This is a genomic window from Micromonospora sp. MGP-C2, assembly GCF_057766525.1.
Map to the genome: position 1 here is coordinate 1,475,122 of NZ_JBYMEN010000002.1, position 113,150 is coordinate 1,588,271.

The following is a 113,150-nucleotide window of genomic DNA, read 5'->3' on the forward strand; positions in this document are numbered from 1 at the left end:
AGGGTCACCAGGTGCCGGGGGTTCGCCGGGTCCGGCTCGATCTTCTGCCGCAGTCGGCCGACGTGCACATCGACCAGCCGTTCGTCCCCGCTGTCGTACCCCCAGACCCGTTGCAGCAGCTGCTGACGGGACAGCACCCGGCCGGCGTGCTCGGCCAGCTCGCAGAGCAGGCGGAACTCGGTGCGGGTGACGGTGACCTGTCGGCCGGCGCGGCGCACCTCCCCCGCCTCCGGACTGATCTCCAACTCCCCGAAGGCCACGGCCGGCACCGGATCCGGCGTCGACGCCGCCGCCAGCGGTCGGGCGCGCCGACGCAGGGCTCGCAGTCGGGCGGTCAACTCCCTGATCGCCACGGGTTTGACGACGTAGTCGTCGGCGCCGGCTTCGAGAGCGGCCACGATGTCGTCGGTCCCGTCCCGGGCGCTGACGACCACGATCGGAACGTCGTCGTCACGGCGCAGTTGTCGGATGCACTCGAAGCCGTCGAGGCCGGGGAGCATCAGGTCGACGAGCACGTAGTCGGCCGGGTGGTGACGCTGGGCGCGCAGGCCCTCCTCCGCGGTAGCCGCCCCGAGGGCGTCGTAGCCCTCGTCCTCCAGTGCGAGCAGCAGCGCGAGCCGGATGCGGTCGTCGTCCTCGATCACCAGTACGGCCGTCATGCCGGAATCATCCTCGGCGGCCCGACGAGCGGCCAACCGTGCTGCCCAGCTCGCGGTTTTGTCACACAACTGTCACAGAGCCTTGCAGCTATCGCCAACCCCGCCCGTAACGGTGGTGGTGGACCGAGGGGCTGACGGAGAGGGGCACGGCCATGACAACGCCGGTGATGCCGACGCGGTACACACTGCCGCTGGTCGAGGTGCGCGTCACCGAACTCGACCTGGCCTGCGTACCGGAGGTCGGTGCGATGTTCGATCGGCTGCTCAGCCTGCGGCCCGCGCAGGTCGTGCTCGACCTCTCCGACTGCCGACACCTCGACGCCGCCGCCATCGGCCTGCTCCTCGACCTGCACCGGAGGCTGGCTCGCGCCGACGCGGTCCTCACCGTGCGCAACCCGAACCCTCGGGTCCGCCGCATCCTGCACATCGCCCGCCTCGACCAGGTGCTGTCGATCGTCACCGACCCGGGCCGGGCGACGCGGATCGCGTCAGCCCAGGGCGTAGGAAGGACCCCAGCATGACCGTCGTCCCGGACGAGTACCTGATGACCCTGATCTGTGACACCTGTGGCGAGACCATTCGCGGCACCGCGTGCGTGCTACCCGACGCCGAGGTCGTCTGGACCCTGGTGGCAGAGCACGGCTGGAGCGGCTCTCCGTTCGCCACCGGGCCGCACCGCTGCCCGCACTGCAGCCTGCTGCCACCCCCGCGCCGCGGGCCGGGCTCGTGCGACGACCACGGTCCCGGAGGCATCCTCGGCATCGACCACCTCGACGACGTCACCGTCATCGCCGCGACGGGCGACATCGACCTCGACACCGGCGACACGCTGCGCACGGCGCTGCGGCACGTGGCCGAGGTGGGCGGGCACGTGGTCGTCGACCTGAGCCGTGTGCACATCATCGACTCGACCGGGCTCGGTCTTCTCGTCCGCGCACACCGCGACGCGCGGGAACGCGGGGTCACGCTCTGCCTCGCCGCGCCGTCGCGATTCATCCGCACCGTCCTGCACACCATGCGCCTGGACGGAGCGTTCCCGATCTTCGAGAGCCTCGACGACGCCGTCGGCCAGTTGTCCGACGACGCCACGCGACGCCAGCACGTGGCCGGCTGACCGCGCGCATGCTCCGGCGAGGAGGGGCGGGAGGGCAGCGCGGGCCGATTGCGAGCATCGCTCATGCTGGAGTGGTGATTCGTTTCGTACTGAACGTGCTGTGGCTCATCTTCGGCGGTGGCATCGTGCTGGCGGTCGGGTACGGCGTCGCCGCACTGATCTGCTTCGTCCTGGTCGTGACGATCCCGTTCGGGGTCGCGTCGCTCCGCCTCGCCGTCTATTCGCTGTGGCCCTTCGGCCGCACCCTGGTGCCGAAGCCCGGCGCGGGCGTCGCCTCCGGTCTGGCGAACATCCTCTGGCTGGTGCTGGCGGGCTGGTGGCTCGCGCTGTCCCACATCGTCGCCGGGGTCGCCCTCTGCGTGACGATCATCGGGATTCCGTTCGGCATCGCCAACTTCAAGCTCGTGCCGGCGGCGTTCTGGCCCCTCGGCCGCGAGGTCGTGGAAACGCCCTGAGCTTGGAAAATGGGGACACCTGGCCCCCCTGCCACTTCTAACATATAGCGCACTGGGGGGCTTGCGGCAAGACCCGGTCCATGCCGCAAAATCGTCGGCCGAGGCCAGAATCTGCCGAATTGGAAGTTCCCATTTGAATTCCTTGCCCACCTCCGTGTTCGATCTCCCCGATCACCTCTCCCCCAAGGCCGACCCGGGGCTGATCGGCCGCGACGAGCAGCATTTCGCGACGATGGCGGAGAGCCTTGATCAGCTGAACGCCGAGCTGTCCGAGCGCCTTGCCGCCGAGCGCAGGGCGCCCGGCGGCAAGGGCCGGCAGGCGATGGACCGGGACGAGGAGATCCGTCGGCTGACCGGCCGCCTGCGTGCGCTGAGTCGCTACGGTCTGGACCTGTGCCTCGGCCACGTGGTCGGTGCGGACAACCCCGAGCCCGTGTACGTCGGACGTCGCGGCCTCACCGACAGCGAGGGTCGGCGGCTGCTGCTCGACTGGCGCTCGCCCGCCGCCGAGCCGTTCTTCGGCGCGACCCACGCCAACCCGATGGGTCTGTCGAGCCGTCGCCGGTACCGGTGGACGCGCGGCCGGATCAGCGACTACTGGGATGAGGTCTTCACCCCGGACGGGTTCGTGGGGCACGCCGTCGCGCTCGACGACCAGTCCGCGTTCATCGCCAGCCTCGGCAGCGCCCGGTCGACCCGGATGCGGGACGTGCTCAGCACCATCCAGGCCGACCAGGACGCCATCATCCGAGCGGGATCGGCCGGGGCGCTCGTCGTGGACGGCGGTCCGGGCACCGGGAAGACCGTCGTCGCGCTGCACCGCACCGCCTACCTGCTCTATTCCGACCCTCGCCTGGGTCAGCGCCGGGGTGGCGTGCTCTTCGTCGGGCCGCACCAGCCCTATCTGGCCTATGTCGCCGACGTCCTGCCCAGCCTCGGCGAGGAGGACGTGCAGACCTGCACACTGCGGAACCTCGTCGGCGAAGGTGCCAGGGCGGCTGTCGAACCCGATCCGGACGTGGCCCGGTTGAAGTCCTCCGCGAAGCTGGTCGGTGCGATCGACGCCGCGGTCAGGTTCTACGAGGACCCACCGGTCAAACCGATGACGGTCACGACCGACGAGGCCGACATCTGGCTGGGGGCCGACGACTGGGCCGACGCGTTCCAGGCGCCCGGGCCGGGCACCCCGCACAACGAGGCGCGAGACGAGATCTGGGAGGAGTTGCTCACGATCCTCGTGGACAGGTACGACGGCGACGAGCCGGACGACGTGGTCCGCAGGTCGCTGCTGCGCAACAGGGAGCTGCGCGCGACCGTCAACCGCGCCTGGCCCCTGCTCGACGCCGCCGACCTCGTGGGAGACCTGTGGTCGGTGCCCGCGTACCTGCGCAGGTGTGCGCCCTGGCTCAGCCCGGCGGACGTCCGGAAGCTGCAGCGCGACGACGCCCGGGCCTGGACCGTGTCCGACCTGCCGCTCCTGGACGCGGCACGGCGGCGCCTCGGTGACGCGTCGGAGCGTCCGCGTCGGCACGACCCCGCCGCCGCCGTCGAACGCGAGCACCGGGCCCGGGTCGTCGACGAACTGCTCGCGGCCGACGCCTACGACGACGGCGAGGGCCTGCTGACGATGCTGCGCCAGCCGGACCTTCGCGACGCCCTGGTCCACGAGTCCGCGCTCCCCGCCGCCGATCCGGATCTGCTGGCCGGCCCGTTCGCCCACATCGTCGTGGACGAGGCCCAGGAGCTGACCGACGCCGAGTGGCAGATGCTGCTGGCCCGCTGCCCGTCGCACAGCTTCACCATCGTCGGGGACCGCGCCCAGGCCCGGCACGGGTTCACCGAGTCGTGGCAGGAACGCCTGGAGCGCATCGGGCTCGACCGGATCACGCTGGCCACCCTGAGCATCAACTACCGGACCCCGGAGGAGGTCATGGCGGAGGCCGAGCCGGTCATCCGGGCTGTGCTCCCCGACGCCAACGTGCCGACCTCCATCCGCAGCAACGGGCTGCCCGTCGTCCACGGATCGGCCGCCGAGTTGGGCGCGATCCTCGACGCCTGGCTCGGCGAGCACGCCGACGGGACCGCCTGCGTGATCGGCGATCCGACGTTCCCACCGACGTCCCGCGTCCGGTCGCTGAGCCCGGAGCAGGCCAAGGGTCTCGAGTTCGACCTGGTCGTCCTGGTCGACCCGGAGGCGTTCGGCACGGGCATCGAGGGGGCGGTCGACCGCTACGTCGCGATGACCCGGGCGACCCAGCAACTCGTGATCCTGACGAGTTCCTGACGGCACGAGCTGTCTCCGCGGGGCCACCACGTGGGTGGCCCCGTGGAGACGTCGCTCTCTGAACCGCTGCGGTCCCCTAGTTGCCGAGCGTGACGTGCAGGATCCGCTCGTTGCTGTTGTTCGGGGTGCTGTCCTTGTCACCGGTGTTGGTGGTGGTCAGCCAGAGCCCTCCGTCGGGAGCCGGCTCCACCGTCCGCAACCGACCGTAGGTGCCGCTGAAGTACGTCTGCACGTTCGTCAGACTGCTGCCGCTGATCACCGCGCGGTACATCCGGGCACCACGCGCGCAGGCCACGTAGAGCGCGTCCCGCACGATCGTGATGCCCGAGCACGACCCTTCGGCGGTGGGATAGGTACGCGCCGGCGCGATGAATCCGGCGGTGCCGCACGTGCCGCTGGTGCCCTCGCACGCCGGCCAGCCGTAGTTGCCGCCCCGGGTGATCAGGTTGGTCTCATCCATGACCGAGTTGCCGAACTCCTGCTCCCACAGCCGGCCCTGCGAGTCGAACGCCAGCCCCTGCGGGTTGCGGTGGCCGTAGCTCCACACGTAGTTGCCGAACGGGTTGTCGGAGGGAACGGTGCCGTCCGGGTTGAGGCGCAGGATCTTGCCTTCGAGGGCCGCCCGGTCCTGTGCGTAGTTGCCGTTCTGCGCGTCACCCGTGCTGGCGTACAACTTGCCGTCCGGGCCGAACCGTAGGCGCCCACCGTCGTGGTACTTGTTGCGCCGGATGCCGCTGACCAGCACCTGCTCGCTGGCCGTGTTGAGTCGCCCGTTCTCCAACCTGATCCGCACGATCCGGTTGTCGCTGGGCGAGGTGTGCATGATGTACAACCAGCGGTCGCTGCTGTAGCTGGCCGAGATGGCGAGCCCGAGCAGGCCGCCCTCACCGTCGGTGCTCTGCACGTTCGGCACCGTGCCCAGGTTGGTCTTGGCGCCGGTGGTGGGGTTGAGCTGGATGATGTCGTGCGCGTCGCGGCGGTTGTAGAGCACGTTGCCGTCGGGCAGCGTCACCAGCCCCCACGGGATGTCGGTGTCGGTGGTGACCTGGCGCACCCCGCACACCGGGTTGCCGCACGCCGCGCCGGTCGTCACTGTCGTCGTGCCGCTGCGCGAGGAGGCGTTGTCCTGGGCGTCCCGCGCCACCACGTAGTACTGGTAGGCGGTGTTCGCGGCCAGCCCGCTGTCGGTGAACGTGGTCGCTGGCGGCGCGCCGGTGACCGTGCCGACCTTCACGCCGGCGCGGTGGATGTCGTACGCCCGGACCCCGATGTTGTCGCTCGACGCGGTCCACCGCAGTGTCACGGTGGTGCCCGACGCGGTGCCGGTGAGCTGTTGTGGCGCGGTCGGCGGCTGGGTGTCGGCCTGGCAGGGCGGCGGCGTGATCGAGACCGTGGTGCTCGCCTGGGACACGTTGCCGGCGGCGTCGCGGGCGTTGACGTACAGGCCCCAGGTCGCGCCGGCGACCACCGTGAGGGTGGTGGACAGCGTCGTGCCGCTCACCGATTTCATCAGCTGGCCGTCGTGGTAGACGTCGTAGAAGGCGACAGCGACGTTGTCCGTCGAGGCGTTCCACGCGAAGGTCACCGAGTTGCAGGTCAGGCCACTCACCCGCGGGCTGCCCGGCGCCGTGGGCGGCTGGCTGTCGCTGCTGCCCAGGGCAGTCGTCCACCGTTGGTTGGTCTGCCCGTTGCAGGTCCAGAGACCGACAGTGGTGCTGTTGGCGGTGCCCGCGCCGGTCACGTCCAGGCACAGGCCGGACTGGACGCCGACGATGGTCCCGTTGGTGTTGATCCGAAAGCGCTGGTTGGCACCACCGTTGCAGCCGTTGATCTGCAGAGCGGCCGGCGCGGTGGTGTCCTGGCCGACCACGTCGAGACACATCGTCTCGTTGTAGACCCGCAGCTCACCGGCCGAGGTGAGGCTCCACGCCTGGTTGGCCTGACCGTTGCAGTCGTAGATGTTGATGCCGGCGCCGGCGGTCCGCACGTTGCCGACCACGTCCAGGCACCGGCCGCTGGCCACGCCGACCACCGTCGACGGTGCCGCTGCGGCGGCGGGCACGCCGACGGCAACGGTCAGCAGCGTCATCGCCGCCATCACCGCCGGCAACAGCCGCCGTCGTGGTTTGGTTCGCGCGATGACTCGCATCCGTCCTCCAGGATCAGGGCGTCGCCCAACGATAGACATCGACTATAAAAGATGCATTCGTCGCACAAGTCAAACGATGTCACTCGATCGGGGGCAAACCCGCAGAACGGCGTACGCTTCGCTCAGCCGCCCTCCAACGACTCCCGCACGTGCCGACGGGCGTAATGGATCCGGGACTTCAGCGTGCCGACCGGAATGCCCAGTTGCCCGGCGATCTCCTGGTAGTCGAGCTGACACAGATCGCGGAGCACGAGTGCCGTCACCAGCTTGTCGGGATGAGCCGCACCCTGCGTGCGGCCGAGCCGACGCTGGCCAATCACAGTGGCTGCACAGCTGCCGCCGACCGGACGGTCACCGTCGGCACCCTCGGTGGGATCGTCGCGCACTGGACGCGATGCGGGGGCACGGAGACGTCGTTCAGCGAGGTCACCCTGGTCGCGGCCGACGGTTCGTTCGGCGTGTACGTGCAGGTCAAGCAGACCGACGGCGTCGACCGCACCGACCAGGTCCTCGGCACGCTGCGGGTGGACACGTCGGTGGTCACGCAACGCTAGTACCGTTCCCAGTTTCCGCTGCCGTCGGCCTTGCGCCACCGTCTGGTCTCGGTGTTGCCGTCGAGTTTGCGGACGGTGGCCTCCACGTTCTGGCCCACCACCCGGTACGAGACGAAGGTCATGACCCGGTCGCCGGCCGGGCTGGAGTCGTCTCCAGGATGACCGGCCACGCGTACCGGTTCCGGCCGTTGTCCCCGAGCTGAACGGGCACGAGGGCCTGCCGCCGCGCGGCGTCGGGGTTGCCCAGTTCGACCAGTACCAGCGCGTCCTCGGTCGACGGGGCGTTCGCCGGCTCCTCGACGATGAACTCGGCGTACACCGGCCGGGCACCGCCCGGCAGGATCCTGCACGGCACGTCGAGGCCGTTCGACCCGTTGCGGAACGACACGGAGTCGTCGGACTCACCGCAGAACCTCAGGTTGCGGATCACCGCGTTGGGCCAGTTGGTCCGCCTGATCTCGCTTTTCTGAGTGGCCGGCCCGGAGGTGCGGGTGGCCGGAGCTTCCGGGCTGGAGCTACGGGTGGCCGGAGCACTCGGCCCGGAGCTGGTCGGCGCCGGAGCACCCGGTGTCGACGGGCTCGCGCTGCCGGCCGGAGAGCCGGCGGGCGCCGCCTCGCCGCCGACACGGTCTACGGATGACGTGCACCCGGTGACGAACGTGAGGGTGAGCACTACACCGGAAATCAGCTTGCCGCGCATGGCTGGTCCCTTTCTCCGCGGGTCTGTCACAGGGTTGGATACCCCGCCACGGGCATTGGTTCACGCGAAACTCCTACCGTCGAGCTGCTCTGGCAGACCGAACGCCCGGCGTCGACAGTGGACGGCCCGGGAGTACGATCCCGGTCACACCGCAGAGGTGATCTCCCGCCGACGACCCTCGATAGGAGCCTGGCATGGCCGGCCCGGACGCCGAACTCACCGCGAAGCTTCAGCCCGACGTGCCGCACGCGGCCCGGATCTGGAACTACTGGATGGGCGGCAAGGACAACTTCCAGTCCGACCGGGCGGCCGGCGACGCGGTCGCCGAGGTCTACCCGGAGATCGTCCTCATGGCGCAGCAGTCGCGTCTGTTCCTGGTGCGGGCCGTGCGGTACCTGGCGGCCGAGGCGGGCATCCGGCAGTTCCTGGACATCGGCACCGGCCTGCCCACCATGCAGAACACGCACGCGGTCGCCCAGGGGGTCGCGCCCGACTCGCGGATCGTCTACGTGGACAACGACCCGATGGTGCTGGTGCACGCGCGGGCGCTGCTGGCCAGCACGACGTCCGAGGGTGTCACCACCTACGTACCCGCCGACTACCACGACCCGGAGAGGATCCTCGCCGAGGCGTCGCAGACGCTCGACTTCGACCAGCCCGTCGCGGTGATGTTCATGGGCGTGATGGGCTACGAGCCCGACCTCTCCGTGGTGCGCTCGATCGTCGAGCGGACCATGGACGCGATGCCCTCCGGCAGCTACCTCGTGCTCTGGGACGGCACCAACACCAGCCCGGCTGTCGTCTCCGGTGCGGAGCGACTGGCACAGAGCGGCGGCGTCCCGTACATCCTGCGTAGCCCGGCGGACCTGGACAGTTGCTTCTCCGGCCTGTCGAAGGTGGAGCCGGGCCTGGTGCCGATCCCCCTGTGGCGACCGGACGAGCCCGACGTCACCGCGATCGACGCCTACGGCGCGGTGGCCCGTAAACCCTGACCGACAGCACGCCGCCCCGTTCGCGCCAGCACGGCGGGAGCGGGGCGGACGTCGGTTACCGGGCGCAGGCCATCGTCAACCCGTCAGGCACCGCGCTGGTCGTCACCAGCATTCCGAACGTCGTCACGGCGTCCAACGCCAGCGTCCCGTTGTACGAGGCGTTGCGGACCGTGACGTCGACACCGGCGGCCTCCGCCACGCCACCCCAGACGGTCTGGACGCGCTCGTCACCGGACCACCGCCAGGAGACGCGCCACCCGTCCAGTGGCTCCGTCCCGGTGTTGCGGACCGTGACCGTGGCGACGAAGCCGTTGCCCCAACGGGCGTCGATCGTGGCCGTGGCGCGGCAGGAAGCAAGGGGGGATGTCCGCGCCGATGAGAACGCGTACGGGTCCCGCCGGCCGTCGACGTCGGTCAACCGGTACCAGTACTCCGTGTCCGGGGTCAGCCGGTCGACGGTGACCGAGCCGTCGCGCTCCGGCCCGGAGACGGCCACGGCAACCGGCGTCCGCCACTGTTGGGCGTCCTCACGGCTGGCGAAGAGGCTGACGGTCATCGGCGGGTCGTAGCCGCAGGGTGGGCGGAGGAAGATCGAGTACGAGATGGTGACGCTGGTGGTGGTGACCCCGGCGACGTTGGTGGTGATCGGCAACACGGGCGGGCAGGTGAGCGTCGGCGAGGGCGTCGGCGTGGCCGTGGGCGTGGGCTCTGTGGTGCCGCTCGCCCCGCCCCAGACGGCGAGCGCGACGGTCGTGACGGCGAGGAACATGCGAAGCATCGGTACCTCCGGTGGTTGCCGGGCACCGCTGACCGAGGTGGTAGCCGGTGCCGTGCTCAGGATCCGGTCGCCGACGAGGACTGCCCGGCACGGGTGAACTGGCCACCTCGTGCGTCCTGTGGACCGGAGAGGGTGTGGTGCGCGCTGGCTCCCGAGCACGACCGAACCACATCATGGCAGTCGACAATCATCGATACAAGGCAGTTGGGGTTGGCCTCACCGGGGAGACGCGGCGACCCTCGCCCGGTCGCTCTCCTTGTCGGAGAGGAACAGCGCCAGGGCCTGCCCCTGCTCGGCGACGGCGGCGCGGTCGGCCCGGGACAAACTGGTCAACGGGTTGACGGTCACCGTGCCCGCCTCGACGCTCCAGGTCGCGGCGACCCGGCCGTCGACCAGCACCACGCGCTCACCGGCCACGGACAGGCCGCGGTGCGCGTCGTCGATGATCCGGCTGCGGTCGTCGTAGCCGAGGCTCGCGTTGTCGAACGCCGGGAGGAAGCGCACCGGAGCGGGTGTCTCGGGGTCGGGGCGTGGTGCGTCGGCGAGGTCGATCAGCTTTCGGCCGCGCTCGTCGCGGAAGGTGATCAGCTCGTCGCGCATCGCGGTCACCGCGGCCGGCAGCCCGGCGAGGCCGGACCAGGCGCGCACGTCGGCCGTGGCGGCCGGCCCGAACGCGGCCAGATAGCGCCGTACGAGGATCTGGCCGACGGGATCGGCGTCGTCCGGCGTCGGCGGGTGGACCTCCCGACCCAGCCACGCGGAGAGCAGGGCGTGTCGGGCGCCGCCCTTCATCCGCCACACTCCGCGCGGCGGCAGTTGGGTCAGCGGGACGAGGGCCATCGCCATCTCGCCCAAGGCCTGCGGGCTCGGTGTCGGCCAGCGCTCGCCGAGCGCTCGCCCGATCTCTGGCATCGAGCGCGGCTCACCGTCGGCCAGCAGCGCCCGCGCCGCCGCGGCGAGCTCGTCGAGGCCAACCCCGTCCAACTCGCCGCGGTAGACCCCGAGCACCCGCTGGCACAGCATGGCCTGGTGCCGGGATCGCCAGGCCAGCGCGTCGTCGGCGACGAGCAGGTGCACGGTGCGGCGCATGAGATGGGTACGCACCACCTGTCGCTGGGTCAGCAGGGTCGAGAGCACCGCGGGGTCGAAGGTGCGCAGCCGCGACCAGAGCCCGACGAAGGGCTCCTGCGGTTCCTGCGCCTGCAGGCCGCCGAGGTGCGCGACGGCGTCGAGGACCGGCAGGTCGGCGCGATCGAGCAGCAACTGCCGGGCGAGCGTCGCGCGGTTGAGCGCCCGCGGGTCGAGAACGGTCACCTCCTCATTGTCAGGCCCGGGGTGACAGTCACTGACGACGCGGCCGGTCGACGGGGCGGGTCACCGGGAACGAGCCGTACGTCACGCCCGGCGCGAGCCTCCCGGTCGAGGTGACGGTGATCCGGGTGCCCGCCTGGGCTACCGTGGCGGTCGCGGGCTGCGGGGACACCAAAAACTTTTGTTCACTTCCTACAACTGAGAGACGGTTGGTTCGGTGGTTGCGCCATAGCGCTGGCAGCCGCCAGCCGGAAAGGTGATCACTGCTGGGAGCCGTTGTCTCGCGGCACGCAGTTCAAGGTCTAGCTAAGGGGTCAGTCGGGTGTTCAACCGTGTCGCCATCGTCAACCGTGGTGAAGCCGCCATGCGGCTCATCCACGCGGTCCGCGAGTTGGCCGCGGAGACCGGCAACCAGATCGAAACCGTCGCTCTCTACACCGACGTCGACCGCACCGCCACCTTCGTCCGGGAAGCGGACATCGCCTACGATCTCGGTCCCGCGTCTGCCCGCCCTTACCTCAATCTGGCGGTGCTGGAGCGCGCCCTCACCGAGACCGGGGCCGACGCCGCCTGGGTCGGCTGGGGTTTCGTCGCCGAGGATCCGGCGTTCGCGGAGCTGTGCGAGAAGATCGGTGTCACCTTCGTCGGGCCGAGCCCGGACGCCATGCGCCAGCTCGGCGACAAGATCGGCTCCAAGCTGATCGCCGAGGAGGTCGGCGTGCCGGTCGCGCCGTGGAGCCGTGGCGCCGTCGAGACCCTGGACGCCGCCCGCGCGTCCGCGGCCAAGATCGGCTACCCGCTGATGCTGAAGGCGACAGCGGGCGGCGGCGGACGCGGCATCCGCGTGGTCCGCACCGAGGCTGAGCTGGTCGACGCGTACGAGCGGACCAGTCAGGAGGCCGCGCGGGCATTCGGCAGCGGCATCGTGTTCCTGGAACGCCTGGTCACCGGGGCCCGGCACGTCGAGGTCCAGGTGATCGCCGACGGGCAGGGCACCGCGTGGGCGCTCGGGGTGCGCGACTGCTCGGTGCAGCGACGCAACCAGAAGGTCATCGAGGAGTCGGCGTCGCCGGTGCTCGACCCGGCGCAGACCGCCGAGCTCAAGACGTCGGCCGAGCGGCTGGCCATCGCTGTCGGCTACCGCGGCGCGGCGACCGTCGAGTTCCTGTACCACCCCGGCGACCGGCTGTTCGCGTTCCTGGAGGTCAACACCCGCCTCCAGGTCGAGCACCCGATCACCGAGTTGACCACCGGGTTCGACCTGGTCAAGGCGCAGCTGCACGTCGCCTCCGGTGGGCGGCTCGACGGCGAGCCGCCGATGGAGCGCGGGCACGCCATCGAGGCCCGCCTGAACGCCGAGGATCCCGACCGCGACTTCGCGCCGTCGCCGGGGCGGATCGCGCGGCTGGACCTGCCCAGCGGCCCCGGCATCCGGGTGGACACCGGCGTCAGCGAGGGCGACACCATCCCGGCCGACTTCGACTCGATGATCGCGAAGATCATCGCGTACGGCCGCGACCGCGACGAGGCGCTCGGCAAGCTGCGTCGGGCGATGGCGAACACCACGGTGATCATCGAGGGTGGCGCGACGAACAAGAGCTTCGTGCTCGACCTGCTCGACCAGCCCGAGGTGATCGACGCCAGCGCCGACACCGGCTGGATCGACCGCGTCCGCGGTGAGGGCCGACTCGTCACGCACCGCCACTCCGCTGTCGCCCTGGCGGCCGCCGCCATCGAGTCGTACGAGGAGGAGGAGCGCGCCGAGCGGCAGCGGCTGCTGTCGACGGCGTCCGGTGGTCGCCCGCAGGTGCAGCACGCCAGCGGCCGACCGCTGGACCTCAAGCTGCGCGGTGTCGGCTACCGCACCCGCGTGGCACGGGTCGGCCCACACCGGTTCCGGGTCGGCATCGAGGCGGGCACCGTCGTCCGCACCGCCGACGTCGAACTCGACCGGTTCGACCGGCACACCGGCCAGATCGTCGTCAACGGCATCCGGTACCGCCTGCTCACCGGCACGTACGGGCCGACCCACCTGGTCGAGGTGGACGGTGTGACGCACCGGGTCAGCCGCGACGAGGGCGGCGTCCTGCGCTCCCCGATGCCGGCACTCGTCGTCGCCACACCGCTGGAGGTCGGCGCCGAGGTCGAGGCTGGCGCTCCGGTGCTGGTGCTCGAAGCGATGAAGATGGAGACGGTGCTGCGTGCGCCGTTCAGGGCGCGGCTCAAGGAGTGCGCCGTCTCGGTGGGCAGCCAGGTCGAGGCGGGCGCGCCGCTGATGCGCCTGGAGCCGCTCGCGGACGACGCCGAGGAGACCACGGACGACCCGACCGCCGAGACCGTCGAACTGGACCTGCCGACCGCCTCCGAGACCGTTCCGACGGACGAGCGGGGCAGGCGCGGTCAGGAGGACCTGCGGGGTCTGCTGCTCGGCTTCGACGTCGACCCGCACGACGACCGCCGGGTGCTCGATGGCTATCTCACCGCGCGGCGGGAGGCCGCCGAGGCCGGTCACCGGCCACTGGCCGCGGAACTCGACCTCATCGAGGTGTTCGCCGACCTCACCGAACTGAGCCGCAACCGGCCGACGGGTGAGGACGGCGGCGCCGCGCACGTGCACAGCGCGCGGGAGTACTTCCACACCTACCTGCAGAGCCTCGACGTCGAGCGGGCCGGGCTGCCGGACGCCTTCCAGACCAGGCTCGCCAAGGCACTCGGCCGGTACGGCGTCACCGACCTGGAGCGCTCCCCCGCCCTCGAAGCCGCCGTCTTCCGGATCTTCCTCGCCCAGCAGCGCGCGTCCGCCGACGCCACGGTCATCGCGACCCTGCTGCGCGCCTGGCTGCGGGAGACCCCGCCGGACGAGAGTTTGCGCGAGCCCGCCGGCCTGGCGCTGGAGCGGCTGATCGCCGCGACGCAGGTCCGCTTCCCCGTGGTCGCCGACCTCGCCCGCGGCGTGGTGTTCGCCTGGTTCGCCCAGCCGCTGCTGCGCCGCAACCGCGCCCGGGTCTACGCCGAGGTCCGTGGGCACCTGCGGCACCTGGACGCGCACCCGGACGCGGCGGACCGCGCCGAGCGCATCGCCGAGATGGTACGCAGCACCGAGCCACTGGTCCGGCTGCTCGGCCAGCGGCTCGTCCGCGACCACCTCGACAACGCGGTCATGCTGGAGGTGCTGACCCGCCGGTACTACGGCAACAGGGCGCTCACCAGCGTGCGTACCCAGGAGGCCGCGGGCTGCACGTTCGTGGTCGCCGAGCGCGCCGATTCGAGCGTGGTCTCCGCCGCGGTGAGCTTCGACGCGTTGGGCGGCGCGCTGCGCGGGCTGGCCGAGCTGGCCGGCGGCGAGGACTCCGTCGACGCCGACATCTACCTCGGCTGGGAGAACCAGCCGGAGGACTTCGACGCGATGGCGGCGGCGCTGGCCGAGGTCATCGCCGCGCACCCGCTGCCGCCTCAGGTCCGCCGGGTCACCACCACCGTCGCGGGTCGCGGCGGAGCGGTGATGCACCACCACTTCACCTTCCGGCCGTCGGGCACCCAGCTGACCGAGGACCGGCTGATCCGCGGCCTGCACCCGTACATCGCGCAGCGGATGCAGTTGGAGCGTCTGCACAAGTTCGACCTGACCCGGCTGCCGTCGTCGGACGAGGAGGTCTACCTCTTCCAGTGCGTGGCGCGCGAAAACCGGTCGGACGAGCGCCTCGTGGCGTTCGCGCAGGTGCGTGACCTGACCGAGCTTCGCGAGCAGGACGGCCGACTGGTCGCGCTGCCGACGACCGAGGACGCCATCGCCGCCTGCCTCGACTCGATCCGCCGCGCGCAGTCGCTGCGGCCGTCGAAGACGCGCTTCAACACCAACCGGATCGTGGTCTACGTCTGGCCGCCGAGCGAGCTCACCCGCGAGGAGATGGAAATGATCGCCGGGCGCGTGCGCCCGACGACCGCGGGGGCCGGGCTGGAGGAGATCCTGTTCATCGCGCGCCAGCGCGACCGCCGGACCGGCGACCTGACCAAGATCGCCGTACGGATCTCGTTCGACGCCGCGGGCGGCGCGGAGCTGGCCGTCGGCGAGCCGCCGGTCGAGGCGATCGAGCCGCTCGACGAGTACCGGCTCAAGGTGTTGCGCGCGAGCAGCCGCAACACGGTGTACCCGTACGAGCTGACCGGCCGGCTCGGTGACTTCGTCGAGCACGACCTCGACGACGACCACGCGTTGCAGCCGGTGGACCGGCCGCGGGGGCGCAACAGCGCCGCGATCGTCGCCGGGGTGGTCACGACGCCGACCGAGCGCTACCCGCAGGGCGTCACCCGGGTGGTGCTGCTCGGCGACCCGACGAAGTCGCTGGGTGCCCTGTCCGAGCCGGAGTGCCGGCGTGTGATCGCCGCCCTGGACCTGGCGGAGCGGATGCACGTGCCGCTGGAGTGGTGGGCGCTGTCCGCCGGCGCCCGGATCTCGATGACGTCGGGCACGGAGAACATGGACTGGGTGGCCGCGGCGCTCAAGCGGATCGTCGAGTTCACCCAGACCGGTGGTGAGATCAACATCGTGGTCGCGGGCATCAACGTCGGCGCGCAGCCGTACTGGAACGCCGAGGCGACGATGCTCATGCACACCAAGGGCATCCTGGTGATGACCCCGGACTCGGCGATGGTGCTCACCGGCAAGCAGTCGCTGGACTTCTCCGGTGGTGTGTCGGCCGAGGACAACTTCGGCATCGGTGGCTACGACCGGGTGATGGGCCCGAACGGGCAGGCACAGTACTGGGCGCCGAATCTGACGGCCGCCCGGGACGTGGTGATGGCGCACTACGACCACACGTACGTCGCGCCCGGCGAGGACGCACCCCGGCGGGCGGTCACCACCGACCCGACCGACCGCGACATCTCCGACTTCCCGCACGACGTGGCGGGCAGCGCCTTCGCCACCGTCGGGGAGATCTTCTCCGTCGAGGCCAACCCGGACCGCAAGAAGCCGTTCGACATCCGTACGGTGATGCGGGCCCTCTCCGACCAGGACCACCCGGTGCTGGAGCGCTGGGCGGGCATGGCCGACGCGGACACCGCTGTCGTGCAGGACATCCACCTCGGTGGCATCCCGGTCTGCCTGCTCGGCATCGAGTCCCGATCGGTGCCGCGGCACGGCTTCCCGCCCACCGACGGTCCGGACACCTACACGGCGGGCACGCTGTTCCCCCGCTCGTCGAAGAAGGCAGCGCGGGCCATCAACGCGGCCAGCGGCAACCGGCCCCTCGTCGTGCTGGCGAACCTGTCGGGCTTCGACGGCTCACCGGAGTCGATGCGCAAGCTGCAACTGGAGTACGGGGCCGAGATCGGCCGGGCGATCGTGAACTTCCGGGGGCCCATCGTCTTCTGCGTGATCTCGCGCTACCACGGCGGTGCGTTCGTGGTGTTCTCGAAGGCGCTGAACCCGAACATGACAGTGCTCGCGCTGGAGGGCTCGTTCGCCTCGGTGCTCGGTGGCGCGCCCGCCGCCGCTGTGGTGTTCGCCGCCGACGTCAACGCCCGTACGGCGGCCGACCCTCGCGTGCGGGACCTGGAAGCCCGCGTCGGTGCCGCGGCCGGCACCGAACGCGCCGCGCTGACCGCGGAACTCGACGAGCTGCGCTCGTCGGTGCGCGCGGAGAAGCTGGGCGAGGTGGCGACCGAGTTCGACCGGGTGCACAACATCCAGCGCGCCGTGCACGTCGGCTCGGTGGACGCCGTCATCCGCGCCGCCGAGCTGCGTCCGCGCATCATAGAGGCCATCGAGGCCCGCCTGGGGTGAGCGGACGGGATCGGGCGGGGGTCCCAGCCTCAGCTGGTTCGCCGCGTACGGCCCTGGTCGCCCTCGGCCTGCCAGGCGGCGACGAGGTCCTCCCGTGCCCGGGCGACCCGGGAGCGGATCGTGCCGATGGGGCACTGGCAGACGTCCGCGGCCTCGGCGTAGGAGAGGCCGAGCACGTGGGTGGCGACGAACGCTTCGCGACGCTCCCGGGTCAGGCCGGCGATCAACTGGTGCAGGGTCACGCCCTCGTCGGCCCCGGCGGCGATCGCGCCGGCTGACTCGGCCGCTGTCTGCCAGTCCGGCACCGACGCGATCCTCGGCCGGGCCACCGCCGTCCGGACATGGTCGACGGCGACGCGCCGGGCGATCGTGAACACCCACGTCCGGGCCGACGAGCGGCCGGCGAAGCCGGGCAGGTTGCGGAACGCCCGCAGGAACGTCTCCTGGGTCAGGTCGTCAGCCTCACCCGGCCCGGCGAGGTGCGACAGGAACCGCCAGACCTGGTCCTGGAGGGCCCGGATGAACGCGGTGGCGGCCTGCCGGTCACCCCGGCCAGCCTCCTTCGCCCAGCGGGTCACCTGGTCGTCGTCAGCGACGCCGTCTCGCACGGACCACCGTCCTGTGTGCCACGGGCGCTCCTTCATGGCGAGGTGCCGTCGTCGGGACGTCGCCGGTCAGCCGCGCATCCTGGTTGTCGCTGGCCGGTCCGGAAAAGTTCCCGGGCTCCCCCAGTCGGTCGACTTCCCGGTTGCGTACCAGCGGGCCGGGGCCACGGCGGGACGGCGCGCGCCTCGTCGGCCGCTCAGCCCAGGACGGGTTGCTCCTCGACCTGCCCGGTGCTCCCGCGCCCCTGCGGCGGCACGGGGTCGGGCATACGCCAGGACCGCCACAGCTGGCTGTAGCCACCCCCGGCCGCCAGCAGCTCGGCGTGCGTGCCGTGCTCGGCGACACGCCCATGCTCCATCACGACGATGCGGTCGGCGGTGGCCGCCTGGCTCAGTCGGTGGGCGACGACCAGGGTGGTACGTCCCTCGGTGGCCGCCACGGCGGCGCGGTCGAGGTCACGCGCACCCGCGCTGCCCGCCTCCGCGGTGGCCTCGTCGAGGACCGCGACGGCGGGATCGGCGAGGACGAGGCGGGCCAGTGCGAGCTGCTGAGCCTGGGCTGCGGTGAGGTGCCGTCCACCCTCCCCCACCTCGGTGGCGAGGCCGTCCGGCAGGGTACGGAACCAGTGGGTGGCACCGACGAGGTCGAGGGCGGCGGTCAGCTCGTCGTCGGTGGCGTCCGGGTCGGCCAGCCGCAGGTCGTCGGCGAGCGGCCCGGCGAAGACGTGCACCTCCTGGCTGACGAGGGCGATCTCGCGGCGCAGCCGGTGCTCGCCGAGCTCGGCCAGCGGCACGCCGCGCAGGGTCACCGACCCGTGGGTGGGCGCGATGATGCCGGCGATGATCCCGGCAAGCGTGCTCTTGCCCGCGCCGCTGGCACCCACGAGGGCGACGCGCTCGCCCGGTGCGAGTCGGAGGTCGACGTCGCGCAACACGACCGGCCCGTCGTCGTAGCGGTGCTGCGCGACGGTCACCTCCAGTGCCGCCGGTTCGGCCCGCGCCGGCCGGGCGGGCTCCGGGCCGGCCGGGGTCGCGGTGTCCGGCAGCGCGGTGACCCCGACGAGCCGGGCGAGGCTGGCACCGGCCTGCAGCACGGAGTCCGACTCGAACAGCAGCAGGCCGATGGGGTTGAAGAGGCGGTGGAAGTAGAGCGCGGCGGTGGTGGCGGCTCCCACCGTGGCGAGGTCGTCGCGCACCAGCAGGAAGCCGGCGAGCAGCACAGCGGCCAGCCCCACGAACTCCGATCTGTTGATGCGCAGCCCGAACCGCGTGAACAGCCCGAAGATCTCCAGCGACAGGTCGCGGGCTACGCCGGAGCGCGCCGCGATCCGGGCGACGTGGGCGTCCTCCATCCGGTAGGCGCGCACTGTCGCCGCGCCGCGGAGCGCCTCGGCCGTCGCCTGCGCGCGTTCGCCAGTGGCCACCCGCTCGCGGGCGTAGTACGGGATCGACCGTTTGAGGTACCAGCGCAGCGCCAGCGCGTACGCCGGCGCGGCGACCAGCCCGGCGATGCCGAGCCGCCAGTCGAGGGCGAAGAGCCCCGCCGCGGTCAACACGACGGACAGCAGCGCGCCGAGGAAGGCCGGGCCGCTGGTGGCGATCACGTTCGTCACCACGGCCACGTCGTCGCCGGCGCGGGCCACCAGGTCCCCGGTGCCGGCTCGCTCCAGGGTGGCCGACGGCAGGTGCAGGGCGCGGTCGAGGACCCGCTCCCGGAGCCGGGCCAGCACCGTCTCGCCGAGGCGTGCGGCGACCGCGGCGCCGACCGCGGTGAGGATGCCCGCGAGCACCGCGGCACCCGCGATCACGCCCGCCCAGGTCACGATCTGCGACGTGTCGGAGCCGGCGATGACGTCGTCCACGAGGCGACCGAGCACCCAGGGGGCGACGAGCCCGGTCGCGGACGCGGCCACCAGCAACGTGCCGGCGACGGCGCTGAGCCCCGGCAGGCGGGCCAGCTCGGTGCGGAGGGTGGCCCAGGTCTGCCCGGCGGTGGCCGTCGGCAGCAGTTGCCGGGGCTCGGCCCCGGTCATGATCGGCTCGGTCATCGCAGGATCTCTTCCCGGTAGCGGGCGTCGCTGGCGAGCAACTGCTCGTGCGGCCCCTCGGCGATGACCCGGCCCCGGTCGAGCACGACGACCCGGTGTGTGACCCGCAGCAACGCCGGGCTGGTGGTGATCAGCACCGTGCCGTGGGTGTCCGCTCCGCGAGCCGCGGCCAGCCCTTCGGCGAGCAGGCCCTCGGTCACCGCGTCGACCGCCGTGGTGGGGTTGTGCAGCACCAGCACCGGGGGGTCGGCGACGAGCGCCCGGGCCAGCCCGATCCGCTGCCGCTGCCCGCCGGACAGGTTCGCCCCCCGCTCGGTGAGCTGGCGGTCGAAGCCGTGCGGGTGCGCGGCGAGCACGTCCTCGGCCGCCGCGGCCCGCACCGCGGCACGCAGGACCGCGTCGTCGACCTGGGCACCGGCGCTGAGGTTGGCGCGCAGGGTGCCCTCGAACAGCGCCACGTCATGCTGCTCCACCAGGACCACGGCGCGCAGGGCGTCGATGTGCAGCTCTTCGGCGGGCACGCCGTCGACGTACAGCGTTCCCCGGTGCTCCGGTTGCGGCACCCGGCCGGCCAGCACCGCGACCAGCGCGTCGGCGTCGCTCGGGTCGTAGGCGAGCACGCCCAGGATCTCGCCGGCGCGGACGTGCAGGCTGACACTGTCGAGGCCGGCGTGACCGACCCCGTCGAGGGTCAGCCGGGACGGGGTCGGTGCGGGCGGCCCGGCGTCGCCCGGCGTCAGGACCGGTGCCGCGCCGAGGACCCGGGCGACCCGCCCCGCGGAGGCACGGGCCATGGCGAACAGCTGTACGCAGTACCCGAGCGTCTGCACCGGCTCGGCGATGAACTGGGCCAGCCCGACGACGGCGACGAGTTCGCCGATGGTGAGCCGGCCCTGGAGCGCGAGCCAGCCCGCGACGCCGGCGACCGTCGCGAGGAACAGTCCGTTGACCATGGTGGTGAGCCCGAGGTGCAGGCCCTTGGTGGTGGCGGCACGCAGGGTGACGTCGAGCGCGTGGCGGCTGGCGCCCGCGTACCGGCGCGCGGCGTGGTCCTGCGCGCCGATACCGCGCAGCACGCGCAGGCCGGTGACGAGGTCGACGGCGAGCGCGGTGGTGGCCGCGAGGGCCTCCTGCTGCGACGAGCTGCGCCGGGTGAGCAGCGGCGCCATCCGTTGCAGGGCGAGGACCAGCAGGGGTACGCCGAGGAGCACACCGAGCCCGAGCGGGACGTCGACGACGAGCAGCGCGACGGCCGCGACCACGATGGCGGTGAACGCGGCGGCGGTGAGCCCGGCGACCCGCACGACCAGCGCGGACAGCTCGGCGTCGGAGGCCGTGACGGACAGCAGCTCTCCGTCGCGCATGCCGGAGTGGTGTCCACGCGGATCGAGAGCGCTACGGGCGATCTCGACCCGCGTCGCGTGTGCCTCGTGCTCCACCGCGGCGTACGCCATCCGGGCACCGGTCCGGTAGGCGAAGGCCAGGACGGTGAACAGGGCGGCCAGCCCGCCGAGTGAGAGCACCAGCGCGCGGACATCACCGGTGGCGACCGCCCGGTCGATGACCACCCCGATGGCGACGGGGACGAGGGCTTCGGCGGCCTGGTGTGTGCACAGCAGCGCGATGCCGAGCAGCACCCGGCCACGCTGTCGGCGCAGCGCGCGACGAAGCACCACGCCACCGCTGATCTCGGCGACTGACATGCGAGGCGGACTCCGTTATCGATTAGGGTTGGCTAACCTAACACGCTCCGTTGCGAGTCCGGACGGCGGTAGGGGTGCAGGCCGAGGCCGTCCACTGCCGCCGCGACCAGCGCCTCCGGGGTGAGCGCGACGTCGAGCACGAGCACCGACTCGTCCGGCTCCGCCGGCTCCAGCGTGGCGAGCTGGGATTCGAGCAGGCTCGCCGGCATGTAGTGCCCCTCGCGCCGGGCCATCCTGGCCCGGATGACCTCGGCCGGCCCGGCGAGATGCACGAAGTCCAACCGGAGCGTGCCCTGGCGCAGCACGTCCCGGTACGACCGCTTGAGCGCCGAGCAGGCCAGCACCGTCGACCGGCCCTCGGCGCCGCGATCGGCGATCCACGCGGCGATGTCCCGCAGCCAGGGCCGGCGGGTGGTGTCGTCCAGCGGTACGCCCGAGCGCATGCGTGCCACGTTCGCCGGGGAGTGGAACTCGTCCGCCTCGGCGAACGCCAGCCCGGTGGCCGCGCTGATCCCCCGCGCCACGGTGGTCTTGCCGGCGCCGGAGACACCCATCACCACGACGTGCCGGGTGGGTGGGGCGTCGCCCCGCCCCTCACCAGTCATGGATCGTGCCGTCCTTGAGCCTGTTGAACGGCAGGTAGGCCGGCTCGTACGGGAAGCGGGCCGCCACCTCCTCGTCGAGCTCCACCCCGAGACCCGGCTGGTCGCCCGGGTGCAGGTAGCCGTCGGTGAAGGTGAACGACTGCCGGAACACCTCGTTGGCCAGCGGGGTGTGCTTCATGTACTCCTGGATGCCGAAGTTGTGGATGGCCAGGTCCAGGTGCAGCGCCGCGGCCATGCCCACCGGGGAGATGTCCGTGGGGCCGTGGATGCCGGACTTGATCTGGTACTGGGCGGCGAAGTCGAGCAGCTTGCGCATGGCGGTGATGCCACCGGTGTGGGTGACCGCGGACCGGACGTAGTCGATCAGCTGCTCGCGGATCAGGGTCTGGTAGTCCCAGACCGTGTTGAAGACCTCGCCGATGGCCAGCGGGGTGGTGGTGTGCTGGCGGACCAGCCGCAGGGCCTCCTGGTTCTCCGCCGGGGTGCAGTCCTCCAGCCAGAACAGGTCGTACGGTTCGAGGGCCTTGCCGAGCTTGGCGGCCTGGATCGGGGTCATCCGGTGGTGACCGTCGTGCAGCAGCGGCAACTCCGGGCCGAACTCACCGCGGACCGCCTCGAAGACCTCGGGCAGGTGGCGCAGGTACGCGCGGGTGTCCCAGTCCTCCTCGACGGGCAGCGGGGTGCGCTGCGCGGGTTCGTAGTCGTAGCGCTGGCCGGTGGCGCTGGGCTGGGCGGCCACGCCGTACACCGCGTTGATCCCCGGCACCGAGGTCTGCACCCGGATCGACCGGAAGCCCTCGTCGAGGTGGCGGCGGATCGAGTCGAACAGCTCGGGAAGGTCCCGCCCCGACGCGTGCCCGTACGCCATGATGCCGGTGCGGGACGCGCCGCCCAGCAGTTGGTACAGCGGCATGCCCGCGGCCTTGGCTTTGATGTCCCACAGCGCCACGTCGACCGCCGCGATGGCCGCCATCGTGACCGGTCCACGACGCCAGTACGCCGAGCGGTACAGGAACTGCCAGGTGTCCTCGATCCGGTGCGGGTCCCGCCCCATCAGCAACGGGGCCACGTGGTCGCGCAGGTACGAGGCAACGGACAGCTCACGGCCGTTGAGCGTGGCGTCGCCCAGACCGGTGATGCCCTCGTCGGTGGTGATCTTCAGGGTGACGAAGTTCCGGTCGGGGCTGGACACGATGATGTCTGCTGCGACGATCTTCACGGGGTGCCTTTCGTTCCTTCAGGACCGGGGTGGTCTCACCATTCGGCGAACGAGCCGTCGGGGTGCCGCCAGGTCGGGCTACGCCAGGCGTGGCCCCGCTTGTCCGCCGTCCGCACCGCGTGCTCGTCGATCTCGATGCCGAGGCCGGGTGCGGTCAACCGCTGTACGTACCCGTCGACGAAGGTCAGCGGGGTCTTGTCGAGGCAGTAGTCGAGCACCTCGGCGCCCTGGTTGTAGTGGATGCCGACGCTCTGCTCCTGGATCAGGAAGTTGGGCGTCGCGAAGCCGACCTGGAGGCAGGCGGCGAGGGCGATGGGCCCGAGCGGGCAGTGCGGGGCGAGCTGCACGTCGTACACCTCGGCCAGCGTGGCGATCTTGCGCACCTCGGTGATGCCGCCGGCGTGCGCGAGGTCCGGCTGGGCCACGGCGATGCCGGCCTGTAGCACGGGGAGGAACTCCTGCCGGCTGTAGAGCCGCTCCCCGGTCGAGACCGGGGTGGTGGTGCAGCGGACGACGTCGCCGATCAGGTGCGAGTTCTCCGGCACCACCGGTTCTTCGAGGAAGAACGGCCGGTACGGCTCCAGGAGTGGGGCGACCCGCCGGACGTTGGCGAGGGTGAATCGCCCGTGGAAGTCGACAGCGACGTCGCGGTCGTCGCCGAGGACCTCGCGGGCGACGGCCACCCGCTGCACGACCGCGTCGAGTTCGGCAACCGAGGCGAGCGCGCCCATCCGCCCCGACGCGTTCATCTTCACCGCGGTCAGGCCCGCCTCGACCTGGGCGCTGATCTGGTCGCGGATCTCGGCGGGCTCGTCGCCACCGACCCAGCCGTAGACCCGGATCCGGTCCCGGACCGGCCCGCCGAGCAGTTGGTGCACAGGGGCGCCGTAGTGCTTTCCGGCGATGTCCCAGAGCGCCTGGTCCAGACCGGACACCGCACTGGCCAGGATCGGGCCGCCCCGATAGAAGGAGCCCTTGGTCATCACCTGCCAGTGGTCCTCGATGCGCAGCGCGTCCCGACCGGTGAGCAGCTCGCTGAGCTGATGGACGGCGGTGCGTACGGTCTCGGACCGGCCCTCGCAGGTCGCCTCGCCCCAGCCGACGATGCCGGACTCCGTCTCGACCCGGACGAACAGCCAGCGCGGCGCGACCAGGAAGGTCTCCACCTTTGCGATCTTCGTCATGGAGCTGTCAGCCCTTCGTGGCACCGGCGGTGAGGCCGGAGACGACGTACTTCTGCACGAACAGGGCGATCAGCATGATCGGCAGGGTGACCACTGTCGCGGCGGCCATCAGGCCGCCCCAGTCGATGCTGGCGTACCCGACGAAGTCGAAGATCGCCACGGGCAGCGTCTTCGTGTCGGAGCCGGAGAGCACCAGGGCGAACATGAAGTTGTTCCAGGAGAAGATGAACGACAGGATGCCGGCCGTCGCGACGCCGGGCACCGACAGCGGCAGGGTGATCCGCCGGAACGCGCCGATGTGGGTCAGCCCGTCGACCAGCGCCGCCTCTTCCAACTCGGTCGGCAGGCCGTCGAAGTAGCCCATCATGATATAGACGATCAGCGGCAGCGACACGAACATGTGGCTCAGGATCAGCACGCTGAACCCGCCGACCAGCTTCAGGTTCGAGAAGACGTAGTACCAGGGCACCAGGAGTGAGACGCCTGGGATCACCCGGGCCATGAGCACGACCAGCGCCGACTTCTTCATGTTGAAGCGGCTCATCGAGTAGGCGGCGGGCACCCCCAGCAGGAGCGAGAGCGTGGTGGCCGCGAACGCCACCCAGAGGCTGTTGCCGATGAACTCGAGATAGTTGGCCTGCTGGAGGACGGTCTCGTAGTTCTTCAGGCTGGGTGAGAAGACGAACGCCTTGGCGGTGTCGTAGATGTCCACATTGGTCTTGAAGGACGCCGCGATCATCCAGAGCAGCGGCGCCATCAGCCCGAACACCACGACGACGAGAGCTGACGTGCGGAAGACGCGGTACGGCTTGCTCGGCTTCATCGGCCCAGCCCCTTCTTGCGATAGGTGAGGGCCCACATCACCCCGATGATGATCAGGAAGAAGATGATGAGAACGGTCGACGAGACGCCGTAGTCGTTGTAGTCGAAGCTGAGGCCGTAGGCGTACACGTTGAGGGTCTCGACCTCGTGGAACGACCCGCCGCCGCGCCCCTTGGTCGCGTAGAGGATGTCGAACGTCTTGAGCGCGTCGATGCCGCGCAGCAGGATGGCGACGATCACCGTGGGCATCAACAGCGGGAGGGTGACGTGCCGGAACCGCTGCCAGCTGCTGGCGCCGTCGATCCGGGCCGCCTCCTGGGGCTCGTCGGAGAGTGAGGTGAGCCCGGCGAGCAGGATCAGCACGACCATCGGTGTCCACTGCCAGATGTCGATGAACATCGTCGTCGGCAGGGCCGAGTTCTGGCCGGCCAGCCAGGGCTGTGGGCCGATGCCGATCCAGCCGAGCAGCTGGTTCGCCATCCCGATGTTGGGGTCGAAGATGAGGCGCCACATCATGCCGACCGCGACCGGGGTGGCCACCAGCGGCAGGAGGATCGCGACGCGGACCCACTTCTCACCGCGGAAGGGCCGCCACAGCAGCAGGGCTATCGCCATGCCGAGAACGACCTCGAAGAACAGCACGACGCCGGTGAACAGGACCGTACGCCAGACCGCCGGCCAGAACCGGTCGGTGTCGGTGAGCACGTCGAGGTAGTTCTGGAACCCGATGAACTCGGACTCGGCGCGCACCGAACCCTCGGCGTCGGTCAGGCTCAGATAGCCCGTCCACGCCACCGGAAAGATGATCAGCACGGCGACGAACGCCATGGCGGGTGCCGCGAAGAGCCACTTGCGATGTTTGTTGGCCCACTGCGACCAGGCCGACGACTCCGGGGACGCCATGGGGGCCTTGGGCGAATCGGTGCGGGGTGCGGTGACGGCTGACATTCAGATCTCCGGGTTCGGGGGCCAGGTCCCGGCGAGGCGGCGGAGCACGTCGGCTCCGCCGCCCGGCGCGTGGGTTACTTCGCCTCGTCGTCGAGGAACTTCTGGAACGCCGCGTTCGCCGCGTCCGCCGAGCTGGCGGCGTCCTTGCCGGTGATCGCGTCGACGATCGGCTGGCCGACGATCTCGCGCGCCTCAGCCACCTTGACCACCAGCGGGCGGTCGTGCCCGACACCGTTCGCGGTGCTGACCGTGTTGGCCTCGGCCAGGTCCTTCGGCAGGGTCGCGGTGCTCGCCGGGTTCGCCCAGACGGAGGTACGGGCACCGGGTACGCCGGCCGTCTGCTGCGCCAGCGCCTGCTCCTTGCCGGCCGCCCACTGGATGAACTTCCAGGCGTTGTCCTTGTTCTCCGAGCTGTCGTTCATGCCGAGCGCCCAGGAGGGGATGTTGTACGGCTTCGATCCGGCCGGGCCAGCCGGGAACGCGGCGAAGCCGACGGTGTCGACGACCTTGGACTTGGTGGGGTCGGTGGCGTTCTTGTAGAGCGAGTTGGCCTCGGTGTAGAAGGCGGCCTTGCCCTGCGTGAAGATCGCCATCGCCTCCGACCAGCTCATGTCGGTGCTGATGTTCTCCGGGCCGTGGTCCCGGAGCAGGCCGCCGTAGAAGGCGTACGCCTGCTTGGCCTGCTCGGTGTTGACAGTGGCCTTTCCGCTGCTGTCCACGAAGTCGCCACCGAAGCTGAAGAGGAAGCTGGAGAACTGGGTGACGGCAGCGGCCTTGCCGGTACGAGCGACGAAGCCGGCGACGCCGGGGTTGTCGGCCTCGACCTTCGCCGCCTGTGCCTTGAGTTCGTCCAGGCTCTTGGGTGGCGCGGTGAAGCCGGACTTGGCCAGCAGGTCCTTGCGGTAGTAGAGGACCTCCTGCTCGGTGATGATCGGCAGGCCGACCACCTTGTCCTCATAGGTGGTCGCCTGCACCGGCCCGGCCTGGAAGTCGCCGAACTCGAAGGCGCTGTCCGACTTGACCCTCTCGCTCAGGTCGGCGAGGTACTTGTTCTTGCCGAACTGCTTCCCCTCCTGCAGGGGCCGGTACATCATCACGTCGAGGTCGGTGGACCCGGCGTTCAGCTTGACGTTGTACTGGTCGGACAGTTGGTCCTCGCCGAGCTGGGTGACCTCGACCTTGAGGCCGGACTGCTTCTCGAACTCCGGCAGGGCCTTCTTGATGTTCTCTGTCCAGACGTGGTTCACCAGCGTCACGCGGACGGTCTTCGAACCTTCGCCGCCATCGTCACCGCCGCAGGCGGTGAGGCTCATGGCGGTGACCACGGCCAGAGAAGTGCCGATTATCGATCGACGTCGCACGCTTGTCTCTCCTTCTGTCGTGGCCGCCGCCCTCGGAAGAGCCGCTACCTCGGTGTTACATCCGCTTAACATCGGGATGCTAGGCCGAATAGACGGATTACTTCAAGAGGTTGATGTAAATGATATGATCTTTGAGTGGAACCGTCCTCAGCAGAGGTTGCAGCCGCTCAGACCGCCCCCGCCGAGGCTGGGCTGCACGCCCGCGTCCTCGACCATCTGGGCACCGCCATCTGCGGCGGCGAGCTGGCACCCGGCGCGATCCTCAACATCGACGAACTGGTCGACAGGTACGCCGTCTCCCGCTCGGTCGTCCGCGAGGTGCTGCGCGTCCTGGCGTCGATCGGGTTCATCGAGGCACGCCGCCGGGTGGGAGTGATGATCCTGCCGGCCAGCGCGTGGAACGTCTTCGACCCGCAGGTGATCCGCTGGCGGCTCGCCTCGGCTGGCCGGATGGCCCAGCTCCGGTCGATCACCGAGCTACGCACCGCCGTCGAGCCGCACGCGGCCTACCTGGCGGCCAACCGGATCGGCCACGACGAAGCGAGTGACCTGGTCGGGCTGGCGGCGAAGATGTGGGCGGCCGGCGAGGCCGGCGACGAGGAACGCTTCCTGCACCTCGACATCGAGTTCCACCGGCGCGTCCTGCTCGCCTCCGGCAACGAGATGTTCGTCCGGCTTCAGGATCTGGTCGCCGAGGTGCTCACCGGCCGGCACAAGCACCACCTCATGCCGCACCACCCGCACGAGCAGGCTCTCCAGATGCACGCGGACGTCGCCCAGGCGATCCAACGACGCGACGGCGCACGCGCCCGGCAGGCGATGGTGCAGCTGATGGAGCAGGCGTTCGACGAGATGAAGTCACTGTGGGAGCAGACCTCGGTGCCCCCACGGAGCCCGGACCACGGCTCGGCCAGTCGCTGATTGACTCGGTTTTCGTGAAGTCGCGGTGTCAGGTCGCCCCGGACACCCCGACTTCCGTGAAACCGAGTCGATCATGGGCCGGCGCCGGGTGGCACCGGCCGGATCGGTCTCAGCGCGCGGTGCCGCGACCCGATCGACCCGCACCGGCGGAGGGCCGGTGCGCGATGCGGGGCGCCCGCACGGCGGAGGCGTTGCCGGCGCCGGGGCGGTAGTCCCGTGCCGCGCTGGCCACCATCTCGTCGGGGTCGCGGGTGAGCTGCTGCCGGATGTGCTGCGGCACGAGCTCGGACGTCGCCATCGCCAGGCGGACCTGCACCGACCGGTCGTCGACCAGGCGCTCCAGGTCGGCCTCGTCCAACTCCAACGAGCGGACCAGCGCGGCACGCACGTCGACCACCGGGTCCGCGGCGAGCGCGCTGCGCTGCGCGGCGGTGGCCCGCGGGTTGCGGGCGACCCCCTTGCGTACGCGAGCGGTGCGATCGGCCAGCAGGGTGTTGATCACGTCGAGGTCGTGGGTGTGCGTGGCGAGTCGTTCCCGTACCTCGGGTGAGACGTCGCCGGTCAGCTTGGCGGCCAGCTCGGGCTCCAGGTCCCGGCTCTCCGCGAGGAGGCCGCGAAGCTCCTTGTCCGATGCCTGCGCCATGGCCCGGCGGACCGACTCGTCGCAGGCCGGGTTGCTGGCGACCGCCCAGCGGATCCACCGGTCGTCGTCCTTGACGAGACGCAGGAGGTTGGCGATCGAGGTGGAAGGGTTCCTCGCCACGGCCTCCCGGACCTGACGATCCTGGTCCCTGGTGAGCGGTCGCAGGGCCTGCGCGGGTGCGTCGGCCCGAGCGGCGACCGCCTTGCGGACCACCTCCGACGGGTCGGACGCCAGGTCGATAAGGGTCATTTGTGGCGTTGTGGGGTCCTGTGCGAGGGCTAGCCGCGCGTCAACATCGCCACCGATCGGACGGTGGGCGGTGGCGTCGGACCCGCTGTGACGGTCGGGCTCGCCGACGTCCTGCTGTTTCCCCATGACGCAATCATGTCACGTGCCCGATCCGGCACTGCGGGCCTGACCAGCGGCAGGTGGCACCTGGGCGGGTAGGCGCAGGCCGGACATGCCACCATCCACCGCCAGCGACGTCCCGGTCACTGACCCCGTGGTGGGCGACGCGAGGTAGACGACGGCGGCGGCCACCTCGTCGGCGGTCACCAGACGGCCGGTCGGCTGACGGGCGGCGAGCTGCCGCTTCTCCGCGGTCGGGTCGGCCGCGCCGGCGAGCAGGCGGGCCACCCAGGGCGTGTCGACGGTGCCGGGGGCGACACAGTTGACCCGGACCCCCTCGGTCACCAGGTCGGCGGCCATGGCGAGGGTGAGGGCGTGCACGGCACCCTTCGACGCCGAGTACAGGGCGCGTCGGGGCAGGCCGACGGTCGCCGCGATCGACGAGATGTTGACGATCGCCGCCGACGACGACCGACGCAGGTATGGCAGGGCGACAGCGCTGGTGCGGGCCACGCCGGTGACGTTGACGTCGAGCACCCTGCTCCACCGCTCGTCGTCGTCCTCCTCCACGGTGCCGACGGCGGAGATGCCGGCGTTGTTCACCAGGATGTCGATGCCCCCGAATGCCTCGGCGACCGAGGCGACGGCCCCGCTGAGCGAGGACCGGTCGGCCACGTCGGCCCGGACGCCATGGACGTGCGGATCGTCGGGCAGGCCCGACAGGTCCAGGTCCAGGACGCCGACCCGGGCGCCGGCGGCCACGAACGCCCGTACGCAGGCGTTGCCGATCCCCGAGCCGCCGCCGGTCACCACCGCCACCAGGCCGTCACACCGCATGTTGCTCTCCCATTCCGAGTAGTCCTCCAAGTTGACGCACCGCCATCAGGAAGGCCGTGCGGTCGAGCAGGTCGAGGCTCGTCAGACCCATGCCGGCCCGTCGGGGTACGCGTACCTGGCGAGGCTCTCCGGGCGCATCGCGGCGGAGAACCCAGGGACGGTCGGCACCACGTAGTGCCCGTCGGAGATCACCACCGGGTCGACGAAGTGCTCGTGCAGGTGGTCGACGTACTCGACGACCCGGTCACGGGTGGAGCCGGACACGGCCACGAAGTCGAACATGGACAGGTGCTGGACCAGCTCACAGAGGCCGACTCCCCCGGCGTGTGGGCACACCGGCACCCCGTACTTCGCGGCCAGCAACAGGATGGCGACGTTCTCGTTGACGCCACCCACCCGGCACGCGTCGATCTGCACGACGTCGACGGCGCCGGCCTGCAACAGCTGCTTGAACACCACCCGGTTCGCCACGTGCTCACCGGTCGCGACCCGGATCGGCCCGCCACCGGGTGCGCTGGCCGACAGGGCGGACCGGATCGCCGCGTGGGCGAGCACGTCGTCGGGGCTGGTCGGCTCCTCGATCCACCACGGGTCGTACGGCGCCAGCTCCCGCATCCGGGTGACCGCCTCGGCGACGTCCCAGCGTTGGTTGGCGTCGACGGCGATCCGGATGTCCGGGCCGACCGTTTCGCGGGCGATGCGGAGGCGGCGCACGTCGTCGGCGGCGTCCGCGCCCACCTTCAGCTTGATCTGGGTGAACCCGTCGGCCACCGCCTGCTTGGCCAGCCGGATCACCTTCTCGTCCGGGTAGCCGAGCCAGCCGGGCGACGTCGTGTACGCGGGATATCCCCGCTCGGTGAGCCGGACGATCCGCTGGGTCCGACCCGACTGCGCCGCCCGCAGGATCTCCAGCGCCTCGTCGGGGGTCAGCGCGTCGCTGAGGTACCGCCAGTCGACCAGGTCGACGATCTGCTCGGGGCTCAGGTCGGCCAGGTATCGCCAGACCGGTTTGCCCGCCCTCTTGGCGACCAGGTCCCACATCGCGTTGATCACCGCCGCCGTCGCCAGGTGCATCACCCCCTTCTCCGGGCCGAGCCAGCGCAACTGCGAGTCCTGGGTGAGCGAACGGGCGAACGCGCCGAGGTCGACGGTGTCCGGGTCGAGCCCGACCACGTACGGCACCAGCGCCTCGATCGCCGCCCGACAGACCTCGTTGCCCCTCCCGATGGTGAAGGTGAACCCGTGCCCGTCCGGCCCGTCGTCGGTGCTCAGCACCAGGTACGCGGCCGAGTAGTCGGGGTCCGGATTCATCGCGTCGGAACCGTCCAGGTCACGCGAGGTCGGGAACCGCACGTCGTACGTGTCGACGGAGGTGATCACAGCCATCAGGCTCTCCCGAGCGTGCTGCGCTGCCGGCCGAGACCGTCGATCTCGACCTCCATCACGTCGCCCGCGGCCAGGTACGGGAACCGGCCGGAGAGCGCCACCCCCTGCGGGGTGCCGGTGTTGATGACGTCGCCCGGGTCCAGGACGGTGTACTGCGACAGGTGCCAGACCAGGTACGCCACGTCGAAGATCATGTCCTTGGTGCTGGAGTCCTGTCGGGGCTCGCCGTTGACCCAGGAACGCAGCCGCAGCGCCTGCGGGTCCTCGATCTCGTCGGCGGTGACCAGCCACGGGCCGAGCGGCTGGAACGTCTCACAGGACTTGCCCTTCGACCACTGGCCTCCGGAGACGGCGAGCTGGAAGTCGCGCTCGGAGACGTCGTTGGACAGCGCGTACCCGGCGATGTGCCCGAGGGCGTCGGCCGGAGAGGCGAGGTAGCGGGCCCGGCGGCCGATCACGACCGCCAGTTCCACCTCCCAGTCGGTCTTCGTCGAGCCACGCGGGATCAGGACGTCGTCGTGGGGGCCGACGACGGTGTTGGGCGCCTTGTAGAAGATGATCGGAGCGGTCGGGGGCTCGGCACCCGACTCGGCGGCGTGCGCGGCGTAGTTCTGCCCCACGCAGAGGACCACCCCGGGGCGGGCGACCGGCGCGCCGACCCGCTGGCCGGTGATGTCGACCTCGGGCAGGTCGGTGGCCTCCCGTGCCCGCTGGACGCCGTCGCCGGCGAGGAACTCCCCGTCGATATCGGCGGTGAGCGACGAGAGGTCGAAGTGCCGTCCGTCGACGTACAGCACGGGGCGCTCCCGCCCCACGGGCCCGACGCGCATGAATTTCACGAACCAACCTCCAGTGCATAGGTACGAGTCGCGGTGTCCGCCAGCACGGCGGTCCGCTCGTCGGTCGACAACTCAGCCAGGCAGGCGTCGAGCGCCGTCCACGCCTCGGCGTACGAGGCGACGAGGTCGCAGACGGGCCAGTCGGAGCCGGCCATCAGCCGTTGCGGGCCGAACAGCTCCAGCGCGGTGTCGACGTACGGCCGGATGTCGGCCACCCGCCACCCGGGGCCGGCCTCGGTGAGCAGGCCGGAGAGCTTCGCGACGACGTTGTCGCAGGCGGCCAGGTCGCGCACCGCGGCGCGCCACCCGGCGAGACCATCCGCGCCGATCCGCGGTTTGCCCAGATGGTCGAGGACGAAGGTGACACCGGGAGTGGCCCGGGCCGCCTCGGCGCAGGCGGGCAACTGCCCGAGGTGCACGACCAGGTCGAAGGTCAGCCCAGCGGCCCCGATCGCCGCGAGGGCGGCACGCACGTCGGGACGGGCGAGGTGCCCTGGGTCGGCGACCGCCTGCACCTGGTCGCGGATGCCGACCAGCTTCGTCGCGCCGGGCAGGTCCCGGTAGCCGGCGAGGGTGGCGGGCAGGGCCGGGTCGGTGAGCGACGCCCAGCCGACCACGCCGGCGATGCGGGGGGTGGCGGCGGCGAGGGCGAGGAACTCGGCGGTCTCGGCGGCGTCGCAGCGGCCGGCCTCGACCAGCACCGTCGCCGTCACACCGGCCTCGTCGAGCCGGGGTACGAGGTCGGCGATGGTGTAGTCGCGCCGGATCGACTCCAGGCCCGGTGCGGCGAGCCAGGAACAGTCGGCGGTCCACAGGTGATGGTGAGCGTCGATGATCATGGCGTGGGCACCTCCTCCGGCAGCAGACCCTCGGCCTTCAGGTCCGCCCACAGCGCGCCGGGGACGTCCCACTCGAACATCGCCACGTTGTCGGCGATCTGCTCCGGGTCCTGGGCGCCGATCACCACGCTCGCGACCGCCGGATGGCCGAGCGGGAACTGGATCGCCGCGGCACGCAGCGGCACACCGTGCCGATCGCACACCGACCGGATCGCCATGGCCCGCCGCAGCAGCCCCGCGTCGGCCGGCCGGTAGTCGTAGTGGGCACCCGGCCCCGGGTCGGCCAGCAGGCCCGAGTTGTAGACCCCGGCGGCGAGGACCGAGATCCCCTTCTGCTGGCACAGCGGCAGCAGCTCGTCGAGGCCGGACTGGTCGAGCAGCGTGTACCGGCCGGCGAGCATGAAGCAGTCGAAGTCGCCAGCGTGGGCCAGCTCGACCAGCGCCGGCGCCTGGTTCATCCCGGCGCCGACCGCGCCGATCTCACCGGCCTCGCGCAGCCGCGCCAGCTCCGGGTACGCCTCCGCCGCCGCTTCGGCGAGGTGGTCGTCCGGGTCGTGGATGTGCGCGATGTCGACCCGGTCCAGCCCCAGCCGGGCCAGGCTCTCCTCGTGCGAGCGGCGCACCCCGGCGGCGGAGAAGTCGAACCTCGGCGCCAGGTCGGTCGACTCGGCCCAGAACCCCTGCCCGTCGCCACCGCCGGGGACGAGCAGCCGACCCACCTTGGTGGAGAGGGTGAACTCGCCGCGCGGCTTGCCGGCGAGGACCGCCCCGGCCCGCCGTTCGGAGAGGCCGCAGCCGTAGAGCGGGGCGGTGTCGAAGTAGCGCAACCCAAGGTCCCAGGCCGCCTCGACGGTGGCGTGGGCGACCTCGTCGCCGACGGCGGTGAAGAGGCCGCCGATCGGGGCGAGCCCCAGACCGAGCCGGGTCACCGCCACGTCCGTACGCCCCACTGTCACCTGGTCCGTGGCCCTCACGCCACCACCCCCTGCCCGTCGTGGATGAAGCGGATCACCGACTGGCTCATCCGGTCATAGTCGTGGTCGTTGTCCAGCTCACCGACGATGGCGAACTCCCGCATCACCGCGATCCGGTCGGCGAGGGTCACCATCTCCGGCAGGTCCGACGAGATCAGCAGGATCGCCATCCCCCGCGCGGCCAGACCGGCGATCAACTCGTGGAAGGCCGCCTTGGTGCGGACGTCGATGCCCACTGTGGGTTCGTCGATGATGAGCACGTCGCAGTCGGCGGCCAACCACTTGGCGAGGCTGACCTTCTGCTGGTTGCCGCCGGAGAGCTGGCCGGCGTGCTGGTCGGGCGAGGCGAGTCGGATGCCCAGCCGGTCCGCGTACTCGTCGACCAGGGACCGCTCCGCCCGGTCCCGGACCAGGCCGAGCCGGGCCAGCTTGCGCCACACCGTCACCGCCGTGTTGCGGGCGACGGTCTGGTCGAGGAAGAGGCCCTCCTCCTTGCGGTTCTCGGTGACGTATCCGATCCGGTGCCGGTGCAGGGCGTCGCCCACGTCCCGGATCCGGGCCGGGCGCCCGTGCACCCGCACCTCACCGGCGGTGATCCGGTCGAGGCCGAGGAGCGCCTTGGCCAGCTCGCTGCGGCCGGCACCGACCAGCCCGTACAGGCCGACGATCTCGCCGGGGCGTACGACGAGACTGACGTCGTGGTGGCCGGCGGTGGTCGCGACGTGATCCAGAGCCAGGGCCGGTTCGGTGTCCGCGTCGACTGTGCGCTCGGCGAGGTGCACCTGCTGGTACGCCCGGCCGACCATCAGGTCGACGATCTGCTCGCGGGTGTGGTCGGCGAGGGGCTCGGCCTCGGCGACGCTGCGCCCGTCGCGCAGCACGGTCACCGTGTCGGCGACCGCGAAGACCTCTTCCAGCTTGTGGCTGACCAGCACGGTTGCGTGACCCCGCTCGGACAGTCGGCGCACGATCCCGTAGAGCCGGTCGGCCTCGTCGTTGGTCAGCGAGGCGGTCGGTTCGTCGAGCAGCAGCACCGTCGAGTCGGCCGACAACGCCTTGGCGATCTCCACCAGCTGCATCTGGGCCACCGAGAGCCGCGACACCGGCAGGTCGGGGTCCAGATCGAGGTCGAGCAGGTCGAGGCACCGACGTGCCTCGACGCGCAGCGCCGTCCGGTCGAGCAGGCCGGCGCGCCGGGGCAGGTGTTGCAGGCAGATGTTCTCCGCGACGGTGAACGCCGGGATGAGGTTCCGCTCCTGGTGCACCACACCGATGCCGGCCCGCTGGGCGTCCTGCGGGTTGCCGAGCTGCACCGTACGCAGCTCGCCGTCCGGCCCGGGCAGCCGCAGGAGCCCACCGTCCGGCCGGTACACCCCGGTGAGGATCTTGATCAGGGTGCTCTTGCCGGCGCCGTTCTCGCCGAGCAACGCGTGCACGCTGCCGGCGGTCAGGGTCAGCGTCGCCTCGTCCAGGGCACGCACCCCGGGGAACGTCTTGACCAGGTTCTCCGCGGACAGCACGACGCTCATCGCTGACCTCCGGAGAGCTTGTCGCGGAACTGACCGAGCAGCACCGCGCCGAGGACGACCGCGCCGATGATGAGGTCCACCCACCGCCGGTTGATGTCGAACTGCGACTGGCTCACGTCGACCAGCCTTACCAGGAAGGCCGCGAGGACCGTGCCGGTCACGCTGATCATGCCGCCGGCCAGGGCCACTCCGCCGATGATCGGTGCGGCGAAGCTGGGCAGCAGCAGGTCGTCGCCGATCGAGGCGTTCACCGAGCCGAAGGCGGCCACCACGATCACGGCGGCGAACCCGGCCAGCAGCCCGGACAGCGTGTGGGCCAGCACCAGCGCCCGGTCGTTGGAGATGCCCAACAACCGGGCCGCGAACGGGTTGCCGCCGGAGGCGAGCAGGTGCCGCCCCGGCACGGTACGACGGAAGAAGAGCGCGACCGCGACCGCGATGGCGACCGCCAGCAGGAACACCACGGGCACCCCCGCCAGGGACGCCTGCCCGAACTCCCGCAGCCCGGGCGAGTAGCCCTGGTAGGTGCCGGTGCCGTTCACCCCGTACCGCAGCCCTTCGAGGATCGTCATGGTGGCGAGGGTGACGATGAACCCGTTGATCCGGGTGAAGATCACCAACAGGCCGTTGACCAGGCCGACGGTGGCGCCGAGGGCCAGCGCGGCGAGCACCGCGACCGGGGCCGGCAGACCAGCGTCGATCATCAGCCAGCCCGAGGCCACCGCGCAGAACCCGGTGAGCACGCCCACCGAGAGGTTCATCTGACCGACGGCGAGCACCACCATCTGGGCCAGGCCGATGACGATCGGCAGGGCGAGGAAGCGCAGGAACGCGTCCAACGTGCCGGCGGTGAGCAGGTTGAAGTCGGTGGCGACCGCGAGCGCCGCGAACCCGAGGGCGGCGATCACCGCGAGGGTGAACTCGTTGGTCCGGACCAGGCTCCTCATGATGTCGACACCGCCCTTCGCTCGGCGATCACGGCTCGCAGCCGGTCCAGCGACAGCGCCGCGAGCAGAACTAGTCCGATGTAGAGCTTCAGCTCCTCCAGGGAGAACTGGAGCAGGTTGAGGCCCTTGTAGATGACCTGGGTGAGAGTGGCGCCGAGTGCGGTGCCGAGCACGCTGACCGCGCCACCGGCGAGCAGTGTGCCGCCGAGCACCGGGGCCAGGAACGACGGCAGCAGGAACGACTCCCCGATGTTGGCGGAGAAGGCCCCGTTGTTGGCGGCCAGCAGGAACCCGGCCAGTGCGGCGAGCAGCCCGCTCACCGCGTGTGCGGCGACGATCCGACGGTGTGTGGGGATGCCGGACAGCTCGGCGGCGACCGTGTTGGAGCCCGTCATCAGGATCTCCCGACCCAGCCGGGCATGCCGGAACAGCAGCCCGACGCCGAGCGCCGCCGCGACCGCGATCGGCACGACCAGCGGGATCCGGGTCCGCAGACGTCCCCCATGCAGTAGTCGGCGAAGGTGTCGAAGCGCAGGGCGGACAGCCCGCTGGGCTGCACCGCGAACGACACCCCGCCGGTGGCCCACGTGTAGAGGATGGTGACCAGGCCCAGCAGCCCGAAGTCGAGCGCGAGGGTCACCACGAAGGAGTTGACGCCGGTCTTGGCGATGAGCAGGCCGGCGAGCGCGCCGATGCCCGCCCCGACGGCGAGGCCCACCAGCAGCCCGACCAGCAGGGGCACGCCGAGCCGGTCGTAGACCAGGCCCATCGCGAAGGTGGACAGGGCGGCCATCCGGCCGACCGCCATGTTCATGTGCCCGAGCGAGAGCACGGCGAGTTGGGCGAGACCGACCACGACGTACACGCTGATGTCGGCCTGTAGCGGCGCGAGGGTGAGCCGGGGGTCGAGGAACGCGGGGGTCAGCGACGAGAAGAGCACGACCAGCGCGGCGATGACGATGAGCAGGCCGAGTCGGGGGTTCGCCCAGACCGGCAGGACCCGGGTGGGAGGCCGGGCCTCGGCGGCCGGAGGCGCCGCCGGCGCCTCCGGCGCGGTTTCGGTCTTCACGCCACCCTCCTGTCCTCGATCGCGTCGCGGTCCCAGTCGATGCCGAGGCCGGCCTCGCCGGGGGCGAGCGCGTGGCCGTCGACGATCGCGACCTCGGTCCGGGTGATCGCGCGCAGTTGCGGGATGTGCTCGACGTAGCGGCTGTTGGGCACGGCCGCGCAGAGGCTCACGTGCAGCTCCATGAGGAAGTGCGGGCAGACCACCACGTTGCACGCCTCAGCCAGGTGCGCGACCTTGAGCCACGGGGTGATGCCACCGATCCGCGCGACGTCGACCTGGACGATGCCGGCGGCCTGGCGACGCAGATACTCGGCGAACTGGCCGATGGAATACAGCGACTCCCCCACCGCGACGGGGATGCTGGTCGCGCGGGCGAGCAGCTCGTGCCCGGCGACGTCGTCGGCCGGCAACGGCTCCTCGAACCAGGCGACCTGGTGCGGTTCGAGCAGCCGGGCCCGGCGGATCGCCTCCGCTGCGGTCAGGGACTGGTTGGCGTCGACCATCACGTCGAAGTGGTCGCCCAGGGCCGCCCGGACCGCGCCGATCCGCGCCGCGTCCTCGGCCGGGTTCGGCTTGCCCACCTTGAGCTTGACGCCGGGCCAGCCGGCCGCCTGGGAGACCTTCGCGCCGGCGACCAGCTCGTCCTCGGTGAGGTGCAGCCAGCCGCCCTCCGTGTCGTACAACGGGATGCGGTCCTTGGCGCCGCCGGCGAGCACCCACAGGGGCAGGCCGGCGGCTCGGGCGCGCAGATCCCACAGCGCGGTGTCGACCGCGGCGAGCGCCAGCGAGGTGACGGCGCCGACGGTGGTGGCCCGGGTGGCGGCGTGCAGGTCACGCCAGATCGCCTCCACCCGCGCGGCGTCGCAGCCGACCAGGTGTGGCAGCAGATAGTCGCGCAGCAGCGCGAGCACCGCGGTGCCGCCGGTCCCGATCGTGTACGAGTAGCCCGTGCCGTGCCCGCCGTCGGCCGTGCGTACCTCGACGAAGACCGTCTCCTGCTTGAGGAACGACTGCACCGCGTCGGTGCGGACGGTCTCGACGGGGATGTCGACGAGGTACGCCTCGGCCTTCGTGATCTTCGACATCAGTTGCACTTGAGCAGGTCGCCGTCGAACTTCTTCCGCAGTGCCTCGGTGGTCGCGGTGCGGTCGGCCTCGTAGCCGTCCAGCTTGTCCCTGGTCACCACGAACGAACCGGAGTCGATCGTCACGCCGGGCTCGGAGATCGTGCAGCCGCCGCTGAGCTTCATCAGCGCGTACGAGCCGACCCGGGCCTGGCCGACCGGGTTCTGCAGGACGGTGGCTGCCACCGATCCGCCCCGCAGTCCGTCGAGGACCGCCGGGTCGTCGTCGATGGCGATCACCTTGATGGGCAGCTTCGACTGGCGTACGCCCTCGGCGGAGGCGACCGCGGGGTTGTAGGCGGTGTTCACGATCGCCTGGATCTGGCGGCCCTTGGCGGCGAGGAGGTCGGCCACCGCCTTCTGGGCGCTCTGGAGGTCCTTGTCGATGTCGGTGACGCTCTGGACGAGCACCACCTTGCCGCCGGTCTCGGCGACCGCCTTCTCCACGCCCTTGATCCGGCGCTGGGTGTTGGAGTCGACCTTGTTGCCCGTCAGGTGCACCAGGTTGCCCTGGCCACCCATGGCGTCGATGGCGGCCTTGGCGCCCTTGTACGCGGCGACCTCGACGTCGGTGGAGAGGCAGAAGTCGGCCTTGTTGGCCCCGGCGGGGCACGACGCAAGGGAGCCGACGGCGAAGCCCTGCCGCTTGAGGTCCTCGAAGGTGGAGTTGATGTTGTCCGGCGAGACGCCGAAGACGCCGAAGGCGTTGTAACCCTGTGCGGCCAGGGACTTGAGCACGTCGTTCTGTTTGGTCTGGTCCCAGCCGGCCGTCTCGTTGAAGGTGACGTCGCCGAGCGAAAGCTCCGATTTCGCGGCGGCTCCGGCGTCCTTCCAGGGCTGGAAGTACGGGTGCGAACCGCCGGGCACCAGCGCGACCTTGACCTGGGCTGGTTCCCGGCCGCCGGCTTCGGTGTCGGTGGTGTCGCTCTTCTTGGTGCAGGCCACTGTGGTCGTGGCGAGGGCCAGGACGGTGAGGCCCGAGCCGATCCGGGACAGCATTCTGCGCGACATGTTCGTCTCCTCGGGGCGGTGGTGGTGAGACGGCGGCGGGGGAACCTATTTCCTATAGGATGTTGCTTTGCTAGTGTGTACTCGCTCACGCCAGCACAGTCAAGGGGTTGCTTAGGAGACGAGATGGCCCAGCAGGAAGCACGCGAGGGTCGACTCCGTCCCGCCCGTCGGCTCACCCTCAGCGAGGACGTCTACGAGTCGATAAAGACCCTGGTGATGGACCACATCCTTCCCCCGGGGAGCGGGTCAACATAGACGCCCTCGCCCGTGAGCTGGACGTCTCCCCCACACCGGTCCGCGAGGCCCTCGCCCGGTTGGAAGCCGACGGACTGGTCCGCAAGCGCCCCCTGTCCGGCTACACCACCACGCCCCTGCTGAGCCGCGCCGAGTTCGACGACCTGTTCGACGTCCGCCTGCTGCTGGAGGGCGCCACCGCCGGCCGGGCCGCCACAAACGCCTCCACCGAGGAACGACAGCGGATCACCGCCGAGGCCGCGGCGAGCATCGATGTGGAGGCCGGCGACGGTTACCGCCGACACGCCGCCTTCACCGCGCTGGACGCGAGATTCCACGACCTGATCGCCGAGGTCGCTGGCAGCCCCCTGCTGCGCGACAGCGTCACGCGGCTGCACTCGCACCTGCACCTGCACCGGCTGTACTTTCCGGTCACCGGCGCTCCGGACACCAACACCGAGCACCAACGCATCGCCGCCGCCATCGCCGCGGGTGACTCCGAGGCGGCTGCCGAGGCGATGCGGGCCCACCTGACCGCCGCCCGCGAGCGCCACCTGCCCGCCTTCGACCAGCTCCCCGACCCCGGAACACCGCGCGACCCGGTGTGATCCCGCCCCCGACACACGCGAGGAGTCGCCATGCGCATCGCCCTCTTCATCACCTGCGTCAACGACGTCGCCTACCCGGCCACCGGCATCGCCGTCACCCGCATCCTGCGGCGGCTCGGCCACACCGTCGACTTCCCCACCCGCCAGACCTGTTGCGGGCAGATGCACGCCAACACGGGCTACCGGGCCGAGGCGATGCCGATGGTGCGCAACTACGTCGACGTCTTCGACGGCTACGACGCCGTCGTCGTGCCGTCCGGGTCGTGCACCGCGATGATCCGCGACCAGTACCCGCACCTGCACCCGCCCGCCGCGTCGGTGGCCGCCCGCACCTACGAGCTGTCCGAGCTGCTCGTCGACGTCCTCGGCGTCACCGACGTCGGCGCCGAGTTCCCCGAGACGGTCACCTACCACCCCACCTGCCACGGCCTGCGGATGCTGCGGTTGGGCGACCGCCCGCTGCAACTGTTGCGTCAGGTTCGCGGCATCCGGCTGGTCGAGCTGGCCGACGCCGAGGAGTGCTGCGGTTTCGGCGGCACGTTCGCCCTGAAGAACCCGGACGTCTCCACAGCGATGCTCACCGACAAGTGCGCCCGGGTCGGTGAGACCGGAGCGCAGGTGCTCGCCGCCGCCGACAACTCCTGCCTGGCGCACATCGGGGGCGGCCTGGACCGCCACCGGTCGGGCGTGCGGGCCGTGCACTACGCCGAGATCCTCGCCGCGACGGGAGCCGCCTCATGAACCGTCCGGTCGCACCGGCCACCGGCAGCGGCCGCATCCGCACGCCACTGCCCTTCCCGACCGCGGCCAGACCGGCCGTCGCCGACACCCAACTGCGCGCCAACCTGCACCGGGCCACCCGCACCATCCGGGACAAACGCGCCCGGGTCGTCGACGAGGTACCGGACTGGGAGGCCCTCCGCGACGCCGGCTCCGCGATCAAGGCGGACGTCCAACGCCGGTTGCCGGAGCTGCTGGAGCAGTTCGAGGCGTCCGCCACCGCTGCCGGCGCCACAGTGCACTGGGCCCGGGACGCGGCCGAGGCCTGCCGGATCGTGGTCGAGCTGACCCGGGCCACCGGGGCCGACGAGGTCGTGAAGGTCAAGTCGATGGCGACCCAGGAGATCGAGCTCAACGAGGCCCTGGAGGCGGCCGGGATCGCCGCGTACGAGACCGACCTGGCCGAGCTGATCGTGCAGCTCGGCGACGACACGCCCTCGCACATCCTGGTGCCGGCGATCCACTACAACCGGGCGCAGATCCGGGAGATCTTCCAGCGTCGAATGCCCGACGTGCCGGCCGACCTCAGTGACGAGCCGTCCGCGTTGGCCGAGGCGGCCCGCGCGCATCTGCGCCGACGTTTCCTCTCGGCCCGGGTGGCCGTGTCCGGCGCCAACTTCGCCATCGCCGACACCGGCACGTTGGTGGTCGTGGAGTCCGAGGGCAACGGGCGGATGTGCCTCACCCTCCCGGAGACGCTGATCAGCGTCGTGGGCGTCGAGAAGCTGCTGCCGACCTTCACCGACCTGGAGGTCTTCCTGCAACTGCTGCCGCGATCGTCGACCGGTGAGCGGATGAACCCGTACACCTCGATGTGGACGGGCGTCACCCCCGGTGACGGGCCACAGGACGTGCACGTGGTGCTGGTCGACAATGGACGCTCCGCGGTACTGGCCGACCCGGTCGGGCGGCCGGCGCTGTCGTGCATCCGCTGCTCGGCCTGCCTGAACGTCTGCCCCGTCTACGAGCGGGCCGGCGGGCACGCGTACGGCTCTGTGTATCCGGGGCCGATCGGGGCGATCCTGTCACCTCAGTTGACCGGCGTGGCCGACAACGCGTCCCTGCCGTACGCGTCGACCCTCTGCGGCGCCTGCTACGACGTGTGTCCCGTGAAAATCAACATTCCGGAGATCCTGGTCCACCTCCGCCAGCAGGCACCGCATCCACTGGCCGAACGCGCCACCATGGGCGTCCTGTCGTGGGTGATGCGCAGCCCTCGGCGCTGGGCCGCGGCCCTGCGCCTGGCCCGGACCGGCGCGGGCCCCCTCGGGGCGTACCGCGAACGGCGTACCGGGGCTCGGACGCTGCGCCGGCTGCCCTGGCCCGCCTCCGCGTGGACCCGGTCGCGTGACCTGCCGCTGCCCGCGGCGCAGACCTTCCGAGAATGGTGGGGAAAGCAGTGACCGCACGTGACGAGATCCTGGCGCGGCTCCGCACGGCCCTGGCCGACGACCCGCCGCCAGTGGAGGTGCCCCGCCGGTACCGCCGGGTCGGTGACCGCCCCGACCCGGTCGCCATCCTCGTCGACCGGCTGGAGGACTACCGGGCCGTCGTCCATCACGGCATCGGCTCTCTGCCCGGGCTGCTGGCCGAGGTGGACCGGCTCGCCGTGCCCGTCGACGTCCCCGCCGGCTGGCTGACCGGCTACGCCGGGCAGGTGCACCGCGACGCTCCCCCACTGACACCGGCCGACCTCGACGCGATGGACGCGGTCCTGACCGGCTGCGCCGTGGCGGTCGCCGAGACGGGCACCATCATCCTCGACGCCGGCCCGGCACAGGGGCGACGAGCGCTCACCCTGGTGCCCGACCGACACATCTGCGTCGTCCGCGCCGACCAGGTCGTCGGCCTGCTGCCGGAGGCGCTGACCCGGCTGGACCCGCGCGCGGCACAGACCTGGATCTCGGGTCCGTCCGCGACCAGCGACATCGAGCTCAACCGGGTCGAGGGTGTGCACGGGCCGCGCCGGCTGGAGATCGTGCTGGTCGACGGCCCCTCAGGAGCGTGACGCCACCTGCTCGTCGCCTGACGGGGTCTCCTCCCGCAGCGGGATGCCCCGCAGGTTCAGCACCATGACGACACCCACGCCGACCACCAGCGCGATGTCGGCGACGTTGCCGACGAAGAACCCCGCGTAGTCGATGAAGTCCACCACGTGCCCCCGGGCGAACCCCGGCTCGCGGAAGAGACGGTCCAGCAGGTGGGTCGTCGCGCCGCCGAGCACCAGCCCCAACGCCACCGCCCAGGCGCGCGACGTGACCCGCCGCGCCACGACCGTCACCGCGACCACCGCCGCGGCCGCGAACACAGCGAAGATCCAGGTGTACGCGGCGCCGATCGAGAACGCGGCACCCGGGTTGTAGACGAGTCGCAGTTGCAGCAGCTCACCGACGACGGTGATGCTCTGCCCGTCGGACAGCGCGGACTCGGCCCAGTACTTGGTGAGCTGATCCGCGGCGAGCACCACAGCAGCGATCAACACGACGGCGCGGAACATCCCGGAACCCTAGCCGCTCGACCTCGACCGTCACCACCGACTGTTACCTGGACCGCTACCCCCACGAACTGTCCGGCGGCATGGCGCAGCGTCTGGTTACCGCGCTCGCGCTGGCACCCGTTCCGTCGCTGCTCATCGCCGACGAGCCCACCACCGGGCTGGACCGGCCACTGGTCGACCACACCCTCGACCTGCTGCGATGGACGGTGGACGCTGCGGCATCCGCTGGGTCCCACCAACAGTGGGACCCAGCGGACCGGAGCGACGGGAGGCAATCCGTAGGGCCGGCCGTGGCCAGCCGCACCCGAACCCGGCGGTGGCCGGGATCGTCGAGCAATGGTCACGAGCCGTGCTGCGCCGCGCGTGGTGGAACAAGCTTCCGGGCTGGACGCAGCCCGCAGCATGCTTGGCACTCATAGTGTTCGGATCCTGGCTCGGCGCCGGAGTTGTCGTCATCCCTGGCGGTATCGTCGCGCTCACAATCGGCCTCATCGACTGGAACGGCCGGCGGACGGCGCGAATGGTGATGAACGTGGCGAGGCCTGAGGGCAGCACCGAACGGGTGCTATCCGTCTGAGCGACGATGCAATCAGGACCGGCGAGCGGCACGTCAGCACCCGTCTCGGCCGCCGAGGTGGCGCCGCCACACCGCGGCCCCTGGCTGCGCGCCCACCGACATCCGCACCGGCCGCTCGGGTGCGGCAGTGTCAAAGGACGTCGGCGGAAACCCGCCGAGCGCGGGAGTCCGGACGGCCGGCGAGGATGCCGGCGAGGATCTCCGCGCCGTCGACGACCCTCGGGCCGGGACGGTTGAAGTAGGCAGGGCCGTCGACCACCCACACCTGCCCCTGACGCACCGCGGGCAGGTCCGCCCAACCAGGTTGCGCGCTCGCCACGGACAGCTCGTCGAAGGTTCGCTCGGGCGTGAACCCGCACGGCCCGAACACCACCACCTCGGGAGCCAGGTCCGCGACCACCGACCACAGGTGCGGGGTGCTGTGCGCACCCGGCCCGAGCAGCAGGGACCGCCCACCCGCATGGGTGATCTGCTCCGGCACCCAGTGCCCGCCCGGCATCAACGGGTCGAGCCACTCGACGAACAGCACCGTCGGCGCGCCGGGCACCGACCCCGGCAGCGCGGCGAGGCGACGCTCGGCGTCGGCTCGGATCTCGGCCGCCCTGCCTTCGGTGCCGGTCAGCGCAGCCACGGCATCGACCGTGTCCAGGATTCCGTCGATGGTCCTCGCCTCCAGGGACATCACCCTGGTGTCGAGATCGATCAGGCCAACCGCGTCGTTGACCCGCTGGTAGGAGACCGCACACACGTCGCACAGATCCTGAGTCAGGATCAGATCCGGCTTCAAAGCGTCCAGCATGGCGACGTCGAGCTGGTACAACGACGATCCTCGGTGCGCGTCACCGGCGATCGCCGCCGAGATCTCCCGGCTCGTCAAGGTCTCAGGCAGGGACGTCGCGGTCACCGCCGGGATGTCGGCCAGGGCCCCCGGCGGCCAGTCACACTCGTGGGTACGGCCGACCAGTTGCCGGGTCAGGCCAAGCGTGGCCACGATGTCCGTGGCCGCCGGCAGCAGGGAGACGATTCGCACGTCCGCCTGCCTACCAGGCGCGACCGAGCCACGTCCACTCCCGGCAGCGAGGCCACGGCCGCCGACGCTACGAGCGGCGCCTCAGACCTCCTCGGCGCCGTTGAGCAGCGCCCGCCGCAGGGCCAACCGGTGCTCCCGGCGGATCTCCGCCTCCCGGTAGCGACGCCGGTCCCCGTCCGTCTCCGGCAGCAGCGGTGGCACCGTTCGGCTGGTATGGCTGCGGTACTCCGCTAATACACTTCTGGCGTCAGACGAGGCGCTGGATGCGGACCTTCGGGCGCTCGTTCCTGAGGTGGCCGTGCTTGTGCTGGCGGACCTGCTCGTCCCAGACCTCCTGGTCGTAGGCGGTGGCGTCGTCCTCTCCGTCGAAGCGCCAACCTGTAGTCGGGAATTCAGCCATCAGGGCGGCAAAGCTCGGGGCCTGATGAATCGCTGCGTCCCAACCCTCAGCAGTGATGTCGAGCAGCACCAACGGCGGTGGCTGCTGGCGAAAGTCGTAGGTGAGCATCTCCCGGCTACCGTCACCCCCGATGATCACCCCACCGGGAAAGCGCTCTGCCGCCTCCGCCGCCGCGTTCAGCTCAATCAGGCGACCCTGTGCGTAGATGCTCAGGAAGTCCCCCGCCGGGGGGACGAACTCGTCAACGCCACCACGGCTGGCAATGAAGGCCCGGTAGTCAGAAGGGAATTGAACGCCAAGCGCCCGCTCGACTTCCGCGAGGACTCCCTCTCCCTGCACGCCGCCTCCCGTGAACGATGCGGACACTTCACGCCTGTGACCCTACGGGTGGCCAGGATCTGACGTTGAAGCGGAACTTAGATGGCCGCTCCCGCGACCTGCACCGGCCTGCTGGTCCCGCCGCGTCTTGGGCTCACGTCATTGCCGACTGGTTGCGGACGTTTCACGCCGTCTTGTGCCCCGCGTGTGCCCCAAGTAGGCGGGCAGGCACCCGTCAGTAAGGCAGGCCATCACAACCTGCGCTGCGAGCTGCCGCCGGCCTTCAAGCACACGGTTTAGGAATGGTTCAGCCCTTGCGGCGGCGACCTTCCTTCTACCAGGAAGTACGCCTGAATTCCGGCCGTGGCTGCGCGTGATCATTCCGCGCATATTCGGATCTTGCCGCCGGTCGGGTGCCACGTTGGCAGTGTCCACCTTGGCGGCTAGTCCAGTTCGGCGGATCGCGGGGCCGGCTTGGCTTCGGGCGGATACCCGCTCGGCCTGGCACCCGCGTAGGCTCCATAGATGCCGGACATCTCTCCTCGACTCCGACGCCGCATCGACGCCGACTTTCCCCACCACGCCGACGTGGTCGTGGGCAGGCTGCACAGCCTCGATCAACTAGTCGCGGACTCTCGTCAGAACCCGGAACGGATGTTTGCAGCGGTGGTGCGCCTCGCTCAGGGCCGACTCGACAAGCTCGACGATGCTTCAAGTCTGGCCAGAGAGGACTGGCGTGATCTCTTAGTCGGAGCTGACTTCGGGAACGAAGACTGGCCCGCCCGCCTCTCCGACTGGCTCAGCGCTCCGGAGCCAACCGGTGACAGCGCCCGTCGCGGCCGTCGGACCCCTCGCTTGTAAGGCGCATCTGGCGATGGTGGCAGCGTCGTCACCGTCCAGGACGTCCATGATGACGTCTTGATCCGTACGAGCGAGTCCGCCGACGTCTCCGGCTGCCATCGTTGGTGGCCGCTTGACGACGTTGACGGTGTCTTGTGCCCCCCTGTGCCCCGCCCGCCGGCACGGCGTGGTTAGCGGCCGGCACCGGCATCCGATGGCGAGGGGATCGACGTGGCGTTGAACAAAAAAGGCTCTCGGCTCGTCACGGTCGACGGCGTCTTCTACAGGTGGCGAGTGCGCGGAAGACCAACCTATGCACAGGCGCTCGGTGAGCGACCACTCGCTTTCGCCGTTGAGCAAGCCGACTGCAAGGGCAGCGTACTGCTCGTTAGCATGCCCCAGGACCACCCGAGCAACTGGACCGGCGGCCCGTCGATCCCCGTTCTTCCATCGGAGGTCGCGGCAGTCATTCGCAAGGCACTGGGCGAGGGATGGCGACCTAGCCAGCCGGCAGCGGCCTTTCGCACGACTGCGCCCGACGCATCGCAAGAGCCCCCGAGTCCTTGACCCCCAGGCAACCAACACAACCGCCTGACCTGCTCCCTCGCGACAGGTGAGCTGCGAGACCCGTCCTCCCGCGTCCACGGTTGTCCGCCGACGTCGGTCCCGGTCGTCACTCAGTTAGTCACCCAGTCCCACCGGGACCTCGTAGTCCCCGCGCAGGCCGAAGACTTCGTTGAATTGAGGATCGTAGATGACCAGACCGTGCCGCTCCGCCAGGTCCAGGACGACGTCGACCGCCGCGTTGCCGCGTGGTGAGTAGCTGATGTTCATGCTCACGTGGTCGATGCCGACACCGAGAGGTGCCGACATCCCTGGCGACTCCGGGTCGTACGGCGGATGATCCGGGAAGCGCGCACGCAGTTCCTCGTAGAAGGAGACGATCCGCTGGTCAAGCTCACCGTCTCGGTGTTCCATGCCGTTGCAGTGATCGGCCGTTTGCCGCACATCGTTTGCCGTCGCGGAAGGCTCGACTGCCAGGACCACAAGATCAAAACTCACCGCTACATGCTCCCTGACCAGAATCGGCTCCGTCGACCTCTACCCCACCGTCAGGTTGGAAGATGCCTTGGCCACTCCAGTCGCCGATCAGGTCTACGAGGTGAGCAGGCGTGAGACTGGTCGCGAAGGACGGAGGGCGCGGTCCGAGGCCGCGTCGGTGCGGCTGCTGACCCTTGTTGACCGCTAGATCGGGCACGCGTCGGGCACGCTGGCAGTTCGTCCGAATCCCTTCATTGACTGATGCCGCTACCCTGCAGGTGTGGCCGGGATTCGCCTCGCGTGGCTCGCTTTGCCCCTGCTGGTCGTCCTTGTGTTGGTCGTCGTCGTGGCACTGCGGCGTCGGCGTAGGGCATCGCCCCTGGCGGACAGCAGGCAAATGGAGCTGTCTACTGCGCGCAAGGCGATCCACCAGAGCGCCCGCGAGAGCCGCCGGCGTCGCCGTGGCAGCCTTCGCGGTAAAGGCGGTGGTGGTAACGACGGTCAGGCTTTCGACGCTGGCGTGACGAGTGAATCCGGCGGCATGCCATAGTCTGCTCGATCGCCTGCGCGCCTGCTGCCGGGTGCCCGCGCTGGAACTGACCGGCCACGAGGTCGGTGAGTTGAAGCGGAACTAAGGGCCGCACCGCGCGCAGGAACGCGGTCTCGTCGATGGCGGCGGTCACCGCCGGCCCGTCGGAGTGCCGGGCGGCGACCACACCGGCGGACGGAGTCGATGAGGTTGAGGATCCGGCCTCCGTGCACCGTACCCATCAGGTTGGTGTGGTGCTGGTCCATGATCTGCGACAGGGTCAGGTGCGAGGCCGACGGCAGCGCACACGGTTGTGTACGCGGCGCCGGCAGGTCTTCGGACTCGCGGGCCTGACCGGTCGCGCCGGTCCCCTACTGGCCGTCGCTTCCCAGGCCTGCTGGCCCAGTGCTGATGACGGCGGTCGTTCCCACTCACCGCTGCGGGGCAGCCCCGGATTTCCACCAGGTTCCCTCTTACGACGCCCAGTCGGTCACGACGGGGCGAACCAGCGCCGTCGGCAGCATAGCTGGCCAGGGAATCCGCCCGCCTGGCGCGTCGTACCGCGGCCGCACGGCGTCCTCGTCATCAACTTTTGCCATCTGAGGAAAAAGATCGCCACCTCTTGAAAAAAGTCTCACGGCGGTGAGGATATTCAAATGCGTCGTCTCCCTCAGACTTGCGGGCGGGTGGTCTCGGGCCTCCTCGCGCTCCTCCTCGCCTCGGCGGTCGCCCTCCTCGCGTCCGCCCAACCCGCCGCAGCTCACGGGACTCTCGCCATGTCCACTCCGGCGAGCGGCGCCACGGTGAGCGAGCCGTTGACGTCGGTGCAGCTCTACTTCACCGAGAAGGCCGCCGCCAACGCGTTCTTCACGATCACCGCCCCGGGCGGCGTCCGGGTCGACAACGGCTGGTCGTACGGGGAGCCGAAGCCGCTGGACAAGCCGGTGCGGGAGTACTTCCTGGTCAACGGGCAGTTCGAGCCACGGGAGTACACGACGGGGTTCCCCGCGGTTGTGCCCGTCTCCCACCTGCCGGCCAAGGGCCAGTACTCGGTGAGCTACCTGTCGGTCGCCTCGGACGGCGACACCGTGCGGGGCACGTTGACCTTCCGCTACAACGGGCGGGTGACGGCAGCGCCGCAGGGGTGGAGCCCGCCGTCGACCCAGCCGGACCCGGCGCTGGTGGCCGCCACCGAGCAGCACGGATCATCTGGGCAGGCCTCAGCGGTTCCGACCACCGCGGTCGAGCCGGCGGCACCGCCGTCCTCGGCTGCGGCGGCCCCGCCGACCGGGTCGACCGATGAGAGCGGCCCCGGAGCACTGGCCTGGGTCGGCTGGGTGGTGGCGGTCGCGGCGGCCGGGGCGGTGGCCGGATTCGTCGTCTGGCGTCGCCGATCGGCTTCCACCGGCAAATCCACCGGCCGGGGCCGTACCTCGTCGGCGACCTCCGGTCGACGCGGCGGCGGCGCCCGTTCCACGACCAGGACCGGCGCCGGCAGGACTGTCGGTGCCAAGCCCAGCGCCGGCAAGGTCGGCGGTGGCACGGTCGGCGGTGGCACGGTCGGCGGTGGCAGGGCCAACGGTGGCACGGTCGGCGCGGCGACGGTCGACCCCGGCCCACGGCCCGACACGGACCTCGCCGTGACACCCGGGTCCCGGCTGAGCAACACCCACCTGGCGCTGCTCGTCGGTGGGCTCGTGATCGCCCTGCTGGCCGGGTTCGGGTTGGCTCGCATCGGGACCGGCGACGAGAGCCCGGCGGGCGGCACCGCCCGTCCGCCCGCCGCAGGGCAGGCGGAGTCCGCGACCGACGGACACCAACACCCTGCGGGCACCGGGCCACACACGCATCGCGGTGACGGCGCGACGGGCGAGACGCTGGCGACCGGGACGACGGTCAGCGCCGGTGGGTACACCCTGCAACCGCTGGAGCGGTCCCAACCCCCCGGTGTACGCGCGGACTACCGGTTCCGCATCGTCGGGACCGACCGGCAGCCGGCGACCCGTTTCGCTGTCGTCCACGACAAGCCGTTGCACCTGATCGTGGTGGGCCGCGACCTGTCCGGCTACCAGCACCTCCACCCGACGATGGCGCCCGACGGCACCTGGAGCGTCCCTGTGACGCTGGCCCGGCCCGGCGGCTACCGCGTCTACGCGGACTTCTCCGTCACCGCCACCAACGGCACGCAGGTCCCTCTCGTGCTGGGTGTCGACCACACCGTGCCCGGCGCGCACACCCCGACCGCGCTGCCGCCGGCGCAGGCCCAGGCGACGGCCGGGCCGTACGCGGTGTCGATGAACGGCACCCCGACGGTGGGGGTGACGGCACCGATGCACTTTCAGGTCAGCGGCGCTCCGACCACCCCGGTGCAGTTGGAGCCGTACCTGGGCGCGTACGGGCACCTGGTCGTCGTCCGCGAGGGCGACCTCGGGTACGTGCACGTCCACCCCGAGCCGGAGCTGGTCGACGGGTCGGTCAAGTTCTGGCTGACCGCGCCGAGTTCGGGCAGGTACCGGGCGTTCTTCGACTTCCAGGTCGCCGGCAAGGTGCACACCGCCGAGTTCACGATCAACGTGCCCTGAGACCGGAACTTTCTCCCTGCTGCGGCCCACCATCCAGCCAGCAGCAATCATCGGCTTACCGGTGACCGTGGCGATCGGCTGGGCGCTTCCCGTTCGGGCTCGCCCTGCTCACTTTCCTCGTCATCGACGTCGTCGCCGGCGCGGTGTACCGACGCCGACTACCCGCCGAGGTTCCCACCTCTCCGGCACCCGTCGGAAGCTGATCCGCGAAGGCCGGTCACAGTGGTCAGACCACCGTCTGCTTTGTGGTCGGCAAGGCGTCGACCATCGACTTCTGCACGTTGATCGTGTCCGCGATGATCTCGTGGGGCGTGTTGGCCATCCACTGCATCACCGAGATGTCCTCGAAGCGCGGATGCCGGAACATCTCCAGGAACACCAGCGGTTCATCGCCGGTGTTCTCGATGTAGTGCCCGTACGCGAACGGCACGTAGCCCACGTCGCCGGCCTGGAAGTCGAACGTCCGGGCGGCGGCCTGGGCCGCGAAGACGCCCATCCGACCGGTGCCGGAGATGTAGTACTGCCACTCATCGGTGGTGGGATGCCAGTGCAGTTCGCGCATTCCCCCGGGCTCGACCTCGACGAGGGCGGCGGCGGTGGTCACGGACGCGGCGAAGTTGGTCGAGTCGGTGACCCGTACCGTCCCGCCGCGGAAGCGTTGCGGGGTCTGGGCGGTCATCCGGTGTTTGAAGCTGCGCGGGATGTCACCGGTGGGGCTGATCACCCGGTCCTGTTGCAGGGGCGGCGGCACGTCGCCCTGGAAGATGTACTTCTCCCGCTCGGGCAGGTTCTCCATCTGTTCCATCGTCCAGCCGAAGTTCTTGGCCAGGACGTGCCGGGGCGTGTGGGCGAAGAAGTCGCTGAGCAGGAAGGTGTTGTTCTCCGAGAACGCCCCGTCGTTGAAGACGAGCAGGAACTGCGCGCCCTCGTCCAGCGCCTGGATGTTGTGCGGCACACCCTGCGGAAAGAACCACAGGTCGCCCGCCTTCACGTCCTCGATGAAGTTGCGTCCCTCGTGGTCGACCGCGCTGATCCGGCAACTGCCGCTGAGCATGTACGCCCACTCCGACTGCTGGTGCCAGTGGATCTCGCGGTATCCGCCCGGCTCCAAGCCGAACTGGACGCCGGCCATCTGGGTGGCGATCGGCAGATCCCGGGCGGTGACCTCGCGGGTCCAGCCACCCTTCTCCACCCGGGTGTGCGCCTGGGAGAACGAGAACTTCAGGTTGGGCACCAGTCGACTGTCGGTCGTCGGCGGCACCACCAGGTCGGGGTTCTGCCGCTCAAGTGCGATGTTGCGGCCCGGGATGGGCGGGCCGCCCTGGTCGCCGCGTCGCGGCTGGGGATCGCTGTTCGCCATGATCGCTGTCTCCTCACTCCGGTCGGGCCGGGCTGGGCGCGGACACGGATCCGCCTCGCAGGCCTGGCCGGGACGGCAGCCCCAGCAGGGTGCGCACCGCGGGCCATCCGTACTGAAGCGCGATCGCGGCGGGAACCGCCACCGCGGTCGCCACCACCACCAGACGGGTCCACGGCGGAGCGTGGCCACCCGCCCCGGTGCTGGCGAACACGACGAGAGCCAGCAGTACGACCCGGAGCCGGTGCACGCCCGGAAGCCCGGTCCGCCCCGGCTGCTCGCCCCGATCGTTGGCTGTCGAACAGCAGTCGGGCCGACCCGTTGTGCTGCTCGGCAGCCAACCATCGAGGGGCGACGTGGAGTGAGCCATGCTTTCGATGATCGGGGCCGGTGCGGCGCCGTCGCATCACGTGATCGCGCCATTACGGCACGCCAAATCCGGGACGTCGTGGGCCATTCGGCGCAATCGCGCCGGTTCGTCGATCTGGTCGCCCGGCCTCTGCCGCCATGGCTAGGCTCGGTCGCAGGACGGCATTTCGACGCGCCGGGTAACCACCGGGGAGAACGCCATTGTCCGAATCATCCTTCAACGCCGGAGCCATCCCGGCTGACGACATCGCCGCCGACGCCGAGCAACGACAACGGTGGCTGTTCGCCGCGTCGGATCAGCTCCGGCTCGACGGGCGCGGCCAGGCTGCCCTGCGCGTCCTTGCGGTGGAGATCGCCGCGAATGGCCGCGGTGAGCGACATCGTGCCCTGCTGCTCGGTCGCCTGGCACAGATCGCGGCGCTGGAGCCACCGTCGGTCGCCCTCGCGGGCCTACGGGAGTCGCTGAACCAAAGGCTGGATGCCCCGAGCCGGGCCACTCTGCTCGCCGTCATCGCCACCGTCGCTGCCCGCACCGGACATCCGGACGCCGATGCCCTGCTGCGCGAGGCGGGCACCGCGCACGCCACAGCGGGCGACCGGTCATCCGCCCGCCACCTCGCCCTCGGCCGGGCCGCCCGCGCGCTGTCGCACGGAGACCTGCCCGGCGCGCACGGCGTCCTGACGGCCATGGACCCGGACGCCAGGGCGGCCCGACGGGACGTCACCTCGGTCCGAGCCGAAGGAATCCTGGTGCAGCTCGGTCTCGGTCGGCACCAGGATGCCCGGACGGCGATCGGTCAGGCCTTCGACGACACCACCTCGACCGGTACGCCGTTGAGCGGCACCCTGACCGCCCTGGACTGCCTGCGGATGGTCGCGGTGGGCGAGTTGCCCGAGGCTGCCGCCCTCGCGGCCACCAGGCTCGGATCCGACTCGGTGGACATCAGTCAGGAGACGCGTGCCCTGCTGGTCACGGTCATCGCGGAGGTGCACCACCGCCGGGGCGATCACCACGCGGCGCGCGCCGTCCTGCGTACCTGCCTGACCCGGAGACGGTGGCCGGACAGTACGGTGTGGACTCCGCCCTCTGCGTCGCCGTCCGCGATCCGGCCCTCAGCGAGCCGTCGAGCCTCCTCAACAGCATCGTCGCCGACCTGCACCGGTCGGTGCGGTCGCTCCTGCCGGTGCCGCAGTTCGGCCCCCGCCTGGTCCGCGTGGCGGTGGCCGCTGGCGACACGCAGGCCGCCCACCGGGTCACCGAACTTGTCGCACTGGTGGCCACACGGACTCCGGTCCCGCTGTGGCAGGCACTGGCGGACCAGACCAGAGGGCTGCTCGATCGCGACCCCGACGCACTCCGGTCGGCGATCGCCGCGCTGCGCACCACCACCGCGCGGCCGGCCCTGGCCGATGCGTTGCTCGATCTCGCCAACAGCCCTCGGCTGCACCCGACCGAGGCGTGGGACGCCGCGCACGAGGCGGCTGCCCTCTACGCCCGCATCGGCGCGCCGGGCGACCAGGCGACCGCCGACCGGAGATGCGCCGAACTCGCGGCCACCCCACGCCGTCGGTCGTCGGTCGATGAGTCGCCGCGCACGGGCATCGACGCGCTCACGCCCGCCGAGGAGCGGGTGGCCGAGATGCTCGCCGCCGGTGCCACCAAGAAGGAGGCGGCCGGGCACCTCTTCGTCTCGTTCCACACGGTGGACACCCAGCTCCGGTCCATCTACCACAAGCTGGGTATCAACAACCGGATGCAGCTGGTGCGAGCCTGGGACCGGTACAGGTCGACAATCGGCTGATGACCGAGCCATCCGAGGGTCTGGCGGTCAACTCCCTGACGTGACCGTCACTTCTCGCTGTCGAGCAGGTCCATCATCGGCGCCGCATACCGCTGCCCGGAGGCGGCACCGGGCGGCACGGCACGCTCGATCTCGTCCAACGTCTCCTGATCCAGCGTCAGGTCGGCCGCGGCCAACGACTCGGCCAGCCGATCCCGCCGCCGCGCGCCGACCAGTGGCACGATCTGCTCACCCTGCGCGGCGACCCAGGCGATCGCCACCTGACTCGTGGTCGCTCCCAGCCGCTGGGCGACCCGGCCGAGCGCGTCCACGAGGCGCAGGTTCGCGGCCAGGTGCTCGCCCTGGAACCGTGGGCTGTTCGCCCGGAAGTCCGTGCCGGTCAGCTCACGGTCGGCCGACCAGTGCCCGCTGAGCAGACCTCGGGACAGCACACCGTAGGCGGTCAGGCCGATGCCCAGCTCGCGCAGCGCCGGCAGGATCGTGGCCTCCGGGCCACGCGACAGCAGCGAGTACTCGATCTGGACGTCACTGATCGGTGCCACCGCGGCGGCCCGACGGATGCTGTCCGCGCTCACCTCGGAGAGCCCGATGTGCCGGATGTAGCTGGCCTGCTGCATGTCGAGCAGCGCGCCCACGGTCTCCTCGACCGGCACCTGTGGGTTCAGCCGCGACGGCCGGTAGATGTCGATGTAGTCGGTGCCCAACCGGCGCAGCGAGTACGCCAGCCGGTCCTTCACCGCCGCCGCCGACACGTCGTACGGTGCCGCCTGGAACCCGCCGTCCGGTGTCCGGCGCGCGCCGAACTTGACGCTGATCACCAGCTCCTCCCGGCGGCGCTCCCGCAGCACCCGGCCGATCAGCATCTCGTTGTGGCCCGACCCGTAGAAGTCGGCGGTGTCGACCAGGTTCACACCGGCGTCGATCGCCGCGTGCAGGGTCGCGATGCTCTCCGCCTCGTCGGCCGGCCCGTACAGGTCCGACATGCCCATCGCACCGAGGCCGATGATCGACACTTCCGGCCCGGAGGCACCCAACTGTCGCCGTCGTAGACCCGTCATGTTCCTCGTCTCCTTCGGTCGTCGTCGCGGTGCGTCCTGCTGTCGGGGCACCGTTGTGTACGCTGTGTCCATATAACCAGCACGAAGACACTCTGTCCATATAACTCGGAGGACCAGTGGCCCAGCTCACTCCAGATGCGAACACGCCACCCCGGCGTGGCCGTGGTCGCCGACCCGCCGACCAGGTACGCGCGGAGATCCTCACGGCCGCCGGTGATCTGCTGCTGGCCGAGGGCATGGCCGGCTTCACCATCGAGAAGGTCGCCGCCCAGGCCGGGGCCAGCCGGATGACGATCTACAAGTGGTGGCCCTCCAAGGGGGCACTCGCCCTGGACGGCTACTTCACCGTCGTCGCGCCCACGTTGGCCTTCACCGACACCGCCGACATCGTCGCCGACCTGACCAACCAACTCGTCGCCTTCGTCCACCTCGTGCGCGACACCCCCGCCGGGCGGGTCATCGCCCACCTCATCGCGCAGGCGCAGACCGACCCCGAGCTGGCCGACGCCTATCGGCAGCGCTACTCGGGCCCCCGCCGGGCCCTCGCCGTGGAAGCCCTCACCCGGGCCATGGCCCGGGGGCAGCTACGCGCCGACATCGACCCAGAATCCGTGGTCGACCAGCTCTGGGGCGCCTGCTACCACCGGCTCCTCGTCCCCGACCTGCCGCTCACCGAGGACTTCGCCCGCACCCTGGTCGACAACCTCGTCCGTGGGCTGCGCTGACCGGCCGACCGCCGCCTCGCGTCGCGGGTCTCACTCGGGTGGCGTGGCCCCCGACTGCTCGCTGACCATGTACGCCGCGTACCAGTCGGGCCAGTTCTCGTCCCGCTGGCCGGTGCGCTCCTCGTGCTCGCCGTGGGCGGCAGCCGCGCGTCGCATCGCGCTCGCCAGGTCGGTCGCCGAGCCGTACGACGTCAGCCCACTCTCGATCCGACCCGGAAGCCTGTTCGTGATCTCCTGCATCAGCCAGGTGTTGCCGTCCGGGTCGCGGAACGTGGCGCGCGAGACATAGCTGCGCCGCTCCGGGTCCAGCCCGTCGACCGGGCCGGCCGGGCTGACGTGGAAGACCCCGCCGACCTCGACACCGGCGGAGACCAGGGCGTTGCGGGTCGCCTCGATGTCGGACACGACCAGGTAGGCCATGGCCGAGCCGGGCGCCGCCGGCGTGAGCCCGGGGCCGAACTGCACGGAGCACCCGGAACCGTGCGGCGTCAGCTGGACGATGCCCGGCGGCGTCTGGTCGAGGCGCCACCCGAGGCGTACGTAGAACGCCTTCGCGCGGTCGACGTCCGACACCGGGATGACGATCACCTCCAGCTTCATGTCGACGCCCTCGACGCCCGACCTGCCGCTCGCGTCGCCCTGAGCACTCTTCGGGCTCATCGCTGCCCCTTCCCGATCACCACGGAACCGCCTGCGTCTCTGCGGGATGCCGCGTTCCCGACATCAGCCGGACGACACCTTCGCGGCCCTACGCAGCCCAACAGGGGCGCGACGGGTGACGCCGTCTCAGCCCTCGGTGTCGTGACCGGTTGCCGGAAGGCTCGCCACGCCACGGCCCAGCGCGCTGCGGAAATCCCGATAGAGATCGGAACCGAGCGTGTCGGAGAGTTTCTGCTCGATCAGGTTCACGATCCCGTCCGAGAGCTCCATGAACCTGAGGCCCCGATCGGTCGGCACGATCAGCTTCGCCCGACGGTCGGCCGGGTCGGGCGTACGCCGGACGTAGCCCAGCCGCTCCAACTCGTCGAGGATCGCGCCCATCGTCTGCTTGTTGCGGCCGGCCAGGCGGGCCAGCTCGCCGGGGCGGGTGCCCTCCGCGTCCAGGTACGCGAGCACCGCGCCGTGGCGGGGCCGAACGTCGTCGAACCCGTGCTCGGCGGAGCGCCGAAAGATCTCGCGCTGGACGCGCGCGGAGAGCTGCACGGCCAGGATGCCGAGGTCCGGGTCCTGCTCCTTGAGTGTGCTGCGCTTCATAAGGTGGTCCAATCATTGGACGGTACAACTTTTGGACTATATCGTCGTTGACGTCGACCAGCGGCCCGACCGCGGTCCACCTGACCGGGAGGACGACCATGACCATTCTGATCACCGGAGCAAACGGCACCGTGTCGAGGGAGGTGCTGCGGGAACTCGCCGGCGCGCAGTCGGTGCGCGCCCTCGTACGGGACATGTCCCGTACGCCCAGGCTCGACGGTGTCGACTACGTCGTCGGCGACCTGGACAGCCCCGCCACGCTGACCCCGGCGTTCGAGGGCGTGACGACGCTGTGGCTGCTGACGCCGATGGGCCCGACGGCGCCGAGCCAGAGCATGAACGCGGTGTGGGCCGCCCGGCAGGCCGGAGTGCGGCACATCGTCCGGCTCTCCGCCATCGGTGCCGCACACGACGCGCCCACCCGCAACGGCCGCCTGCACGCGCTCTCCGACGCCGAGCTGCAGGAGTCGGGCATCCCCTGGACGATCCTGCGCCCGAGCTACTTCATGCAGAACCTGCTCGGCTCCAAGGCCGGAGAGCACCTCTACGGGCTCTTCGGCGAGGCGCGGGTCGGTGTGATCGACGCACGGGACATCGCCGCCACAGGGGCGGCGATCCTCGCCGCGCCCGAGCGGCACGAGAGCAGGATCTACACGCCCACCGGCCCGGAGAGCATCACCCTGCACCAGGCCGCCGACGACATCGCCCGTACGCTCGGACAGCCGGTACGCTACGTACCGCAGAGCCCGGAAGAGGCACGCGACAACCTGCTCCGGGCGGGCCTCGACCAGTGGACGGCGGAGGTCCTCGCCGAGTACCGGGTCGCCTACGGCTCCGGTTGGGGCGACTTCACCAACGATCATGTCGAGAACGTCGTCGGCCGGGCGCCGCGGAGCTTCGCCGAGTTCGCCAACGACCACCGCGAGCAGTTCGCCACGGCCTGACCCCCGTTCCACATCTCGGCGCGGTGCCCTTCGGTGCGACCCCACCGGAGGGCACCGCCACGTCGCACCCTGATCAGCGCGGGAGCGACGGGCAGCGGTCGCGCGGTCACGGTTCGACGACATCCTCGTCGTCCAGCACCGTCTCCGGGACACGTGCCGTCGTGCGGAACCGCTGCTGGTAGGCCCGTGGCGACACTCCAACCCGGGCGAGGAACATCCGGCGCAACGTCTCCGGGCTGCCGATGCCGACCTGTTGGGCGCAGGCGGTGACCGACTGGCCCGCGTGCAGCAGGCGGATGGCCGCGTCGACCCGCACGCCCTCCACGTACTTGCTGGGGCTGCTGCCCAACTCCTGCCGGAACAGCCGGGAGAGGTGACGCGGGCTGACATGAGCCCGACTGGCGAGGGCGGTCACCGAGTGGTCGCCAGCCGGGTCCGCTGCCACCGCGTCAGTCACCTGCCGCAGCACCGGGGTGCCCGGCCGGGGCAGGGCCAGCGAAGGAGAGAACTGCGACTGACCGCCGGGCCGTTGCAGGAACACGACCAGAGACTGCGCGACCGACCGGGCGATCTCCTCGCCGTGGTCGCGCTCCACCAGGGCCAGCGCGAGGTCGATGCCGGCGGACACACCGGCGGACGTGAAGATCGTCCCGTCCTGCACGAAGATGGCATCGGGCTCCACCCGCACCCTCGGGAACGCGGCAGCGAGCAGTCGAGCGTGCTGCCAGTGCGTCGTCGCGCGCCGGCCGTCCAGCAGGCCGGCGCCGGCCAGCACGAAGGCGCCGGTGCAGACCGAGGCCGTACGAGCGGCCCGGCGGGACAGGGCCGTCGCGGCGGCGGTGAGTTCAGCACTGATCGGGCTCGTCGGGAGCGCATCGCCGCCGACCACGAGGGCGGTCCCGACGTCGGTCGCCGAGTCCACGTCGCCGTCCACGGGGACGCGCATACCCGTCGAGGCGCGCACCGCGGCGCCGTCGCTGGAGCGCACCTCCAGCTCGTACGGTGCGCCGAACCTGGCGGCCTCCGCGAATACCTCGAACGGCCCGGCCAGGTCGAGTAGCTTCATCCCGTCGAAGACCAGAGCCGTCACCCGGTGCGGCTCCGCCGCCGGACTGCCCACAGCGTTGGCCCCCTTCACCCATGTCCCGATCTGAGGGAAGCATGGCAGATGGGACGGGGCGCTGGTCGGTCCGTTCGGGTGACGCTTGACGCATCGGAGCCCGGCCGGGCTCCCGGACCGACAGGAACCTCCATGAGCCAGACGATCGCCGGCATCGAGATCCCCGACTCACGGCTCGCGAACGACGCCACCGAGCTCGTCCGCCAGGCCACCGACGACCTGCTGTTCCATCACTCCCGGCGGGTCTTCGTCTTCGGCTCGCTCCAGGGTCGGCGGCTCGGCCTGAAGGCCGACCCCGAGCTGCTCTACGTGGGTGCGATGTTCCACGACCTGGGGCTGACCGAACGCTACCGCCGCGACGATCAGCGCTTCGAACTCGACGGCGCGGACGAGGCACGCCGTTTCCTCCGGTCGAACGGCATCGGCGAGCGCGAGGCGCGGCTCGTGTGGGAGGGCATCGCCCTGCACACCACACCGGAGGTCCCGTACCGCCTGGAGCCCGAGGTCGCCCTCGTCACCGCCGGGGTCGAGACGGACGTGCTCGGCATCGGCTACCACGAGTTGTCGCCCGCCGACATCGCGGCGGTCACCACGGCTCACCCGCGGCCGAACTTCAAGCTAGCCATCGTCGACGCGTTCGCCGACGGCTTCCGGCACCGGCCGGACACCACCTTCGGCACCGTCAACGGTGACGTGCTCGAGCACCGGGTGCCCGGCTACCGCCACATCGACTTCGTCCGGGTCATCGAGGAGTCCGCCTGGCCCGAATGAGACCCTGGGACCTAGACCTGCGGATGGCCGAAGAGGCCGGGAAGGCCGCCGGTGTGCAGAAAGATCACCCGGTCGCCGTGCGGGAAGCTGCCGGCCAGCAGCGCAGCCATCGCCCGACCGGTGTACGTCGGGTCCAGGAAGACCCCCTCGTCGCGCGCGGTCGTCTCCAACGCCGCCCGCGCCGCGTCGGTGAACGTGCGGTACCCGGCGCCCACCTGGGAGCCGTCGATCCGCAGCGCGCCCGGCTCGACCTCGCCGACGAGCAGCCCGACGACAGTAGCGCGGGGGTCGGGCACGGCACCGACACTCACGCCGACCACCCGCTCGGCGCCCAACTCCCGTACGAGGCCGGCCATCGTCCCACCGGAGCCGAGCGCGACCACGACCTCGGCCGAGTCGATGTCCGGCACCTGGGCGCGCAACTCCCGAGCGCAGTCCACGTAACCCTGGGTGGACGCGGGCGAGGTGCCGCCGAACGGGATGAGGTACGCCGATCGGCTCTCCGCCTCGTGCGCCACCACCTCGGCGAGCGGTCGGTGCCCGCCCCAGACGATCTCGGCGCCGGCGAGCCCGTCGAGCAGCAGGTTGCCGCGCTGGTCGTCCGGGGGCGGGCCGTCCAGCACCAGCACGCAGGCGAGGCCGAGCCGGGCGGCCGCGGCGGCGGTGAGGCGGGCGTGGTTGCTCTGCGGCGCGCCGGAGGTGATCACGGTGGTGGCGCCGACTGCGAGCGCCTCGGCGCAGGTGTACTGCAACTTGCGGATCTTGTTGCCGCCCCCGCCGAGGCCATTGAGGTCGTCACGCTTGAACCAGAGGTCGGCCAGGCCCAGCCGGGCGGCGAGCCGGGGCGCGGCCTCCAGCGGAGTCGGCCAGGTGCCGAGGGAAACGGGAGCGATCATCCGTGCAGCTAATCACTCCACTGCCCCGCCCGCAGCACCTCGGCCGACAGTGGCAGGTGACGCGTCAGCCCCGGCGCACCGCGGCACGCGGCAGCGGGCCGACGTCCGAGTGACGACCGGGTCGGAGTGCCGCGTGCCGCTGTCCAGGTCCGGCGCCGTCGCGGGCGGCGAGCACATCCGCCACCGCGCCGGTGGCGAACCCGTAGATGGACTTGTGCACCATGTCGATGGCGAGTTCCGCACGTGGCCAGGTCAGCGGGCGTCGCCCCACACCGGTGGCGTTCTCCAGGATCTGGTCGCTGGTCAGGCGCACCGCCGTGAACATTCCCGACGCCCAGGTGCCGCGCAGGCCGGCCTGGGCCATGACACTTCGCAGCACGCCGACCAGCGCGCCCTGCCCGTAGTGCATCGCCAGGTTCTGCCACCGCGGCTGCTGCCCCGGACGTTCCGGCAGGCCAGTCAGCCGTGCCAGCACCCGGGCCGGCACGTACGAGTCGGGTCGGCCTGTCACCCGTTGCTCGACCTTCTCGGCAGCCGTCATCACCGCCGCCCCCACCAGACCTGCCACCAGTCCCTGCCACACCGCTCTCTTCAGCATGGTGGACGCCCTACCCAGTGGACGGGTACTCACACCCGTCTCCAGCCTCGCGTGGCCGCCGGATCCAGGTCGCGGAGGACGGTTTGGTTTGTGCCCGCTTGCCGTGGGTAGCGTGATTTTCGGGTCAAGACACGCGCCCTTCGATGGTCATCCCTGCCTCGCGCCCACACGCGGCGGGTGGGCACCCTCGTCGATGGCGGAGGCAACGTGTGACGGACCGGATTCCTCTTCCGCAGCCACCACCCCACGGTCGTGTCCTCAGCGCGGCCCGGGTGGCGCCGCACCGCGCCCTCCGCGTATGTCCCACCTCCCCCGACAAAGGAGAGAGATGTTCAATCCCCTGGACCACAAAGGAATCCCGCTCGACGGTCAGATCCGCAACTGGCGTGAACTGAACGTCGAGCCGATCGACCCGGAGGCGGTCGACCCGTACACCCGGTGCCGGATCATCACGATGAACGGCATCGAGGTCGAGGCGATCAACTTCCAGCACCAGTTCGCCCGGAACTGCCCGGACCAGGAGGTCCGCCGGCAGCTCGCCTACGTCCGGTACGTGGAGAGCCAGCAGCAGAGGGTGGTGAACTGGCTGCTTCCCGGCGTCGCCAGCGTGCTCGAGACGACGCTCGGCTACGAACAGGTGGCCGTCGACCTCACCGCCTGGGTGGCCCGACACGAACCCGACCCCTACCTCAAGCAGGCGTACGAGTTCGGCGTGCTGGAGGACTTCGACCACCTGTACCGCTACGCCAACCTCTACGAGATGGTCGAACGGCGTAAGGCGGAGAAGATCGTCAACGGTCTCACCGAGGTCATGCCGGGTCGGCCGACCATTCAGGAGCACCGGCACCCCTTCGACGAGGTTCGCACCCCGTACGACCGCAACTCGGTGGACCCGCGCTCGAAGCTGCACGCGTTGACGATCCTCTCGGCAGAGCAGCAGGTGATGTTCTACTACATGAACGTCGGCCCGCAGTACATGGAACCGATCGCGCGCCAGCTCTACCAGGAGATCAGCCTGATCGAGCAGGAGCACGTCACCCACTACGAGTCCCTGCTGGACCCGGGCGAGAACTGGTGGGAGCGGCTGCTCACCCACGAGTACAACGAGTGCTGGCTCTACTACTCCTTCCTGCAACAGGAGAGCGACCCCCGGATCAAGGCGGTCTGGGAGCTGCACCTGCAGATGGAGCTGGCTCACCTCCAGCAGGCCGCCGACTTGTTGCGCCGGCACGACGGCCGGGAACCCGAGGAGATCGTCGGCACGGCCGGGTTGCCGGAGCCGCTGACCTTCGAACCCAACAAGGACTACCTGCGCCACCTGCTGGCCACCCAGATGGATCTCACCAAGCTCGGCGAGGGCTACGTCCGAGAGGCCCACGAGCGTTTCGAGTGGATGCAGGAGCAACTGCACGACGGCCAGAAGCCGCCGAGCGAGCAGGTCATCGACATGCACCGGGAACGCTTCGGCGACGAGTACCGGATGGAGACCGAGGGGCCGCACCCGATCGAGGCGCTGCGCGCCGAAGGAGGCAGCCATGCCTGACGCCGACGCTCCGACCACGCCCGGGCCCGAGGAGGACGTGGTCGACCTGCTGCTCGCGCAGCACGCCCAGATCGAGCAGCTCTTCCTGCTGGTCATCGGCAGCACCGGCGACACCCGGCGGGACGCCTTCGACGATCTGGTCAAGCTCCTCGCCGCGCACGAGACCGCCGAGGAGGAGGTCGTCCACCCGCTCGCACGGACGCTGCCCGGTGGGGGTGGGGACGCGATGGTCGACGACCGGCTCGACGAGGAGCGGCAGGCGAAGGAGACCCTGCAAACCCTGATCAAGGGCGGTGTGGACGCCGACGGCTTCGACACCGGGATCGTCCTGCTGCGCGACGCCGTACTCACGCACGCCCGTTACGAGGAACGCTACGAGTTCCCCCAGCTGCGCCAGCACGTCCCGGTCGACCGGCTGCGCGGCCTCGCCACCGCCGTGCGGGCGGCGGAGGCGTCCGCGCCGACGCGGCCGCATCCCATCGCCCAGTCCGCGAAGGGCAACCTGGCCGCTGGCCCGGTGCTGGCCGTCATCGACCGGGTACGCGACGCGGTGCGCAAGCCGTCGGAGAGCTGACCGGAATCAGGCGGGCGGTGGTCCGTTCCGCGTGACCTGCCGACAGGGCCACCCGCCTCGCGCGGGTGACCCTGTCGGTGAGCAGCGTGCAGTCGCGGCGTGGCTCACCCGCGCTTCTTTCCGACGGCCTGGGCGACAAGGGCCTCCGCGACCTCGCGCACCTTGCGGTTGGTGTCCTGGGAGATCTTCGACAGCAGCGCGAACGCCTCCTCCGACGAGCACCGCCGGTCCCCCATGATGATCCCTTTGGCCTGCTCGATCACGGCCCGGCTGCGCATCGCCTCCTGCATCTGCGCTGCCAGTGTGGCGGCGTTCTCGTACAGGTGCGCGTTGGCCAGGGCCACCGCCGCGTACGCGGCGAAGCCTTCCGCGTTGGCGATCGAGGACGAATCGAAGGCGTTCGGCGAGTCGCTGTAGACGTTGAGCGCGCCCACCACCGACCCCTGGATGGGAAGCCCGATCGAGAGAGAGCTCTGCACCCCGGCGGCGCGGGCCTTCTCCGCCCATGCCGGCCAGCGCTCTTCGGTGGTCATGTCCGGCACCGAGATGGTGTCACCGCTGGCGGACGCGTCCAGGCAGGGGCCGCGGTGCTCCTCGTACTGCCACTCGTCCAACTTACGGGCCAACTCGCCGGTGAACGCCCCGGTCGAACCGACCTGACCCCGAACCAGGGTGACGGTCACCTCCCTGGTCCCGGGAATGCTCCGGTTGGCGAGTTCGGCGATCCGGCCCAGCATGTCGTCGAGGCTGATCTCGTCGAGTCTGACCCGGCTCAGCTCGGCCAACGCGTCAGCGGGTTGCATCGTCGGCTGCGTCATCGCCGTGGGCCCTCCTCGATCAGCGTCCGCCAAAATGCGACATTCCGGGATGGCCGGCACCCCGTCAGCTGCGCTCCGGGGCGTTCGTCGTCAATCTTGGTCCTACCCCCTGACTCACCCACTCACACCCCGCCCGGAACGTGGCGGGCCGCGTTCCCGCCGATCAGCTCAGGCAGGTCGGGCCCGGGAGCGCCAGGTCAGCGCCTCGTCACACCGAGCCGGCGAACTGGCTGACGTGGTAGGCGGTGCTGCGGCCGTCCGGCGTACGCGTCCACTTGGAGACCATCAGGTGAAGATCGTTGGCGTTGCGACTCGACCAGGGATGGATGAACCCACCGTAGAGAGCCGGCTCCTGCCAGCTCGTCACCTGGATCTTCTCCGCCGTCCACGCCCGGTCCGGTCCGGACGCGGTCCGGGTGACCAGGCACCCGTTCTGGCAGTTCAGGTATGACATCACCCAGGTCCCGTCGGCCAGGCGGCGCACCGATGGTTCACCGAAACGGCCGGTGAGGATGGGTGTGCAGGGCCGGCCCCAGCCCCAGTTGGTGCCGTTCCAGCCCCAGCCCTCGTACGACTCGGGGTAGAACAGCCGGTCCCAGCGGACGCGGCGCAGCATCATCGGGCCGTCCTGCCGCCCGGCGCGCACCGAGAAGACGTAGACGTGATCGCCGTCGCGCTGCATGGTCCACATCTGGAACGGGTCCCGGTTGTCCGGGCTGTTCCACCACTTGAGCGGCGTACGGACGAAGTCGTTGCCGTTGTCGGAGAACGCCAGCCCCGCGTAGCGGGACTTCCACTGCGGCCCGGCCGGGCCGGCGGAGTTCCAGTTCTCGATGCTCATGTAGGAGATGACCTGCCGGCCGGTCTCCGGGAAGCTGATGCCGTCGTTGGGGATGACTGTCACCTCCGGCAGGCCGTCGATGCCGATGCCGTGGTGGCCGTTGTGCATCAGCTCGGGCGCGCGCCCGTTGCCGGCCACCCGCGCCGCGCTGTCGAAGACCACTCCACCCGCCGCGGCGGGGTGGACGGCGGAACGCAGCATCACCGGTGAGCGCCAGTCGTTCGGCACGGGCGGTCCCTCGGGCCACGGCGTGTCGAAGGTGTCGCCGAAGAGGTAGCCGATCGAGCCGTTCTCCAGCACGTACGGGATGCCCAGATCGGTGCCGGCCACCCGCCAGCGGCTGGAGGTGTCGAGGTCGGCACCGGTCAACCGCTTCTTCCACACCGCGGCCTGGGCCGGCGCTGCCGTTGTCAGGACCGTGCCGACGGCACCGAGCGCGCCGGCCGCACCTATCGCGGCGGCGCGACCGAGCAGCGAGCGACGACGCACACCCATGACTGTCCCCTCCGGTCGGATCGATGCCCTCGACACCGGTTGCGGGCGAGTAAACCCGCGACAATCGTCGGTGTCAATACCTGCCCGCCCTGACCCGTGCAATGAAGGAATTCTTCATGGCGCATTGACATCGATCATCGCCCTGATGACACTCTCAGCATTCGATACGGGTGTCCGAGGCGGTTCGCGACGCCACCAGGATGGCCGCTCGACCCCCTGGGAGGAGCAGCGTGAGACGTACTCTCCTGGCCCTGTTGGTCGCCCTCGGCACCGCCGCGGCGACGGTCACGGCGGTGCCCGCGCAGGCCGACCCGGTCGGCACCCTGGCCTGCACCTCCATCCCGGCCAACCGCGACCCCGCGGTGACCCTGGTCGTCTACCGGGTCGCCCGCGCGCACAACGCCAACGACAAGGTGACGCTGTCCGCCTTCGAGGCGGGCTGGGTCGAGTCACACATGAACAACCTGCCGTGTGGCGACAAGTCGTCGCTCGGGGTCTTCCAGCAGCGCTGGGACTACGGCTGGGGAACGCCGGAGCAGATCATGGACCCGGTCTACGCCAGCACCCAGTACGTCACCCGGGCGATCGTCTGCGACCGCAACAACCCGGGGTTCAGCGCCGGCCAGGTCGCCCAGTGCGTCCAACGGTCGGGGTTTCCCGACCGGTACGACCAGGCGGCCGCCACCGCACGGGCCCAGCTCAACGAGGCGGCCCGGACCCACGCCATCGCCGGCGGATCCGCGACCGATGTCACCGGCGACGGCCGCGACGACATCGTCGGCTTCACCCAGAACGCCCTCGCCGACGTCTACGTGGCCACCTCCACCGGTAGCTCGTTCGCCGGCACCTCGGTGAAGTGGAACGACTTCTTCTCCATCGGTGGCGAGACCGCCTCCACCGGCGACGTCAACGGCGACGGCCGGGACGACATCGTCACCTTCGCCCACAGCAACACCGGCGACGTGTACGTCGCGCTGTCCACCGGAACTTCGTTCGGCGGCGAAGGGAAGTGGCACGACTGGTTCGCACCGGGTGCGGAGATCGGCGCGGTCGGCGACGTCGACGGTGACGGGCGCGACGACATCGTCGCGTTCACCCACAACCCCGCCGGAGACGTGTACGTCGCGCTGTCCACCGGCACCGGCTTCGGCCCCGGCCTCAAGTGGCACGAGTACTTCAGCCCGTTCGGCGAGTTTCCCGCGCTCGGTGACGTCAACGGCGACGGCCGCGACGACCTCGTCACCTTCACCCAGGGCCCCGCCACCGCCAGCGACGTCATCGTCGCCCTGTCGAACGGCAGCTCGTTCGGTGCCGCGCAGAAGTGGCACGACCTGTTCGCCGTCGGCGCCGAACTGCCCCGCGTCGGTGACATCAACGGCGACGGCCGCGACGACATCGTCACCTTCACCTGCAACGCCGACGCCGACGTGTACGCCGCCACCTCCACCGGCACCGGCTTCGCCGGGACCACAGTGAAGTGGAACGACTACTTCTGCCTCGCCGGCGAGTTCCCCTACCTCGGTGACGCCGACGGGGACGGCAGGGACGACCTCATCGTCTTCACCAAGGGCGGCACCAACGACGTCCACGTCGCACGCTCCACCGGCACCGGTTTCCTCGGCGCCACCAGATGGCACGACTTCTTCGGCCTCAACGGCGAGACGACGCTGTGACCCGCGGATTGGAGACCCCATGCGGCTGACCAGGCGCAGGTGCGCCCTCATTCTGGCGGCGGTGCTCGCCGCGCAGGTCGCGACCGCGCCGGCCGACGCGGCCCGTCCCGTGGCGCCCGGCCCGCTCGCCGCGGACTTCGCCCGGGCCTCCGTCGAGTTCGACGTGCCCCGCGACCTGCTGGTCGCCGTGGGCTACGGCGAGACCCGACTGGACGGGCACGGCGGCCTGCCCAGCCAGGCCAACGGATTCGGCGTCATGCACCTCGTCAGCAACCCCACCCAGCACAGCCTGGAACGGGCGGCCACGCTCACCGGCGAGCCGGTCGACCGGCTGCGCTCGGTCAGCTCCGCCAACATTCGCGGAGGCGCCGCGGTGCTGCGTGACCTGGCCGACAGCGAGGGACTGACCGCCGGTGCACGCGACCGGCTCTCCGCCTGGTACCCGGTGGTGGCGCGCTACAGCGCCGCCACCGACGACTCGACGGCCCGGCTCTACGCCGACCACGTCTACGATCTGCTGCGGACCGGCATCGCGGCCACCACCGCGCGGGTCGCCGCGCAGCCGGTGCGCCCCGAACTGGGCCGGTACGCGTCGATCACCCCGGCCGGCGCCGGCCCGAACGTCGCCGCGGCGGCGGCGGTGCCCGAGTACGGGCCCGCCCGCTGGGTCTCCGCCTACGGCGGCAACTACCAGGCCGGCCGGTCGTCACGGATCACCACCGTCGTGGTGCACGTGACCCAGGGGTCGTACGCCGGCACGGTGAGCTGGTTCCAGAACCCGTCGGCGGGGGTGAGCGCGCACTACGTGGTGAAGTCCAGCAACGGTGAGATCACCCAGATGGTGCGCGAGGGAGACACGGCCTACCACGCGCGCTCGGCCAACCCCTACGCGGTGGGCATCGAGCACGAGGGGTTCGTGGACAACCCAACCTGGTTCACCGACGCCATGTACCGGTCGTCGGCCGCGCTGACCCGCTACCTCTGTGACAAGTACGGGCTGCCCAAGACCCGCGCGGCGATCAGGGGGCACAACGAGATGCCCGGCAACGACCACACCGATCCCGGTCCGAACTGGAACTGGAACTACTACATCTCCCTGGTCAACGCCGGCGGCTCGGGAGGCCGCTACCTGGCGGGGTCACCGACGGACTTCACCGGCGACGGCCGGGACGACGTCGTGAGCTTCACACAGGGCAGCCTCAACGACGTCTACGTGGCCACCTCCACCGGCAGCGCGTTCACCGGTACGTCCGTCAAGTGGAACGACTTCTTCGGCCTCAACGGGGAGACCCTGCTGTCCGGGGACTTCAACGGCGACGGGCGCGACGACATCGTGGCCTTCACCCACGGCTCGCTCGCCGACGTGTACGTGGCCCTCTCCACCGGCACCAGCTTCGGCGGTGGCCTGAAGTGGCATGACTGGTTCGCGCCGGGCGCGGAGGTCGGTGCGGTCGGCGACGTCGACGGCGACGGACGCGACGACATCATCGCGTTCACCCACGACACGAACGCCGACGTCTACGTGGCGCTCTCCACCGGCACAGGCTTCGGCCCCGGCCTCAAATGGCACGACTACTTCTCCATCCCCGGCGAGTTTCCTGCCCTCGGCGATGTCAACGGTGACGGCCGCGACGACATCATCACGTTCACGCAGGGGCCGCTCACGGCGTCGGACGTGATCGTCTCCCTCTCCACAGGAAGCGGATTCGGCGCGCCCCAGACGTGGCACGACCTGTTCGCCGTCGGCACCGAACAACCCCGCGTCGGCGACATCAACGGCGACGGACGCGACGACATCGTCACCTTCACCTGCAACGCCGACGCCGACGTCTACGCCGCCGTCTCCACCGGCACCACGTTCGTCGGCACCACAGTCAAGTGGAACGACCTCTTCTGCCTGCCCGGCGAGTTCCCCTACCTGGGTGACTACAACGGCGACGGCAAGGACGACATCGTCGCCTTCACCAAGGGCAGCTTCAACGACGTCCACGTCGGCCTCTCCACCGGCACCGCCTTCCTCGGCGCCACCAAATGGCACGACTTCTTCGGCCTCAACGGCGAAACCACCCTCTGAGTACGTCAGGAGTCCCGCCATGTCCCGGCCTTCGCGTACCCCCGTCCTCCGCGCCGTGGTCGCGCTGCTCACCCTGGCCATGGCGGTCCTGACCGCCGTGGTGGTGTCACCCTCGCCAGCGATGGCCGCACCGAACTTCAAAGCGCCGTTCCCGTGCGGACAACGCTGGACCTACGACCACCACAGCGCGGAGGTGCGGCAGGCGTTGGACTTCGTGCGCGCCGACGGCGGCGCCACCGGAGGCACCCCCCAGGTGGCGTCCGCAGCGGGTGTCGCCCGGCACTACTCCCAGCCCAGCGGGGCCGGCAACTACATCGTCGTCGACCACGGTGGGGGCTGGACGACCTACCACTTCCATCTCAGCGCCTACTCGGTCGCCAATGGCGCGTACGTGCAGCAGGGACAGCAGATCGGCATCACCGGCAGCACCGGCAACTCCTCCGGGCCGCACGTCCACTACGAGCAGCTCTACAACGGGGTCGGACAGACGATCGTCATCAACGGCGTCTCGCTCGCTCCCTATCCGGCCCAGTACAACCAGAAGTACCTGGTCAGTGACAACTGCGGCGCCTCGTCGGGCGGCCGCTACCTGGCCGGCTCGCCGACGGACTTCACCGGTGACGGTCGCGACGACATCGTCGCCTTCACCCGCGGCTCACTCAACGACGTGTACGTGTCGGCGTCCACCGGCTCCTCGTTCGCGGGGACGTCGGTGAAGTGGAACGAATTCTTCGGGCTCAACGACGAGACGCTGCTGTCCGGGGACTTCAACGGCGACGGGCGCGACGACATCGTGGCCTTCACCCACGGCTCGCTCGCCGACGTGTACGTGGCACTGTCGAACGGGTCGTCGTTCGCGGGCGCCACGAAGTGGCACGACTGGTTCGCCCCGAACGCCGAGGTGGCCGCGGTGGGGGACGTCAACGGCGACGGCCGCGACGACATCGTCGCCTTCACCCACGACGGCGCCGGGGACGTGTACGTCGCGTTGTCCTCCGGTTCGTCGTTCGCCGGAACGGCGCTCAAGTGGCACGAGTACTTCTCGATCGCCGGGGAGTATCCGGCCCTCGGCGACGTCGACGGTGACGGCCGCGACGACATCATCACCTTCACCCAGGGGCCGCTCACGGCGTCGGACGTCATCGTCGCCCTGTCCACGGGAGCCTCGTTCGGGGCGGCACAGACGTGGCACGACCTGTTCGCCGTCGGCACCGAACAACCCCGCGTCGGCGACATCAACGGCGACGGACGCGACGACATCGTCACCTTCACCTGCAACGCCGACGCCGACGTCTACGCCGCCGTCTCCACCGGCACCTCGTTCGTCGGCACCACAGTCAAGTGGAACGACCTCTTCTGCCTGCCCGGCGAGTTCCCCTACCTGGGTGACTACAACGGCGACGGCAAGGACGACATCGTCGCCTTCACCAAGGGCAGCTTCAACGACGTCCACGTCGGCCTCTCCACCGGCACCGCCTTCCTCGGCGCCACCAAATGGCACGACTTCTTCGGCCTGCCCAACGAGACCACCTTCTGACCCAGGGAGACTCCAATGCTCGACGTACCCCCGCCCGCGTCGATCAGCCGGCGCCGGCTGATCGGTGGCTCCGCGGCGGTGGCCGCCGCCGGGCTGTTCGCCGGCGCCCTCGCCGCACCGTCCGCCGCCATGGCCGCCACCGACGGGTACGGCCTGCGCATCGTCGACCGCAACGAGAACGGCGGCCGCCTCCAGTACTACCGCTTCGCCACGGACGCCATCGAGTGGGATCCCGGCGTCAACGTGCTGCTGCCTGACGGGTACCACACCAGCGGCAAGCGGTACCCCGTGCTGTACCTGCTGCACGGTGGCAACGCCGACTTCCGCACCTTCCACCTCCAGGACAACATCATCGGTCTGACCGCCGGCCGGGAGGTCATCGTCGTCATGCCGGACGCGTCGACCGGCTGGTACTGCAATCCGGTGAACAGCTTCGTGGGACCGCGCAACTGGGAGACCTTCCACATCGCCCAGTTGCTGCCGTGGATAGACGCGAACTTCCGTACCTTCGCCGAGTACAACGGCCGCGCGGTGGCCGGCTTCTCGATGGGGGGCTTCGGCGCGTTGAAGTACGCGGCCAAGTACTACGGCCACTTCTGCTCGGTCAGCTCACACTCCGGGCCGGCCAGCCTGCGGCGGGACTTCGGGCTCGTCGTGCACTGGGCCAACGCCACCTCCGCCGCGCTGGACCTCGGCGGCGGCACCGTCTACGGGATCCCGCTGTGGGACGAGGCGCGGGTCAGCGCCGACAACCCGGTCCAGCGCATCCCGAGTTTCCAGAACAAGCGGATCTTCCTGGCGGCCGGCACGTCACCCGACCCGATCAACTGGTTCGACACCGTCAACGAAACCCAGGTGCTCGCCGGTCAGCGCGAGTTCCGCGCCGCACTCGCCCGGGCCGGTATCCCGCACGAGTGGCGCGAGGTGCCCGGCGGGCACTTCTTCCGCCACGACCTGTTCGTCCAGGACCTCAACGGGATGCTCGGCCGGCTACGCCGCGCCGGCTGAGGTGGCCAGCGGCGGCTCGCTGTGCACGCGGCGTCGTGGCCACCGACCGGCACGGTAGCTTGCTGGTCATGGCCACGAGCGTCGACGTCCGTCTAGACCTCGCCAGCCGTGCCGACCCGGGTCGCGCCGAGGCGTCGAGCCGTTTCCTGCAGATGGTCCCCGGCGGTTACGGCGAGGGCGACCGGGCCATCGGCGTGTCCGTGCCGGACCAGCGCACGGTGGCCGGCAGATACTGGCGCGACCTCTCCCTGGCCGAGACAACGACGCTGCTGCACTCCGACGTGCACGAGGAGAGGCTGACGTCGCTGCTCATCCTGGTCCGCAAGTTCACCAGGGGCCACGAGCAGGAACGGAGCGAGATCTACCGCCTCGTCCTGGCCAACACCGACCGCATCAACAACTGGGACCTGGTCGACTCGTCGGCGCCGTACATCGTCGGCCCCTGGCTCGTCGACAAGGAGCGCGGTGTCCTGGACCGGCTGGCCGGCTCTGACCTGGTGTGGGACCGGCGCATCGCCGTCATGGCGACTTTCGCCTTCATCAAGGCCGACGACTTCGAATGGACCTTCCGGCTCAGCGACCGGCTCCTCCAGGATCCGCACGACCTCGTCCGCAAGGCGGTGGGCTGGATGCTGCGTGAGGTGGGCAACCGGGACAGAGCGGCGGAGGAGGAGTTCCTGCTCCGCCGCTACCACGCCATGCCCCGGGTCATGCTGCGGTACGCGATCGAGAAGTTCGAACCGCAGCGACGGAGGGAGTACCTGTCCGGCACGCTCTAGACGACCGGGTCAGCCCGGTGTCGCCGGCGAGATCGGGAAGTTCCGGTTGAAGACGTTGTCCGGGTCGTACGTGGCCTTGATCGCGCGCAGTCGGCTCAGCGTGGGCTCGGGCCAGGCATCCAGCAGTCGAGCCGGGTCGGTGTCGGACTCGAAGCTGAGGTACATGCCGTCGAGATGCGCGTACAGCTCGGCCCACAGCTTGTCGAGTTGGGGCCTGCGGTCCGGGACCGTGGCGGCGAGCACCGAGAAGTTCTGCTCCCGGTGCGGGTAGGCGGTCGCGTCGCGAGCGACGTCGTTGACCGCCGCGCCGACGGACCGGAGCTGCATGATCATCACGTCGCCGGAACGGATCATGTTTTCCATGACGTCGGCTGCCTCCGGTGTGACGTGGTGCAACAGCCCGCTGCGGGTGTCCCGCAGACCCTGACCCCGATGGCCGTTGCCGGGTGGCACGACGATCGCCGGGTACGGCACGAGTTGCGCCTGCTGATCGAGAATTGGGCCGATCTCCAGGAACGGGCTCAGCGCGGACTGCGCCGCCTCGACGTCGTCACCGGCGTACACGAGGGTGACCTGGGCCATCGGGGGGTTTCCACGGCGGCCCGGGAAGAGGGACAGGAAGCTCGTCAGGTCCCGCGGCGCGTCCTCCACGAGCCGGCCCCAACGGTGCAGCAGTTGGGCGGTGTCGGTGGCGTCCGCGACGAGGTGGGCGTAGACGACTTTGTCGACCTCGTACGCCTCCAGTTCGAGGGCGGTGACGACGCCGAAGTTGCCACCGGCGCCACGGACGGCCCAGAACAGATCAGCATGGTGCTCGTCGTCCACCCGGAGCAGGCGGCCGTCGGCGGTGACGATCTCGGCGGCGACGACGTGGTCGATGGTCAGGCCGTGCCGGCGCGCCAGATAGCCGACGCCTCCGGTGGTGGCGAGGCCACCGACGCCCACGTCACCGTAGTCACCCGAGCTCATCGCCAGGCCGTACGGGGCGAGCGCCTGGGCCACCTCCCCCCAGCGGGCGCCCGGCTCCAGCCGGATCCGGCGAGTCGCCCGGTCCAGCACCTCGACCCGGTTCATCCTCGACATGTCGATGACGATCCCGCCGTCGTTCGTCGACCGGCCGCTGATGCCGTGCCCGCCGCTGCGCACGGACAACGGGACGTCCTGGGTCCGCGCGTAAGACACGGCGTCGACCACCTCGGCGGCGGTCTGCGGCCGGACCACCAGAGCCGGTGACCCCTGCCAGCTGTAGGTGTGGCGCACACCCTCGTACTCCGGATGGCCGGGCTCGACGGCGCCGGTGGTCAGCGATGCGGGCAGCGCGTCGTAGTCGAGGCCCGGGTGCCGCTCGGACCGGGCGGCGACGGCGTGGGTCGGTCCGGTGCCGGACGCGGTTCCCGCCCGCTCTCTGGCGACCGCCTCCCGCAGCGCGGGGGCGATCTCCTGCCCTAGGGTCTGGATCAGTCGCGGGTCGTCCCGGCCGATCAGGAAGGTGCTGAAACCCTCTTCCAGGACCAGCGGGAGGAGTTGTTCGACCCACTGCTCCGCAGGGCCCTGGAGGAAGCCACGGCTGCGCGACGAGACGTCGACAGTGAACAGATTGAGCAGTCGCCGGATCTCCCGAGGGTCACGTCCCGCCCCGACCGCCGCCTCGTCGATGAGCCGGTTGGCGGTCACCCGGTCCGGGGACCGCAGGTATTCCAGGGTCGGCAGCCAGCCGTTGGCCTTCTGACCGGTCAACGCCAGCATCTTCGGCTGGTACGCGCCGAGCCAGATGTCGATGTCGTGGGCCGGCGCGGGGCCGCGCCGCATGCCGGGGATCGGGTAGTACTTCCCGTCCCGCCGCAGCGGCCCGGGGGCCTCGGCGTCCCAGACCCCCCGCAGGACGTCGATCGCCTCGCGCAGCGCCTCGACACCCTGCCCCGCCGTCAGCCGACGAGCGCCCATGCCCTCGATCCCGTCCCAGAACGCGCCGGCGCCGAGGCCCAGCTCGAAACGACCGTGGGACAGCCGGTCCAGGCTCGCCGCCGCCCTGGCCAGGACGGCCGGCGGGCGCAGCGGGAGGCTGAGGACGTTTCCCGAGATCCGCAGTCGTTCGGTGCGGGCCGCGACCCAGCTCAGCAGGGTCCAGGTGTCGAGGAACTCGGCGTTGTACGGGTGGTCCTGGAAGGTGGTGAGGTCCAGTCCCGCCGCTTCGGTCAGCTCAGCGAGCGCCACCACGTGGTCGGGGTCCTGAGCGCTGGGCGTCAGAAACGTGCCGAAGAGAAGTTCGTGCCCGTAATCAGACATTTCGTCAGCATCTCCGTGGTCATGTTGCCAGAATATAATCTGCACGGCAGATCGTATGTCCCACAACGCACTTGTTCGCCGGCTGATTCCTCGGTGCACAGGAACTTCGGTTTGATCAACACATCGCCTGCTAGCGTCCGGTGCATGTCCGCCACCGACGCGTGCGAGCTGCCGGCCGACCGCAGGCGCGGTTCGACCTTCGGCTGGTCGCTGGGTGTCGTGCTGCGCCGCTGGCACGAGTACGTCGAGGAGACACTAAGCGACCTGCCGCATCGCAGCCGGGGCTACCACATTCTGGCCGTCGTCGTACACGAGGACGTGCCCACGCAGGGCGCGCTGGCCGCGCGCCTTTCCATCGACCGCAGCGTCCTGACGTACGTCATCGACGACCTGGAGAATGCCGGTCTCATCGAACGGAAGCTCGACCCCCAGGACCGGCGCGCCCGCCGGGTCGTGGCCACCGACCGCGGGCGTGCGGCACTCGCCGAGGCCGAGCGGCGGGTCGCCCACGCCGAGGACCACGTGCTGGGCGGGCTGCCCGAGGATCAGCGCGACGCCTTCCGCGACTTCGCCGCCCGCGCCGCCGAGGCGATCCACGCCGCCGCGCCCGCCACGGACCCCTGCGTCGCCGTGCGGAGCGTCCTTCCGCAGACCGAGCAGCCAGACGGGTAGGCCGCCGGGCCGCCCGCCGAGGTCGTCGCCCGCGACATCACCCTCGGCGCGCTCGCTTGTGGATCGGCGACGAACCTCACCCGAGCGAGGGAGTGCGTTCCCCTGCCGGCGGGGGCCGTCCGCGCGCCGGTCCCGCGAGGATCGACGCATGACGACATCGGCACCGGCCGTCCGCGAGGCGGGCCATGGCCTGACGTACGCAGTGCTCGGCTGGGCCGTGGCATACGGGGGTTTGCGTCTGGCATGGACCGTCGGTGAGGCGCCGGATTTCGGGCGGTTCGGCACGGACCTGCTGGGTTTCACCGGCTGGTGGTCGGTGGCGATGTGCGTCGCGGCGGGTGTCCTGGCGGTTGCTCTGGACCGGCTGGTGGTGTGGCGGCCAGTGCTCGCGGCAATCGCCTGGGCGACCGCCGGGGCGCTGGTCGCCGCAGCCGCGATCCTGCTGCCGGAGCTGGTGGGCTTCCTGCTGTTCACGGTCGGCCCGTACTTCGACCCGCTCGCGTTCGCCAGCCGGCTCGGCTGTGTCACCGGAGCGGTCCTGCTCGGCCTGGCCACCGCCCGCTATCAGCGGCGCACCCGGGGCGACTGTCCGGACTGCTGCCGGACGGTCCGACCGGGTCTGCGGCGCTCGACACCAGCGTGGTGGGCGCGGTGGGCCGCGTACGCCACAGTGACCGGCCTCGTCGCCCGATTCGCGGCCCAGGCCGTGGTGGGATTCGACGGTCTCACCGACGACGCCACAATGGTCGGGCTGATGATCGGCATGGTGCTGGCCGGGGTGTTGTTGCCGCTGGCGCTGGTGCACCACTGGGGTGAGGTCTGGCCGGGATGGGTGCCGCTGCTCGCCGGCCGCACGATCCCTCGTCTGCTGTTGCTGGTGCCCGGCTTCGGCCTCGGGGCGGGCATCGTGGCCTACTTCGGCATGGGGATGGTGCAGGTGGTGTCGGGATCGGAGAGCGAGTTCTCCGACGCGTTCCTCTGGGTGGCGATGTCGGCGTACAGCATCCTGGGGCTCGGCCTCGTGGCGGCGTCCAGCGACTACCACCTGCGGACCCGCCGGCCGTGCGGTGCCTGCGGCCGGTGACCGGCCCGATCGGGACCGCCCACCGATCAGATTTCACCGCACCGGCAGCATCTGCAGGTGACGGAACCGCTCCGGCTCAGGACGTTCCCCGTACCGCCTCGATGATGGTCTCGGCGACCTCGCCGGGCTGGGACGCCGTCATCGCGTGGGAGGCGCCGACGATCTCCCGGACGCCGCGGGCGTCGGCCCGCTCGGCCATGAAGCGGTGCGCCGCGACCGGGATGTTGTGGTCCTGGTCGCCGAAGACGAACCAGCTGGGCAACAACTTCCACGCCGGTGTCGTCGACGCCAGGCCCTCGCCGAGCGCCTGCTCGGTCACCGGCCGCTGCGTCCGGGCCATCAACGCCGCCGTGTTGCCGGACACGTCCTGGACGAACTGTTTGTGGTAGGCGTTCTGCGCGATCGCCACCTCGTTGCCGCCGGTCGCCACCGGGTAGGAAACCAGGGTGTCGGCGAGTGTGCTGCCGGGGAACTTGCCGGACAGCGCCAGCGCCGACTCACCCGTCTCCGGGGCGAAGGCATTGACGTAGACCAGGGCACGCACCATCGGCTCGTCGGCCGCCGCCTCGGTGATGACCATTCCGGCGTACGAGTGGCCGACGAGCAGGACCGGTCCGCCGACACCTCGTACCACGTCCCGCAGGTATGCGGCATCTCCGGCGACGCTGCGCAGCGGGTTGGCGGCGGCCACCACGTTGTAGGCCGCACCGAGCCGCTCGATCACACCGTTCCAGCTCGCCGACTCGGCGAACGCGCCGTGAACGAGGACAACGGTGACGTCTTGGTCTGACACGGCCATCGGCTCCTTTGCCTGAGGACGGGCTCGGGTGGGCGCCTCGTCCGACTACGTGGGCGCGGCTGATTACCCACCCTGCGACCAGGAAACGTCCCGTTCAGGTCGGCGTCCTGACCGACGTGCTCGGCCTCGGCCCCGGCCTGGAACACGATGAGCTGGGTGAGATCCTCGGCGTCCACCGCGCGGGGACTTCAGGAACGAGTTCCTGCGAGGCCAGTTCGACGGGATGAAGAATTGTCCCGAGACCCGAACGGCACGGTGAACTCCGACATCCTCGAACACTTCATTCCCGGCCTGCCGCGCGTCACGACGGTCGAGCGCATCCTCAATTCGCCCTGGCCGCACTGACCGGACTCAAGCTCCCATCCGACGAACTCTTGTGGAAAGGATCCGAGCATGCAAGCGATCACCGTGCGAGACCGTGACGCGGGCGTCAATGGGCTCACCCTGACCGACATGCCATACCCGCACGCCGCGGAGAACGACGTCATCGTGCGCGTACACGCCGCAGGGTTCACTCCCGGAGAGCTCGGCTGGCCGGCAACGTGGACCGACCGCGCCGGCCACGACCGGACACCCAGCATTCCCGGCCACGAGCTGTCCGGCGTCGTGGTCGAACTCGGCTACGGGACCACCGGCCTCAGCGTGGGCCAGCGGGTGTTCGGCCTGACCGACTGGGCCCGCAACGGGTCCCTGGCCGAGTACACCGCGGTGGAGGCCCGCAACCTGGCCCCTCTCCCGGCCGACATCGACCACACAGTGGCCGCCGCGCTGCCCATCTCCGGGCTGACCGCATGGCAGGCACTGTTCGACCACGCCCACCTCACGACCGGCCAGACCGTCCTCATCCACGGCGCGGCGGGCGGTGTCGGCTCGATCGCCGTCCAACTCGCCCGGGAGGTGGGCGCCCGGGTGATCGGCACCGGCCGAGCCGACGACCGTGCTGCCACCCTCGCCCTCGGCGCGCAGACCTTCGTCGACCTGGACGCCGACGATCTGCGGCAGGTCGGCGAGGTGGACGTGGTGCTCGACGTCATCGGCGGCGACATCCTCACGCAGTCGACCGAACTGGTACGCCCGGGCGGGACACTGGTCACCATCGCAATGCCGCCCACAGTGCAACCCAGGGACGGGCGAGCCATCTTCTTCGTCGTCGAACCTGATCGCGTCCGGCTGGCCGACCTCGCCCAGCGCCTCCGTACCGGACGGCTCAACCCCGTCGTCGGCGCCGTACGACCACTGGCCGAGACGGCCGCCGCGTTCGCCCGCCACCGTCGTACACCCGGCAAGACGATCATCCAGGTCGCGGACGAACAGTTGCCCGCCGCCGACGGCTTTCGCGGTTGAGGGCGGGACACGGATCGCAGGAAGGGGCAGGCTGCGTCCCGGCGAGAGATTATTCAGGGGCCGTGTCGATCCGCGGGCCGCTCGTTCGACGTGGGGGTGCGAGGCCCGCCGGGCGGCCCCGCCGGACGAAGGAGAACGCGATGGCGCAGTACATGCTGATCATGCGGGGCACCGACGAGACCAACGCGGCCGTGATGGCCAACGTCGACGAGCTGATGACCGCGACCCGCCTGTTCATCGAGGAGGCGGCCAAGGCCGGCGTCTACGTCGCCGCCGAGGGGTTGGACGATCCGAGCCAGGGCGTCGTGGTGCACTTCGGCGACGAGGCACCGGTGGTCACCGACGGGCCGTACGGGGAGACCAAGGAGTTGTTCGGTGGCTTCTTCCTGCTCGACGTCGCCTCGATTCAGGAGGCTGTCGAGTGGGCCAAGCGGGTTCCCTCGGTTCCCGGATCCAAGATCGAGATCCGTCGGGTGCCCGGTGAGGACGAGGTCCCGCAGGACAGCGGGAAGTTCGTCACGGAAGGGACCTCGCGCGGGAGCAGCGGCCGGGTCTGATGGGTACGGCCGACATTGAGGCCGTCTGGCGGATCGAGTCGGCCCGGATCGTCGCCGCGCTGACCCGGTTCACCGGCGATTTCGGGCTGGCCGAGGACGCGGCCCAGGAGGCGGTGGCCGAGGCGCTGGTGTCGTGGCCGCGTGCCTCTCCGGCCAATCCGGGCGGCTGGCTGATGGCCACGGCCCGGCGGCGGGCGATCGACGCGGTCCGCCGCCGGGCCGCCCTACGGGACCGTTACGCCCTGCTGGCGGCCGAACCCGCGGTCGACCCGGAGATCGATCCCGACCGGATCGACGACGACATCCTGGCGCTGATGTTCGTCAGCTGCCACCCGGTGCTCTCCCCGGAGACCCGGGTGGCGCTGACCCTGCGCGTGGTCGGTGGGCTGTCCACCGAGGAGATCGCCCGCGCGTTCCTCGTACCCGTGCCGACCGTGCAGGCCCGCATCACCCGGGGCAAGAAGACGATCGCGGCGGCCCGGGTGCCGTTCGAGCTGCCGGCCCCCGATGAGCGCCGGGAACGGCTGGGTGGTGTGCTCAGCGTCCTCTACGTGATCTTCACCGAGGGTTCGACGGCCACGTCCGGCGACCGGCTGCTGCGCCCCGACGTCGCGTACGAGGCGATCCGGCTGGCCCGCACGCTCGCCGCGCTACAGCCGGACGAGCCGGAGGTGCACGGCCTGCTCGCGCTGTGCGAGCTGACGGCCGCGCGCTTCCCGGCCCGCACCGCCGCGGACGGCACGCCGGTCCTGCTCGAGGACCAGGACCGCCGAGTGTGGGACCGCGCGGCGATCCGCCGCGGGCTGGCGGCCTTGGCCAGGGCATCGACCCGCGGCCTCCGCCCCTATGGTCTGCAGGCCGCCATCGCGGCCACCCACGCGTCGGCGCCCTCTGTCGAGGAGACCGACTGGGACCGGATCGTGCTGCTCTACGAGGCACTCGGTCGGGTCGCGCCCTCCCCGGTGGTCGAGCTCAACCGGGCCGTCGCCGTGGCCATGGCCTCGGGGCCGGCGCAGGCCCTGTCCATCGTGGACGAGCTGGTCGCCTCGAACCGACTGGCCGGGTCGTACCTGGTCCCGACCGTACGCGGGGAGCTGCTGAGCCGTCTCGGTCGCCGACCCGAGGCGCGCGCCGAGCTGGAGCTAGCCGCCCGGCTCTGTGCCAACCAGCGCGAGCGCGCGGTGCTGCTCCGCAAGGCGGCCGAGCTGAGCTGACTCCGCAGCCCTTCACGCCGCGCCGTCACCCACCGGGGCGGCTGCTCGTCAGCCAACCGGTGAGCTGCTGGCTGGTCTCCGCTCCGAGCGCCGCCGCCACTCGTGAGGCCAGGGTGACGAGCTCAGCGTGCTCCGTCCCCGTCACCTGCAAGGGTGGCTGAGGGACACGGTGCGAGGCTGTCCGTGTCGCGTCACGGGTGATCCGGGTGGCGTCGGCCGTGCCCCGCTCGGCCAGGCGTGGGTCCGCGTCGACGGCCAGGATCAGCGCGGCGCGCAACTCGACGCCGACACCCCGGCCGCGCAGGAGCCGGTAACCGGCCCGGCGCAACTCCACCCGGCCATCCCGCAGCAGTTCCCACGCCAGGGCCGGCGGCAGAGCGCCGGCGACCGGGCGTAGGGCCGCGGTGACCTCCCGCACCACCGCCGGTGACGGGTCCCGCAGCAACGCCGCCATCTCCCCCACCCCGACCGCGTCCAGCAGCCGCAGACCCCGTACCGCCTGCGCGCGCAGCCTCGCCTGCTCATGACCCAGCAGCCGTCGCAGCAACGGGGCGTCCGCTACGGAGCCGATCTCGGCGAGCCCGGCGATCGCCCCCGAAGCCGGGTCACCGGTGCCGACGGCGTTCCGGTAGTGCTCCCGCGCGTCGATGCCGCGGCGGCGGGCGGCGTCCCGGGCCACCGCCCGTACCAACGGCGCGTCATCGTCGAGGCACGCGGCGACCTCGGCGTCCTGCCCCGCGCGGACCAGCCCGGTCAATGCCACCGCCCGCACCTCGGCCCGAGCCGATCGAGCCAGACGCTTCAGGGCGTCGAGCCGGCGGGTCCACACCGCCTCACGGCACGCCGCCTCCGCCGCCCGCGCCCGAACCCGCACATCCGGATCCGACTCGGCAAGGGCCACGAGATCGGGGAGGCGCAGGCTGCCCTGCGCCAGGACGATGTCGAAGACGAACCGGCGCTGCCGGCGACCGCCCGAATCGAGCAGGCCTCGCCACACCTGCTCCGTCGCCGCGAACACCGCCGCCCGCACCTGGGCGACCGCGAAGCCGGCACGCAGGCGCGCCTCAAGACGGAGCACCACCGGCAGGACCGCCGGCAGGTGGACCGCCGGGTCGTCGGCGAGCAGCACCGCGAGCCCGACCCGGGCCCGATCCCGGACCGGCTTGACCCAGTCTGCGGTACGCAGCACCAGGAACGGCATGGCCTCCGCGCGTGGGCGACCGGCCATCGTCGCGACCGCACGCTCCCGGATCCGCCCGTCGCCATGCATGCTCGCCAACACCGTCGCCACCGGACCGGAAGAATCGCCGGAGAACCGTGCCGAGACCCGCCTCAGCGCGGGCTCCTGGTACCCACCGCGCCACGGCGCCGACCGCGCGTGCTCGTCAAGCCGCACCAGCAGCTCCGGTATTCCGGCCACCAGCGCCACGGCCGACCACGCCGCCTCCTCGTCGCCTACGGCATCGACAGCCAGCAGCACCTCGACCAGACGGTTCAGTGCCTCCCACCGGCCGGTGCGAGCCTCGTCGACCGCGACCCGCACCGACCCGGGCAGGCCGTCCTGTCCCACCGGCGAAGGCGGGCGATCCCCGGTGACGCGTCTGCTCCCGATCATGGCGACATCCTGCCCCAGCCGACCAGCCCGACCGAACCCCATTTCCGGCCGAGCAGCGAACCGAGGCGGATGGCAACTCCACCGGGTCGGGCCCGTGCCACCAGCCCTGCCAGGCGGCACCTTCCGCTACCGACGGCGGAGCAGTACGCCGCCCGCTGTCCCCGCGACAATCGGAAAGGCGGCGACCAGCAGCAGTTGGGCGCTCACCGGCAGGTGGGAGGCGAGACCCAGGAGACCGGCACCGATCGCGGAAGCCGCCACCTTCAGTCCGGCGCCGATGGTGAAGACCTGCGTACGGGTCGTCTCGGTGGCCAACTGGTTCCGGGCCAGGAACAGCGCTGCGGCGCACGGCCCGGTGAAGAGCCCGGACAGCGCAAACAACGCTGCGGTCAGCGGTAGGGAGTGCACGGCGGCCGCCAGCGCGAGGGGTACGCCGACCGCGACCATGGCCCAGACCGTCACAACCGGCGCGCGGGAGGCCGGCATCGGCCTCCAGGCCCAGAGCAGGGAGCCCACGAACGCACCTGCGGCGATCACGCCGAGCAGCAGGCCAGCGCGCGTGGGTTCGTGCGCGGCGGCAGCCAGGGTGGTGGCGACCACGGCGAGACCGCCCAGGCCCAGTTGACCGAAGCTGGTCGCGAGGGTGAGCACTCGCAGGGCCGGATCGCGCGCGACCGCGCGGGCGCCGTGGAACAGGCCAGCGGTTCGTGTCCGCGCCGCCACGGTGTCGGAGGTGGGCAGATGCAGGGAGGCGACGCCGAGTGCGCCGAGTCCGGCGGTGATCGCGAGCGCGAGGATGGCGGTGCTCGGGCCGGCTGCCGCCGCGACCAGCCCGACCGCCGCCGGCCCGGCCATGCCGGCGACGTTGTAGAACAGCGAGTCCAGCGCGAAGGCACGAGCCTCGTGCCCGGGTCCCGCCAGCTCGCCCAACCGGCTGGTCAGCCCGCCGGTCACCGCCGGTCCGCAGCACCCCGCCAGCACGAGGACGAGGTAGGTCTGCCACAGCGGCGCGTGACCGAGCAGGGCGACCGGGGCCGCGAGGGCGCCAGCGAAGACGGTGATCGCTCCGGCGAGCACGGCCGCCGGCCGCCGCGACCGGTCCACCAGCGCACCGACCAGGGGTGCGGCCACCACGTGTGGAATGAGCAGGGTCGCGACCAGCGTTCCCCCGACGGCGGCGCTGTCCGCCCGGTCCAGGGCGAGAAGCACCAGCGCCACACGTGCGCCCTCGTCGGCGGTACGCGCCAGTAGCGCTGCGGCCAGGTAGTGGGCCAGCCGTGCGCCGTGCCGGCGGGTGCCGGGATCGGTTGCCGTCACCTGTTGGACCGGTGATGCCATCGAATCACTCTTGCATCGCGTCGCGTCACCGGTCAAGATGGTGACGTGAGATTCGAGTTCATTGCCGACCGGCCGGTACTGGACTTCCTTCCCACGCTCGCCGAGCGCGGCCACACCGACGTCGAGCAGCTGACGGCCCCGCAGGATCTCGCGGACTGGGCCGTTCAGGCTGGCGTCGTCGAGCAACCCCCTCATGTGGACGATGCGGCTCTGCGGCAAGCCAAGGATCTCCGCGAGGCGATGTTCCGCCTGGTCCGAGCCCTGATCGACGGCACCGACGCGGCCGCGGCCGATCGCGAGCTGGTCAATGATGCCGCGGCTGGACCGCTACCCGAGCTGCGCCTGGACGTCGACGGGGTGCACCGGACGGGCGACACCGACGCCGTCCTGACGGTCCTCGCGCGCGACTGCCTGGAGTTGCACGCCAGCGACGACCGTCACGCCCTCCGGTGGTGCGCCGACGAGCACTGCACCCGAGCGTTCGTCGACCGGTCGCGAGGCTCGCGGCGACGCTGGTGCGGCATGCGCGGCTGCGGAGATCGCGCCAAGGCCGCCGCGTACCGCCGCCGACGGCGAACCTCGGCCCCCTGAGGCATCGGCCCCGATTCTTCACCCCGATGTCACCGAGCGATCCGGTCGGCGACGTTTCGGTGTCCGCCCGCAGGAGTTGGCTGCCAGTCGTCGCACTTGTCCTGACCAGGAGCTGATCGCCGTGCCTTCTTCTCGTCGTACCTTCCTCGCTGGCAGCGCCGCCGCCGGCGTTGGCCTTGCCGTCGCCGGCGGCCTGCCGTCGCTGGCCCAGGCCAGCCCGGGCCGGCCACATCCGCCGGTCAAGTCTGGTCACGTGCCCTTCCCGCCGCTCGTGGACGACCCGAAGGGAATCCTGGCCCTGCCCGAAGGCTTCAGCTACACAGTGGTCACCCGGACCGGCGTGACCCGGCTCGACCGTGGCCAGGGCATGACCCCGGCCGACCACGACGGCATGGCCGTCTACGACGCCGGCAACGGCCGCTACACCCTGATCCAGAACCACGAGATCGACCCCGGCGCGGAGTTCGGCGTGCCGCACGTCAAGGGAACGGTGTACGACCCGGGCGCCGTCGACGCCGGCGGATGCACCGTGATCAGGACCGACCGTGCGGGCCGCAACCTGGGTGAGTTCGTCGCCCTCTCCGGCACCATCTCCAACTGCGCCGGCGGGCCCACCCCCTGGAGGACCTGGCTCACCTGCGAGGAGACCGAGGACCGGGCCGGCGACGCGTGGGAAGAGGGCGGCCGGTCCGGCGTCTACCAGAAGGACCACGGCTACGTCTTCGAGGTCTGGGCCGACGGCAGGGCCGACCCGAGGCCGATCAAGTGCCTGGGTCGCTACTCCCACGAGGCCTTGGCGGTCGACAAGGACCGCACCCACATCTACCTCTCCGAAGACGCCGACGGGCCCAACGGTCTCTTCTACCGCTGGTCGGCGCCGCGCGGCGTCAAGGTCGGTCCCGGCGTGCTCACCCGGCTCGCGCCCAACGCCGGCGTCCTCGCCGCGATGCAGATCATCATGGACGACGGTTCGGTGCTGCCGGACGTCGCCTACCTGACCTCCGCGCAGCTGGGTCGCCCCTTCCCCGTCCGGTGGATCGAGGTGCCGGACCGCGACGCGCGGGACAGGTCCGTACGCGAGCAGTTCACCGATGGCCAGGTCACCCGCGGGCGCAAGTTCGAGGGTGTATGGGGCACCGACGAGGGCGTGTACGTGGTCAACTCGTACGCCTGGGACGAGGGTGACCTGCCGGCGGACGCGGCACCGCACGACGGCATGGTCTGGTTCTACGACTACAGGGCCCAGACCATCCAGCTGGTGACGTACTTCCCGCACCAGAGCGCCTCCGAGGAGGGGACGCCGGTCAGGTACAACGACATCACCTTCGACGGCCCGGACAACGTGACCGTCACCCCGTGGGGAAGTCTCGTCCTCGCCGAGGACGGCAAGGGCACGTCCCACGTGCTCAGCGCGGTCCCGGGCGGCCCGACCTACGCGATCGCCCGCAACCAGCTCAACGACTCGGAGTTCTGCGGGCCGACCTTCACCGCCGACGGCAGGGTGCTCTTCGTCAACATGCAGGACCCCGGCCTCACCCTGGCCATCACCGGCCCGTGGGAGAAGTACCTGGGCTGAGCCCGGATTCGGATCGATCGGTGGGGGGCGGGCGGACCGCCCGACCCCCACCGCGTCCACACCTCAGTGCGAGTGACGGGGCACGGCACTGCCGCTGCCGCCGACGAGGAAGTCCAGGTCCGCGCCCTGGTCGGCCTGGAGGACGTGCTCGCTGTACAGCCGTACCCATCCCCGGTCGGCCACCGGCGGCGGAGGCCGCCACGCGGCCCGGCGCTGGACAAGCTCGGTGTCGTCGACCAGGAGTTCCAGGCTCCGCGACGGGACGTCGACACGGATCAGGTCGCCGGTGCGCACCAGCGCGAGCGGGCCGCCCACGGCTGCCTCCGGGGCCACGTGCAGGATGCAGGTGCCGTAGCCGGTGCCGCTCATGCGGGCGTCGGAGATCCGCACCATGTCCGTGATGCCGGCCGCGAGCAGCCGTCGTGGCATCGGCACGTTGCCCACCTCCGGGAAACCGGGGTAGCCGCGCGGCCCTGCGTTGCGGACCACGAGCACCGTGTCGGGGGTGACGTCCAGGTCCGGGTCGTCGGCGGCGACGACATAGTCCTCGATCCGGTCGAAGACGAGCGCGGGACCGGTGTGCGTGAGCAGCTGGGCGGAGGCGGCGGACACCTTCAGCACCGCCCCGGACGGCGCGAGCGAGCCACGCAGCACCACGGTGCCGGAGCCGGCGGGCTGGAACGGCTCGGCCAGGGTGCCGATGACCTCCCGGTTCCAGCACTGGGCGCCGGTGATGTTGTCGGCCACGCTCCTGCCGCTGACGGTGACGTGGTCCATGTTCAGCAGCGGGGCGATCTCCGCCATCACCGCCGGAACGCCGCCCGCGTAGGCGAAGTCCTCCATGAGGTACGCCCCGGACGGCATGAGGTTGACGAGCATCGGCACGTCGGCGGTGAGGGTGTCGAAGTCCTCCAGGGACAGGGGGACGCCGAGGCGTCCGGCGATGGCGAGCAGGTGTACGACGGCATTGGTGGAACCGCCGATCGCGGCGTTGACCCGGATGGCGTTCTCGAAAGCCTGGCGGGTGAGCACCGTGGACAACCGTTGGTCCTGTTGGACCATGGCGACGATCCGGCGGCCGGCGGCGTGTGCGAGCGCGTACCTGCGGGAGTCGACAGCCGGCACGGCGGCGGCCCCCGGGAGTTGCACGCCCAAAGCCTCGGTCACGCAGGCCATCGTGGAGGCGGTCCCCATGGTCATGCAGTGGCCCCGGCTGCGGGACATGCCGACCTCCGCCTCGGCGCAGTCGGCCGCGCTCATCCGGCCCGCCCGCATCTCCTCGGTGAAGCGCCAGACGACGGTGCCCGAGCCGATGTCCTGGCCGCGGAACTTGCCGTTGAGCATCGGGCCGCCGGTCATCATCAGAGTCGGCAGGTCGACGCTCGCCGCCCCCATCAGCAGACCGGGCGTGGTCTTGTCGCAGCCGGAGAGCAGGACGACCCCGTCGAGCGGGTTGGCCCGGACCGACTCCTCCAACTCCATCGCCAGCAGGTTGCGGTAGAGCATGGTGGTGGGTCGCATCAGGGGCTCGCCCAGGCTCATCGCGGGGAACTCCAGGGGCAGGCCGCCGCTCTCCCACACGCCCCGCTTCACCGATTCGGCCAGGTCCCGCAGGTGGGCGTTGCAGGGTGTCAGCTCCGACCAGGTGGTGGCGATGCCGATCACCGGACGACCGTCGAAGACGTCGTCCGCGAACCCCTGGTTGCGCATCCAGGACCGGTGGATGAACCCGTTGCGGCCCTCCGCACCGAACCACTGCCCGCTGCGCAGCGGTGGATTCGTCGTCGACATCGGCACACCTTCCTGTCGTCGTCCCGCCCGGCGTCTGCGAGCCGGCGGGTCTGGCTGGTGACATCGGGACCAGGGGCACGTGCGGGAGCGACCGACGGCGCGGCTACTCCCCCTTCGGTTCCAATTTCCCGTCGACTCGGCGCGGAATGGCGGTGTACGCGTCCCGAAGCTCGTCGGGGAGGATCCACTCCGGGGCGTCCTGCCACGCCAGCGGACGGAGGAACCGTCGGATCGACGTGGCGCCCACCGAGGTGTGCACGGCGTTGGTCGACGGCCAGGGCCCGCCGTGGTGCTGAGCCCACGACACGCGGACACCGGTGGGATAGCCGTCGAAGACGATCCGACCCGAGCGGGCGGCGAGCACGTCGACCAGCCCGCGCACGGCATCTGCGTCATCGCCGTGTCCACGATGGACGGAACCGGTCAGTGACGGCGGGACGGTCGCCAGCACGGCGTCGAGTTCGGCGACGTCGCGATACCGGACCACGACCATGAGCGGTCCGAAGCACTCGCCGGCGATCTCGGCGGTGAGTCCCGGCAGGTCGACCTCCAGCAGGGTCGGCGCGACGGTGAAGCCCTCGCCGGTCTCGACCTGGGGCCGGGCCGAGACACGCGCACCGGCCTGCTCGAAAGCCGTCGCGCCGCTCTCATAGGCGTCCCGGATGCGCTCGTTCAACAGGACCGTGCCGCCCGCCGAGGCGACCCTCCCCCGCAGCCTGTCGACCAGGTGCTCACCGCCCGGATCCGCCGGGATGAACGCCAGACCAGGCTTGGTGCACAGCTGACCACCCGAGGCCGTGAAGGAGGCGAACAGCCCTTCGGCGATCGCGTCTGCCCGGTCGGCGGCCGCGCCGGGCAGGACGACGATCGGGTTGACGCTGCTCAGCTCGGCGTAGAGGGGAATCGGGTCGGGTCGTTCGTCGATGGCCGCCTGGATGGCCCGGGCGGCGCCGACGGAGCCCGTCAACGCGACCGCGCGGATCGCGGGGTGGCGCACCAGCGACCGGCCGGACTGCTCCCCGTACACGGTGGTGATCACGCCGTCGGGCCCGCCCAGGTCGCGAATGGCCGACCCGATCGCGTCGGCGGAGGCGTGCGACGTCAGCGGGTGCGACGGGTGGGCCTTCAGGACCGTGGGACAACCCGCGGCGAGCGCGGAGGCGGTGTCGCCTCCGGCGACCGAGAAGGCGAAGGGGAAGTTGCTGGCTCCGAAGACGGCGACCGGCCCGAGGGGCACGAGCATCCGCCGCAGGTCGGGGCCGGGCCCGATGGGGGTGTCGGCGGCGTGGTCGATGGCCGCCTCGACGTACCCGCCGTCGCGCAGGACGTCGCCGAACATCCGGAACTGGAGAGCCGACCGGGTGAGTTCCGTTTCGAGCCGCGCCTGACTCAAGCCGGTCTCCGCCTCCGCGACGGCGACCAGGTCCGCGCGACGGGACTCCAGGGACTCGGCGATGCGGTCCAGCATCTCCGCCCTGCCGATTCTGCCCAGGCCGGAGAGCCACTGCGCGGCACGGGACGCCTGGCCGGCGACAACCTCCAGCCGAGACTCGTCCGTCTCGTTGAGATCGGTCGCGCGACGCCGACCGTCACGCGGATCGACAGTGTTGACCACGTTCACAGCAGCCCTCTCCTCCCCAGATTGCCCATCAGATCGCGGACGCCGAAGTGCCAGGGCTCGCACTCCTCCGCGTGCCACACCCGGTTGACCAGGGTGCCGAGTGCCGGACAGCTGATCCGTACGACGTCGTCGACCTTGTGGGTGAAGCCCTCGCCGGCGCCGTCCCGGTCCTGAATGGGCGCGAACATCGTGCCCAGCATCAGGGCGGCACCGTCGGGATAGCTGTGGTGCGGGCCGATCAACTGCCGCACGAGGTCCTCCGGGTCCCGCGACATCCGGGTCATCTCGGACACCGCCTCCAGGAGGAAACCGTCCAACCCGCGGACCTCCAGGCTGACCTCGAGTTCGCGGACCCGATCCATGCCGAACCGGTCGTCGAAGAGCCGGATCAGGGGGCCGAGGGCACACGAGGCGTTGTTGTCCTTCGCCAGCGGAAGCAACAGCGCCGACCGGCCCTCCACATCCCGCAGGTTCACGTCGTTGCCGAGGGTGGCGCCGACGATCCGGCCACTGGACTGGACGATGAGCGTGACCTCGGGCTCCGGGTTGTTCCAGGTCGACGCGGCCAGCACGCCGACCGGAACGGCGGTGCCGACGGCGGACAGGATCTGACCCTTGGTGAAGATCTCGGCGTCCGGGCCGATCCCCACCTCCAGGTACTGACTCCACATGCCCTCGGCCACCAGCAGACCCTTGAGCCGCTCCGCCTCCGCCGAGCCCGGAGCCAGGCTGTGCAGGTCGACACCGACGTCGGCGAGCATTCGGCGTCGGATGTCCCCCGCGAGCGCCAGGTCTCCCCGGGCCCGTTCCTCGATGACGCGTTCGATCATCGAGACGGGAAAGGTCACGCCGGCGGCCTTGAGCACCTGAAGGTCGACCGGGGCGAGCAGCCAGGGCCGCGTACGGTCGCGGGTCTCGGCCTCGGTGTTGGTCAGTATCTCCCCGAGGTCGCCCACCCGCGGCCCGTCGAGCCCGGCCACCGTCGCGGCGGGGTCGGGAAGCTCGCAGATGTCCCGGACGGTCGGGAACCGCCGGCTGATGTCGAAGACCTCGCCGTTTCGGACGGTCACGGGCGAGGGTCCGTGGACGGACGGGTCCCAGATCCGGCCGACGAGGACGCTGTCGTCGGCGTCGTCCGGCAGCGCCTCGACGGCGGTACCGGCCCAGCCCGCGCCCGGGGTCGTGCGCCGGGGCCGTGGCACCGTCATGAGCCGCTCCCCAGGTCGAAGAAGGATTGCTCGCCCCGGGGCGGATGTCACAGACGGCGTCCTGGTACATCCGGAGTGGATACGAGTCAGCGTCAGGCGTATGAAATTGCAACGATCGTAGCGCCATGTGCAACGCTGTCAAGCGCTGGTTGCGCATAGCATTACCCTCATTGCGTATTATGCAATCGCAGTGGCGGTGATGCTCCGCCGCGCGGAGGGAGACAGGGCCTTGGCGCAATCGATTCGCCGTGCGATCGACCTCGTCCGTCGGTCGGCGGAGCACCCGCTGTCGCTCACGGAGGCGGCGGACGTGCTCGGCGTCCACAAGTCCACGGCCCTGCGCATCCTCCAGACACTGGAGTCCGCGCGCTTCGTGCGCCGGACCGGCGCGGGCACCTATGTGCTCGGCAGTGGCGTGATCGAGCTGTCCGAGCTCGCGCTCGGCTCGATGGACCTGCGCCAGTTCGCCGCCGCACACCTGCGTGCGTTGCAACGCCAGACCAGCCACACCGTGCACCTGGCGCAACTGACCGGTGACGAGATCATCTACATCGACAAGGTGGACAGCCCGGCGTTCGACGCCGTCAAGCTGCCGTCCCGGGTGGGCCGCGCGGTGTCGATCTACGCGAGCGCCGTCGGCAAGACGATCCTGGCCTACCTACCTCAGGATGAGCGCGACCGCCTCCTGTCCCCCGTCGTCTTCGAGCGGTTCACCGACACCACCTTCGCCGACCCCGAGTCGCTCGCGACCGAGTTGGCCCGCATCCGGGAGCAGGGCTGGGCCACGGACAACGGCGAACACGACGCGTACGTGATGTGTGTCGCCGCACCGGTCAGGGATTCACGAGGGCAGGTCATCGCCGCCGCCTCGATGACGGCGATCGAGGTCATCGCGAGCCTCGACCAGTTGAAGAGCGCCCTTCCACTCCTGCTGAGGACCGCGGACCAGATCTCGTCCGAACTGGGCTACACACCTCCGTCACCCGCGAGCACTGACGGCTCGGTCGACGACGACCGCCTGACGAACACAACCAGCTGACGAAAGAGGGCACGAGGGCGGCCCCGGCGACCGTTAGAATCGCCGCCGTGGATCTGGACGAAACCGCCGCCCGACTCGGGGTGCCCGTCGAGGACGTCGAACGCGTGCACCAACTCGCCGGTGACCGGCCGTCGGCACCGCTGCCCGACAAGGCCGACGCGCGCGCGATCCTCGGCCGGCTCACGGTGCGACCGGATGACACCACTGAGATCATGGCCGGCTGGCCCGACCCCGACTCACCACACTGGACCCCGGAGCTGCGCTGGCTGCTCGACCGGTCGATCGCCCTGGTCCGCGCCGACCTCGGCGGCTACGGCTGGCTGTCGCCGGGGCCGGAGTTGCCGCGCGAGCGGGGCCCGGCGTGGCGGCATCTCTACGTGTACGCGTACCTGGCCCTGGTCGACGTCGTCACGGCGTACCACCGCGATCACGGCATCGCCGACGCCGTGTCCTGGGTGACCCTGGCGGACCTGGGCCGCAACCTCGCTGTCGATCGGCGGATGCGCGGCGAGGGCTGGCCGGTGATGCAGAGCTGGCTGACCCTGCACGCGCGCGGTGGCCTGTACGAGCTGGGGCGGTTGCAGCACCAGCGCGGTGGCAGCGCCATCGACCTGCACATCCCCGAGTCGGGACCGCTGACCCCGGAGGCGGTCGCGGCGTCGCTCGACGAGGCCCGCGCGTTCTTCCCCCGCCACTTTCCCGACGAGCACTACACGGCTTTCGCCTGCGGCTCCTGGCTGCTCGACCCGCAGCTGCGGGAATACCTGCCCGAGGACTCCAACATCGTCCGGTTCCAGCGGAGGTTCGAGCTGGAGCCCTACGACGAGCAGGAGGGGCCCGACGCCGACGTGGAGGTGCTGCGGTTCGGGTTCCGTAGCCTCACCACGCCGCTCGACGAGCTGCCACGCGGCAGCGTGCTCCAGCGCGCGATCGTCGATCACCTGAAGGCCGGCCGGCACTGGCAGTGGCGCCGCGGCCGCTTCCCGATCTAGTCGCGCCCTCTGACGACGAATCCACAAGGTACTCAACGACGCCTGAGTACCCGCCGTCAGGCGCCTGCCCCAGCGGCTCGATAGCGTTGCCGCGTGGTCACTTTCCTGCGCCGGTGGACGCTGCGATCCTCGAGCTTCGCTCTGACCTGGCTCTACACGCTCTACCGGATCCATCCGGCGGTGTGGCGGCTCACGGCACGTCAGTACCGCCCGTACATGGGTCACTTCGCCCGGCTGCACGCCTGGATGACGTGCCAGTTCGCCGCGATCGACGTCCCCGCGTACGGCGACTTCCTGCGCCGTGGCAACTGGCGGTTCCGGTGGTTCGACCTGTCCTCGTACCCTCCCACGGACAAGCGGTCGTACGTGCAGGCGTACTCGGAGGCACAGCGTTGCCGGCACGGTGAGATCGAGATCGCCGGCAGCGTGGTCGACGAGTCGTCGGGCTCGTCCGGGCAACCGTTCAACTGGATCCGCAGCCGCCGTGAGCTGCGATCGGTGCACAAGAACCTGGCCGGCTACGCGACCATGGTGTTCCCTTCGAAGCGACGGTTCGTCATCAACGCATACTCGATGGGCGCATGGGCCACCGGCACCAACACCGGCATCGCCATGTCCACCATCGCGATGGTGAAGAACACCGGGCCCGACCTCCAGAAGATCGCGGACACCCTGCGCTACTTCGGGCCCGACTTCGACTACATCGTGACCGCGTACCCGCCGTTCCTCAAGCACCTGCGCGACAAGCTCGACGCCGAGGACTTCCCGTGGGCCGACTACCGCATCAGCGGTCTCGTCGGCGGCGAGGGGATGACCGAGGCGCTGCGCGACTACCTCCAGGAACGTTTCCTGAAGGTGCGCTCCGGCTACGGGGCCAGCGACCTCACCATCGGCATCGCCGGGGAGAGCGACTTCAGCGTCTGGGTGCGTCGACGACTGCGGACCGACGCCGCACTGCGGGCCACCCTGCTCGGCGCCGACGAGCACCGGCTGCCGATGATCTTCCAGTACAACCCGCTGGAGACCTACCTGGAGACCACTGCGGACAACGAGGTGCTCTGCACCATCAACTCGACGGCGGTGCTCAATCCCCGGGTCCGCTACAACGTCGGCGACGAGGGCCGGCTGATCTCGTACCCCGATGTCGTGGCCGCGATCACCGACCCCGCCGCGCGGGCCGCCGCGGACCGCGCCTGGCAGGTCGACCGGATGCGGCTGCCACTGCTGTTCCTGTACGGCCGCAAGGACAGCACGATCTCCTACATGGGCGCCAACATCTACCCGCAGGACGTCGAGTACGGCCTCTACACCGGTAACCCCCAGGCGCACCTGCTGCAGAGTTTCTGCCTCCAGGTGGTCGAGCAGGCCGACCTGGAGAGTCGACCGGTGGTCAACCTGCAACTTCGCGACGGCGTGTCCCTCGGCCCCGACGAGCGACGAGCCCTCGTCCACACCTGCCGTGCGGGGGTGCTGCGTCACCTCGCCGAGGTCAGTCGGGACTTCGCCGAGTCCCTCGCCGAGGACCCGTCCGCAGCCGACCTGCGGGTGGAGATCCACGAGTACGGCACCGGCCCGTTCGCCGGCGCCGGCTCCACGATCAAGAACGTCTACCTGGTGAGGGGCGTGCCGGCGTGAGGACCACCGACTTCTCCGCGACTCCCCCGGTGGGCCAGGCGACCGCCATGTTCGTCGGGGCCACCCGCTATCGGGGGCCGCGCTCGATCTTCACCCTCACCCGGACCTGGTTCCGGATGGTCCGGCAGATGAGACGGATGAAGGGGTACCGCTGGCACACCGTGTATTACCAGTTTCCCTTCACGCTCGGCACCATCGCCTTCTTCAGCGACCGCGACGCACTGCTGACGTTCGCCCGCAGCCGCCACCACCGCGACCTCATGTGCTGGGTGACCGATCACGGCACCACGAACGCGACCGGTGGCTACATCCGCCTGTACAACGCCGAGCCCGAGGGCTACAGCAACGGCATCTGGCGCGCCGAGTCGGACGGCATGGCGCACATACCGACCTTCACCCCGCTCTCCACCGAGACGGCCGGCCCACCGGTGCACCGCGGATGAGACTGGATCCGGTGCGGTCCCGGGCCGACCTGCGGGCGTTCGTCGACTTCCCGCTGCGGCTGCACCCGAGCGACCGGTACGTACCCCTGCTGTCGTCGGTCATCGCGGCCCATCGCCGCACCGCCGACCTGTTCCTGGTCCGCGACCGCCACGGTGTGGTCGTGGGGCGCACCAGCATGCACCGCAGTGCCGCCTTCGACGCCAAGGTGGGCCCCCGACAGCTGTTCGGGCACACCGAGTTCGTCGAGGACGACGACGTCTTCGCCGCCATCATGGACGCGGTCGAGACCCGGGCCGACGGTCGGCCACTGTTCGGGCCGGTGGCACTGCTGCCCAACCAGACCGGCGGGGTGATCACCTCCGGCTTCGCCGACCGCGGCTTCGTGGACTCCGCATGGAACCCCGCCTACTACCCGCACATGTACGAACGGCACGGCTTCCACCGTCGCTTCGAAGCCGACACCTGGGTGGTCGACCTCCACGGCACGGCCGCCGCGGACCAGGACCACGGTTTCGTCTTCGACGACGCCCGGATCCCCGCCGAACAGCTCGTCGTCCGGCACGGCTCCCGGTGGCGTCTACGCGGCCAACTGCCGATCCTGCGGCGAATGCTCAACGCGAGCTTCGCGCAACTCGGCTACTACACCGACATCTCCGCCGAGCAGTTGGCGGAGCAGACCGACGGTCTCGCGTTCCTGCTGGACGAGGCCCTGCTCCTCTGGCTGGAGAAGGCCGGCAGGCCGGTCGCGTTCGTCGTCACCGTGCCGGACATCTCCGAATACCTCATGCGCGTCGGTGGCCGGCTCGGTATACCCAACCAGCTCCGGCTGCTCGCCACCCGCCGCCGCTACCGCAGCGACGCCGTCCTCATCATCAAGGGCACCGTGCCTGACGAGCAGGGCAAGGGGTACCTCACGCTGCTGTCCCGGGAGCTGCACCGCAACCTCGCCAGCTTCGGCTACCGCACGCTGCGCAGCACCTTCGTCGAACGGACGAACATCGCCTCGGCCGCCCAGTACCGACGGGCAGGCGGCCGGCCACTGCACGGGTACACCTTCTACGAGAAGGCGGCGGTCGCGTGAGCTGGGTCGAGCGGTTGCGAGCCAACGAGGCGATCTGCCGCCGGGCGCCGAGCGCGCACAACACGCAGCCCTGGCGACCGGAGTACCACCCGGACGAGATCACCATCGGCGTCGATCCTGCCCGCAGCCTGCCCGACTCCGACCCGACGGGGCGGGACCTGGCCCTCGGCATCGGCGCGTTCGTCGAGACGTGCCTCATCGTCTCCGCCGAGCTCGGTCTCACCGTCACCGCGGCCCCCGGCCCTCGACTGGTCCCCGCGGCGGACCGCTACGCGACTCCCTTCACCATCGCCGACGTCGAGTCCCGCCGGGTCGCCCGTGGCCCGTACGCGCCCGGGTGCGTCGACGCCGCCGTCATCGCCGAACTCGGCCCCGGCATCGCGCACGTTCCGGCCCGGGATCTCGTGTCGGACCTGCTGGTCGCCGACCGGTGGCTCTTCGGCACGCCGGCCGTCGCGGTCGAGCTACGTGACTGGCTGCGGCTGAGCCCGACCCACCCTCGCTACCACCTCGACGGACTCACCGACCGGGCGCTCGCCCTTTCCTTTTTCGAGGCACGGTTCCTGTCCGCCGCGCTTCGCGCGTACCCGGTCACCCGCCGGCTGGGCCTCCCGGCGCTGCTGGCCGCCAGCGGCCGCGGTCTGTTGCGCTACGACGGCAGCGTCCTGGTGCTGCTCGCCGACGACGGCGACCGTATCGCCGCAGGCCGGCGCCTGCTGCGTACGTGGTTGACGCTCGCCCGGCACGGCCTGGCGGTGCATCCACTCAGCCAACTCGTCGACTGCCCGGCGACCGCCAGCCGGCTGGCCGAGCGGGTGGGCGGCGAACCGCTCGCGGTGTTCCGCGTCGGCCGGCCCCTCGCCGAGCCGGTCCGCTCGGCGCGACAATAGCGCCCCTCCCGCCCCGGTCACCTCGCCTGCCGTACACAATCGGGTTGTCCGGTGCGGGCGCAGGCGTGACCATGGTCGGCATGGCGGGAGCTCGCGGGTGAGATCGCCACTTCAGGGAGGGATGCCGCTGCGGGACGCGGTGGTGGGCGCCGTCGTGGAGATCGCCTGTGACGAGTCGGGATTCTCGGGCACCAACCTGCTGCACTCGACCGCTCCGGTGATCACGCACGCGAGTGTCGACCTGATGGTCGACGAGGCCGTTGCGCTCATCACCGAGCTGCGGTCGGGGTTCCGGTTCTCACCACACGAGCTCAAGTCCGGGCGGTTCCTGCGCGGCTCGGGTGCCGACGAAGCCCTGGAGTGGTTCCTGACCGCGCTGACCGGTCGCGCGCACGTCCACCTGATCGACAAGGAGTTCTTCCTCGTCACCCGGATCGTCGACTTCCTGCTGGCCGAGCCGTCGTACGCGGCCGGCACCCGGCTGGCCCTCGACCAGCGGCCGACCGCTCTCGCCCTCTACACGGCCAGACACTCGGCCGGCAGCGACTGGGGTGCCTTCCTGGCGGCGTTCGTCGACCTCGTCCGGATGAAGCGGCGGGTGCCGGTGCGGCAGTCGGTACAGCGGTTCTTCCAGGCCCGGGACGCGCTGCTGCACCACAGGCTCGGCTCGGCGGCCGACGCCGTCCTCGACGGGCTCGACCCGGGCCATGTGCGGGCCGTGGTGGCCCGGCTCGACGACGACCGGTCGGTGCCCCCACCACTGGAACCGCTGCTGCCGGCGCTGGCGGAAACGGTCCTGTCCTGGAGCGGCGGCCAGCGGCAGGTGCTGGTGACCCACGACGAGCAGAGTGCCCTGACGGCTGATCGACTGACCCGCCTCCAGCGGATGATGGCCGGCGGTGGCGCACCGTCGGCGGCAGCCGACACGACCTGGGCTCTGCCGGACGGAGTGTCACCCCTGGCTGGGCTCGTCATGGTCGACTCCCGTGACGATCCGCGCGTCCAGGTTGCGGACCTCCTAGCGGGGGTGGCACGGCGCAGGCCCGGGATCATCGGCGACGCTCTCCATCAGCCGCCGCCACCGCGCGATCCCGTGGTGTGACGCCTGACCGACGCGTCCCCGGCGCTCTCAGTCGAGACAGAACTCGTTGCCCTCGACGTCCTGCATGACGAGGCACGACTCGTTCTCGCCGTCGGCCCGCAGCAGTTGCACACGTGCCGCGCCGAGGGGGATCAGTCGCGCGCATTCCGCCTCCAGTGCGGCCAGGCGCTCCTCACCCACAAGCCCGGTGCCGACCCGCACGTCGAGGTGCACCCGGTTCTTGACGACCTTGCCTTCGGGAACGCGCTGGAAGAACAGTCGGGGGCCCACACCCGAGGGGTCGACGCACGCGAACGCGGCACCCTGACGCTCGGGCGGCAGCGTGCGATCGACCTCCTCCCACGAGGCGAACCCCTCCGGCGGGGGCGGTACGACGTAGCCCAGCACCTCGCACCAGAAACGAGCGACGCGCTCAGGTTCCGCGCAGTCGAAGGTGATCTGGACCTGCCTTACCGTCGCCATCGGTCCACCATAGAGGGTGTGTCGTCATCCGTGGACGGGCCTCTGACCAGGTGCGGCGCGACGGAAGGTGTAGCCCGCGTTTTCCGGGGGCAAGCAACGCAGATGGACCGCACGACAGGGAGCGAGGAGCGACCGCTCGGCCAACGGTGCCGGACCGGTGACTCGGACCGGGCACGGCTGGCGACACGGCTCTCCACGGCCCCTGTGCGATGCGCCTGAGGCACAGCCTGCCCGCGGTCGCGCTCGGGGCGGTGGCACTGGGCGCGGCTCTCGGCGCTGACCCCGCTCGCGCCGAGTCGACGTCGCCACTGCCACTGCCGGTGCCAGTGCCAGTGCCGACCGGTCCCCACCCCGCGACGGCCGCCACTTCACCGAATCTCATCGGGGCGTTGTTGCCCGACGTGGTCGAGTCGCCGCTGTCCACCCCCCTGCCGCTGCCGTCAGCCATCCCCCTGCCTTCGACGTCGGCCAGGCTTCCCGCCGCCATACCGACCCGGCGGCCAGGCGTGCCGTCGTCGTCCTCGCCGCCCACCGCCCCCGTCCCGTCCGCCTCGGCTTCCCGGGCTGCCTCGCCACCGTCGCCGTCGGCACCGCCAGCACCGTCGACCTCCGGGACGGCGACGGTGTCCCGGGGCAACCCCCACGGCAGCGTCGAACGCCGCGCGCGGGATCGGGCCCGGACGGCGGGCCACACGCAGGTGTCGATGATCGCGGTCCCCGCGCCGACGCCGCGCCCACCAGCTCGCCCCGAGCCGGGGCTGCCCGCGTTCGTGCTGGCTGTCGCGTCCGCACCCACCGGCGTCGGCGCCAGCGGTGTCGATTTGCCGACGTCGACAGCTGAACATCCGCCACCCGTCTCGCCGCTGTCCCGGGGGCTCACTGTCGCGGCCGTCGACATGCGCGCCACCAGCCGGCCCGTGGAGCGAGGCCCTCCGCCGCCGCGGCAACCCCTGATCAGTCAGCCGTGTCCACGACGTTGATCAGGAGAGATCATGGAAATAGCCGTTGTCTGGATCCCCGCCGACATCGAACCGTCGGAGCCCGCCGTCGCGATGTGTCTCGCACACCTTCGTCGACACGACTACCGGTTGAAGGGAATCGTCCGGGCACCCTGGGAGACCGTCGAGCAGCAGATGATCGACGGTGAAGTGGATGTGGTCGTGATCGCCGACCCCGCCCACCTTCCGCCGGACCGGTCACCCCGGATCGAGGTAGCCACCCCGGCGTCGACGGCTCACGAGGACCGATCGGCTTTCGACCCGCAACTTGGCTGAACCGACCAAGCGCCCCGTCCACAACGGACGGGGCGCTAAGTCGTGGTGCTCCCGGCGCACGCGCCCCTATAGTGAGTTCCATTATGAGACTTACTGCCTTCTGGCGCTGGTGGGGCGCCAGCACGACCAGTCACCTCGGTTCGGCGATCGGTGGGGTCGCCCTGCCGCTCACCGCGCTGACCGTGCTGGACGCCTCGGCCCTCGAAATGGGTCTGATCACGGCGGCCGGCTACCTCGCGTACCTGCTGATCAGCCTGCCGGCGGGGGTGATCGTGCAGCGCGTGCCGCTGCGCGGCACGCAGGTCGCCCTGGACCTGATCCGGGCCCTCGCCATCGCGTCCGTGCCCCTGGCCTGGTGGTTCGACGCCCTGACGGTGGCCCAACTGATCGCGGTCGCCCTGGTCGTGAGCTTCGCCAACGTGCTGTTCGACGTGGCGAACCAGACCTTCCTGCCGGAGATCGTGCCGGCCGCGCAGTTGCAGGCGCGCAACAGCCTCAACTCCGGCACCTATGCCGCCACCCAGCTCGGCGGGCCGTCCCTGGGCGGGCTCGCGGTGCAGCTGCTGGGCGCGGTGCCGACGCTGTTCGTGGACGCCGTCAGCTACCTGATCTCCGCCGTGCTGCTGCGCACCCTTCCGGCCCGACGCCTGCTGCGCCCGGCCGAGCGGCCACCGATGGTCACGATGATCCGCGAAGGCTGGCACTTCGTGCTCCGACACCCGATCATCGGACCCTCCATGTGGGACGCCACAGCGACGAACTTCGTCTGCGGCGGGATGCTCGCGCTCTTCCCGTACTACCTGGTACGCGAGCTGCACGCGTCGCCACTCATGGTCGGGCTGCTGCTCGCCGCCGACGGACTCGGCACACTCGTCGGCGCCGCGCTGACAACCCGGTTCACCGACCGGGTCGGTACCGCACGCGGCCTGGTCATCGCGGCCGTCATCGGGGTGGCCGGGGCGCTCGTCATTCCGCTGGGCAGCGGCACCGCCGCCTATCTCGCCTTCGCCGTCGGGAACCTCGTCTTCGCCGGCTCCTCGGTGGTGCTCAGCGTGACCACCCGCACCTACCGGATGCTCGCCAGCCCGCCGGACCTCCTGTCGCGGGTGATCGCCACGGTCAAGTTCGTCTCCTGGGGCGCCATCCCGCTCGGCAGCCTGCTTGCCGGCCTCCTGGCCGGGCCACTCGGCGCGCGTACCACCCTGTTGATCTTCGGTGCCCTCACCGTGCTGTCGCCCATCATCTACCTGTCGACCCCGATCCGCCGGATGCGCGACCTGCCGCTCGACGCCGCCGCGGAACCCGTCGAAGCCCGGGTGTGAACCGCGCGACAGAGCGGTGGACCGGCGGGCACCGCCGCCGGCCTTCCACCCGGCAAAATTGATCCCCTCGTTTGTCGATCGGCGATCAGGTTGACTCGTCGGTGAGGTAGGCGGGCCCGGCGGGGCTCCACACGATGGGATGCGCGACATGGCGAAGTACCTGATCCTCATCCACGGCGACGAACGGCAGTGGGCCGCGATGTCACAGCAGGAGATGCGGAAGCGCGACGAGGCCCACGGCGCCTTCTGCGCCGCAGCCGGTCCGGCCGTCCTCGACGGCCAGCAGTTGGAGCCGGCGGCCGTCGCGACCACACTGCGCACCGACCCCCACGGTCGGGTGGCCATCACGGACGGGCCGTTCCTGGAGACCAAGGAGGCGGTGGGCGGCTACTACCTGATCGAAGCCCCCGACCTCGACGAGGTGATCAGCCTGGCCTCGCGGCTGTACGAGGTCTCCGCCGGGCACAGCGGGGTGGAAATCCGTCCGGTGGTCGATCAGGGATGAGCGCCGAGGTGGTCGCGGCGGTCGCGCAGGCGCACCGCCGCGACTGGGCCCAACTGCTGGCCGCGACGGCACGCCTGACCCGGGACCTCGATCTCGCGGAGGAGTGCACCCAGGACGCCTACGCCCAGGCGCTGCGGGTCTGGCCGCAGATCGGCATCCCCGATCGTCCCGGTGCGTGGCTGACAACCACCGCCCGCAACCGGGCGCTGGATGTGCTGCGCCGCGAGTCGGCGTTGCGTCGGGCTCTACCGCAGCTGGTGACCGACCAGTCGGTGTCCGGCCCCGAGGACGGCCTCGATGACGACCGGCTCCGACTCGTCTTCACCTGCTGTCATCCGGCCCTGTCCCGTGACGCCCAGGTCGCGCTGACGCTGCGGCTGGTGTGCGGGCTGTCCACGGCGGAAGTGGCCCGCGCGTTCCTGGTGCCGGAACCCACAATGGCCGCACGGATCACCCGGGCCAAGAAGAAGATCACCACTGCCCGCATCCCGTACCGTGTGCCGTCGCCCGACCACCTCGCCGGGCGGGTCAGCGCCGTCCTCGAAGTCGTCCATCTGATCTTCACCACCGGCCACACGGCGCCGAGCGGCGCGCACCTTGTCCGCCGTGACCTGGTCGACAGCGCGATCAACCTCGCTCGCATGCTGCACCTGCTCATGCCGACCGACACGGAGATCAGCGGCCTGCTCGCGCTGCTGCTGCTCATCCATGCGCGTGACGACAGTCGCCTGTCGGCCAGCGGTCGGCTGCAACTGCTCTCGGAGCAGGACCGCGGGCGTTGGGACACCCGGCTCATCAGCGAGGGGGTCGCCCTGGTGACCGTCGCCCTGCGTCGCAGACCGCCGACACGGTACGCAGTCGAGGCCGCGATCGCCGCCGTGCACGCCGAGGCGCCGACCTGGCAGGACACCGACTGGACGGAGATCGTCGGGCTGTACGACGTCCTGCTCCAGCTCTGGCCCTCGCCGGTGGTCGAGCTCAACCGTGCCGTGGCCGTGGGTCTGCGCGACGGCCCGCAGGCCGGTCTCGACGCACTGACGCCACTGCTCGCCGAACCGGTCCTGGCCACCTACGGCTACCTCAGCGCCGCCCGCGGTGACTTCCTGCGCCAACTCGACCGCTGGGCGCCGGCGGCGGACGCCTACCAGGAGGCCCTGGCCCACACCGACAACAAGGTCGAACGCGCCTTCCTCAGCGAACGGCTCGGCGACGTCCAGCGCCAGGCGTCGGCGACGATCACCTTCGAGGAGGCGTACCGGTGACAGGTGGTCGGGCCGAGCCCGTCGCGGTGTCCCGGCGGATCGCCGCGCCAGCGGCCGACATCTTCCGGATCCTCGCGGATCCTCGACGACACACCGATCTCGACGGCTCCGGGATGCTGCGGGGTGCCGTATCGGACGCGGTGGTCGCCGCCGTCGGCGACGTCTTCGTGATGAGGATGCACTACTCGCGGTATGGCGACTACGAGATGAACAACCACGTCGTCGAGTACGAGGTGAACCGGCACATCGGCTGGACACCGGAGCCGGGCCGAGGCCACCCGGACACCGCACCCGGTGCCACTCCTCGGACGCGATGGGGACACCGGTGGACCTACGAGCTGACCCCCGACGGCCGGGACGCGACCATCGTGACCGAAACCTATGACTGCTCCCAGGTGCCGGCCGACGAGCAGGCGGCGATGGACGGCGGGCGCGGCTGGATCACGAGCATGACCGCGACGCTGGAACGGCTGGAGGCGCTCTGCGCCAACCCGCGCGACTGAGGCAGCGGCCCTTTTACGAAGCCGCGAAGGCCAGCCCTTGCTCGGCCAGCGCGGCGGCCAGGATGTCGACCGCCTTCGGCCCCACCCCGTGCATGGCCAGCAGTTCGCGGCGGCTGTGGGTGGCCACCTGGGCGAGCGTGGTGATGCCGGCTTCGAGCAGGGCACTGGTGGCTGGTCGCCCGATCGGCGGCAGGTCACCGATCTGCGCGGGCACGTGTCGGGTACTCACGGAATCACGATAGTCCGCCCCGGCCGCCGGGGCCTCGGGTCACGAGCCGTCCGGAGGGTTGGCCGGCTGCTGTCCCGGCCAGAACGGCCACTCCTCGAACGACCGACAACGTCCGTCCTCGGCGAACCGCATGACCCACAGGTCGCGGTACTCCTGCTCGACCGGGTCGCCGTAGCGGACCTCGTGGCGCGACACGGCGGTGTCACCGTCGACCGCGACGATCTCGCTGGTCATCTGGAACACCTCGTCGGGGCCTTTGCGCTGTTTCTCCCACATCTGGGCGATGGCCGGCAGGCCGACGACAGGTGTCCAGTACGGTCCCTGCTGGTAGCTCGCATCCTCGGTGAAGAGAGTTACCAGGGCGTCCGTGCCGGGCGTCCGCCACAGCCGCTCGTACGCGGTGAGCCATTCGTTGACGTGCGTCCTGTCCATGGACATCACTGTGCCATTCGATGGGCCACGCGCGGCAGGAACCGACCAGCCGCAGGTCATCACCGGTCCACTGCGTCGTAAGGTGCATCTCACACCCGAAGAGCTGGAGGCTGCGGTGACCGCGACGACGCCGACCGACACGGTGCTGGCCGAGGTGATGGCCGAACTGGCCGCGCTGGAGGACCACCGGACACGCGAGGTGAACGCGAAACACGGTGACGATCACGGTGTGCACCTCGGCAAGGTTCGTGCGGTCGCCAAGCGGCTCAAGACGCAGCAGGAACTCGCCCGCCAGCTCTGGAGGACCGGCGACACCGCGGCAAGACTGCTGGCGCTCCTGATCTGCCGTCCCAGGGCGTTCGAGCGCGACGAGCTGGACGCCATGTTGCGCGAGGCACGCGCGCCCAAGGTGCACGACTGGCTCGTGAACTACGTGGTGAAGAAGAGCCCGCACGCCGAGGAGCTGCGCCTGGCCTGGTGCGCCGACCCGGACCCGGTGGTCGCGAGCGCCGGCTGGGCGCTGACCACCGAGCGCGTGACGAAGAAGCCCGAGAGCCTCGACCTGCCGAGGCTGCTCGACGTCATCGAGAGCGAGATGAGGGACGCGCCGGATCGCCTCCAGTGGGCGATGAACCACTGCCTGGCCCAGATCGGGATCGAGCACGCCGCGCACCGCGCTCGCGCGATCGACATCGGCGAACGCCTGGCGGTGCTCAAGGACTACCCGACCTCCCCGGGCTGCACGTCTCCGTACGCGCCCACCTGGATCAGCGAGATGGTGCGCCGCGCACACACCTGACCAGTGCGCCGATCGAGCGCATGGTGGCGGCGCGGGGAGCGCCCGGACCTCCCCGCGCCGCAGCTGTGCCAGGCCACCCCCGGGTACTGCGCCCGCAGAGCGGCCACCTCGACGAGCAGCGGCCGACCGACGACAGTTAGCGATGGCAACCTGATGCACAGCCCGACCGACGTCGAACTGACCCGACTCCTGCGCCAGTGGACGGGCGGGGCGGCTCCCCGGCTGCTGGGGCGGGGAATGGAGGGTGCCGTCTACGAGATCGGCCAGGAGCGGATCGCCAAGGTGTGGTTCGACGGGTCGGAGGCCGCCTTGCAGCGGGTTCGGGTGTTCTACGACGCGCTGGCCGGGAAACCTCTGCGGGTCGCGGTCCCACGGATCCACGAGGTCCACCTGATCGAGGGTCGCTGCGTAACCGTCGAGCAACGGCTGGCCGGCAGAACCATGACCGAAGCGCGGAAAGAGGGTCGCCTCACCCTCGACGAGGCCAGGTCGGCGTTCGTCGACGTGTTGGCCCAACTGGGGGCAAGCGGGCCCCTGCCCGAGGCGCGGAAGCTGTCGGTCCTGGACGAGACGATGCCGCTCTACGAGGCGGACGACGCTTTCCCTGGCGCCCTTTACGCACTGGCCACGCGTCGCGTCGCCCGATTCCGACAGGTCCTCGACCCGGCGGTCGAGGACCTCGACAGGAAGCTGGACGCGTTGCAGGACCGGCTGCGGGACGTCGACAGCGGACGACGCTCGGTCGTCCACGGCGACATGATCCCCGGCAACATCCTCATGAACGACGCCGGCGGCCCTGCCGCCGTACTCGACTGGGGCTTCCTCACGACCGAGGGTGACCCGGTGTTCGACGCCTCCGTCGCGGCCTCGATCTTCGACATGTACGGCGAGCAGGCCCTGGCAACCGAACGTGGCCTCTACGCGCAGATCGAGGAGCGCCTGGGCTACCCGCGGCAGGCGCTTCTCGTCTACCGCGCGGCCTACTCGCTGATCACCGCGAACGCCTACGACGCCGAGGGCGGGGACGGTCACTTCGCGTGGTGTGTCGCGGCCCTGAACCGGCCCGACGTCGTCCGGGCGCTCCTGGGCTGAGCACCACCGCCGGACGCACCCGCCCCCTTCTGATCTTGCAAACGTCGCCCCCACGATGGCGCAGCCCTGAGGAAGACTGGCGGTCATGGCTGACTTGAGCGATGCGAAAGCTGCGCTGCACCTCTACCTGAAGGAAAATCGCGACGACCTGCTCTGGAAGCTCGACGGGCTGAGCGAACGCGATGCGAGAATGCCCCGCACCGCGACCGGCACCAACCTGCTGGGCATCATCAAGCACTGCCTCAATGTCGAAGCCGGCTACTTCGGGCCCACCTTCGGGCGCGAGTTCCCGACGCCGGAGGAACTCGTCCCCATGCAGGCGTTCGACGAGGACCCACAGGCAGACTGGTACGCGAGCGAGGACGAGACGAAGGACGGCCTGATCGATCTGTATCGCCGGGTCGGGGTGTTCGCCGACCAGACGATCGACCAGCTGCCGCTCGACGCGCCGGGGCAGGTGCCGTGGTGGCGCCCAGGCCGGCAGGACGTGACGCTGCAGCGGATCATCATCCACGTGACCTGCGACCTCGCCCGTCACGCAGGGCATGCCGACATCATCCGCGAGCAGCACGACTCGGCGATCGGCCTGCGGCAGGACAACACCAACATCCCGGACGACTACGACTGGTCGGCGTACGTCGGCAAGCTGACGAAGCTCGCGGACCGCTTCGCCTAGGGCACCCACGAACGCGCCGCCCACCGCGGATCTGCGGCGGGCGGCGCGTGACGTCAAAGGTTCGCGCCCCGGGGGGCGGCAGAGCGGGTCACGGGCAGGGCGTCCGTGCGCAGACGTCGATGACCTTGCCGGTGAGCAGGAAGGCGGCCTTCTGTCTCTGGGCTCCGGCCTGGGCCCGTGGGAACTCGTGCGGATCCTCCCCGTACTCCGGCCCGGCCGGGGCGAGGTTCGTCGGCGGTGGCGCGTACGCCGCGCCGCTGTTCCAGATCACGAGCGCCGAGCCGGTGTACGGGTAGCGGCGGATCGGCGCGATGCCCCAGTACGGACGCACGTCCGGTGACCAACCGTCGGCGAGCGCGGGCGTGTGCAGGCGAGCCCCGATGGTGCGCGCCTGGACCTCCGCTGCGGCGGGCGAGACCTGCTGGTCACCGAAGGCCACGTGCATCAGGACCTGGTGCGGTGGGGTGCCGGGCAATGGCCGGTCGGTCATGTGCTGGGCGTACCCGTTGGCCTCGGACCGGTCCCACAACATCTGCAGCAGCGCGAGGATCAGCTGTTGGTCGACCTTGTCCGGGTAGTAGCCGTCCATGACCGACTGGAACGGGGCGAAGTCCACGCTGCGTTGCAGCAGCGTGGAGTAGTTCATCGCCGGTACGCCCAGCACTGAGCGGGTCCAGTCCTGGGCGATGGCGGTGAGGGCACCACCGTTGATGCCACCCTGGCTGTTGCCGTCGTAGTGCAGCCCGCCGGCCAGGTTGATCAGTGGTCGTGCGGTGGCGTCCCGGAACGCCGGGTGGGCGGCGAACCCGCCCGGGTGGATCATCGCGCGGCCCAGGAACAGGAAGTTCAGGAAACTCTGCTGCAACCGGTCCGCCACGGCGGGAAAGGCGCTGAGGTCGGTGAAGGCACCGGCCACGTAGGGGAGGTCACCGGCGGCCATGCCGATCCAACTGGTCGCGCAGAAGGTGAAGTTGTGGGTGTTCGACATCGTCCTGACGTTGCCGGCGTTGATCTCGGTCGGCTTGCCGAGCAGGCCATGGCCGTAGAGCGACAGGTGTGCCGGCTTCGCGGCGGAGGCGCTGCGCGGGATGTTGCAGACGAAGTCCGCCGCGATCGTCGCGCCGGACGGCGTGGGAAGGGCGTTCGGCGTCTGCGGCGTCCCGGTGCCGCCAGCGGGCCCGTAGTGAAGCCGGGAGCCCGGCCCGCCGTCGCCGGTCAGATAGGACGGTACGCCGATGGTGCCGGTCACCTGCCGGGCGATCAGCGGCTCCTGCTCCGGTGGGTAGTCGGTCACCTGGGTGACGGTGAACGACGGTGCGGCTCGGAGGCTGGCGAACGCGCTGTCGCGGACCGCCAGCATCCGCCCGGTCAAACCCTGCCGGCTGGCCACCGTGAAGTCCCAGGCCAGGTAGAGGCTGTGCCGCTTGACCCCGGCGCGGGTCAGGTCGGCGAGGATCCGTTTCATCTGCGGCGCACGGCTGTCGCGATGGCTGACGCCGGCACCGGTCACGTACGCCCTGAACGCCTTCGGTGCCGGGATCGACGCCCCGTTGCCGTCGCGCATGCCGCGCAGGCCGACGACGTAGCGGGTGCCCTCGGTCAGCGCCACCGCAGGTCGGATGATCAGCACCTGCCGGTCGGGGTCGCCGGTGGCGTGCGCGTCCAGCTCGGCCCAGTACGGCGTGCGCTCACCGGTCCGCGCGTTGATCAGCACGATCGGCGCGTCCGGTGCCAGCGAGCGGCCGATGTCGGTGACCGGCGCGATCCCGGTCGTCGTGGCGTCGAGGCCGGGCACTCGCACCAGGATCGGCGAGCCCGGGCTGAACCCGTCCTGCCGGTTCCATTCCGTCGGGTCGATCGGGGTTCCCTGCACGTTGGCGGGCATCGCGGCGGTCGCGAGCCGCACCCGCTTACCGGTGGGGCTGGTCCGGTCCGGCACGGTGAAGTAGTCGTTCGGGAAGGGCAGCAGGCAGGCCGTCGGGTCGATCGGGTCGCAGGCCTGCTGCCCGGTCGGTGCAGGAGTGGCGGGCGGTGCCGCGGCGGCCGACGCCCCGAACAGGACGGTGCCCGCGGTCACCAGCACGGACACGGCGAGACGGAGCCCTCTGATTGTGGTCACACGCATCTCCTTCGACGCAGGTGGTGTTCTTCCTACGCTCGTGAAGGAATCTCAGCAACCAGCACGACGCCCGTGGATGAGCAGGCCCCCTGGAGCAGTGCGACCGCGCCGAGGGCTCCGTCTGTCGTTGATCGGGGGCTGACAGGCTAGTTTGCTCGGATGAGTCTTCTCGATGACGTCGCCCGGCGTGACAACTGGCGATGCTGGGTCTGCGACGAGCCGGTCGACGCTGACATGTCGGTGAACGACCCGCGTGGGCCCAGCGTCGACAGCCGCACCGCGGACAAGAAGGCCAAGGTCGTCGAACGGCTTGCGCACCGCGCCTGCAACACCCGCAAGGGCGCCGTCAAGGTGGTCATCGCCTGGCCGGACCGTCTGCACGTGGTGGAGCCCGCGCCGCTGATCACCGTCGCCGAGAGGCTTGAGCGCAAGGGCGGCCGGGAGTTGGTGGCCCGTTGCCCGAGCAGGAAGGACGCCCAGGAGGCGGCGGACTGGCTGGTCGACCGGTTTTCCCGGCTGGTGCCCGGGCTGCCGGTGACCGCGAGCGTCGACGCGGGTGGCGGCCAGTATCTCGTCGCTCTGGCCACCGGCCGCCGCTGACTGGCGACCTGGCCGGCGGAACGTCACCGGCCAGGACCGCCCCGCCACGGGTACGGCAATGCGTCCGGACGCTGTCCGGACGCATTGGCATCGGCAGGTCGCTGACCGGCCGGTGGGTAGCAGTCTTGCTCAGAAAGGGGGTGCGTCCTGGCCCATCAGCGCCAGCACGACGCCTCCCTTTCCGCTCTTGAGGCCCTGAACGACGACCTTGCCGGTGCTGCCGTCGGGCAGCTCCAACGTGAAGGTCTTCCCGACCGCGTTCTTGGGGCCGTTGCCGGCGCTGTTGGCAGGTCGGAAGTCACCTGCCCACGGCGGGACCCCGCCCCTGCGGGCGGGCTCGGCGAAGAGAGCGGCGGTGCCGGGGGTCCTGGTGCCATCCGACGAAAGGAGCACTGAGGCGCTGCGAAAGGTAGCCATATGCGGCAAGGATATCCCGGACCGCGCCCATTTGCGCCACCGCGGCTCCCCGTGACGCGCCTGGTGCGCAAAGGGCACTATCAGCGGATGGGCGACCAACCGAAAAGTGTGCGTGCACGGGTGCGCCACCACCTGGCGGACCGTTCCTACGTCGTGCTGATCGACGGGCCCGATGGCGAGGTGGAGGTCGGTCGTACCCGCCGGACGCGTGAGGTGCTGTCCATGGCGCGAGCCGGGGCCGCACGTGCGGTTGGTGTGCCGGAGGGTGGTTTCGACCTCAACGACATCGCCCTCACGTTTGCCCGACCGTCCTACGGGACGGACGGGCAGTGGGTCCGCGTCGTCGCGGCGGAGGACCCCGACGACCCTTCCGAGGCCAGCGAGATCGGCTTGCTGGGCAGGGCGTACTGGTTCGATCACGAGGCCGCGTGGTTCGTGACGGTGACCGGCTCTGGCACCGGTCTCCATCCCAGCGAGCACCTCGACTTCGCCCCGTCCGTGACCGACGAAGAGGTCGCCGCGTTCGATGAGTACATCTCGGGCGCCAACCAGACACCTTGACACCTGTCGATGTTAGCGCCAACACTGAGACCGCAACCTGGGCGCAACGCCACCGTCATATCTCGCGATTCACTCGCGCATCGACCCCGGCGGGGCGCCGCAGGCTGGCGGCGCCGTCACCTGGGCGTCGCGGCCGGTTCCGGCCCCACGTGCTGCTCGGCGTCGACCTGATCGGCCACGACGCCACCGGCCGGCACCACCTGCGCCGATGAGTCGCTCACCAACCGTACGGAGGACAGATGCCGCTGCCACTCCACCCACGCGATCCGCTTGCCCGCCCGGCAACCGGCCGGGGGCCTGCCGGCCGCCGACGCCTACGGTCGGTCGTGGCCGCGGTGTTGGTGGTGCTCGCCGTGGCAGCCGGCCTGCCGGCGGCCGGGCCGGCGCACGCCGCACCGGCGGTCAACTACACCAACCCGCTGGTGAACCAGAGGGCCGACCCCCACATCGTCCGGCACACCGACGGCTACTACTACATGACCGCGACGGTGCCGCAGTACGACCGGATCGTGCTGCGACGTGCGACCACCCTCCAGGGCCTGGCCACGGCGGCGGAAACCACGATCTGGAACCGGCACACCAGCGGCGAGATGGGCGCCCACATCTGGGCGCCGGAGATCCATTTCATCAACAACCGGTGGTACGTCTACTTCGCCGCGGGCCGCACCGACGACGTGTGGCGGATCCGCATGTACGTGTTGGAGAACTCCAGCGCGAATCCGCTGACCGGGTCGTGGACCGAACGAGGTCGGATCACGACACCGTGGGACACGTTCAGCCTCGACGCGTCGACCTTCGTCGCCAACGGGGTGCGTTATCTGACCTGGGCGCAGCAGGAGCCGGGCATCTCCAACAACTCCAACGTCTACCTCGCCCGGATGGGTGCCAACCCGTGGCAGATCACCGGCACGGTGACGCGACTCGTCGTGCCGACGTACGACTGGGAGACCCGCGGCTACCGGGTCGCCGAGGGACCGGCGGTGATCCAACGCAACGGCCGCATCTTCCTGACCTACTCGGCCAGCGCCACGGACGCCAACTACTGCCTCGGGATGCTGAGCGCCTCGGCCACCGCCAACCTGCTCGACGCCGCCGCCTGGAGCAAGAGCCCCAACCCGGTGTTCGCCAGCAACGCCGCCACCGGTCAGTACGGCCCCGGCCACAACTCGTTCACGGTCTCCGAGGATGGGCAGAGCGACATCCTGGTCTATCACGACCGCAACTACCGTGACATCAGCGGCGATCCGCTCAACGACCCGAACCGGCGGACGAGGCTGCAGAAGGTGTACTGGAACGCCGACGGCACCCCGAACTTCGGCATCCCGGTGCCCGACGGGGCCACACCGGTGCGGCTGCGTTCACACGATCTGACCAGCAGCTACATCCGGCACTACGACTATCGGGCCCGGGTCGAGCCCAACGTGGCCAACCTGGCCGACTCGCAGTTCCGCATCGTCAGCGGCCTCGCCGGGGGCGGGACGGTGTCGTTGGAGTCGACCAACTTCCCGGGGTACTACCTGCGTCACCGTGGCTACGCCCTGTACGTCGAACGGAGCGACGGCTCGTCGCTCTTCGGCGGCGACGCGAGCTTCCACCGCCAATCCGGCCTGGCTGCCAGCACCGGGGTCTCCCTGGAGTCACAGAACTTCCCCGGCCGGTACGTACGCCACCGCGACGGACTGCTCTACCTGGAAGCGGTGAGCACGAGTGCCGAGCGCGCCTCCGCCACCTTCCACCTGGAATAGCCGCGGGACCACTCCCCCATCGAGCCAGGAGCACCGATGACCCCCACCACCACGAGACCGTCCAGCCACGGCTCGATCCGCCGCGGCCGGCGTACCGGCCTGGTTCTGGCCATGATCACCGCGCTGGTCGGTGCCGCCGGCGCTGTGCTGGTCGGCGCGCCGCCGGCAGCGGCGGCCACCATCGACACCAACGCCTACTACGTCCTGGTCAACCGGCACAGCGGCAAGGTCCTCGACGTCCGGGACACCTCGACGGCAGACGGCGCGGTGATCCAGCAGTGGTCCCGCAACGACGGCGAATGGCAACAGTTCCAGTTCGTCTCGTCCGGCAGCGGCTACTACCGCCTCAAGGCTCGACACAGCGGCAAGGTCGTCGACCTCTGGGAGTGGAACACCGCCGACGGCGCCGAGTACCGCCAGTGGCCGGATCTCAACGCCACCAACCAGCAGTTCCAGGTGCTCGACTCCGACGGCGGCCATGTCCGGCTGATCAACCGCCACTCCGCCAAGGCACTCGAGGTCTGGGAGCGGTCCACCGCCGACGGCGGCCGCATCAGCCAGTACACCGACCAGAACGGTGCCAACCAGCAGTGGCAGATGGTCCAGGTGGGCGGGGGCAGCACGCCACCCGGCTGTGGCAGCGGGTCGACCAACGCCGAGGCCGTGCTGAGCGGGAGCACCTGGACGGCCCGTAACGGCTCGTCGACGGTCTATTCGGGTACGAGCATGTTGTCCGCCATGCAGGCGGCGGTCAACTCACTGTCGGCCGGTCGGACGTCGAAGCAGCGGGTCGTGGTCCGCGGCTCCGGGTCGATGAGCGCGGGTTCACGGCTGTCGCTGCCGTCGTACACGACGCTCG

At 70.7% G+C, this 113,150-nt stretch carries 108 protein-coding genes, 2 pseudogenes and 1 riboswitch (2 of these 111 only partly in view); of the genes and pseudogenes, 53 read left to right on the plus strand and 57 right to left on the minus strand.

All coding sequences use genetic code 11. From position 1 onward, the window contains the following. On the minus strand, nt 1-659 hold the 5' portion of the coding sequence (locus AC3CF1_RS06435; RefSeq protein ID WP_328534050.1) for a response regulator transcription factor. Its footprint begins 31 nt before the window's first position; 659 of the gene's 690 nt are visible here — the first part of the coding sequence; the start codon lies at nt 657-659; the stop codon falls past the left edge of the window. Nucleotides 660-811: 152 nt separating this feature from the next. Here AC3CF1_RS06435 and AC3CF1_RS06440 point away from each other — a divergent pair, with 152 nt between their 5' ends. The 4 genes from AC3CF1_RS06440 (at nt 812) to helR (ending at nt 4,512) form a co-directional block, all read left to right on the plus strand. Continuing rightward, nucleotides 812-1,180 carry an STAS domain-containing protein gene (locus AC3CF1_RS06440; RefSeq protein ID WP_488449812.1) on the plus strand — a complete coding sequence of 123 codons (369 nt, stop codon included), beginning with the start codon at nt 812-814 and terminating at the stop codon, nt 1,178-1,180. Beyond that, nucleotides 1,177-1,773 carry an STAS domain-containing protein gene (locus tag AC3CF1_RS06445; RefSeq protein WP_088948811.1) on the plus strand — a complete coding sequence of 199 codons (597 nt, stop codon included), beginning with the start codon at nt 1,177-1,179 and terminating at the stop codon, nt 1,771-1,773. The genes AC3CF1_RS06440 and AC3CF1_RS06445 overlap by 4 nt, the downstream gene beginning before the upstream one ends. A 74-nt stretch (nt 1,774-1,847) precedes the next feature. After that, nucleotides 1,848-2,228 (plus strand): YccF domain-containing protein, encoded by a 381-nt coding sequence (locus AC3CF1_RS06450; protein WP_210924624.1) that lies wholly within the window; start codon nt 1,848-1,850, stop codon nt 2,226-2,228. A 154-nt stretch (nt 2,229-2,382) separates the two neighbouring features. Next, nucleotides 2,383-4,512 carry an RNA polymerase recycling motor ATPase HelR gene (gene helR / locus AC3CF1_RS06455; protein ID WP_488449813.1) on the plus strand — a complete coding sequence of 710 codons (2,130 nt, stop codon included), beginning with the start codon at nt 2,383-2,385 and terminating at the stop codon, nt 4,510-4,512. A gap of 76 nt (nt 4,513-4,588) precedes the next feature. Here the strand turns inward: helR and AC3CF1_RS06460 are convergent, their stop codons facing one another. Continuing rightward, nucleotides 4,589-6,661 carry a PQQ-dependent sugar dehydrogenase gene (locus tag AC3CF1_RS06460; RefSeq protein ID WP_354980823.1) on the minus strand — a complete coding sequence of 691 codons (2,073 nt, stop codon included), beginning with the start codon at nt 6,659-6,661 and terminating at the stop codon, nt 4,589-4,591. Nucleotides 6,662-6,783: 122 nt separating this feature from the next. Next, entirely contained in the window at nt 6,784-6,924 is a 141-nt protein-coding gene (locus tag AC3CF1_RS06465) for an RNA polymerase sigma factor (protein ID WP_354980824.1), read from the minus strand. A gap of 12 nt (nt 6,925-6,936) precedes the next feature. Here AC3CF1_RS06465 and AC3CF1_RS06470 point away from each other — a divergent pair, with 12 nt between their 5' ends. Beyond that, nucleotides 6,937-7,215: a hypothetical protein gene (locus AC3CF1_RS06470; protein WP_488449814.1), complete on the plus strand. Its 279-nt coding sequence runs from the start codon at nt 6,937-6,939 to the stop codon at nt 7,213-7,215. Here AC3CF1_RS06470 and AC3CF1_RS06475 read toward each other — a convergent pair. Next, nucleotides 7,212-7,337: a hypothetical protein gene (locus AC3CF1_RS06475; RefSeq protein WP_355160348.1), complete on the minus strand. Its 126-nt coding sequence runs from the start codon at nt 7,335-7,337 to the stop codon at nt 7,212-7,214. The genes AC3CF1_RS06470 and AC3CF1_RS06475 overlap by 4 nt on opposite strands. Then, a complete protein-coding gene (locus AC3CF1_RS06480; RefSeq protein WP_488449815.1) occupies nt 7,334-7,915 on the minus strand; it encodes a hypothetical protein in 582 nt (193 codons plus the stop codon). Before AC3CF1_RS06480 ends, AC3CF1_RS06475 begins: the two co-directional genes overlap by 4 nt. A 194-nt stretch (nt 7,916-8,109) precedes the next feature. Here AC3CF1_RS06480 and AC3CF1_RS06485 point away from each other — a divergent pair, with 194 nt between their 5' ends. Further along, nucleotides 8,110-8,907 carry an SAM-dependent methyltransferase gene (locus AC3CF1_RS06485; protein WP_488449816.1) on the plus strand — a complete coding sequence of 266 codons (798 nt, stop codon included), beginning with the start codon at nt 8,110-8,112 and terminating at the stop codon, nt 8,905-8,907. 55 nt (nt 8,908-8,962) lie between these two features. Here the strand turns inward: AC3CF1_RS06485 and AC3CF1_RS06490 are convergent, their stop codons facing one another. Next, nucleotides 8,963-9,685, minus strand: a complete 723-nt coding sequence (locus AC3CF1_RS06490; protein WP_488449817.1) for a cellulose binding domain-containing protein — start codon at nt 9,683-9,685, stop codon at nt 8,963-8,965. A gap of 216 nt (nt 9,686-9,901) precedes the next feature. Continuing rightward, a complete protein-coding gene (locus AC3CF1_RS06495) occupies nt 9,902-10,999 on the minus strand; it encodes a winged helix DNA-binding domain-containing protein (protein WP_488449818.1) in 1,098 nt (365 codons plus the stop codon). A 319-nt stretch (nt 11,000-11,318) separates the two neighbouring features. Here AC3CF1_RS06495 and AC3CF1_RS06500 point away from each other — a divergent pair, with 319 nt between their 5' ends. Next, the gene (locus tag AC3CF1_RS06500) at nt 11,319-16,781 is read left to right on the plus strand and encodes an ATP-binding protein (protein WP_488449819.1); all 5,463 of its coding nucleotides are present in this window, start codon (nt 11,319-11,321) and stop codon (nt 16,779-16,781) included. A gap of 29 nt (nt 16,782-16,810) precedes the next feature. On the opposite strand, the gene AC3CF1_RS06505 is transcribed toward AC3CF1_RS06500, so the two are convergent. From AC3CF1_RS06505 to AC3CF1_RS06545, 9 genes are all read right to left on the minus strand, one after another. After that, nucleotides 16,811-17,389: a sigma-70 family RNA polymerase sigma factor gene (locus tag AC3CF1_RS06505; RefSeq protein WP_488449820.1), complete on the minus strand. Its 579-nt coding sequence runs from the start codon at nt 17,387-17,389 to the stop codon at nt 16,811-16,813. A 194-nt stretch (nt 17,390-17,583) separates the two neighbouring features. Next, nucleotides 17,584-19,434 carry an ABC transporter ATP-binding protein gene (locus AC3CF1_RS06510; RefSeq protein ID WP_488449821.1) on the minus strand — a complete coding sequence of 617 codons (1,851 nt, stop codon included), beginning with the start codon at nt 19,432-19,434 and terminating at the stop codon, nt 17,584-17,586. Then, nucleotides 19,431-21,137, minus strand: a complete 1,707-nt coding sequence (locus AC3CF1_RS06515; protein ID WP_488449822.1) for an ABC transporter transmembrane domain-containing protein — start codon at nt 21,135-21,137, stop codon at nt 19,431-19,433. Before AC3CF1_RS06515 ends, AC3CF1_RS06510 begins: the two co-directional genes overlap by 4 nt. A 32-nt stretch (nt 21,138-21,169) precedes the next feature. Continuing rightward, nucleotides 21,170-21,742, minus strand: a complete 573-nt coding sequence (locus AC3CF1_RS06520; RefSeq protein ID WP_488449823.1) for a gluconokinase — start codon at nt 21,740-21,742, stop codon at nt 21,170-21,172. Then, entirely contained in the window at nt 21,732-22,961 is a 1,230-nt protein-coding gene (gene manD, locus AC3CF1_RS06525) for a D-mannonate dehydratase ManD (protein ID WP_088948824.1), read from the minus strand. The genes AC3CF1_RS06520 and manD overlap by 11 nt, the downstream gene beginning before the upstream one ends. Nucleotides 22,962-22,996: 35 nt before the next feature. Then, nucleotides 22,997-24,145 carry a galactonate dehydratase gene (gene dgoD, locus AC3CF1_RS06530; RefSeq protein ID WP_354980833.1) on the minus strand — a complete coding sequence of 383 codons (1,149 nt, stop codon included), beginning with the start codon at nt 24,143-24,145 and terminating at the stop codon, nt 22,997-22,999. Nucleotides 24,146-24,152: 7 nt separating this feature from the next. After that, nucleotides 24,153-24,968, minus strand: a complete 816-nt coding sequence (locus AC3CF1_RS06535; protein WP_088948826.1) for a carbohydrate ABC transporter permease — start codon at nt 24,966-24,968, stop codon at nt 24,153-24,155. Beyond that, a complete protein-coding gene (locus AC3CF1_RS06540) occupies nt 24,965-25,915 on the minus strand; it encodes a carbohydrate ABC transporter permease (protein ID WP_088948827.1) in 951 nt (316 codons plus the stop codon). The genes AC3CF1_RS06535 and AC3CF1_RS06540 overlap by 4 nt, the downstream gene beginning before the upstream one ends. A gap of 74 nt (nt 25,916-25,989) precedes the next feature. Next, nucleotides 25,990-27,276, minus strand: coding sequence for an ABC transporter substrate-binding protein (locus AC3CF1_RS06545; RefSeq protein ID WP_488449824.1), 1,287 nt, complete (start codon nt 27,274-27,276; stop codon nt 25,990-25,992). A 135-nt stretch (nt 27,277-27,411) separates the two neighbouring features. Between AC3CF1_RS06545 and AC3CF1_RS06550 the strand changes: the two genes are divergently transcribed. Then, nucleotides 27,412-28,197 (plus strand): FadR/GntR family transcriptional regulator, encoded by a 786-nt coding sequence (locus tag AC3CF1_RS06550; RefSeq protein ID WP_210924613.1) that lies wholly within the window; start codon nt 27,412-27,414, stop codon nt 28,195-28,197. 109 nt (nt 28,198-28,306) lie between these two features. On the opposite strand, the gene AC3CF1_RS06555 is transcribed toward AC3CF1_RS06550, so the two are convergent. The 12 genes from AC3CF1_RS06555 to AC3CF1_RS06610 form a co-directional block, all read right to left on the minus strand. Continuing rightward, complete coding sequence (locus AC3CF1_RS06555) at nt 28,307-29,089, minus strand: hypothetical protein (protein ID WP_488449825.1); 783 nt, start codon at nt 29,087-29,089, stop codon at nt 28,307-28,309. 138 nt (nt 29,090-29,227) lie between these two features. Beyond that, on the minus strand, nt 29,228-30,055 hold the full coding sequence (locus tag AC3CF1_RS06560) for an SDR family NAD(P)-dependent oxidoreductase (RefSeq protein ID WP_355159915.1): 828 nt from the start codon (nt 30,053-30,055) through the stop codon (nt 29,228-29,230). Between the two features lie 51 nt (nt 30,056-30,106). Then, a complete protein-coding gene (locus tag AC3CF1_RS06565; RefSeq protein WP_354980839.1) occupies nt 30,107-31,411 on the minus strand; it encodes an L-fuconate dehydratase in 1,305 nt (434 codons plus the stop codon). Then, nucleotides 31,411-32,250 carry a fumarylacetoacetate hydrolase family protein gene (locus AC3CF1_RS06570; protein ID WP_355159912.1) on the minus strand — a complete coding sequence of 280 codons (840 nt, stop codon included), beginning with the start codon at nt 32,248-32,250 and terminating at the stop codon, nt 31,411-31,413. Before AC3CF1_RS06570 ends, AC3CF1_RS06565 begins: the two co-directional genes overlap by 1 nt. Further along, nucleotides 32,247-33,089, minus strand: a complete 843-nt coding sequence (locus AC3CF1_RS06575) for an amidohydrolase family protein (RefSeq protein WP_488449826.1) — start codon at nt 33,087-33,089, stop codon at nt 32,247-32,249. Before AC3CF1_RS06575 ends, AC3CF1_RS06570 begins: the two co-directional genes overlap by 4 nt. Further along, a complete protein-coding gene (locus AC3CF1_RS06580; RefSeq protein WP_488449827.1) occupies nt 33,086-34,063 on the minus strand; it encodes an aldo/keto reductase in 978 nt (325 codons plus the stop codon). The genes AC3CF1_RS06575 and AC3CF1_RS06580 overlap by 4 nt, the downstream gene beginning before the upstream one ends. Beyond that, a complete protein-coding gene (locus tag AC3CF1_RS06585; RefSeq protein ID WP_488449828.1) occupies nt 34,060-35,592 on the minus strand; it encodes a sugar ABC transporter ATP-binding protein in 1,533 nt (510 codons plus the stop codon). Before AC3CF1_RS06585 ends, AC3CF1_RS06580 begins: the two co-directional genes overlap by 4 nt. Further along, nucleotides 35,589-36,539, minus strand: a complete 951-nt coding sequence (locus AC3CF1_RS06590; RefSeq protein WP_488449829.1) for an ABC transporter permease — start codon at nt 36,537-36,539, stop codon at nt 35,589-35,591. The genes AC3CF1_RS06585 and AC3CF1_RS06590 overlap by 4 nt, the downstream gene beginning before the upstream one ends. Then, a complete protein-coding gene (locus tag AC3CF1_RS06595) occupies nt 36,536-37,009 on the minus strand; it encodes an ABC transporter permease (RefSeq protein WP_488449830.1) in 474 nt (157 codons plus the stop codon). The genes AC3CF1_RS06590 and AC3CF1_RS06595 overlap by 4 nt, the downstream gene beginning before the upstream one ends. Continuing rightward, entirely contained in the window at nt 36,934-37,608 is a 675-nt protein-coding gene (locus AC3CF1_RS06600) for an ABC transporter permease subunit (RefSeq protein WP_488449831.1), read from the minus strand. Before AC3CF1_RS06600 ends, AC3CF1_RS06595 begins: the two co-directional genes overlap by 76 nt. After that, complete coding sequence (locus AC3CF1_RS06605; protein ID WP_488449832.1) at nt 37,605-38,693, minus strand: mandelate racemase/muconate lactonizing enzyme family protein; 1,089 nt, start codon at nt 38,691-38,693, stop codon at nt 37,605-37,607. The genes AC3CF1_RS06600 and AC3CF1_RS06605 overlap by 4 nt, the downstream gene beginning before the upstream one ends. Then, nucleotides 38,693-39,742, minus strand: coding sequence for a sugar ABC transporter substrate-binding protein (locus tag AC3CF1_RS06610; RefSeq protein ID WP_197699539.1), 1,050 nt, complete (start codon nt 39,740-39,742; stop codon nt 38,693-38,695). The genes AC3CF1_RS06605 and AC3CF1_RS06610 overlap by 1 nt, the downstream gene beginning before the upstream one ends. 123 nt (nt 39,743-39,865) lie before the next feature. On the opposite strand from AC3CF1_RS06610, the gene AC3CF1_RS06615 reads away from it, so the two are divergent. The 5 genes from AC3CF1_RS06615 to AC3CF1_RS06635 are packed head-to-tail and all read left to right on the plus strand — an operon-like array spanning nt 39,866 to nt 43,372. Next, on the plus strand, nt 39,866-39,997 hold the full coding sequence (locus AC3CF1_RS06615; protein ID WP_488452157.1) for a hypothetical protein: 132 nt from the start codon (nt 39,866-39,868) through the stop codon (nt 39,995-39,997). A gap of 59 nt (nt 39,998-40,056) precedes the next feature. Continuing rightward, complete coding sequence (locus tag AC3CF1_RS06620) at nt 40,057-40,584, plus strand: GntR family transcriptional regulator (protein ID WP_488452045.1); 528 nt, start codon at nt 40,057-40,059, stop codon at nt 40,582-40,584. Between the two features lie 30 nt (nt 40,585-40,614). Then, a complete protein-coding gene (locus AC3CF1_RS06625) occupies nt 40,615-41,325 on the plus strand; it encodes a (Fe-S)-binding protein (protein WP_088948842.1) in 711 nt (236 codons plus the stop codon). Next, nucleotides 41,322-42,767 carry a LutB/LldF family L-lactate oxidation iron-sulfur protein gene (locus AC3CF1_RS06630; protein ID WP_488449833.1) on the plus strand — a complete coding sequence of 482 codons (1,446 nt, stop codon included), beginning with the start codon at nt 41,322-41,324 and terminating at the stop codon, nt 42,765-42,767. Before AC3CF1_RS06625 ends, AC3CF1_RS06630 begins: the two co-directional genes overlap by 4 nt. After that, nucleotides 42,764-43,372 (plus strand): LutC/YkgG family protein, encoded by a 609-nt coding sequence (locus tag AC3CF1_RS06635; protein WP_488449834.1) that lies wholly within the window; start codon nt 42,764-42,766, stop codon nt 43,370-43,372. Before AC3CF1_RS06630 ends, AC3CF1_RS06635 begins: the two co-directional genes overlap by 4 nt. Here AC3CF1_RS06635 and lspA read toward each other — a convergent pair. Continuing rightward, the gene (gene lspA, locus AC3CF1_RS06640) at nt 43,361-43,861 is read right to left on the minus strand and encodes a signal peptidase II (RefSeq protein ID WP_355159899.1); all 501 of its coding nucleotides are present in this window, start codon (nt 43,859-43,861) and stop codon (nt 43,361-43,363) included. The genes AC3CF1_RS06635 and lspA overlap by 12 nt on opposite strands. Before the next feature lie 47 nt (nt 43,862-43,908). On the opposite strand from lspA, the pseudogene AC3CF1_RS06645 reads away from it, so the two are divergent. Then, nucleotides 43,909-44,058 (plus strand): annotated as a pseudogene (locus AC3CF1_RS06645) (ATP-binding cassette domain-containing protein); the annotation flags it as partial. 119 nt (nt 44,059-44,177) lie between these two features. Further along, nucleotides 44,178-44,438 carry a hypothetical protein gene (locus tag AC3CF1_RS06650; protein ID WP_355159897.1) on the plus strand — a complete coding sequence of 87 codons (261 nt, stop codon included), beginning with the start codon at nt 44,178-44,180 and terminating at the stop codon, nt 44,436-44,438. 130 nt (nt 44,439-44,568) lie between these two features. Here the strand turns inward: AC3CF1_RS06650 and AC3CF1_RS06655 are convergent, their stop codons facing one another. The 4 genes and pseudogenes from AC3CF1_RS06655 to AC3CF1_RS06670 form a co-directional block, all read right to left on the minus strand. Continuing rightward, the gene (locus AC3CF1_RS06655; RefSeq protein WP_355159895.1) at nt 44,569-45,468 is read right to left on the minus strand and encodes an ABC transporter substrate-binding protein; all 900 of its coding nucleotides are present in this window, start codon (nt 45,466-45,468) and stop codon (nt 44,569-44,571) included. Nucleotides 45,469-45,549: 81 nt separating this feature from the next. Next, nucleotides 45,550-45,675, minus strand: a pseudogene (locus tag AC3CF1_RS06660) (acyl-CoA thioesterase); the annotation flags it as partial. Between the two features lie 40 nt (nt 45,676-45,715). Then, nucleotides 45,716-46,234, minus strand: a complete 519-nt coding sequence (locus AC3CF1_RS06665) for an SMI1/KNR4 family protein (protein ID WP_327644603.1) — start codon at nt 46,232-46,234, stop codon at nt 45,716-45,718. Between the two features lie 1,473 nt (nt 46,235-47,707). Then, complete coding sequence (locus AC3CF1_RS06670; protein ID WP_488449835.1) at nt 47,708-48,088, minus strand: hypothetical protein; 381 nt, start codon at nt 48,086-48,088, stop codon at nt 47,708-47,710. Between the two features lie 818 nt (nt 48,089-48,906). Then, nucleotides 48,907-49,121: riboswitch (cobalamin riboswitch) on the minus strand. Between the two features lie 251 nt (nt 49,122-49,372). Here AC3CF1_RS06670 and AC3CF1_RS06675 point away from each other — a divergent pair. Next, nucleotides 49,373-51,178 (plus strand): copper resistance protein CopC, encoded by a 1,806-nt coding sequence (locus AC3CF1_RS06675; protein WP_488449836.1) that lies wholly within the window; start codon nt 49,373-49,375, stop codon nt 51,176-51,178. A gap of 226 nt (nt 51,179-51,404) precedes the next feature. Here AC3CF1_RS06675 and AC3CF1_RS06680 read toward each other — a convergent pair whose 3' ends face one another. From AC3CF1_RS06680 to AC3CF1_RS06695, 4 genes are all read right to left on the minus strand, one after another. Continuing rightward, nucleotides 51,405-52,538: a cupin domain-containing protein gene (locus AC3CF1_RS06680; RefSeq protein ID WP_088948859.1), complete on the minus strand. Its 1,134-nt coding sequence runs from the start codon at nt 52,536-52,538 to the stop codon at nt 51,405-51,407. A 13-nt stretch (nt 52,539-52,551) separates the two neighbouring features. Continuing rightward, the gene (locus AC3CF1_RS06685; RefSeq protein WP_488449837.1) at nt 52,552-52,905 is read right to left on the minus strand and encodes a hypothetical protein; all 354 of its coding nucleotides are present in this window, start codon (nt 52,903-52,905) and stop codon (nt 52,552-52,554) included. 209 nt (nt 52,906-53,114) lie between these two features. After that, nucleotides 53,115-53,285, minus strand: a complete 171-nt coding sequence (locus tag AC3CF1_RS06690; RefSeq protein ID WP_488449838.1) for a hypothetical protein — start codon at nt 53,283-53,285, stop codon at nt 53,115-53,117. 416 nt (nt 53,286-53,701) lie between these two features. Then, nucleotides 53,702-53,848, minus strand: a complete 147-nt coding sequence (locus tag AC3CF1_RS06695) for a hypothetical protein (RefSeq protein WP_488449839.1) — start codon at nt 53,846-53,848, stop codon at nt 53,702-53,704. Between the two features lie 111 nt (nt 53,849-53,959). Between AC3CF1_RS06695 and AC3CF1_RS06700 the strand changes: the two genes are divergently transcribed. Next, nucleotides 53,960-54,706, plus strand: a complete 747-nt coding sequence (locus AC3CF1_RS06700) for a helix-turn-helix transcriptional regulator (RefSeq protein ID WP_488449840.1) — start codon at nt 53,960-53,962, stop codon at nt 54,704-54,706. A 47-nt stretch (nt 54,707-54,753) separates the two neighbouring features. Here the strand turns inward: AC3CF1_RS06700 and AC3CF1_RS06705 are convergent, their stop codons facing one another. Further along, a complete protein-coding gene (locus tag AC3CF1_RS06705) occupies nt 54,754-55,764 on the minus strand; it encodes an aldo/keto reductase (protein ID WP_488449841.1) in 1,011 nt (336 codons plus the stop codon). Between the two features lie 116 nt (nt 55,765-55,880). On the opposite strand from AC3CF1_RS06705, the gene AC3CF1_RS06710 reads away from it, so the two are divergent. Further along, nucleotides 55,881-56,489 carry a TetR/AcrR family transcriptional regulator gene (locus AC3CF1_RS06710; RefSeq protein ID WP_088948863.1) on the plus strand — a complete coding sequence of 203 codons (609 nt, stop codon included), beginning with the start codon at nt 55,881-55,883 and terminating at the stop codon, nt 56,487-56,489. Between the two features lie 30 nt (nt 56,490-56,519). Here AC3CF1_RS06710 and AC3CF1_RS06715 read toward each other — a convergent pair whose 3' ends face one another. Both AC3CF1_RS06715 and AC3CF1_RS06720 read right to left on the minus strand, forming a co-directional pair. Next, nucleotides 56,520-57,149 carry a VOC family protein gene (locus tag AC3CF1_RS06715; RefSeq protein WP_488449842.1) on the minus strand — a complete coding sequence of 210 codons (630 nt, stop codon included), beginning with the start codon at nt 57,147-57,149 and terminating at the stop codon, nt 56,520-56,522. A gap of 126 nt (nt 57,150-57,275) precedes the next feature. After that, on the minus strand, nt 57,276-57,743 hold the full coding sequence (locus AC3CF1_RS06720) for a MarR family winged helix-turn-helix transcriptional regulator (protein ID WP_357965516.1): 468 nt from the start codon (nt 57,741-57,743) through the stop codon (nt 57,276-57,278). A gap of 98 nt (nt 57,744-57,841) precedes the next feature. On the opposite strand from AC3CF1_RS06720, the gene AC3CF1_RS06725 reads away from it, so the two are divergent. Then, complete coding sequence (locus tag AC3CF1_RS06725) at nt 57,842-58,687, plus strand: SDR family oxidoreductase (RefSeq protein WP_354980857.1); 846 nt, start codon at nt 57,842-57,844, stop codon at nt 58,685-58,687. A gap of 106 nt (nt 58,688-58,793) precedes the next feature. Here AC3CF1_RS06725 and AC3CF1_RS06730 read toward each other — a convergent pair whose 3' ends face one another. Next, nucleotides 58,794-59,777: a GlxA family transcriptional regulator gene (locus AC3CF1_RS06730; protein ID WP_488449843.1), complete on the minus strand. Its 984-nt coding sequence runs from the start codon at nt 59,775-59,777 to the stop codon at nt 58,794-58,796. A gap of 162 nt (nt 59,778-59,939) precedes the next feature. Here AC3CF1_RS06730 and AC3CF1_RS06735 point away from each other — a divergent pair, with 162 nt between their 5' ends. Continuing rightward, nucleotides 59,940-60,578: an HD domain-containing protein gene (locus AC3CF1_RS06735; protein ID WP_488449844.1), complete on the plus strand. Its 639-nt coding sequence runs from the start codon at nt 59,940-59,942 to the stop codon at nt 60,576-60,578. 11 nt (nt 60,579-60,589) lie between these two features. On the opposite strand, the gene AC3CF1_RS06740 is transcribed toward AC3CF1_RS06735, so the two are convergent. Next, complete coding sequence (locus AC3CF1_RS06740; protein ID WP_488449845.1) at nt 60,590-61,474, minus strand: pyridoxal-phosphate dependent enzyme; 885 nt, start codon at nt 61,472-61,474, stop codon at nt 60,590-60,592. 64 nt (nt 61,475-61,538) lie between these two features. After that, on the minus strand, nt 61,539-62,072 hold the full coding sequence (locus AC3CF1_RS06745; RefSeq protein WP_488449846.1) for a hypothetical protein: 534 nt from the start codon (nt 62,070-62,072) through the stop codon (nt 61,539-61,541). Between the two features lie 328 nt (nt 62,073-62,400). Here AC3CF1_RS06745 and AC3CF1_RS06750 point away from each other — a divergent pair, with 328 nt between their 5' ends. Together AC3CF1_RS06750 and AC3CF1_RS06755 are read left to right on the plus strand one after the other, a co-directional pair. Beyond that, nucleotides 62,401-63,615, plus strand: a complete 1,215-nt coding sequence (locus AC3CF1_RS06750; RefSeq protein WP_088948868.1) for a hypothetical protein — start codon at nt 62,401-62,403, stop codon at nt 63,613-63,615. Then, nucleotides 63,608-64,189: a hemerythrin domain-containing protein gene (locus tag AC3CF1_RS06755; protein WP_488449847.1), complete on the plus strand. Its 582-nt coding sequence runs from the start codon at nt 63,608-63,610 to the stop codon at nt 64,187-64,189. Before AC3CF1_RS06750 ends, AC3CF1_RS06755 begins: the two co-directional genes overlap by 8 nt. A gap of 104 nt (nt 64,190-64,293) precedes the next feature. On the opposite strand, the gene AC3CF1_RS06760 is transcribed toward AC3CF1_RS06755, so the two are convergent. Both AC3CF1_RS06760 and AC3CF1_RS06765 read right to left on the minus strand, forming a co-directional pair. After that, nucleotides 64,294-65,007, minus strand: coding sequence for a GAF and ANTAR domain-containing protein (locus AC3CF1_RS06760; protein WP_328534008.1), 714 nt, complete (start codon nt 65,005-65,007; stop codon nt 64,294-64,296). Between the two features lie 208 nt (nt 65,008-65,215). After that, entirely contained in the window at nt 65,216-66,343 is a 1,128-nt protein-coding gene (locus AC3CF1_RS06765; RefSeq protein ID WP_327644621.1) for a glycoside hydrolase family 183 protein, read from the minus strand. A gap of 230 nt (nt 66,344-66,573) precedes the next feature. On the opposite strand from AC3CF1_RS06765, the gene AC3CF1_RS06770 reads away from it, so the two are divergent. The 5 genes from AC3CF1_RS06770 to AC3CF1_RS06790 all read left to right on the plus strand — a co-directional run bounded on the left by AC3CF1_RS06770 (nt 66,574) and on the right by AC3CF1_RS06790 (nt 73,414). Beyond that, nucleotides 66,574-68,016: an FG-GAP repeat domain-containing protein gene (locus tag AC3CF1_RS06770; protein ID WP_355159877.1), complete on the plus strand. Its 1,443-nt coding sequence runs from the start codon at nt 66,574-66,576 to the stop codon at nt 68,014-68,016. A gap of 19 nt (nt 68,017-68,035) precedes the next feature. Further along, entirely contained in the window at nt 68,036-70,090 is a 2,055-nt protein-coding gene (locus tag AC3CF1_RS06775) for an N-acetylmuramoyl-L-alanine amidase (protein ID WP_488449848.1), read from the plus strand. 79 nt (nt 70,091-70,169) lie between these two features. Continuing rightward, the gene (locus AC3CF1_RS06780; protein ID WP_488452046.1) at nt 70,170-71,627 is read left to right on the plus strand and encodes an FG-GAP-like repeat-containing protein; all 1,458 of its coding nucleotides are present in this window, start codon (nt 70,170-70,172) and stop codon (nt 71,625-71,627) included. A gap of 15 nt (nt 71,628-71,642) precedes the next feature. Continuing rightward, nucleotides 71,643-72,635, plus strand: a complete 993-nt coding sequence (locus AC3CF1_RS06785; protein WP_210926710.1) for an alpha/beta hydrolase — start codon at nt 71,643-71,645, stop codon at nt 72,633-72,635. A gap of 68 nt (nt 72,636-72,703) precedes the next feature. Continuing rightward, nucleotides 72,704-73,414 carry a DNA alkylation repair protein gene (locus AC3CF1_RS06790; RefSeq protein ID WP_488449849.1) on the plus strand — a complete coding sequence of 237 codons (711 nt, stop codon included), beginning with the start codon at nt 72,704-72,706 and terminating at the stop codon, nt 73,412-73,414. 9 nt (nt 73,415-73,423) lie between these two features. Here AC3CF1_RS06790 and AC3CF1_RS06795 read toward each other — a convergent pair whose 3' ends face one another. Then, nucleotides 73,424-75,700, minus strand: a complete 2,277-nt coding sequence (locus AC3CF1_RS06795) for an LLM class flavin-dependent oxidoreductase (protein WP_488449850.1) — start codon at nt 75,698-75,700, stop codon at nt 73,424-73,426. A 144-nt stretch (nt 75,701-75,844) separates the two neighbouring features. Here AC3CF1_RS06795 and AC3CF1_RS06800 point away from each other — a divergent pair, with 144 nt between their 5' ends. After that, entirely contained in the window at nt 75,845-76,372 is a 528-nt protein-coding gene (locus AC3CF1_RS06800; RefSeq protein WP_354980867.1) for a MarR family winged helix-turn-helix transcriptional regulator, read from the plus strand. Between the two features lie 148 nt (nt 76,373-76,520). Further along, the gene (locus AC3CF1_RS06805; protein ID WP_355161723.1) at nt 76,521-77,456 is read left to right on the plus strand and encodes a hypothetical protein; all 936 of its coding nucleotides are present in this window, start codon (nt 76,521-76,523) and stop codon (nt 77,454-77,456) included. Nucleotides 77,457-77,532: 76 nt separating this feature from the next. Here AC3CF1_RS06805 and AC3CF1_RS06810 read toward each other — a convergent pair whose 3' ends face one another. Next, the gene (locus AC3CF1_RS06810; RefSeq protein ID WP_354980869.1) at nt 77,533-78,255 is read right to left on the minus strand and encodes an alpha/beta fold hydrolase; all 723 of its coding nucleotides are present in this window, start codon (nt 78,253-78,255) and stop codon (nt 77,533-77,535) included. Nucleotides 78,256-78,648: 393 nt separating this feature from the next. Here AC3CF1_RS06810 and AC3CF1_RS06815 point away from each other — a divergent pair, with 393 nt between their 5' ends. The 3 genes from AC3CF1_RS06815 (at nt 78,649) to AC3CF1_RS06825 (ending at nt 81,370) form a co-directional block, all read left to right on the plus strand. Beyond that, nucleotides 78,649-79,599 carry an NADP-dependent oxidoreductase gene (locus AC3CF1_RS06815; protein ID WP_488449851.1) on the plus strand — a complete coding sequence of 317 codons (951 nt, stop codon included), beginning with the start codon at nt 78,649-78,651 and terminating at the stop codon, nt 79,597-79,599. Between the two features lie 140 nt (nt 79,600-79,739). Beyond that, the gene (locus AC3CF1_RS06820) at nt 79,740-80,156 is read left to right on the plus strand and encodes a YciI family protein (protein ID WP_355161727.1); all 417 of its coding nucleotides are present in this window, start codon (nt 79,740-79,742) and stop codon (nt 80,154-80,156) included. Further along, nucleotides 80,156-81,370 (plus strand): RNA polymerase sigma factor, encoded by a 1,215-nt coding sequence (locus tag AC3CF1_RS06825; protein WP_488449852.1) that lies wholly within the window; start codon nt 80,156-80,158, stop codon nt 81,368-81,370. The genes AC3CF1_RS06820 and AC3CF1_RS06825 overlap by 1 nt, the downstream gene beginning before the upstream one ends. A 25-nt stretch (nt 81,371-81,395) precedes the next feature. Here AC3CF1_RS06825 and AC3CF1_RS06830 read toward each other — a convergent pair whose 3' ends face one another. After that, nucleotides 81,396-82,985, minus strand: coding sequence for a HEAT repeat domain-containing protein (locus tag AC3CF1_RS06830; protein ID WP_488449853.1), 1,590 nt, complete (start codon nt 82,983-82,985; stop codon nt 81,396-81,398). 126 nt (nt 82,986-83,111) lie between these two features. After that, a complete protein-coding gene (locus tag AC3CF1_RS06835) occupies nt 83,112-84,323 on the minus strand; it encodes an MFS transporter (protein WP_488449854.1) in 1,212 nt (403 codons plus the stop codon). A gap of 45 nt (nt 84,324-84,368) precedes the next feature. Here AC3CF1_RS06835 and AC3CF1_RS06840 point away from each other — a divergent pair, with 45 nt between their 5' ends. Beyond that, nucleotides 84,369-84,914, plus strand: coding sequence for a CGNR zinc finger domain-containing protein (locus tag AC3CF1_RS06840; RefSeq protein WP_354980874.1), 546 nt, complete (start codon nt 84,369-84,371; stop codon nt 84,912-84,914). Nucleotides 84,915-85,035: 121 nt separating this feature from the next. Next, entirely contained in the window at nt 85,036-86,490 is a 1,455-nt protein-coding gene (locus tag AC3CF1_RS06845) for an alkaline phosphatase PhoX (RefSeq protein WP_488449855.1), read from the plus strand. A gap of 63 nt (nt 86,491-86,553) precedes the next feature. Here AC3CF1_RS06845 and AC3CF1_RS06850 read toward each other — a convergent pair whose 3' ends face one another. The 3 genes from AC3CF1_RS06850 to AC3CF1_RS06860 form a co-directional block, all read right to left on the minus strand. Then, nucleotides 86,554-88,281, minus strand: a complete 1,728-nt coding sequence (locus AC3CF1_RS06850) for an IlvD/Edd family dehydratase (protein ID WP_099854871.1) — start codon at nt 88,279-88,281, stop codon at nt 86,554-86,556. A gap of 103 nt (nt 88,282-88,384) precedes the next feature. Then, nucleotides 88,385-89,902 carry an aldehyde dehydrogenase family protein gene (locus tag AC3CF1_RS06855; RefSeq protein ID WP_488449856.1) on the minus strand — a complete coding sequence of 506 codons (1,518 nt, stop codon included), beginning with the start codon at nt 89,900-89,902 and terminating at the stop codon, nt 88,385-88,387. Further along, the gene (locus AC3CF1_RS06860) at nt 89,899-91,110 is read right to left on the minus strand and encodes a fumarylacetoacetate hydrolase family protein (protein WP_488449857.1); all 1,212 of its coding nucleotides are present in this window, start codon (nt 91,108-91,110) and stop codon (nt 89,899-89,901) included. Before AC3CF1_RS06860 ends, AC3CF1_RS06855 begins: the two co-directional genes overlap by 4 nt. A 229-nt stretch (nt 91,111-91,339) precedes the next feature. On the opposite strand from AC3CF1_RS06860, the gene AC3CF1_RS06865 reads away from it, so the two are divergent. The 7 genes from AC3CF1_RS06865 to AC3CF1_RS06895 all read left to right on the plus strand — a co-directional run bounded on the left by AC3CF1_RS06865 (nt 91,340) and on the right by AC3CF1_RS06895 (nt 98,293). Then, nucleotides 91,340-92,149 (plus strand): IclR family transcriptional regulator, encoded by an 810-nt coding sequence (locus tag AC3CF1_RS06865; protein ID WP_210926687.1) that lies wholly within the window; start codon nt 91,340-91,342, stop codon nt 92,147-92,149. A 47-nt stretch (nt 92,150-92,196) separates the two neighbouring features. Continuing rightward, nucleotides 92,197-93,141, plus strand: a complete 945-nt coding sequence (locus AC3CF1_RS06870; protein WP_488449858.1) for an acyltransferase domain-containing protein — start codon at nt 92,197-92,199, stop codon at nt 93,139-93,141. Between the two features lie 93 nt (nt 93,142-93,234). Beyond that, the gene (locus AC3CF1_RS06875; protein WP_488449859.1) at nt 93,235-94,776 is read left to right on the plus strand and encodes a phenylacetate--CoA ligase family protein; all 1,542 of its coding nucleotides are present in this window, start codon (nt 93,235-93,237) and stop codon (nt 94,774-94,776) included. Then, entirely contained in the window at nt 94,773-95,219 is a 447-nt protein-coding gene (locus AC3CF1_RS06880) for a DUF4188 domain-containing protein (protein WP_488449860.1), read from the plus strand. The genes AC3CF1_RS06875 and AC3CF1_RS06880 overlap by 4 nt, the downstream gene beginning before the upstream one ends. Continuing rightward, entirely contained in the window at nt 95,216-96,301 is a 1,086-nt protein-coding gene (locus AC3CF1_RS06885) for a hypothetical protein (protein WP_488449861.1), read from the plus strand. Before AC3CF1_RS06880 ends, AC3CF1_RS06885 begins: the two co-directional genes overlap by 4 nt. Next, entirely contained in the window at nt 96,298-97,191 is an 894-nt protein-coding gene (locus tag AC3CF1_RS06890; RefSeq protein ID WP_488449862.1) for a hypothetical protein, read from the plus strand. Before AC3CF1_RS06885 ends, AC3CF1_RS06890 begins: the two co-directional genes overlap by 4 nt. Before the next feature lie 97 nt (nt 97,192-97,288). Further along, nucleotides 97,289-98,293: a DUF3800 domain-containing protein gene (locus AC3CF1_RS06895; protein ID WP_488449863.1), complete on the plus strand. Its 1,005-nt coding sequence runs from the start codon at nt 97,289-97,291 to the stop codon at nt 98,291-98,293. Nucleotides 98,294-98,320: 27 nt separating this feature from the next. Here AC3CF1_RS06895 and AC3CF1_RS06900 read toward each other — a convergent pair whose 3' ends face one another. Beyond that, complete coding sequence (locus AC3CF1_RS06900; RefSeq protein WP_088948899.1) at nt 98,321-98,755, minus strand: VOC family protein; 435 nt, start codon at nt 98,753-98,755, stop codon at nt 98,321-98,323. A gap of 992 nt (nt 98,756-99,747) precedes the next feature. Between AC3CF1_RS06900 and AC3CF1_RS06905 the strand changes: the two genes are divergently transcribed. The 5 genes from AC3CF1_RS06905 (at nt 99,748) to AC3CF1_RS06925 (ending at nt 103,621) form a co-directional block, all read left to right on the plus strand. After that, nucleotides 99,748-100,029 carry a hypothetical protein gene (locus AC3CF1_RS06905; protein ID WP_328373581.1) on the plus strand — a complete coding sequence of 94 codons (282 nt, stop codon included), beginning with the start codon at nt 99,748-99,750 and terminating at the stop codon, nt 100,027-100,029. An 83-nt stretch (nt 100,030-100,112) separates the two neighbouring features. Continuing rightward, nucleotides 100,113-101,351, plus strand: coding sequence for an MFS transporter (locus AC3CF1_RS06910; protein ID WP_355160124.1), 1,239 nt, complete (start codon nt 100,113-100,115; stop codon nt 101,349-101,351). A 148-nt stretch (nt 101,352-101,499) separates the two neighbouring features. Next, the gene (locus AC3CF1_RS06915) at nt 101,500-101,856 is read left to right on the plus strand and encodes a YciI family protein (protein WP_328373575.1); all 357 of its coding nucleotides are present in this window, start codon (nt 101,500-101,502) and stop codon (nt 101,854-101,856) included. Then, nucleotides 101,853-103,118 (plus strand): RNA polymerase sigma factor, encoded by a 1,266-nt coding sequence (locus AC3CF1_RS06920; RefSeq protein ID WP_488449864.1) that lies wholly within the window; start codon nt 101,853-101,855, stop codon nt 103,116-103,118. Before AC3CF1_RS06915 ends, AC3CF1_RS06920 begins: the two co-directional genes overlap by 4 nt. Then, a complete protein-coding gene (locus AC3CF1_RS06925; RefSeq protein ID WP_488449865.1) occupies nt 103,115-103,621 on the plus strand; it encodes an SRPBCC domain-containing protein in 507 nt (168 codons plus the stop codon). Before AC3CF1_RS06920 ends, AC3CF1_RS06925 begins: the two co-directional genes overlap by 4 nt. Before the next feature lie 13 nt (nt 103,622-103,634). Here AC3CF1_RS06925 and AC3CF1_RS06930 read toward each other — a convergent pair whose 3' ends face one another. Further along, nucleotides 103,635-103,850, minus strand: a complete 216-nt coding sequence (locus tag AC3CF1_RS06930; protein ID WP_396681474.1) for a helix-hairpin-helix domain-containing protein — start codon at nt 103,848-103,850, stop codon at nt 103,635-103,637. 39 nt (nt 103,851-103,889) lie between these two features. After that, nucleotides 103,890-104,282 carry a YybH family protein gene (locus AC3CF1_RS06935; protein ID WP_396681472.1) on the minus strand — a complete coding sequence of 131 codons (393 nt, stop codon included), beginning with the start codon at nt 104,280-104,282 and terminating at the stop codon, nt 103,890-103,892. Nucleotides 104,283-104,439: 157 nt separating this feature from the next. Here AC3CF1_RS06935 and AC3CF1_RS06940 point away from each other — a divergent pair, with 157 nt between their 5' ends. From AC3CF1_RS06940 to AC3CF1_RS06950, 3 genes are all read left to right on the plus strand, one after another. Beyond that, entirely contained in the window at nt 104,440-105,081 is a 642-nt protein-coding gene (locus tag AC3CF1_RS06940) for a DNA alkylation repair protein (RefSeq protein ID WP_488452047.1), read from the plus strand. A gap of 153 nt (nt 105,082-105,234) precedes the next feature. Continuing rightward, nucleotides 105,235-106,173, plus strand: a complete 939-nt coding sequence (locus AC3CF1_RS06945) for a phosphotransferase family protein (protein WP_488449866.1) — start codon at nt 105,235-105,237, stop codon at nt 106,171-106,173. An 85-nt stretch (nt 106,174-106,258) separates the two neighbouring features. Beyond that, the gene (locus AC3CF1_RS06950) at nt 106,259-106,849 is read left to right on the plus strand and encodes a DinB family protein (RefSeq protein WP_328382155.1); all 591 of its coding nucleotides are present in this window, start codon (nt 106,259-106,261) and stop codon (nt 106,847-106,849) included. An 88-nt stretch (nt 106,850-106,937) separates the two neighbouring features. On the opposite strand, the gene AC3CF1_RS06955 is transcribed toward AC3CF1_RS06950, so the two are convergent. After that, nucleotides 106,938-108,968, minus strand: a complete 2,031-nt coding sequence (locus AC3CF1_RS06955) for a hypothetical protein (RefSeq protein WP_488449867.1) — start codon at nt 108,966-108,968, stop codon at nt 106,938-106,940. A gap of 159 nt (nt 108,969-109,127) precedes the next feature. Between AC3CF1_RS06955 and AC3CF1_RS06960 the strand changes: the two genes are divergently transcribed. Further along, the gene (locus AC3CF1_RS06960) at nt 109,128-109,568 is read left to right on the plus strand and encodes a hypothetical protein (RefSeq protein ID WP_088948909.1); all 441 of its coding nucleotides are present in this window, start codon (nt 109,128-109,130) and stop codon (nt 109,566-109,568) included. 129 nt (nt 109,569-109,697) lie between these two features. On the opposite strand, the gene AC3CF1_RS06965 is transcribed toward AC3CF1_RS06960, so the two are convergent. Then, on the minus strand, nt 109,698-109,985 hold the full coding sequence (locus AC3CF1_RS06965) for a hypothetical protein (protein WP_218906239.1): 288 nt from the start codon (nt 109,983-109,985) through the stop codon (nt 109,698-109,700). Between the two features lie 51 nt (nt 109,986-110,036). Here AC3CF1_RS06965 and AC3CF1_RS06970 point away from each other — a divergent pair, with 51 nt between their 5' ends. The 3 genes from AC3CF1_RS06970 to AC3CF1_RS06980 all read left to right on the plus strand — a co-directional run. After that, nucleotides 110,037-110,546 (plus strand): hypothetical protein, encoded by a 510-nt coding sequence (locus tag AC3CF1_RS06970; protein WP_354980892.1) that lies wholly within the window; start codon nt 110,037-110,039, stop codon nt 110,544-110,546. A 326-nt stretch (nt 110,547-110,872) separates the two neighbouring features. Beyond that, nucleotides 110,873-112,291: a family 43 glycosylhydrolase gene (locus tag AC3CF1_RS06975; protein ID WP_330466436.1), complete on the plus strand. Its 1,419-nt coding sequence runs from the start codon at nt 110,873-110,875 to the stop codon at nt 112,289-112,291. A gap of 36 nt (nt 112,292-112,327) precedes the next feature. After that, nucleotides 112,328-113,150: the 5' portion of an RICIN domain-containing protein gene (locus tag AC3CF1_RS06980; protein WP_435794734.1), read on the plus strand. 827 nt of this gene lie beyond the right edge of the window; the window shows 823 of its 1,650 coding nt (coding positions 1-823); its start codon is at nt 112,328-112,330; its stop codon lies off the right edge, out of view.

Excerpts from the sequence above, each read along its gene's own strand:
- AC3CF1_RS06535 (WP_088948826.1), bottom strand. The coding sequence starts at position 24,968 with ATGAAGCCGAGCAAGCCGTACCGCGTCTTCCGCACGTCAGCTCTCGTC.
- AC3CF1_RS06515 (WP_488449822.1), bottom strand. The coding sequence starts at position 21,137 with ATGTCAGTCGCCGAGATCAGCGGTGGCGTGGTGCTTCGTCGCGCGCTG.
- AC3CF1_RS06605 (WP_488449832.1), bottom strand. The coding sequence starts at position 38,693 with ATGTCGAAGATCACGAAGGCCGAGGCGTACCTCGTCGACATCCCCGTC.
- AC3CF1_RS06785 (WP_210926710.1), top strand. The coding sequence starts at position 71,643 with ATGCTCGACGTACCCCCGCCCGCGTCGATCAGCCGGCGCCGGCTGATC.
- AC3CF1_RS06775 (WP_488449848.1), top strand. The coding sequence starts at position 68,036 with ATGCGGCTGACCAGGCGCAGGTGCGCCCTCATTCTGGCGGCGGTGCTC.
- AC3CF1_RS06765 (WP_327644621.1), bottom strand. The coding sequence starts at position 66,343 with ATGGGTGTGCGTCGTCGCTCGCTGCTCGGTCGCGCCGCCGCGATAGGT.
- AC3CF1_RS06795 (WP_488449850.1), bottom strand. The coding sequence starts at position 75,700 with ATGTCTGATTACGGGCACGAACTTCTCTTCGGCACGTTTCTGACGCCC.
- AC3CF1_RS06735 (WP_488449844.1), top strand. The coding sequence starts at position 59,940 with ATGAGCCAGACGATCGCCGGCATCGAGATCCCCGACTCACGGCTCGCG.
- AC3CF1_RS06440 (WP_488449812.1), top strand. The coding sequence starts at position 812 with ATGACAACGCCGGTGATGCCGACGCGGTACACACTGCCGCTGGTCGAG.
- AC3CF1_RS06960 (WP_088948909.1), top strand. The coding sequence starts at position 109,128 with ATGAGTCTTCTCGATGACGTCGCCCGGCGTGACAACTGGCGATGCTGG.
- AC3CF1_RS06905 (WP_328373581.1), top strand. The coding sequence starts at position 99,748 with ATGGAAATAGCCGTTGTCTGGATCCCCGCCGACATCGAACCGTCGGAG.
- AC3CF1_RS06790 (WP_488449849.1), top strand. The coding sequence starts at position 72,704 with ATGGCCACGAGCGTCGACGTCCGTCTAGACCTCGCCAGCCGTGCCGAC.
- AC3CF1_RS06590 (WP_488449829.1), bottom strand. The coding sequence starts at position 36,539 with ATGAGGAGCCTGGTCCGGACCAACGAGTTCACCCTCGCGGTGATCGCC.
- AC3CF1_RS06725 (WP_354980857.1), top strand. The coding sequence starts at position 57,842 with ATGACCATTCTGATCACCGGAGCAAACGGCACCGTGTCGAGGGAGGTG.
- AC3CF1_RS06540 (WP_088948827.1), bottom strand. The coding sequence starts at position 25,915 with ATGTCAGCCGTCACCGCACCCCGCACCGATTCGCCCAAGGCCCCCATG.
- AC3CF1_RS06575 (WP_488449826.1), bottom strand. The coding sequence starts at position 33,089 with ATGATCATCGACGCTCACCATCACCTGTGGACCGCCGACTGTTCCTGG.
- AC3CF1_RS06750 (WP_088948868.1), top strand. The coding sequence starts at position 62,401 with ATGTTCAATCCCCTGGACCACAAAGGAATCCCGCTCGACGGTCAGATC.
- AC3CF1_RS06475 (WP_355160348.1), bottom strand. The coding sequence starts at position 7,337 with ATGACCTTCGTCTCGTACCGGGTGGTGGGCCAGAACGTGGAGGCCACC.
- AC3CF1_RS06720 (WP_357965516.1), bottom strand. The coding sequence starts at position 57,743 with ATGAAGCGCAGCACACTCAAGGAGCAGGACCCGGACCTCGGCATCCTG.
- AC3CF1_RS06800 (WP_354980867.1), top strand. The coding sequence starts at position 75,845 with ATGTCCGCCACCGACGCGTGCGAGCTGCCGGCCGACCGCAGGCGCGGT.
- AC3CF1_RS06685 (WP_488449837.1), bottom strand. The coding sequence starts at position 52,905 with ATGGCTCACTCCACGTCGCCCCTCGATGGTTGGCTGCCGAGCAGCACA.
- AC3CF1_RS06705 (WP_488449841.1), bottom strand. The coding sequence starts at position 55,764 with ATGACGGGTCTACGACGGCGACAGTTGGGTGCCTCCGGGCCGGAAGTG.
- AC3CF1_RS06915 (WP_328373575.1), top strand. The coding sequence starts at position 101,500 with ATGGCGAAGTACCTGATCCTCATCCACGGCGACGAACGGCAGTGGGCC.
- AC3CF1_RS06825 (WP_488449852.1), top strand. The coding sequence starts at position 80,156 with ATGGGTACGGCCGACATTGAGGCCGTCTGGCGGATCGAGTCGGCCCGG.
- AC3CF1_RS06820 (WP_355161727.1), top strand. The coding sequence starts at position 79,740 with ATGGCGCAGTACATGCTGATCATGCGGGGCACCGACGAGACCAACGCG.
- AC3CF1_RS06695 (WP_488449839.1), bottom strand. The coding sequence starts at position 53,848 with ATGTCCACCGAGTCGGATCCGAGCCTGGTGGCCGCGAGGGCGGCAGCC.
- AC3CF1_RS06860 (WP_488449857.1), bottom strand. The coding sequence starts at position 91,110 with ATGACGGTGCCACGGCCCCGGCGCACGACCCCGGGCGCGGGCTGGGCC.
- AC3CF1_RS06920 (WP_488449864.1), top strand. The coding sequence starts at position 101,853 with ATGAGCGCCGAGGTGGTCGCGGCGGTCGCGCAGGCGCACCGCCGCGAC.
- AC3CF1_RS06950 (WP_328382155.1), top strand. The coding sequence starts at position 106,259 with ATGGCTGACTTGAGCGATGCGAAAGCTGCGCTGCACCTCTACCTGAAG.
- AC3CF1_RS06610 (WP_197699539.1), bottom strand. The coding sequence starts at position 39,742 with ATGTCGCGCAGAATGCTGTCCCGGATCGGCTCGGGCCTCACCGTCCTG.
- AC3CF1_RS06945 (WP_488449866.1), top strand. The coding sequence starts at position 105,235 with ATGCACAGCCCGACCGACGTCGAACTGACCCGACTCCTGCGCCAGTGG.
- AC3CF1_RS06740 (WP_488449845.1), bottom strand. The coding sequence starts at position 61,474 with ATGATCGCTCCCGTTTCCCTCGGCACCTGGCCGACTCCGCTGGAGGCC.
- AC3CF1_RS06910 (WP_355160124.1), top strand. The coding sequence starts at position 100,113 with ATGAGACTTACTGCCTTCTGGCGCTGGTGGGGCGCCAGCACGACCAGT.
- AC3CF1_RS06490 (WP_488449817.1), bottom strand. The coding sequence starts at position 9,685 with ATGCTTCGCATGTTCCTCGCCGTCACGACCGTCGCGCTCGCCGTCTGG.
- AC3CF1_RS06675 (WP_488449836.1), top strand. The coding sequence starts at position 49,373 with ATGTCCACTCCGGCGAGCGGCGCCACGGTGAGCGAGCCGTTGACGTCG.
- AC3CF1_RS06965 (WP_218906239.1), bottom strand. The coding sequence starts at position 109,985 with ATGGCTACCTTTCGCAGCGCCTCAGTGCTCCTTTCGTCGGATGGCACC.
- AC3CF1_RS06630 (WP_488449833.1), top strand. The coding sequence starts at position 41,322 with ATGAACCGTCCGGTCGCACCGGCCACCGGCAGCGGCCGCATCCGCACG.
- AC3CF1_RS06810 (WP_354980869.1), bottom strand. The coding sequence starts at position 78,255 with ATGGCCGTGTCAGACCAAGACGTCACCGTTGTCCTCGTTCACGGCGCG.
- dgoD (WP_354980833.1), bottom strand. The coding sequence starts at position 24,145 with ATGACGAAGATCGCAAAGGTGGAGACCTTCCTGGTCGCGCCGCGCTGG.
- AC3CF1_RS06510 (WP_488449821.1), bottom strand. The coding sequence starts at position 19,434 with ATGACCGAGCCGATCATGACCGGGGCCGAGCCCCGGCAACTGCTGCCG.
- AC3CF1_RS06555 (WP_488449825.1), bottom strand. The coding sequence starts at position 29,089 with ATGACCCTTATCGACCTGGCGTCCGACCCGTCGGAGGTGGTCCGCAAG.
- AC3CF1_RS06780 (WP_488452046.1), top strand. The coding sequence starts at position 70,170 with ATGGCGGTCCTGACCGCCGTGGTGGTGTCACCCTCGCCAGCGATGGCC.
- AC3CF1_RS06835 (WP_488449854.1), bottom strand. The coding sequence starts at position 84,323 with ATGGCATCACCGGTCCAACAGGTGACGGCAACCGATCCCGGCACCCGC.
- AC3CF1_RS06935 (WP_396681472.1), bottom strand. The coding sequence starts at position 104,282 with ATGGACAGGACGCACGTCAACGAATGGCTCACCGCGTACGAGCGGCTG.
- AC3CF1_RS06885 (WP_488449861.1), top strand. The coding sequence starts at position 95,216 with ATGAGACTGGATCCGGTGCGGTCCCGGGCCGACCTGCGGGCGTTCGTC.
- AC3CF1_RS06900 (WP_088948899.1), bottom strand. The coding sequence starts at position 98,755 with ATGGCGACGGTAAGGCAGGTCCAGATCACCTTCGACTGCGCGGAACCT.
- AC3CF1_RS06565 (WP_354980839.1), bottom strand. The coding sequence starts at position 31,411 with ATGGCTGTGATCACCTCCGTCGACACGTACGACGTGCGGTTCCCGACC.
- AC3CF1_RS06760 (WP_328534008.1), bottom strand. The coding sequence starts at position 65,007 with ATGACGCAGCCGACGATGCAACCCGCTGACGCGTTGGCCGAGCTGAGC.
- AC3CF1_RS06805 (WP_355161723.1), top strand. The coding sequence starts at position 76,521 with ATGACGACATCGGCACCGGCCGTCCGCGAGGCGGGCCATGGCCTGACG.
- AC3CF1_RS06480 (WP_488449815.1), bottom strand. The coding sequence starts at position 7,915 with ATGCGCGGCAAGCTGATTTCCGGTGTAGTGCTCACCCTCACGTTCGTC.
- AC3CF1_RS06715 (WP_488449842.1), bottom strand. The coding sequence starts at position 57,149 with ATGAGCCCGAAGAGTGCTCAGGGCGACGCGAGCGGCAGGTCGGGCGTC.
- AC3CF1_RS06615 (WP_488452157.1), top strand. The coding sequence starts at position 39,866 with ATGGCCCAGCAGGAAGCACGCGAGGGTCGACTCCGTCCCGCCCGTCGG.
- AC3CF1_RS06755 (WP_488449847.1), top strand. The coding sequence starts at position 63,608 with ATGCCTGACGCCGACGCTCCGACCACGCCCGGGCCCGAGGAGGACGTG.
- AC3CF1_RS06460 (WP_354980823.1), bottom strand. The coding sequence starts at position 6,661 with ATGCGAGTCATCGCGCGAACCAAACCACGACGGCGGCTGTTGCCGGCG.
- AC3CF1_RS06680 (WP_088948859.1), bottom strand. The coding sequence starts at position 52,538 with ATGGCGAACAGCGATCCCCAGCCGCGACGCGGCGACCAGGGCGGCCCG.
- lspA (WP_355159899.1), bottom strand. The coding sequence starts at position 43,861 with ATGTTCCGCGCCGTCGTGTTGATCGCTGCTGTGGTGCTCGCCGCGGAT.
- AC3CF1_RS06940 (WP_488452047.1), top strand. The coding sequence starts at position 104,440 with ATGGCCGAACTGGCCGCGCTGGAGGACCACCGGACACGCGAGGTGAAC.
- AC3CF1_RS06625 (WP_088948842.1), top strand. The coding sequence starts at position 40,615 with ATGCGCATCGCCCTCTTCATCACCTGCGTCAACGACGTCGCCTACCCG.
- AC3CF1_RS06585 (WP_488449828.1), bottom strand. The coding sequence starts at position 35,592 with ATGAGCGTCGTGCTGTCCGCGGAGAACCTGGTCAAGACGTTCCCCGGG.
- AC3CF1_RS06445 (WP_088948811.1), top strand. The coding sequence starts at position 1,177 with ATGACCGTCGTCCCGGACGAGTACCTGATGACCCTGATCTGTGACACC.
- AC3CF1_RS06470 (WP_488449814.1), top strand. The coding sequence starts at position 6,937 with ATGAGCCGCACCCTGCGTGCGGCCGAGCCGACGCTGGCCAATCACAGT.
- AC3CF1_RS06830 (WP_488449853.1), bottom strand. The coding sequence starts at position 82,985 with ATGATCGGGAGCAGACGCGTCACCGGGGATCGCCCGCCTTCGCCGGTG.
- AC3CF1_RS06815 (WP_488449851.1), top strand. The coding sequence starts at position 78,649 with ATGCAAGCGATCACCGTGCGAGACCGTGACGCGGGCGTCAATGGGCTC.
- AC3CF1_RS06690 (WP_488449838.1), bottom strand. The coding sequence starts at position 53,285 with ATGTCGCTCACCGCGGCCATTCGCGGCGATCTCCACCGCAAGGACGCG.
- AC3CF1_RS06745 (WP_488449846.1), bottom strand. The coding sequence starts at position 62,072 with ATGCTGAAGAGAGCGGTGTGGCAGGGACTGGTGGCAGGTCTGGTGGGG.
- AC3CF1_RS06485 (WP_488449816.1), top strand. The coding sequence starts at position 8,110 with ATGGCCGGCCCGGACGCCGAACTCACCGCGAAGCTTCAGCCCGACGTG.
- AC3CF1_RS06520 (WP_488449823.1), bottom strand. The coding sequence starts at position 21,742 with ATGACTGGTGAGGGGCGGGGCGACGCCCCACCCACCCGGCACGTCGTG.
- AC3CF1_RS06850 (WP_099854871.1), bottom strand. The coding sequence starts at position 88,281 with ATGTCGACGACGAATCCACCGCTGCGCAGCGGGCAGTGGTTCGGTGCG.